The following is a 115,343-nucleotide window of genomic DNA, read 5'->3' on the forward strand; positions in this document are numbered from 1 at the left end:
TATGGATTATTTCCATTATTATTATTGTTTTAAACCTTTATCTGTTATATCAGACATTTACAGGAGAATAAAGGTACAATGACCGTTTTTAAATTGACTGTTGGGCATTGTTAAAGTGAATAGTCAATAGTCAATTTTTGCTGCGCAAAGTCAATTATTAATCATACCCCTACAACCAATTCACAAGCAAAGCGGATTGACATCTTCACCATTGATAAGTGAATAGTCAATGGTCAATTTTTGCTGCGCAAAGTCAATTATTAATCATACCCCTACAACCAATTTACAAGCAAAGCGGATTGACATCTTTACCATTGATAAATGAATAGTCAATAGTCAATTTTTGCTTCGCAAAGTCAATTATTAATCTTACCCTACAACAAATTCACACGCGAAGCGCATTGATGTATTCACGATTCACCATTACTTCTTTTTCTGCCTTAATGTCCAGATTTCAGATTTGGCAGACTCTTTGTCAAACAATCAGTAAATAAATATTGAATTATGGAAAACCAGGATATTAACGAAGAAAGCATCAATAATCAGGAAGAAAACAATGTTCAGAATGACGCAACATCACAGGACAATGTGACAGCTGCACCTTCTCCGGAGGAACTTTTGGCAGAAGAGAAAGACCGTTACATCAGACTGTATGCTGAATTCGAAAATTATAAAAAAAGAACAAGCAAGGAGAAGATGGAATTCTTCCAGTATGCCAACCAGGAGATGATGGTTTCAATGTTAGGAGTTTTGGATGATTTTGAAAGAGCTTTAAAAGAAATCGCTAAAAACGGAAATCCGGCTGATCTTCAGGGTGTGGAGCTTATCTATCAGAAATTCAAGAATAAACTTACCGAAAAAGGTTTACAAACAATGGAAGTAAAGGCTGGTGACAGCTTTAATGTTGATTTCCATGAAGCGATTACCCAGATCCCTGCTCCATCGGAAGATTTGAAAGGAAAAATCGTAGACGTTATTGAAACAGGGTACACTTTAAATGATAAAGTAATCCGTTTTGCAAAAGTAGTAACAGGAAATTAAAATTCATAAATGATAAATGATGAGTGATAATTGAATGTTTCACTTATTAGCTTTAGAATATCTTTTATCATTTATCAACAATCAATTATAAAATTGTCATGTCAAAAAGAGATTATTACGAGGTTCTTGAGATCAGCAAATCTGCATCAGCCGACGAAATAAAAAAAGCATACCGTAAAATGGCCATCAAATTCCACCCGGATAAAAATCCGGGAGATAAAGAGGCTGAGGAAAAATTTAAAGAAGCTGCTGAGGCTTATGAAGTTCTGAGCGATGATCAGAAACGTGCCAGATACGACCAGTTCGGACATGCCGGAATGGGTGGAAATGGCGGTTTCGGAGGCGGAGGCTTCGGAGGCGGAATGAATATGGAGGATATTTTCAGTCAGTTTGGAGATATTTTCGGTGGCGGTTTCGGAGGATTCGGCGGTGGCGGTGGAGGCCGTCAGCAGGTGAAAGGTTCTAATTTAAGAATCAGAATCAAGCTGAACCTTGAGGAAATGGTAAACGGTACTCAGAAAACCATCAAAGTAAAGAAAATGAAGATGGCGGAAGGTGCCACTTCAAAAACATGTCCTACCTGTAACGGTTCCGGTGTTCAGTTAAAAGTGATGAACACGATGTTCGGTCAGATGCAGACTCAAACTACCTGCGGTACATGTCAGGGAATTGGAAAAGTTGCTGACAAAATTCCTGCAGGGGCGAATGCACAGGGTCTTATTAAAGATGAAGAGGAAATTACCATCAACATTCCGGCAGGGGCAAGAGACGGTATCCAGCTTAATGTAAGAGGAAAAGGAAATGATGCCCCATTTGGAGGTGTTCCGGGAGACTTATTGGTGATTATTGAAGAGGAAGTAGATCAAACGATCAAAAGAGAAGGTGATAATCTTCACCAGGAATTATATGTTTCATTTGCTGAAGCTGCTTTAGGAACCAAGAAAGAAATTCCTACCGTTGGCGGAAAAGTGAAAATTACCGTTGATCCGGGAACTCAGTCCGGAAAAATCTTAAGATTGGCAGGAAAAGGACTTCCGAGCATCGACAGCTATGGTAAAGGAGATATGTTCATCCACATCAATGTATGGACACCGCAAAAGCTCACCAAAGAGCAGAAGGAATTCTTTGAAAAGCAGATGTCCAGCGGAGAAATGGTTGCAGAACCATCCGGAAAGGAAAAAACTTTTTTTGATAAAGTAAAAGATTTATTCAATTAATATAAAAAAGAGACTTGTAAAAAGTCTCTTTTTTGCTTTGAAGAAGGCTCCGCTTTTGTGGCAATGAAAAGAGCAAACAGTGACTATTTTGTTACTGAAAAAGCTTTATCAATAAACCTATGCTTATAGGAAATCAACCTACGTTGTTTCAACTTTTTGATATTCCTTTTAGTGGCAATGGCTTCGACAGGCTCAGCCTGACAATGTTTAAAATTTTGATTGATATTTGGGTTATCAACCTGAGCCTGTCGAAGGGTTATCAATAAGAAAACCTTATGATTAATCTCGAGTATTAATTGAGGCCCATCAACTTTAATTCATTTAACTAAAAGATATTGAATGAACCTAAAAAAAGTCCTGTACTCTCTTGAATACAGGACTTTTTGATTATTTAATTTTAATTCTGTTTTATTTTTTTGTCGCCAGAGAATAGATTCCTTTTCCTAAAGTGAAAACCAATACTGCAGCAATTCCCCCTACAAGACCGAAAGTAAACTCTTTCAGCATAGAAGGCCACGTTGGAAGCAGCTCATGTAAATAATGAATATTATGAGCAAAAATTCCTCCTGAAACCAGAATCAAAGCAATCGTTCCTACAACTCCTAAAAGTTTGATGATAACTGGTAAAGCCTTTACCAATAAATGACCAAGCTTGGAGAAGAATCCTTTGTCATGACTCTTTTTAATCAAACTGAAACCTGCATCATCCATTCTTACGATCAATGCAACAATTCCATATACTCCTACTGTTGCAATAAATGACACAAAAGTTACCGTTAAAATCTGTGTAAGAAGCGGATGTTCCTGCTGGATAACCGTTCCCAATGCAATAATTACAATTTCAATAGAAAGGATAAAATCTGTTCTGATCGCTGAGTTTATTTTTGCTTTTTCAGAAACTTCAGAGTTTTCTTCTTCGTCACTTTCTTCGATGACTTCGTGCCCTTTTTTGGAACGGTGGAACAGGAATTCTATAATTTTCTCTACTCCTTCAAAGGCAAGATATATTCCCCCTAAAATAAGAATCATTTCAATAGCCGGTTTGTACAGCCAGTTGAGAAGAAAGGCAATAGGAAGAATGATCAGTTTATTGATAAATGATCCTTTGGTAATAGCCCACAGAACCGGAAGTTCTCTGGAGGAAAGAAAGCCGGTGGCTTTTTCTGCATTTACAGCCAGGTCGTCCCCTAAAATTCCTGCTGTCTTTTGTGTAGCAATCTTACTGGTAACTGCTACATCATCCATCAATGCAGCAATATCATCCAAAATAGCAAAAAAGCCTGATGCCATATTTTAATAATTTTTTAATCTTTGTTAAGTCCAGCAAAAATAATTATTTAATTCCGTTTTTGGATTCATAATATGACAATAATTTTCAAAATTATGAGAATCATTAAGCAGTCCTTCACTTTCAATATTTTATATCTTTGTTTAAAACCTATTCAATGGATAAAAACTGGGAAGACCAATTACAAAGTTTATGGCTACAACTGGGAACGATAAGCAATGAAGCATTTATTCAGCACATTAAAAATCATGTAGAGTTACTTACAGATAACAATTCCCAGGCTATTGCCGATTTTGAAAGAGCCTGCGCTTTTGATTCCACCGGACATGAAAAGGAAGCAGAACCATTGTACAGATCGGCATTAGATCACGGATTAACCGGCCTACGAAGAAGAAGAGCAAGAATCCAGCTGGCAAGTACCTTAAGAAATAATGGAAAAACAGAGGAAAGCATTCATATTTTAAGGGAAGAAAAAGCCCATTATTCTGATGAGCTAAATGATGCAGTAGATTCCTTTTTAGCGCTGTCTCTTTCTTCGGCCGGGAAATATGAGGAAGCATTATCATTAACTTTAAAGGCACTTTCCCGCCATCTGCCAAGATACAACCGGTCTGTTTACAATTATGCCAAGGGCCTGCATAATGAATTGTAATAATATTTTTTTATTTTTACTTTATGAAAAAGCTCATTCTCCGGTATCATTTTTTCGCTATGGGATGTGTTGGCTTCGTGCTGCAGTCCTGTAATACGAAATTCAGGGTTTGGGTAGGTCCCGGAGGCCAGCAGAAGATTTACAATCTGAAATATGGTGAGCATAAAAGACAGAAAATGGATGTCTTTCTTCCCAAAAACTATGCTGAAGATACTCCTGTAGTACTTATCGTTCATGGCGGCGCCTGGACTTTGGGAAAAAAAGAGCATATGATCCAGGTTCAGAAGATGCTTTTTGAAAACAGGATTCCAAGCATCAATATGAATTACAGGCTGGTTTCTCCAAAGGAAAAAATCACTTACAAACAACAGCTTGAAGATATTGCCCTTGCCATTGAAAAATTCAATTCCCTGGCGGAAAAAGCAGAGCTTCAGCCCAATAATTACATTCTTTTGGGAGAAAGTGCCGGCGGACATCTCGCCTTACTTTACGGATATCAGCATCCTGAACAGATCAAAAAAATCATCTCTTTAAGCGGCCCAACAGATTTTTACAGCTCAGAATATCTTAAATCGTTTTATTCAAAATATACTTCTCCTACTTTTCAAAAAGTAGTAGGAACTAAGTTTGACCGGAAAAATATGTCTGAAGCCTTCAAAGAAGCCAGTCCTATTGCTAATATTACCAATGTTCCTACATTGTTGTTTCAGGGAAACAATGATGTACTGGTCAACCAGCATCAGGGAATCGCCATGGATTCAGCGCTTACCCAAATGAATATTCCGCATAAATTCATCTTTATGAAAGGAGCCGGGCATGCACCCAGATTTTTCAGTAAGAGAAAAAGAGACAGCATTATCTATCCTAATATTCTGGAATGGATTAAAAAGTAAAGATGTCTAACAGAATTTTTCTGATTATTAAACGCAAAGGATAATAATTACAGCACATCATTGTAAGAAAGCAAAGAAGTCATGACTTTGTCACTGATGAAGCTCACAAATATATCCATACGCTTAGAAAGAATCAATTTCATGATTCCTACCTTTGCTCTCTCAAAATAATACTCAATACAAATTAATCTTTGCGTTTAAAAAATTTATTGATAAGCAATAAAAAAGCCATCTCATGATTGAGACGGCTCTATATTTTTGATTGAATTCTTTATCTATTCAAAGTCCTGATCTTCATATTTGGAAAGATCTTCTTTTTTCCCGAAAACAAATTTGATAATTACCGGAAGTGTTGTTACCAATACGATTACAATAATGATATATTCCAGTTTCTCTTTCAGGTTAAAAGTAAAGATGTCTAACAGATTTTTTTTAATTATTAAACGCAAAGGATAATAATTACAATACATCATTGTAAGAAAGCAAAGAAGTCGTGACTTTGTCACTGATGAAGCTTACGAATATATATCCATACGCTTAGAAAGAATCAATTTCATTGATTCCTACCTTTGCTCTCTCAAAATAATACTCAATGCAAATTAATCTTTGCGTTTAAAAAATTTATTGATAAGCAATAAAAAAGCCATCTCATGATTGAGACGGCTCTATATTTTTGATTGAATTCTTTATCTATTCAAAGTCCTGATCTTCATATTTGGAAATCAGATAGATTTTGAAGAAAGTAGGGTAAAAATCAAAGACGTTCACCCTACGCAAGCTAACTCAAGGTCGCTTTTATAAATATAAATGTATAAAAAATATTTGGAAGTTAACACAGAATCTAAAGCCTTTTGTATTTTTCTTTTTATATCGTATTAAAGCCCAATTCTATTGATAACCTTATTGTATTTTATTTCTTTATAATAAGAGTCTAGTTTCCTTCGGAAAGACAAAGTGAGCGCTTAGATTATCCACACAGTTTGTCATTCCGCAGGAATCTCGACAACGATTAAACATCAAAACCTTTACAATTTCTCAACAAAAAGCTATGAAAAGTTTTCCATAGCTTATTCCTGATAATTGATGAGTTAATAGTCTATTTGCTCTTTATCAATATAGTTTTTCAGTTCTTCAAAATCTGTCCACAGATAAGAAGAACTATATTGACAAATATAAATACCATCTTCCTCAAAGATAATACTAATATTAGGAAGCTTTCCGGTTTTTTCTTGATATCTGAAATCCCAAAATATTTTAATAAATTCTGAATATCAATATATTATATTTTCAGTGTAAAGTAAAAAATTGTTGGGGTCAAATACAATAATCTTTTATATAGTTTATTTCTTTAAGCTTCCTTATTAATACACTTTTCCAAAAATTACTACCATAAAATTCTGAAGTTTCCAGATCATTTCTTTCTAATTCCTCAATTGCATATTTTTCTCCATATTGATCATAAAGGGCTTTTATTCTTAATATATACTGTACTCCTTTTTTATTATATCTCTCTATTAATTTTAAAGAAACTATATGATTCTCTATTAAGCTACCATTGTATTTTGTTTTGATATTAAAATTCAAAATAGGAGTTTTGATATTAAAAGTAATATCTAATGATAAATATTGTTCTAGAGGAATAATATCGTAAGTCATATGTAAATAATCGATAGTAGTTCCAGGAATTTTATCTCCTTTTATTTTGTTACATTTACCACAGATTGGAATTAAGTTTTTAAATAGTATTGAATATTCTGGAAAATGTTCTTTTGGAAGATAATGATCTATTTCTTCGTATTCTCCAATCCCACAATATAGACATCGTGAATCATGCTTTGCATCAAGATTATCAATAATCGATCTTATTACTTCTTTAGCCGTCCTAGTTTGAGAACCGTATAATGATTGTAATGTTTTTTTTTCAACAGAGCTATATGTACTCGGCTTAATTCTTTTGTTATTTTCTATAACTGAGAAATTGCTATAAGATTTAAGAATTACAGATTTAAGAATATTCAAATCATCTTTATATGGTTTATTCTTTTCACTGATTATTAATATTAAATCATCATTTTCAATTCTTGATATTTGTTTAAAATTTATCATTTAATATGTTCTCTAAATTAAACTTAACTCCTGGAGATTGCATTTCGGAGAGCTCAAGTATCATTTCTGTTTTTGAATCATCTTCAATATTAGAACTTTCGTTTAGCTGCTCAGTAGAAACAATTTTTTTTATTTTTTCTATATAAAAAAGATTGTTTTCACTAAAACCAAAAATTTCCTCTGTTAATCTTGAAAAATGCTGACCAAATGTTTCAATATTTAAATTTGATATATTTCGAATACCATTTGTTGATGTAATTTTAAAAACATTTTGCCGAGGAATATTTTGTATAAAGATTGGTGAATGTGTAGATATTATAGAAAATGAATCAAATTTTGTTAGTATATAATCTAAGCATTTAAATAATGTATTTTGTCCGTTTGGATGTAAGTGATTTTCAGGTTCATCAAATAGTAATAAAGAATTCTCTGTAATAGTAGCAATAATTTGTGTAAATGATAATGTCATAATTTTTTGACCAGAGCTTAGTTCTTTGAATGATTTTATAATATCATTATTGTTAAAATAATTATTTCTTTGATTTAAAAATAAAATATCAATACAATCGTTCCAAAATGATATTCTGTCTAGCTTCAATATTTTTTTATAACTTTTTTCAAATAAACTATTTATTTCCATTTGATTCAAAAGATCATTTTTACCTCGAATTCCACAATAAGAGTAACTAAAGGTTCTCTCAGATAAGCTAGGTCTATAAAAATCATCAAAAGTACTATAAGAAATAGCAATAATTTTACTAAATGCAGGTCTCGGAGAAAGTCTAGCGTTTGACTTTTTAACTCCACTTAAAATAATCGCTAAATTTGCCATTAGCGTAGTTTTCCCCACTCCATTTCTTCCTATTATTCCAATATTTCTGTATATACCGCTTAATTCCCTAGAAAATAATAGCCTAAATTGACCAAAAGGAGTATGACTATTTTCGTTTTCGATATAATGAAATGTAAAATTACTTTTATCTGACTCATTATTTAATATTTTGTATCCTTCTAAATATGCTTTTTCAGCATCACTAAATCTTCGTAATGAACTTACTACTCCACTTAGTTCTCCAAAGCTACTTCTTAATATTTCGTTATAAGTTAAATCATTTAATCTAGTTAATAATTCTTTACCAAAATCTAAATGGTTAATTACTTTATAAGCTTCTATTTCTTGCCATAATGAACAGTATTCATCTTCCAAAGTAGTAAACTTTTCTTTTAACTTTGTGGTTTTTGTACCTCTTTGATAAATCTTTATTTCACCAATGTATACTCTAATTTTTTCTTTATCATATATAGCGGCTTTAAATGTCGTTTCAAAACCATAATCATCCCAATTATCTTTTTCCAAAATCACACAAGGATATTTTATTCCGTTGGGTTTAGACGGTATTTTTTTTCGACGAATTGTTGTATTATCGCAATAAAAGTTCATTTAGAATTATAGCTAGTGATTATATTGGGTTAATGATTCATTATAATGATAACTATCAAATATAGAAAATATCATTATAGATAATTCCCGTATTTTTACGGAAATTTCATCAAATATAAACTACATGATTCTTAAAACCTTACGGTTTCCCATAACCCAAAAACTTCCAACTCCAAAACATTCTATTTAGAACCTCCCCAACCCCTCCAGAACTCTAAAACAACAGCAAAACACCCCTCCCAAGTCCTCCGTTCATTACAAACAAGTATGTTTGAAACTTGCCAAGCTCTTGGAAAGTCTCCTGCAAGTTGGGGGAAACCTCCCAAGACCTTGGGAGGTTTGTTGCAATCATGTTTGTAACAAAACAACTTTTTTCTATATTTGAGTGTTAATTTATTAATCCCAAAAACACAAAAAAATGAAAATTGCCCTCACACAGCTGAGCACTAAAGATCTTGCGACTTTAGCTCAGAGAATTCTTTCTAATGCCCAATCCGGAAAATACGCTGTTATTGACAATCATCCTCTTGTAGGCGCTTTGGCGTCTTCCTATACGGAATATGACAAGGTCTATACAAAGCAGGTCTACAGCGGAAAAGGGAAGGACGTAGCCACTGCCGATCACGAAAGAGATACCGCCTATGCCAATCTGAAATCTTTCCTGAACGGATATCGTAAGCTGCCTTCTGCTGCCAACTATCAGCTGGCAGAGGATCTTTACGGAGTATTCAAAACTTTTGGACTGAACATGGACAGGCTCAGTTACTCTTCACAAACCGCTCAGATGAAGAAGCTTATAGAAGCATTAGAAACGACAGAAAACAAACAGAAGATCACGCTTCTTTCTCTGGATGCAGCCTTTGCAGAGATGAAAGCTAAGCAGGATGCTTTTGAGGTAGTGTTTGCAGAGCAGGCAGGAGCTAATGCCGATCTTCGTCAAATGACGAGTGCGAGTGCTATCCGTAAAGATCTGGAGAAAACATTGAAATCATATCTTAATCTTCTCACGGTGATGAAAGAGGTATCAGGCTGGGAATTGCTGTACAGTGATACCAATGAGTTGGTGAAAGCTGCAAAAAACTCTACATCAGAGAAGAAAGAGAGTGGTGAAACTCCACAGAAATAGGCGAGCTGATTTTTTGTTGGAGAACAGCAAGGGCATAAAGTTTTTATCTTGATGTGTTTTGTAAGATGAAAGAGAATCTGATATTTTCAGCAAGTGGTGCGGTATTATTTTCCAAAAAAATTAATAGTAATTCCAACCTATTCTTTCACTAATGCATCTTTATAAGAAAAAAATCCTATGAAAATAACCATACCCAAACCCTGTCATGAAAATTGGAATGCCATGACACCAGATGAAAAAGGAAGATTTTGTGCGGTCTGTTCCAAAACCGTGCGAGATTTCAGAAGAGCCTCGGATGATGAGATTATAGATGTTTTTGCTGATGCTTCGCAGGAAATCTGTGGAGCTTTTAATCCATCACAGCTCAACAGGGATTTGCATTATTCTTATATTAATTCTCTTTTTGTGAAGTTTGCCGTGGGCTTTATGCTGACAACAGGAGGGATTGTAAGTGCTAACGCACAGCAAAATAAAACCTGTGATACCCTAAAGACTGAAGATGAACATGAAATTGTTTTCAGTACTCAAAGAGACAGAAAATGGCTTGGTTCTGTTGCAGTAATGCCTGCCAGTGCTTTATTAGAAGACAAAGAAAAGGAAAATAAAGAAATTGTATCAAAATTATCAGGAGTAATTGGGAAGGCTCCTAAAGATAATAGCAATATACGTATTGGTGGAGCTCCTTCAAGCGGAGCAGTCTATAAACCTATGTATATTGTAGATGGGAAAATAAGTGATTTTGAGGCAATAAATGCACTGGATCCTAATCTGATAAAAACAATAAATGTTCTGAAAGGAACTTCTGCTGTAGTAAAGTATGGCGAAAAAGCCAAAGATGGGGTAATCGTAATTACTACAAAAAGAAAAAAATATAAAACAAATTAAGACTCTTTATTTTCCCACAGATCTCACAGATCTTTTTCATATTTATCTGCTTAATCCGCCTAATCTGCGGGAGAATATTGAGATTGCTTCACCTGCGGTTCGCAATGACAGTGGTGGTGTGAAATTTTATCTCCGATAAAATCCTTGCGCCTTACAACAGAAAGTTTTTAATGTCATTTTGCGCCTTAGCGTTTTTCCAACAAAACAATTATAACATAAAAAAACTCAGCAATTCGCTGAGTTTTATTTTTTAAGCCATTTATTATTTCACAACCGCAATAGCTGCTTCATAATTCGGTTCCTGAGAAATATCCGGCACTTGTTCTTCATAGATAATATTACCTGAAGGATCTATCACCACAACCGCTCTGCTCAGAAGCCCTTTCATTGGAGAATCTACCAGTTCCACACCATAATTCCAGCCAAAATCGGAACGGAAATCAGAAAGCATGATTACGTTTTTGATGCCTTCCGCGCCACAGAATCTTTTCTGGGCAAACGGCAGATCTTTGGAAATACAAAGGACTACGGTATTGGGAAGGTTTCCTGCCTCTTCATTGAAATGATGTACAGAAGCAGAACAAACACCAGTGTCTACACTCGGAAAGATATTCAGAATAACGTATCTTCCTTTGAAGGAATCCAGGGTCTGGTCATTCATATTCACATCGGTAAGGGTAAATTTAGGAGCCGGTTTATTCAGTGCCGGTAATTTGGCATAAGTATGAACTTCTTTCCCGCCCATTAAAACTGTATTGATCGCTTTAGATTTTTGAGCAAAGCCCACCGCAGAGAAGAATAGCAGTGTGCCGCAAACTAATTTTGAAAACATGAAATTTATTTTTAAGCTAAATTATTCTTTTTTCAGGAGCTAAGATTAATTTTAATTCAAATAGATCGAATCTATTGTCAGATTATTTTTTTCAACACAATTTACTTTTACCTTTATATTATTAAACAAGGTTGTTTCAAAGGTGTCATTCTGAATGAAATAAAATGTAATGAAGAATCTCATATAAAAATCAATAAAGATTCTTCATTCGTCAGAATGACGAAAGTCAAATAATTTAAATTTTGAGACAATCTCAATCTTATCACATAAAAAAATAGAAAGATTTATGAGTTCAGAAAATACAGCATCATTTCATCACAGCATTTTTAAAGGAGAAAACGAAATTCCGGAAGAATATAAAGTTCCGGTTATCCATCAGAGAGCGTATCTTTTAAATGGAGAACTGGTAGAGTGGAAAGGAGATGTCACGGAAATTTATTCCCCGGTATGCATCCCCACAGAAAACGGATTGGAAAGAAAACTTCTGGGAAGTATTCCGAATATTGGTCCGAACGAGGCGATGGAAGTTCTCGAAGCTTGTGTAAAAGCCTATGATAACGGACTTGGCGAGTGGCCGACAATGTCTGTGGAAGGACGTATCAAATGCATGCAGAAATTCGTATATCTGATGATCCAGCAGAGAGATCTGGTTATCAGACTACTGATGTGGGAAATCGGAAAGACACTGGCCGATTCTACCAAAGAGTTTGACCGTACGGTAGATTATATCAACCAAACCATTGATGCATTAAAAGATCTTGACAGGGAATCTTCCCGCTTTCAACAGGCAGAAGGAACGATTGCACAGATCAGGAGAGCACCGCTGGGCGTGGTCTTAAGTATGGGGCCATTCAATTATCCTCTGAATGAAATTTTTACCACATTGATTCCGGCTCTGATCATGGGAAATACCATCCTGTTTAAACTACCAAAGCATGGTGTATTAGCTCATTATCCTTTATTAAATGCTTTCAAAGAAGCCTTCCCGAAAGGAACGGTGAATACATTATATGGAAAAGGCTCAGAAATTATCACTCCCATTATGGAAAGCGGGAAAGTGAACGTTCTTGCCTTTATCGGATCCAGTAAAGTGGCGAACGGATTAAAAAAATTACACCCGAAAGTAAACCGTTTAAGAGCCATCCTGAGTCTGGATGCTAAAAATGCAGCCATCGTTACTAAAAATGCAAATCTTGATGTAGCAGTAAGTGAGTGTATTTTAGGAGCACTTTCTTTCAACGGGCAGCGTTGTACAGCATTGAAACTGATATTTGTTCAGAAAGAAGTGGCATTGGAGTTTACAGAAAAATTAAGTGCTGCTGTCTCTGCTTTGAAGGCCGGGCTGCCATGGGAAAAAGAGGTGAAAGTAACTCCACTTCCGGAGGTCAATAAACCGGCTTATCTGAAAGAATGTATTGATGATGCTTTACAGAAAGGAGCTGCAGTACTGAATAAAGATGGAGGCTATACAGATGAATCTTTTGTTTTCCCGGCAGTTGTATATCCTGTAAACAGTGAGATGAAACTTTATCATGAAGAACAGTTTGGTCCTGTGATTCCTGTTGTTCCCTTCGAAGATATAGAAGAGCCTATAGAATATCAGGTGAATGCTTCCCACGGAATGCAGGTAAGTATTTTCAGTGAAGATCCTCATGAAGTAGCAAGACTGATTGATCCTTTTGTAAATCTTGTAAGCCGTGTCAATATCAACTGCCAGGCACAAAGAGGCCCCGATGTTTTTCCATTTACAGGAAGAAAAGACAGTGCAGAAGGAACACTTTCTGTTTTTGATGCACTCCGTTCATTCTCCATCCGGTCTCTGGTGGCGGCAAAACTGACAGATTCCAACAAAGAGCTGCTGAATACTATTGTCAGAGAACATGATTCTAACTTTTTAAGTACAGATTATATTTTCTGATTCTGACTGAAACTGTATTTAACATAAAATAAAAATCCTCAATAAACACCTTGGTTTGTTGAGGATTTTTTTAACTTAATGCCGGAAATTAGAGTTTTGTGTTATAATAAGATGGTATTTTTTAGAAATATCATCTAAGGATCAGTGTGTAAATCATGTCTTCACCCGAAAAAGAATTTTTAGAGAAAATTGAAAAGCACAAAGGTGTTGTTTTCAAGATCTCTAAAATGTATATGGATAATAAGGACGACCAGAATGACCTCTATCAGGAGATCATTTACCAGGCCTGGAAATCATATGGTGATTTTCAAAAGAGGAGTGATTTCTCCACATGGCTGTACAGAACTGCACTCAACACAGCAATTGTTTTTCTGCGAAGTGAAAAAAAACGTAGTTTTATACAGAATCAGAATGTCGATGGGCTGAATGCCCGGCAGGAACCTTATAATGATACGGATGATATGAATATGAAGCGGATGTATGAAGCTATCCATCAGCTAAGCCCCATTGATAAAGCCCTTATATTCTTTTTTTTAGAGGGTTTTTCCGGAAAAGAGATTGCTGTACAGCTGGGAATTACTGAAGTGAATACACGGGTAAAGCTGAAGAGAGCAAAAGAAAAGCTGAAAGAGATCATTACCAGACAGGGAACAGATTCCTATTAAAAATAACACTATGGATTTAGAAAATTTTAAAGAACTTTGGAATAAAGATACAGGACAGGAATCTCCTGAAATTTCTCTGGAAAAACAGAAGGAAATACATTCTCCGCTGCAGATGCTGAAAGTGAATATGGAAACTGAATTCTGGCTGATGATTGTAACACTGCCTTTGCTGTTAACAGGTTTTCCTTTCGCCTCTAAGGATTCTAATATTAAAACGATTTCAGTATTTGTCACGATCCTGACCGTTGCTATTATTGTTTATTTTTATTCCCGCTTCCTGAAATTGTATAAGCTGCTTAGAAAAAACAGTACCAATACAAATTATGATCTGTTTACGCTCAAAACGCAGCTTCTCATCTCGAAAGAAATTTATATCTCATATTATATTTCTTATATCCCGCTTGGATTTCTTTTGTCTCTGATCCAGATCAATTTTCATTTTGACAGGGAATATAACCTGGCTATTTTCGGGATCAGTCTTCTGATTACCCTTTTGTTGATTGCTTTTATTATCAGATACTGGATCTATTATATGTACGGAAGATACATTGATGATGTAGTGCGTTGGGTAGATGAACTGAATGGAATTGAAGTAAGACCAAAACGTGAAAAGAAAAAAACATGGTTTGAACGTTCACAGAAATTTTTCATGAATAAAATGGGAATTAAAGGAAACATCCTGAATACCGTCATATGGTTTGTATCCATGTATTTTTTTATTATTTTATTTCTGACAATTGTTCTTTTGATCATTATCATAGTAGGGGCAAAACTTGATTTTCTGGATATCGGATCATTGCAGAGGGCTTTAAATAAACTGAATTAGAAATTACGCTGTATTCTGTAAAATTTCTATCTTTAGAAAATTGAGTTGTAAAAAATGTCACATGGATGATTTTAAAAATCAGGTGTATTCTATAGAAGAATTTCTGGAACTGGTAAAGAGCAAACAGGATAGGCAAGCATCCTTTGACCCGGAATATAATTATGCAGTTTATTCTTCAGCAGACGAATTTAAGCCCGGAATGAAAATTTTTATCGGAGATCCTTTGGATATTGGTGGGGATGATAATGAAATCTTACCTGATTTCGTTTTTCATAACAAGCTCCATTATATGTGTTCAGATGAAAATATTCAGGATGTGGTAGATCTTGCTTTCAGACAGCGTGCTGGTATTAGCTCTTCTCAGCTTATCACAGCTCTGAACCATTATCTGGAAAAAGATGATTTCTTTGATTTTAAATAATAAAAGAATTAAATACACAAAAAACAATCACCTGATATGAAAAAATATCAGGTGATTATTTTTTTCTCCTAACTGGTCAGGTCAGAAAAAATTATTTCGACTCATGCTATTCCGGGGAAATAGTAAAAAGCTTAAAACACACACACAATGAGACCTGGCAGTATTTCTCGGTCAGGCTTTTTATTTCTTTTGTAAAAATCTGTAACAATTTTTTTAAACGAAAACTAACTCTATAGAGTAAATGCCCATGACCTCATTAGAACAAGAGTTTATAAGTCAGATTGAACAGCATAAAGGAATCCTGTTTAAGATTTCTAAAATGTATATGACTGAAAAGGATGACCGCGATGATCTTTTTCAGGAGATTACCTATCAGCTTTGGAAAGCATTTCCGGGTTTCAGAGGTGAAAGTGAATTTTCAACATGGCTATACAGAATTGCTTTGAATACAGCTATTATTTTCCTGAGATCAGAAAAGAGAAGAAGCTTTATCGCCCATGAAGACTTTTCTAACCAAATTATTATTCAGGAAGACTATGATTACCGTAAAGAAGAGCGCCTGGCTGAAATGTATCAGGCTATTCATCAGCTTAATCCTATCGACAAGGCCTTTATTTTTTATTATCTGGAGGATTTTTCAGGAAAACAGATTGCAGAACAGATGGGAATTTCAGAGGGCAATGCAAGAGTGAAAATGAACCGGGCAAAAAATAAACTTAAAGATATCTTAAGCCAAATAAAAACCAACCAACATTAAAATCAGTAATCCAATGAATATCGATGAATTGAAAAATACCTGGAACGAAGATATTGTGGAGGAAACTCCTGAAATAAGTATAGAACAGAGGAATAAATTACATCTCCCCCTGGAAAAGATACGTAAAAACATGCGTGTGGAATTCTGGTGGATGATAGGAATCTTTGTCTTTGCTTTTCTGGTGTGCTCTGTGTGCAGACCATTTAAACTTCAGTTGTATATAACAGTTTTGATTGCCTCCATGCTTTTGGTTACCGTTTTCTTTTTCAGTAAGTTCTTTACATTGTACAATGAAATCAGTAATCCCGCTCCAAAAACCTATGATTCTTTGAAAGATCTCGTGATGCAGCTCAATCTTAACAAACAGTATTACCTCTCATACTACATCAGTTTTGCGCCGTTTCTCGTATGCGAGATCCTGATTGTTCTTGAATTTATCCCGTGGCCAAAACCTTTGAGTGAATTGAAGATTGCGGTGATCTTAATTAGTACAGTAACCGTAGGATTATTTTTGCTTTATATTGTAGGAAGGTTCTGGTATAAACGCTACTATGGAAGATATATCCAATATATTGAAGATCTTTTAGAAGAATTAAAAAGATAGAAAAGGTTTCGGCGGGCTGAAAGCCCGCCGAAACCTATATTCATTACTGCCCTTTATGTTCTTTTTCTTTGGCAATTTCGTTTTTTATCCAATCCAGTTGCGGATCTTTTTGATCAATAATATCCTGCATATTTTCAGTAATAGTCACGTCCGGAACAACCCCTTTCCGTGAATCTGAAAAATTAATATTAGGCTGCACCAAAAGTAGTCCTATCGGAAATCTGATTTCAGAATTGGGCAGCTTCTGGTAGGAATAAAATCCGGCCACAGTTCCGTCATTGGCACCTCCGGTTTCTTCTCCCACAAGCGTTGCTCTTTTATCATTCTTAAGTTTGGCGGTAATAATGGAAGATGCTGAGAAGCTGCCTCCGTTGATCAGCACAAAAACTTTTCCATGAAAGGCTTCCTTTTTAGGTTTTGTAGGTTTGTCAGCCTTCATCTTGTAGAATACTTTTCCATCCTTTTTATAGGTACTGAAAGTCTGCGCAAGAAAAAAACTCGGATAAGCGATACTTTTAAGAGCATACTCTAAAGGAGTACTTTTTCTGAAATAATTGGTGCGTAAAGGTGCATTTCTTGAAGTTAGCTGAGAGGGTTTTATCAGAGTAAACGGTGCATCAGCTAAATACGAATACAGGTTATTGATTTCATATAATGAACCGCCGTAATTGTTTCGGACATCTATGATGAGGTAGGAAGATTTTGAATGGTTGATGCTGGCAAAAGCTTTTTTATAAAACTTATCTGAGTAATCCCTTGAGAAGCTTTTTACCTTAATATAAGCAATAGCACTGTCTTTGTCCAGAAACTTGAAGCTTCTGTTATAAGAATCACTTGAAGCTACATAATCATTCAGTTTCTTTTCCGGGGTCTTTTTCTGCATTTCCTTATCCTTTTCAAGATCAGCGTCAGATTTTGTTTCTCTGGTTAAGGTATACGTCTTTTTTTCTCCCTGGTATAGGGTTTCAAGAGTGGCTTTGCTGTCAAATCCATTTTCGGCAGTATAAAAATTAAAGAACAGATCTTTTAAAAAATACGGGTGAAAAGTAGTATTATCACCATCACTGCTGATCAGGCTTCTGTACTTTTTGATATAATCAGATACAGGTACATTATTGATGGATAAAATTTCAGTTCCTGGCTTTATATGCTCAATAGAGTCTTTGTTTTGAATGATATACATTCGGTCTCCCGATATATAATATTCAAAACGGCTGAACATTCCCTTTTGGTGTTCCAATCTTTTAATTTCTTCTTTCGTAAATTTCTTTCTGGGAATTCTCAATGAAAGATGTCCTTCACGAATTCCGGCAATGACAGGCTGAAGTTTGAAATAAAACTGAAGTGGGGTAAGAGATTCGGTGATCGTTTGCTTGAGACTGTCAAATTTACGCTCCAGTTCCTTTCTGGGAATATACCAGTATAATTGAGGGTGCATTTGCTGTAATTTTGAATACGCAAAGTCCACATCCTCTTTAAGTTGCTCCGGTGGAATACATGAAGCCCGCTGTTCGTTGTGTTTTTTTACAGAGGCACAGGACGAAAAAATAGCGAGAAGTAATATTACCGAATAATTTTTCAATGTATCTGAGTTTTTTAGGGTGCTAAAATAGAAAGTTTAAAATTAATCCCGACTTAAATGAATAATAAATTTTTAAAAATACATGATAAATTTAGTTAAAAAATGCAGTAAAATGGAATAAACTTTCATGTAAAGACAAAAGTCAATACATTTGATATTTATTTCGTACAGATGATTTACTGGATTATTACGTGTATAGTTGTTTTGACGGTAACTTTTTTTATCGTGATCAATATGAAGGCGTTTGGTGGCGTGCCAAAAGGGAAAAGGCTGAAGCGCATCAGGCAGTCGAAACTCTATAAAAACAGACAATTCCAGAATATCAGCCATACACCTTCCCTTACAGAAGGCTACAAAATGTCAAAAGTGACTTATGATTTCTTTTTAGGAAAAAAAGATCCGCTGCTGAAACCTTTGAAAGAAATTCCAGCTCTTCATACCGATTTGAAAAATTTTGATAAAAATCAGGATGTATTGATCTGGCTGGGACATTCATCTTATTACCTGCAGACAGATGGCGTTTCCTTTCTGATAGATCCTGTTCTAAGCCTTTATGGCTCACCTTTCAAATACTTTAATAAAGCTTTCAAAGGCTCAGATATTTTTAAACCTGAAGACATTCCCGGCATAGATTATCTGGTCATCACGCATGATCATTTTGATCACCTGGATTACCCAACGGTAAAATCGATTGAAGAAAGAACAGACATGGCCATTATACCTTTGGGAGTAGGAGCGCACCTGGAGAGATGGGGATATGCTGAAAACAAGCTTATTGAAGAAGAATGGGGAACAGAAGTTGCCCTGAAAAATGATATAAAAATTGTTTTCACTCCTGCCAGACACTTTTCCGGCAGAAGAGTGAGACAGAATGATACGCTTTGGAGTTCGTATGTTCTGGCAACCCCAACAAAAAGAATTTTTCTGGGAGGAGACAGCGGCTATGATTCCCACTTTAAAACAATAGGCGAGCAATACGGACCTTTCGATTATGCTGTTCTTGAAAACGGACAATATGGAGAGGCATGGCGGTATATCCATACCTTACCGGAAGATTTTGTTCAGGCTGCTATTGATCTTAAAGCACAGCGTATTATCCCGGTTCATGCTGCCAAATTTGCACTGGCACTTCATCCGTGGAATGAGCCTTTACAAAAGATAACCGCCCTTGGAAAAGAAAAACAGTTGAATATCCTCACCCCGATGATAGGTGAGGTTGTACATCTGAATCAGTCAGACCAGAAATTTACAGCCTGGTGGGAAAGCTGATCAGGCATGCCAGATTTCTTTATACCTTGCAGGATGATTTTCAAACTGCTGTCTTACAAAATCGCATTCCGGGTCTACAAGCAAATCTTTTTCTTCCGCATAGCGTACCAGCTCGTCCAGCAATAGTTTGGCGTATCCTTTTCCCTCACGCTCTTCATCAAGTTTCGTATAAAATACAATAAGCAGTCTTCCATCAACCTCTATGGACATATAACCTGCCTTTTTCCCATCGATAAGTAGCTGCAATTCATCCTGATATTGAGATACCTGAAACTTTATATTTTCCATAACAATGTAAGATTTGGTTGATTAAAAATAATTTTGAGACAATTCTTTAAAAACATTCTCTCCATTAAAATTACGAAATTAAATGATATCAGATAATAGTTTTTAATAATCTTAACGAATTTTATAACATAAATGGATAAAAGATAAAAGATAAAAGATAAAAGATAAAAGATAAAAGATATTACCATTAAATATCCGTATGTCAGGATCAATAGAGCTGGGCTTTAGCCCGCCATACAATATATAATTTCTCCTACGGCTTCAGCCAAAACTTCAAATAGATCTCTTTTTTTATATTGAAAATAATCTACAATTCATTGATTATTAATATTTCATAAGTTTTCGTTGGATGTAATTATTTGCGTTCTGAGGATGACTTTGGATTGGTTAATGTTTATAAATTTCATAAAAAACGCAGAAAATATTTCAAAGATAATCAGTGGTTTATGATTTTTATTAACAAATATTAGTATTTATATTTAAGAATTGGCACTTTAATTGACTATCCCTTCATGTTTAATTTTAAAGTGGTGTGAAATGAAAAAATTAATATTAACAGCATTATTGGTTGGGACATTTAGTCTTAGTTATGCCCAGTCCGATTATTATAATGATTATAGAAGAAGTATCTCGGACATCAACTGGCAAAGAGTAATTACTGATCTTGTGCTTTCAACAACACAGGCCAATCAGATTTATGTGTTGAATGACAGATACCGTGATTATGATACGTGGAACAGAGTTTACGTAGTAGAACCGGGAAGATGGAGGAATGACCGTTATTCGGAGCTGGAAAGAATTCTGGGTAGAGAAAAGTATATCCTCTTTAAAAAGAAATATTACAGAGGTCAGAATCCGGTAATCGTCTATGGAAGAAACAAAAACGATTATAAAAAATACCGTAAACAACAGGAAAAGTATTATAAAGATCAGGAGAAATACTATAAAAAACAAAATAAACACCGCGGTCACGGGCATGACGGTGACTGGGATTAAGCCCATTATCAACTCTATCACTTATAACGGCTGACATTTTTTGTCAGCCATATTATTTTTCAATATCTGATGTGATTTATTTTGTTTGATTTTTATAACTTTGATCTATGGAATCACACGAATCACTCAAAGGTTTTTATGAAAGGAATGCTCCCAATCTGGCATCTCAATGTATTGGGGTGAATAAAATGGGCCACTTCAATGTCTTTTCACGGGAGTATTGCTCTCCGCACACTCCTTACAGCAGGAGAGATTATTATAAGATTTCTTTAATTATAGGAAAGGGAAAGCTTCATTATGCTGACAAATGGATCAAAGTAGACCGTCCCGCATTATTGTTTTCCAACCCCATTATTCCTTATTCCTGGGAAGCCGATGATGAAGATCAGAAAGGCTGGTTCTGCCTTTTTACCGATCAGTTTCTGCACAATGGAAGCCGTATGGGAAACCTTCAGGATTCTCCGCTGTTCAAGATTGGAGGAACTCCGGTTTTTTTTGTAGATGAACAACAGCAGAAAATACTTGCTGAGATCTATACCAAAATGATGACGGAGATCCAGTCGGATTATATTCACAAGTATGATATGCTGAGAGCATATCTTCATCTGATGATTCATGAGACGATGAGAATGCAGCCGGCAGAAAGTTTCGAACCTTATCAGAATGCTTCACAAAGGGTTGCCTCTTTATTTATGGAATTGTTGGAAAGACAGTTTCCTATCGACAGTCCTGAGGCCTTTTTAAAATTAAAAACGCCGAATGATTATGCCCGGAGTCTTTCCATTCATGTGAATTCTTTGAACCGTTCGGTAAAAGAGATTACAGGAAAAACAACCAGCCAGCAGATCACCGCAAGGATTATTCAGGAAGCCAATGCCTTACTGAAACATACAGATTGGAATATTGCTGAGATTGCCTACGGATTAGGTTTTGAAGAACCCGCTTATTTCACCAATTATTTTAAAAAACAAACCGGAATTACTCCCAATGCCTTAAGAATGGATGTTGTTTGAATTTTATAATTCTTAGTTTGAATTCTATATCAGGATTGGCTTCCTGATGTTCTAATTTTGTCATGTAAAATTAAATCATACCTATCATGAAATTTAAAAAATTAGGAAACACAGAAGAACAGTTATCAGCAATCGGTTTAGGATGTATGGGAATGAGTTTCGCTTATGGTCCTACCGACGAGCAGGAAAGTATCAATACCCTGCACAGAGCTTTGGATTTAGGAGTTAACTTTTGGGATACGGCAGATATGTATGCCAATGGAGAAAATGAAAAACTGATTTCTAAAGTTTTAGTACCGAACAGGGATAAAATCTTCATTGCTACCAAATTCGGATTCAGGTTTAAAGATGGTAAAGCGAGCCACAGCGGTGCTCCGGGAACTTATTTCGACGGCTCTCCGGAATGGATAAGACAGGCCGTAGATTTAAGCCTTCAAAGATTAAAGATCGATACAATCGACTTGTATTATGCGCATAGAGTAGATCCTAATGTTCCTGTAGAAGAAACGGTAGGAGCAATGGCAGAATTGGTAAAGGCAGGAAAAGTGAAATATCTTGGATTGTCTGAAGCTTCGGCAGAATCTATCAGAAAGGCTAATAAAATTCACCCTATCGCAGCATTGCAGTCAGAATATTCTATCCTTACGAAAGATGTTGAAAATGAGATTTTACCCACCATCAGAGAACTGGGAATTTCTTTGGTTCCTTATTCACCGTTGGCAAGAGGACTCTTCACCAATATCTATGATGCACAAAATCTGGGTGATGACGATTTCAGAAAATCATTACCGCGTTATCAGCAGGAATATCTTGAAAATAATACCAAACTGGCTAACGAAATCAATGAGTTGGCAGCTTCCAAAGGAGTAAAAGGAACCCAGCTTGCCTTAGCATGGGTGTTGAATCAGGGAGATGATATTATCCCGATTCCTGGTACAAAACGAATCAAATATCTTGAAGAAAACATTGCAGCTGTTAATATTGAGCTTTCTCAATCAGATCTGGATACCATTGATGCGATCCTGAAAAAATACCCTAATGTGGGAGAAAGATACAATGAAGGTTCAATGAAACTGGTGAACAATTAAAAACTATGTTAGATAAAAACTGAGCTTCTTACAATAAAAAGAGCTCAGTTTTTTTGTTTTTATATTTAAAAGGAGTTCGACTATGAACAGAAGAGAATTATTAAAGAACGGATTATTGGCAGGAACATTGAGCATGATTCCTTTCTCCGGCTTAATGGCACAGTCTCAAACAACTGTTGAAAAAACAGGAGACGATCTTTCCGGATTTAAAAAATTGCGGCTTGGTGAGCTTGAACTATTTGTTCTCACGGACGGATATATCCATGAAGAAAACCTGAACTCATTCGCTCCCAGAGGAAATGTTACAGAATTGAAATCAATCCTTAAAAACAATTTCAGACCGGAAAATTATATCGATATGGCGATGAATATTCTATTAGTTAAAACAAAAAATAAACTCATTTTATTCGATACCGGAATGGGGATTTTTGCTGATGAAAGAACCGGATTTCTATTAAAAAGTCTCCAAAAAGCAGGATTTTCTCCGAAAGATGTTACCGATGTCTTCATCTCTCACGCCCATCCGGATCACATTGGCGGAGTAGTGGATAAACAAAATCAGTTTATTTTTCCCAATGCTGATATTTTCATCTCCAAAACAGAACATGATTTCTGGATGAAAGCTTCCATCAAAGATTTCAGCAACAGTGCACTGAAAACACAACCTGGATTTCTTAATCAGATTATTCCTGCAATTCAGAATATTTTGAAAACGATTCAGCCCAAACTGAAGTTTTATGACCTTAATAATACATTGTATGATTATTTTAGTTTCCAGTTAGCTCCTGGCCATACACCAGGCTTAACCGTTACCACCATCTCTTCAGGAAACGAAAAGCTGATCTATATTGCAGACCTTATCCATTCTGATGTTATCTTGTTTCCACACCCTGAATGGGGCTATTTCGGAGATACAGATCTGGATATCGCAACAGCTTCAAGAAAAAAATTCCTTCAACAACTGGCGGATACCAGAACCAGAGCGTTTGCTTACCATTTACCCTGGCCGGGCCTTGGTTACACAAAAAAGAAAACATCCGGCTTTGAATGGTTTCCGGAAGGTTTTATGAATTAGGGAATAGGTTGCAGATAGCAGATCGTAGGTTGCAGGTGAGAGAAAAAGAGGATTAGGGATAAGGAATACGTTACCTGGATTAATAAATAGGTGCTCAGTATTCCCCTCCTTTGGAGGGGTGGCAAAAATTCAAAGAATTTTTGACGGGGTGGTCAAAACGGGATGATACATCATACACGCAATACAATCAATAGCAGCGGACTTTAGTCCGCTTTCATAATCAACATTTATTTATTCGGTTTTAACCAAAATTTATTGATCATATATAAACAACAGATCCTCCCAAGCAATGGAAGGATCTGTTTCAAACATAAGAAAAAATTAGAGTTTTATCATTAAGCCTCTCCAAATACCACCTCAGGAGAATACAGCTTTCTGAACATGATGTAAGTTGCCGTTAACACAGAAAAGGCAACAATTGCATCTACCGTAGACGGAAAACCCAGTACCGCAATTTTTGAAAAGAAAGCAAACAGAATATCAAAGAACATTCCTGCAAACACCCATTCTTTTAGTCTCAATAATTTATTGGGAAGCAAAAGAACCATAACTCCGGAGATTTTAAAAATACCTAATATATAAATAAAATGAGGCGGATATCCAAGCTGTCGCGTAATATCCCATACAACCGGATTTTTTGTCAGTTCAAAGAAACCGCTGGCTCCAAACCATAATGACATAAAAATAGCACCTGACCAATAGATAATTTTTGTAGTTTTTGTTTTCATTGTTGTAATTTTTAGTGATAATTAAATTGTATAGTATTTTATTTAAAAGCTGTTTTTGCTGATCCTGAGATTTCTCCCGTTCTCCTATTCTGAATAAAAGCGATGACTTCCCAGTTTTCCGGAGAAAATCCTTCCGGAAGTTTAAATTTTGTTGTTCCTTCCTGCTGTTTATTTAATGAGATGAGGTTTTGCTTGTGGACAATCTGCCAGTGATGCAGATGGCGTCCTTCATTTTCGCCTTTCCCTACCTCTGTGGAAGAATGTTTTTCAACCAGATTAATGAGCAGCATATTCTGAGGATCTGCGGAAGGTGTTTTATACTGAACATCAATTTTATGCTGAGAAATGGCGGCAGATAATTCTACAGGTGTTTTTTTAGAAGTAATCAGAGCTTTTCGGATGGCATTTTTGATATTGTTTTCATCAGAGCCTACAAATTCTGTTTTTCCGTTGACTACCAGCTGTGGAGTATAAACCTGGGAATTCAGCAGGCGGCTGTACTGCTGTTGCCGCTGGGAATTTTCAGCCGTACTGAACCGGTCCTTCCATCCGAGACGGTTCCAGTAGTCAACATGGTAGGAGAGGAGGTAAACAGGCTCATCTTTGTATTCCTTTTCAATTTTTCCCATCAGTTCATCTGCAGGAGGACAGCTTGAACAGCCTTCTGAAGTAAAGAGTTCCAGAACAGCGAAACCATTATTTTCTGAAGTGGAATGCTGTGCTGTCTTCTGATCTTTATTTTGATGAATAAATGCTGAGGCTGCAAATAATACCGCGGTAAAAGCGCTTACTGTAATTAAGTTTTTTAGTATCATGTCTTTTAATTTGATTCAAAAGTAGATACTTGATAAAGGCAAAAGAATACAAAACAGGTTCAACCGGACAAATTGAGAGGTGAATCCGGAAATTGTGAGGGGAAGGGTTTTAGGATGGAAGCTGGAAGTGGGAGGCTGGAAGTTTCAGAGCACGAAATGGAATACAGGTTTATTTTTAATATAAGCCAGGAAGCTTAAAAAATTAACAAAAGAAAGCCCTGATCATCTCAATCAGGGCTATAATTTATTTAAATAAGACTTTGTCTTCAAGTACTTCCAGCATCCATCCTCCATCTTCCTTACTGCTTTATCTATCCTCCAGCCAAGTAAAAAAACTATGGGTCTTTTCTTTGTTAATCAAAAGTTTTTCAGGGGTTTCAATAGTGAGTTTTACCAGTATTTTACGCTGAAAATAATGTTCCATCTCCTTAATCGCTTTAAAATTAACGAGATATTGCCTGTTGACTCTGAAGAATTGTTTGTCGGAAACCTGTTCCGCCACTTGTCCTAAAGGCTGGGTAAGAGGAAACTGTTCCTTTGTGAATGTAACCAGATGGGTGATCTCATTATGAATATAAAAATAAGCAATGTCTTCGGTAGGAATGGTGGTGTATTTCTGATTTTTAAAAACCAGAAAACTACTCTTACCTGCAGTAGCAGGCTGGCTGATTTTCTGTATCAGAGACTCCAGGTCCGGAAGTTCATTTTTCTGGAAGAATTTTTTCAGTTCATCAACTTTTCGCAGGGCTTCGGCAATATCTTCCCTGGAAAATGGTTTCAAAACATAATCAACTCCTTTACTTTTAAAAGCATCCAGCATATACTGATCAAAGGCAGTACAGAAAACCACAGGGCAGGTAATCTCCACTGATTTGAAAATTTCAAAGGAGAGTCCGTCCGAAAGATGGATATCCATAAAAATAAGATCAGGTTTGATTTCCTTTAAGCCTTCAATACTTGTTTCAATACTGTCGTAAACACCTAGTATCTTTGATTCAGGTTTTAAGTCTGAAATTAAATTCTGCAGGGATTTTGCCGCCCTGAATTCATCTTCAATAATGATTATATTCATGGATTAATGGTAGTTTTATCTGAAATGTTTTTTCGCCTGAATGAATGGTAATATCCTTTTCCAATAAATGTTTGTAGCGCATTTTAATATTGTCCAGTCCAACTCCCAAAGAATCTTCAGGGGTTACTTTTCGCTGTATAGGATTTTCGATCACGATATTATCGTCAGCGGTATAAATTGTAATGTGCAGAGGTTTGCTTTGAGAAACAATATTATGTTTGATGCAGTTCTCTACCAATAGCTGAAGGGTAAAAGGAGGAATAAGCGTTTGAGCGGTTTCTTTTCCTAACTCGTTGGTAAACTTAATCCCTTCTCCAAAACGGGCTTTCTGAAGAAAAAGATAAGAATCCACGATTTTCATTTCTTCCTGAACGCTGATCAGATCCAGCTTACGGCTTTCCAGCGTAAAACGGTAAAAATCAGAAAGCTTGACAATAAAATCAACGGTTTCTTCGTCATGAGTCTCTGCCATTAATTTTAACGTATTCAAACTGTTGAAAAGAAAATGCGGATTGATCTGCTGCTTTAATAATTCATACTGAGCACCCAGATTATCACTCTTTACCTTTTCCAGTTCAAGCTGTATCTGCTGCCCTGTATAGTTGTTCTGAAGCAGCGTAAGAAACATATAGCAAACCAGGTTAATCAGAATTCCCCTTACTTCCACCATCAGCATTACAGGACCAAAATTGATATGAGACAGAATCAGCTGCTGAATCCATGCCAGTCCAAACATAATCACCATCCCGAAAGCCAGTACCACCATCAATCTGGAATACGAGATATGCTGTCTGCGTTTTGTGGTGCGGTTCAGCATATAAATATTGACGTACCACATGATCACCGAAAATGCTGCCGTAATAGCTGAGTTGACCACGGCTTCTTTCCAGTTGAACTCATTAGACGCCAGCTGGGGTACAGAAGATAGAACTCCCAGGAAAATGGAGCTTATCCAGATAATAGCTTGTGAGATTTTTATTTTTTGCTGTTGCATGAAATCTGCTGATTTGAAAAGGTTAAATTAACCTTTTTTATTTAAAATATTATGATAAAAAGTGAAACTGTAGTTTTTTATTAAGGCCTGTTTACAGCGCGGTAACTCATAAAATACTGTATTCTTTCTTCTTTATTGGGTGAGCTGTTTTGTGGTAGACTATTTTTTATATCATAGGAAACCTTTCCAGAATGATCAGCCTGAACAGTTTCAATACTTACCAATTCTCCGGTGATGGTTCCTCCGATATATTGAGGATTATCATGATACTTCCAGGTTACCAGTTTCATCACAGAACCTGCTTCAGGGGTTTGGATTTCTTTTGTTAAAGATACCAGTGCTTTTTCGTTCCCATATAAGGCAGACATAGTTTCTTTTTTAGGATTTAAAGAATTAGAGATAAATTTGAGAGGTCCCGGGTCAAAAACAACCCTTGAAAGGCCATTATTCATATCACTGTTTTCTTTACTGCAGGCGGTAAGAGAAACAAGGCTTACCAATAAGATCAGGATGGTATTTTTCATTTTTTCTGTAAATTTTGAATGAGTCTTTGGGTATTTACTTTCATGGGAACATCAAACAGATATCCTGTTTTTTCAGCGAGTTGTCTGTGGCAGGCAATGCAGGATTCTTTGGCGAAGGAAGCGGTTTTTCCTGTCGGATAAAGATCATCTCCGGAAAATTTTGCAAATCCCCAACCCTCTGTATCTTTATATTGTCTGGGATCTTTTACCATAAACTGCGCATTGATAAACTTTCCGGGTCTGATTTCTCCATCTGGAAGCTCTTCTTGTTTCCATACGGATTTTACTACCACACTTCCGTCCGGCCACGGATGAAAGTTCTCAGTTTTCACAGCCTTTACCGCAATATCATTTCCATAAATTACACGGATAGAGTTATCAAACAGCGTACTCATGCTGATGACTTTCCAGTTTTTAAAATCATCGGTGTATCGAACACCGTTGGGAGAAACCGGGAAATTGGTTGATGCCGGATCTAGTACAGAGGATGATACCTGAGGTGTCTCAATCTTTTTTTGAACAGAAGGACCTGCTGAGGATAATGAAAGTGTATATTTTTTGATCGTTTCAATATCTTTTGCTGTAATCCTGGCTGAGGGATGCAGAAGGGTGTACTCATGGAGAGGCATTTTACCACTTTGCATCATATTGAGAATAGCGTACATTTTTCCCTGATGTTCTGCAGGAGATAACTTTTCCCATTCTGAGAAGTTCAGGACTTCTCTGGCTCTTTTGATATCTTTGTTCACAGCCCAGGAAACAGGAGCAAGTTTATCATACCAGCTTAAATTCTGCTGATTGGAATGACAGCTGAAACATGAGTTTTCAAGAATACTGATCACTTCCTTTGGGGCTTCAATTTTTCCTGTAACCGGTTTTCCTTCCAAAGGTTTACTGAATAGCTGCAACCCTCCGAAAACACCTAGTATAGCCAGAAATACGATGGCAATGGGATTTCTTTTTTTCTTTACGGTATCCATAATGAGTATTGTTTTATTTTTCTGGATCAAAAGTAGGCGGGTAGTACATGCTGTGAAACGGAAAACTGTCCGAGCTGGACAAATCAAAAGGCGAATCCGGAATTTTTAACCCCGAAAATCTACAAGAAAAATCCCGGTAACACAATTACCGGGATTTGATTAAATCTGTTGTTTATAAAGTAATACCACCATCTATCACAATTTCAGTTCCGGTGACATACCCGGAAGAATCGTTGTCGGCTAAATAAGTAACCAGTTTGGCAATCTCTTCAGCGGTTCCCATTTTCTTCATTGGAATCTGTTCTATGAGATGGTTTTGGATATTTTTCAAAGTTTCTTCATCCAGGCCTGCTTTACTCATGATTTCTGTTTTTATCGGACCCGGACTTATCATATTCACTCTGATTTTTCTTGGAGCTAATTCTGCGGCGGCTGTTTTTGCAATGGAGTTCAATGCTGCCTTGCTTGCCTGATAAGCGGAACTGTTGGGTTTATAGGTAGAAGCCACAATAGAAGATAAAAAGATGACAGAAGCACCATCGTTTAATAATGGAATGAATTTGCTTAATGTAAAGTAAGCTCCCCTGAAATTGATGTTCATGACCTGATCAAAATTTTCGGTATCCATATCTTCAATCGGAGTCAACGTACCTGTAATTCCTGCATTGATAAAAAGGATGTCTATTTTCCCGAATTGTTTCTCAATATTTTCTTTTAAAAGATCAATATCGTTAAGGTTAGCCTGATCTGAGATAAACGGAATGGCACCAAGTTCGCGGGCTGCTTTTTCTACAGCTTCTTTTCGCCTTCCGGTAATGATCACGGTTGCTCCTTCTGAAATAAGTTCTTTTGCTGCAGCGAATCCGATCCCGCTGTTTCCTCCTGTTACGATAGCCAGTTTGTTACTGAATTTTTTCATTGTAAAATTTTTTGACAAAGTTATTTCAAAATGGTATACTTTTGTAACCAGTATCACAGAGTATACCAGTATCATTCGTGATATCACTTAACTTTGCAATTATGGAAAGAGACCAGAACGAAGAACTCAGAGCATTACAGGATACCCTTTATTTTATCGGAGGCAAATGGCGGATTCCTGTCATCAATTCACTGTGTAACGGGAACAGACGCTTCAGGGAAATTGAAAGGAGTATTCCCGGAATTACCACCAGAATGCTTTCTAAAGAACTGAAAGATATGGAACTGAATAAACTGCTAAAACGCACCGTTTATCCCGAAACTCCTGTTTTAATAGAATATGAACCCACAGAATACTGCCGAACCTTTGGAAATATCATTCAGGAAATGATCAACTGGGGCAGGGAGCATAGAAGAGTAATTGTGGAAGATAGGAAATAATGCCAATAAAAAACCTCTCACAAAGGAGAGGTTTATAATTATTTGTCAAAAATTTCGATCATTATATTGTCAGGAATTATTCCCGAATAATCATAAGACTGAACGTTGAGTTGAGTAACTGAACTTACACAGACTACCTTATTATTGTAGCTGAACACTTTATAAGGATATCTCTTTGTATTGATTGTCTTGGTTTTTGTGTAAGAATTGATGTTGTAAAGCTCAATGGTCTTACTTGTGGTTCCTGCAATAATACTGTTACCATCAAAATCAAAACTTGAAAGCTTGGAATTTCCGGAAGGCAGATCATTCTGATAAATCATTTGCGAATTATAGACAGAACCTGAACTTGCCGTAATGATTCTTCCATCAGGAAATGCTTCAAATATCCTGTAATTAAGTGGGTGATCTCCATGATAAGTATCGTCCTGATGACTTATGTAATTACCATTAAGATCAAAATTATAAAGATCCATATCTACAGGTGAAATATTCTGTGTTATGGTATATAATTGCACAGAAGTCCCTACAGCTTTTCTCATCCTTCCACTATTATAATAAAGCTGAGGTGATTGAGAAATTATAGCTTTTGTAGCTCTGCTTGCTGATTTAATCACACTGGAACTGCTATTACTATTTGAAGAACCGTAAAGTATACCGTTATGATAAACAGTACTGATGAGCGGCATTCCGAAACTCACCTGAGCTTTCAATGTCAGGTCATTTCCATCATAAATATCTACCCAACCATCATTTCTGGGAACATATAGTTCTACACTTCCATTATAGGTTCCAATATCAGAGTAGCCTAAAGTTGCATTTGTGCTGATCTGATGGGTAACAGAGTTTGTATTTACATCATAAATAGCAATTTTCCCATCCGTATCTAATAGGTATAGCTTTCCGGAGTTTTTATCAAATTGGGCATCAAAAGTTTTAAGATTAACCAATTTGATCTCAGGTCTTTCAATTTTTATAATGTTACTTTTAACCTCTTCACCATTAGCCTTAATACCAATAACCTGATATTCTACATAAGGGTTAAATGGTACGGCTGAAGTAAATGTAAACTGATTCGGATAGCTATTACCAATTTCGGATTGTATCCCATTTTGAGAATCACTTCTTACAATTTTATAATGATTATAAGTGGCATCTCCGCTGAGTGTCCATTTTAAACTTACCGTTTCAGTGGTACCACTGTAAGTTGAAGTTAAATTAATCTTATTTTCAATAACAGGAGGTGTTACTGTGACCACCTCCGTAATATCATCGTTTGAACTGCTGCATGAAAATATTGATAAATAAGCAAATAATAGGGTTATAGTTTTTTTCATAAATTTTAGATTCCGTCAATAATTTCATTTAAAACAGTGCTAGGTCTCATGGCTGCATATGTTTTATATGTATCAGCTTTGTAGTAACCTTCAATGTTTTGAGGTTTACCCTGAGCACCAATTAATTCAGCATTGATTACTTCTTCATTTTCCTGCATTGCCTGAGCAACAGGAGCAAACTGAGCAGCCAGTTCAGCATCAGCAGTCTGGTTCGCCAACGCTTCAGCCCAATACATTGCTAAATAGAAGTGAGAACCTCTGTTGTCTATCTGACCTACTTTTCTTGCAGGAGATTTATCTGTAGCTAAGAATTTAGCGTTAGCTTCATCCAATGCATCAGCTAAAACCTGAGATTTTGTATTCCCTTGAGTTTGTGCAAGATGCTCTAAAGAAGCCTGAAGTGCTAAGAATTCACCCAGAGAATCCCATCTTAGGTATCCTTCTTCCAGGAACTGCTCAATATGTTTTGGAGCAGAACCTCCGGCACCAGTTTCAAATAAACCACCACCATTCATCAATGGAACGATAGAAAGCATTTTTGCAGAAGTACCAAGCTCAAGGATTGGGAAAAGGTCAGTTAAATAATCTCTCAATACGTTTCCGGAAACTGAGATTGTATCTTTACCTTCTCTTGCTCTCTTCAATGTTTCAGTCATAGCGTCTTTTACATCAAGGATTCTGATGTCAAGACCTGTTGTATCGTGATCAGCAAGATATTTCTCTACTTTTTTGATGATTTCTCTGTCGTGAGCTCTTCCTTTGTCTAACCAGAAGATAGCAGGAGTATCAGATAATCTTGATCTGTTTACCGCTAATTTTACCCAGTCCTGGATAGGAGCATCTTTAGTCTGACACATTCTGAAGATATCATCTTTTTCTACTTTCTGAGAAAGAAGAACGTTTCCGGCTTCATCCTGAACTTCTACAGTTCCGTCAGCTGACAATTGGAAAGTTTTATCGTGAGAACCATATTCTTCAGCTTTCTGAGCCATTAAACCTACGTTTGGAACAGATCCCATAGTGGTAGGGTCTAATTTTCCGTGCGCTTTCATATCATCAATCACAGATTGATAGAAACCAGCATAAGAACGGTCCGGAATAATACAAACGGTATCTTCCTCATGTCCGTCTTTGTTCCACATTTTACCTCCTCCTCTTACAAGGGCAGCCATAGAGGCATCGACGATGATGTCAGAAGGTACGTGGAAGTTAGTAATTCCTTTGTCAGAATTTACCATTGCTACTCTAGGTCCTTCAGCAAGAGCTTTTTCAATATCAGCTTTAATGTCAGCTTCCTGAGCGTTTCCTTTGATTTTTTCGAAAAGATCAGCAAGACCGTTATTTGGATTGATATCTAAAGACTTGAAAGTCTCAGCATATTTTGTAAATACTTCTTTGAAGAAAGTCTCAACGATAGCCCCGAAAATGATTGGGTCAGAGATTTTCATCATCGTTGCTTTAAGGTGAGCAGAAAGAAGTACATTTCTTTTCTTAGCTTCCTCGATAGCTTCCTGAACGAATGCTTTCAATGCCTTTAAGTTCATAACAGAAGAATCAATTACTTCACCAGCCTGAAGACCTGCGTAGTCTTTTAAAACATATTCAGAACCGTCATTTCCTTTAAATACGATTCTGTATTTTGTAGCGTTTTCTAAAGTTGTAGAAGTTTCTGTACCATAGAAATCACCATTGTTCATGTGAGCCACATCAGTTTTGCTGTCAGATGCCCAATCACCCATTCTGTGAGGATTAGCTTTTGCATAGTTTTTAACAGCTTTTGGAGCACGTCTGTCAGAGTTTCCTTCTCTTAATACAGGGTTTACAGCACTTCCTAATACCTTGGCATATTTAGCTTTGATCGCTTTTTCTTCGTCATTTTTAGGTTCTGCAGGATAGTTTGGAACTGCGAAACCTTTACCTTGTAATTCCGCAATCGCTGCATCCAATTGAGGTACAGAAGCAGAAATGTTCGGTAACTTAATGATGTTGGCTTCAGGTTTTGTTGCCAATTCTCCAAGTTCTGCCAAAGCATCACCGATCTTTTGGTCGTCTTTCAAAAACTCAGGAAAGTTGGCTAAAATTCTTCCTGCCAAAGAAATGTCCGGTACTGCGATTTCGATATCTGCTGATTTTGTAAAAGCTTTTACGATAGGTAAAAACGAGTGAGTAGCCAGCATTGGAGCTTCATCAGTAAGTGTGTAATAGATTTTTGATTTTTCTGACATTATACTGTTATTTTTTATTTGAAATTTTAAGTCCCACAAATTTAGTAAATATCATTGTTTTATTTAAGATATTTCCATAAAAAAAAGAGGCTTTTGAGTCTTTATATTGATATCTGCTTAATTTATGTTCACCTTCCGGGTACATTTATTTTAGAAATAATTTTATAATGTTCAGAGGCTGAACTTTTTGTCCTTACAATCAGGCTTTTGTAAGTCTGCAGCTACATAATAATTATCTCTGATAAAACTGATTATCAATAAGATATTTTTTATTTTCACTTTAAGATTAATTTAACCATAATAAAACCGGAAAAATTTTCTTTTTTGATTACATTTGAAAAAATAAAAAAATAAATATTATGTCAACGACAATCACTTTAAAAGGAAACGAAGTACACACAATAGGAGCATTACCATCAGTAGGAACCACTGTAAAAGACTTTGCATTGGTAGATTCAGGATTAAATGTAAAAACACTTCAAAATTTTGACGGAAAGAAAAAAGTATTCAATATTTTCCCAAGCATTGATACCCCTACCTGTGCCGCTTCTTCCAGAAAATTCAATGAGGAAGCTTCAAAGCTTGATAATACGGTGATCATCAATGTTTCTAAAGACCTTCCATTTGCATTAGGAAGATTCTGCGCGGTAGAAGGATTGAATAATGTAGAAACACTTTCAGACTTCAGAAGCAGCTTTGGGGACGATTATGAAGTGACCATCGCAGATTCTCCTATGAAAGGATTACTGAGCCGTGCCGTGATCGTTACTGACGAAAACAATAAAGTAGTATATACTGAGCAGGTTCCGGAAATTGCTAATGAACCTAATTACGATGCCGCTCTTGCAGCATTGAAATAATAAAATAATTTTTGTAGAAAAGCCTTGTGAATATGATTTTGCAAGGCTTTTTTAATTAAAAAATTTGAACATGGTAAAAAGAATCGTAGTCAATATTAAAACGAATACTATTTCCAAAGCCAGCCGGTTTTATCAGGATATTCTGGGACTGGAGGTTTTGATGGATCATGGCTGGATTAAAACATTGGGTAATGAGGAAGAAGCCAAAGCTCAGATCAGCTTTGCTGAACAGGGTGGAAACGATACAGAAGTTCCAGATCTTTCCATTGAAGTGGATAATGTGGATGAAATCTATGATAAAATGAAAAAGGCAGGCTTTGAAATCACTTATGAACTTACCCATGAAGAATGGGGAGTACGAAGATTTTTCGTTATAGATCCATTTGATAAGCTGATTAATATACTGTCTCACCAATAAAAACGGTTTTATGGATCCGTATGTTTTACCGTAATTAAACATTATTAATGATCCGGATCATTAAATAATAAGATGAATAAAACTTACCTTTACAGTTTGATAATAGAATGAAACGATCAGGAACAGCAGATTTACCTCTTCACTATGGCAAAGTACCGCCATGGCTGTATGAACGCATGTCTGTTCTGGGGCTTTCCATTATTGAAGTCATTCTCATGGATTACGGTAAAGACGAGGTCTTACGCCGTCTGGCAGATCCATTCTGGTTCCAGAGCTTTGGAGCGGTGATGGGAATGGACTGGCATTCTTCAGGGATTACCACTTCCGTTATGGGAGCTTTAAAACGTTCTGTTAACCCAAATTCTCAGTCGCTGGGGCTTTATATCTGTGGCGGAAAAGGGAAGTTTTCCCGCGAAACTCCATCAGAGCTCATTAAAATTGCAGATAAAACCGGACTGAACGGAACAGAACTGGTAAGAGCCAGCAAGCTTTCTGCAAAAGTAGATAATACGGCCATCCAGGATGGTTACCAGCTGTATTTACACAATTTCATTCTTTCAGACAATGGAAACTGGAGCGTCATTCAGCAGGGAATGCATGAATCTGACGGAACAGCAAGACGTTATCACTGGCACTCGGAAAACGTTACCTCTTTTGTAGAACAGCCGCACACAGGAATCAATGGGATTTCAAGAGGAAGAATTCTTAACCTTACCGATACTGAAGCTTCAGAGAACAGGAAAGGAATTCTGGATATTTCCCACACCGATTCTGCGGAAGTGATGAAAGATTTTGCAAGACTGATTCTTCCTGCCCACCATGATGTTCAGGCTTCTGATGTTGATTTGAAAAGACTGGGAGCACTTTTATATGTTACCAGAGAACAGCAGCCACAGAATTTTGAAGATCTGCTGATGCTGGAAGGAGTAGGGCCAAGAACCATGCAGTCTTTGGCTCTGGTCAGTGAAGTGATTCACGGAGCGCCGTCAAGATTTGCAGACCCGGCAAGGTTTTCCTTTGCTCATGGCGGTAAAGACGGACACCCTTTCCCGGTGCCGATCAATACGTATGATGAAAGTATCAGCATCCTGAGAAAAGGGATTGAAAAATCCAAACTTGGAAATTCTGATAAGCTGAATTCTTTAAATAAACTTCATCAGATCATAGCAAAAGCAGAAAAAGATTTCACTCCGGATTTTGATATTCAGCAGGTGATTGAAGAAGAAAGGCAGAATTCCTGGCGTTTTGGTGGGAAAACGATATTCGGCGATGCCCAGAAACCCACTGCTCCAAAATCAATACAGCTTTCCCTGTTTTAAAAAAAATATTTCCTGTAAAAAGCTTACAATGACTGTATCGGGAGATAGTCATTCCCATCCTCCGGAGGGGTGGCGAAAATTCAAAGAATTTTTGACGGGGTGGTCAGAGATAGTATGTTTCAAATAACTGTTTAAAAACAAAAAGATTTGAAATGTATTTAATTTCAATAGGGTATGTGCTTTTTATGAAAATATTCAATGCTTTGTTTAATACTTTTTGCTCTGAATTCAATTAAAAATTTTACTTTTAAAGACTTAAAAAATTGACACCAAATGACCAATAAAGCTTTAGAAACCTGCTATGATTTCCCCTTTTTTTTCCCTGAAGAGCTTGCTGAAATATTCCAGGCTCATGAAAAAACATCTTTCCAGAAAGGTGATTTCATTCTTGAGGAAGGAAAAACAGCCAATGAATATTATATTCTTGAAAGCGGATTGGCGCGTTCCTATGTGAATGATTTCAACGGAAATGAAGTAACAACCCACTTTTTTGTAGAAAATGAAGTCATTATTGAGGTTTTGTCAATGTTTCAGCGGGTTCCGTCTCAGGAAAATATTGTTTGTATTACCGACTGCGAGTGCTGGAGGCTGGATTATGATACCTTCCAGGAGTTGTTCCATAAAATCCCAAACCTCAGGGAATGGGGAAGATCATGGATGTCTCAGGAGCTTTTTGCCTACAAACAAAGATCTGTAGAAATGTTTACCCTTTCTGCCACCAGAAGATACCTTAATCTGCTGGAGCAAAAATCTAAAGTCATACAATTTGCCCCCTTGAAACAAATAGCGTCCTATCTGGGAGTTACAGATACTTCCCTGAGCCGTATCCGTAAGGAAATCGTTTCTCATCCCAAGAAAAATTAAATCTTGCCCTATGACAAGTAGATTTTCATTGCACCTCGGTAATTTTGGATTACAATTTAACACTAAAATTACAAAAAATGAAAGTCAATCAAATTTATGTCAACCTTCCGGTAAAAGATGTACAGAAAACCAAAGAATTCTGGACTAAGGTAGGTTTTTCTATCAATGAACAATTCTCTGATGATAAAGCAACCTGCGTTGTTTTGAATGATACTATCTATGTGATGTTTCTCCAGGAAGATTATTTTATGACCTTCACCAATAAACCTGTTGCCAAAGAAAATACCAGTCAGGTTCTTGTAGCTGTAGGTTTGAACAGCCGTGAAGAAGTAGATAAAATAGTAAACACTGCTGTAGAGAACGGCGCACGGCAGCATGAAGAACCTCAGGATTACGGATGGATGTATCAGAACTCCTTCTGGGACCCGGATGGGCATGGCTGGAATATTACTTTTGCAGATATGTCTCAAATGCCTGCTGAATAAATTAATCCAAATAAAAAATAAATCTTGCCCTATGGCAAGCACATTCTTACCAAATCCTGATAATTTTGGATAACAATCACCACTAAAATTTACAAAATGAATATTACAGATATTTACGTCAATTTACCTGTAAAAGACGTTCAAAAAACCAGAGAATTCTGGACGAAGCTTGGCTTTTCTATCAATGAACAGTTTTCAGATGATAAGGCCATATGTGTAGTCATGAAAGAAAATCATATCTACACCATGTTTCTCAAAGAAGAGTTCTTTCAAACCTTTACCAACAGACCTTTTGCTAAAGGAGATACAACACAGGTACTTCTGGCCATCGGGGTAAACAGCCGGGAAGAAGTAGACGGTATGGTAAAAACAGCGATCGAAAACGGAGGTTCAAAATACAGTGAGCCTGTAGATTACGGATGGATGTATCAAAGCAGTTTTGCTGATATCAACGGCCATCAGTGGGAAGTAATGCATGGTGATGCCTCTCAGATCCCTGCAGAATAATCATAACACCACAAAATGTATCATATGGAAACACAATCAAACGATATAGAAATCATAAAAAATCAGGTAACCAGTAATTATTTTGTGATTACGATGAATATCGATGGTATTACCCACGAAGAATCTATGATTTTTCCCAATGGTGAAGCCAATTGTATGAACTGGATCCTTGGACATTTAATTTACATCAGAAATCCCTTACTGAATATTTTAGGAGAAGAATCTGTCTGGGATAGTGAAAAATTTTCTTTCTATAACAGGGGTGAAATTGCTTTAGATCATCAAGATAAATTGATTAGTTTTGAAGATTTAAAATCCTATCTTAAACAATCCCCAGGATAAGCTGGAAGCAAAGCTCAGCACGCTTGATAGTTTTAAACCTGAAATGATTAAAGATATATCAACCCTAAGCCTTCATGAAATCTATCACAGTGGGCAGCTGGGTTATCTCCGCAGAATTTTAGGAAAACCGGGTGCTATAAAATAGCATGCTATTTTTAGACTCCTTACTTCGCTCGGAATGACAGGTGCATCGCTGAAATATGAGTATTACCTTTTCAGATGAGTATAATTTTATCGCAGATAAAATCCTTGCGACTTAAAAAAGCATAGTTTGTAAAACTCCTAGCGCCTTTATGTTTCTCCAACCTACTAACCTCTAATTTCTAACTTCTAATCTCTGATTAAAAATGAACACACCAAAATCAAAAAAAATGGAGCTCGTTATTCCGGCTTACAGAATGCATTCCCAAAGCTTTATGAACGTTTTGGACGGCATTTCGGAAGAAGACGCCTTGAAAAGAATTGAAAATAAAACCAATCATATCGTATGGATGGCAGGAAACTTTGTCAACATGCGCTACGGATTAGGTTCAGTACTTGGACTTCAGGGAGAAGACCCGTACAATGATTTGTTTTTCCAGGGGAAAGCACTGGATGAAAATTTTAAATATCCAACCCTTGCTGAACTGAAAGAAAACTTTCATACAATTTCAGCTAAAGTCTTTCAAAAACTTCATGAAGTAACCGATGAAGAGCTGGATGAAATATTTGAAATAGGAATGAACATCCCTTTCATTAAAGAAACAAAACTCAATTTTGTCGGAATGTGCATCGGCCGTGAAGACTATCTCTGCGGACAGATAGGTCTCATGCGCAGAATTTTGGATTATCCGGGAATGAAATATGATGTGGACGAAAATCTTAAATATTAATAATGAATCCAGTAGAAAAAGGCTATAAAAAAGTCAACGGAATCCAATTATATTACGAGATCTACGGATCAGGAAAACCTGTGGTTTTAATCCATGGCGGTGGCTCTTCAATGCTTTATGATTTTAAAGAAGTCATTGCAAGGCTGGAAGGCAAGTTCCAGCTGATAGGAATCGATTTACAAAACCATGGCAGAAGTGAACACCGCGATATTCCTGAAACATTTGAACAGGATGCAGACGATGTTGCAGGACTTTTGGCAGAACTTAACATTGAAAAAGCTTCATTCTGGGGATTCAGTAATGGAGGAAGTACCGTAATGCAGATTGGGCATCGTCATCCAGGAATTGTTGAGAAATTAGTGATTGCCTCTGCTTTTTATAAAAGAAGCGGAATGATAGACGGCTTTTTTGAAGGAATGCAGGAAGCAACTTTTGAATCAATGCCTGAACCTTTTAAAATTAATTTCTTAAGCCTCAATCCTGATTTCTCAAAGCTTGAAAACCTTTTTGAGAAAGATTGTACAAGGATGCAGACTTTTCAGGACTGGAATGATGAAGTGCTGAGGTCAATCAAATCACCTGCATTATTTATCAGCGGCGATCAGGATGTGATGAAGCCGGAACATACTGCCGAAATGTGGCGGTTGGTGAAAGGCTCCCGGTTATTGATACTTCCCGCAACTCATGGTATTTATATGATGCCGGACTTTGATGGAAGTATTGATGCCAACTTAATAGACTTTACCGTCAGGGAAGTAGAAAAATTTTTAAACCATTAAGCGTTTTTTTATTCATAGTAAATTAATTAATCCTTAATGGATCAACAGTAGAAACAATATTTTATAATAATAACTTTAAAATTAAAAATCATGGCTAAATTAAATCCATACCTAAATTTTGATGGAACAGCTGAAGAAGCGTTCAATTTTTACAAAAGTGTTTTCGGTGGTGAATTCGTTGGTGGAATTCATAAAATGGGAAATGCTCCCGGAACAGAAAACCTTTCGGAAGAAGAAAAAAACAGAGTAATGCACATCGCTCTGCCTGTAGGTGGGGACCTGTTAATGGCCTCCGATATTGTACCGGCATTCGGGCAGACTCTTACCGTAGGAAATAATAATTATGTGTCTATTTTCCCTGATTCAAAAAGCGAAGCAGACAGGATTTTTAAAGAACTTTCTGATGGCGGAAACGTGGAAATGCCTATTGAAGATCAGTTCTGGGGAGACTACTTCGGATGTTTTCAGGATAAGTATGGTGTTCATTGGATGGTGAACTATAATGAAGAATCTGCAAAATAATCTTATATTTAACTAATGATAATAAAGAGATGCTCATTTTTGGGCAGCTCTTTATTTAAACTTTTAAAAATATAGAACTATGGATCCAATTAAAATAGACATCACAATTTTAGCACCGGTGGAGAAGGTTTGGAATTATTTCAATGAACCCAAGCACATTACGAAATGGAATTTCGCCCATGAAACCTGGCACTGTCCTAGTTCTGAAAATAACCTTGTAGTAGGAGGCAAATTCAAAAACAGAATGGAAGCAAAAGACAAAAGCTTCGGATTCGATTTTGAAGGCGTATATGATGAGATTATTCCTCATGAGATCATTAGGTATCACCTTGAGGACGGACGAAAAGTGGAAGTTGTATTTGATAAGATAGATGAGAATACAACGAAAGTGATTGAAATTTTCGATCCGGAAAAACAAAATTCTGTGGAAATGCAGCGGGATGGCTGGTATGCTATTCTCAACAACTTCCACAAATATGTTGAGAATCATTAACAATATTTTTTTGTAGCCATGATCAATCTAGTTATCATGTCAAAGAGTTTAAACTCTATGTATGCTTTTAATTATGACTCTGCAGAGCAATTCCTTCACGGAGTTATTGCAATACCGGCAAGAAAAGCCTTAGAAAAGGAAAAAATAAATTCTTTGGAAAAACTTTCAGATTATTCCGAAAAAGAAATCATGCAGCTGCATGGTTTCGGTAAAAATGCGATGATGAAACTGAAGAATTACATGAAAGAAAATCAGGTCTGCTTTAAAGAAGCATAATATATATACAACTGAAAAATTTTGCAGTGTCATTGCAGTAAAACGGATTGGTATCGTTTAAAAGCAAAGGCATAAGATCTGTTTTTGCTGTATAGAAAGTTAAAAATACATCACCCTTTTTAAAAATTAAAATTATGAATAACGATATTTTCCCATGTCTCTGGTATGATGGAGACGCCAAGCAGTCAGCCGAATTTTATTGTAAGGTTTTCGGAGGTGAAATCACTGCAGATACTCCTGTTGTCATGAATATTGATTTGTTTGGACAGAGAATTATGCTTCTGAATGGAGGCCCTCAATTCAAAAAAAATGCTTCCATCTCTTTTATGGTAATCTGTGAAACAGAAGATGAAGTTCAAAAATACTGGGATCAGTTACTGGATGGCGGAATAGCTTTGATGGAACTGGGATCTTACTCATGGAGCCCGAAATACGGATGGGTTCAGGATAAATATGGCGTAACATGGCAGTTGTTTCTGGGAGAAAAAGCAAGCGATCAGAAAATAATTCCTACCTTGATGTTTATCCATCAGAATAACGGAAAAGCCAAAGAAGCAATGGAACTTTACACGAAAACTTTTCCCAATTCAAGCATCGGAAATATATTGACCTACGGAGCAGGGAGCGAAGGACATAACATTCCGGAACCGGCAGAAAATGTTCAGCATGCTCATTTTACAATCGATAATTACAGCGTATTCTGTATGGATAATTCCTATGATCACCAGTTTGACTTCAATGAAGGAATATCATTAGTGGTAATGACAGATGACCAGGAACAAACCGACAAATATTGGAATACACTCACTGCTGGCGGTGGCAGAGAAAGTATGTGCGGCTGGCTGAAAGATAAATACGGATTAAGCTGGCAGATTGTTCCTAAGAGACTCATCCAGCTGATGAATGATTCTAACCAGGAAAAAGCCTATAAAGTTGTTCAGGCGATGATGAAAATGCAGAAAATTATTATTCAGGATCTGGAAGACGCTTATAATTCTTAAATATTTTCGGCGTATTGTTTGATGTGATTTAGAAAAAAGATTTGCATATGAAAACACAGAACAAATCAGACTCTAAGTCAAAAGTCCCTAAAGACGGGGTGTTTCCGGAAATTATCAGGAACGATTATCAGGGAAGCCGGAAGCTGCAGGGTAAAAAAGCTGTTATTTCCGGAGGAGACAGCGGCATAGGACAGGCGGTGGCCGTTCATTTTGCCAGAGAAGGAGCAGATGTCGCCATTATCTATAAAGAAAGTGACGATGATGCTAACGAAACCAAAAGACTGGTGGAAAAAGAAGGGCAGAAGTGTCTTCTGATCAAAGGAGATCTTACCCGGAAAGCATTCAGAACCAAATGCGCAGACAAGATTAAAACAGAGTGGAAGAATATTGATATTCTTGTTAATAATGCAGGAATTCATACTTCAAAAAGCAGTCTGGAAAAAATCTCTGATGAACAGATTCAGGAAACGTTTGATACCAATATTATTTCCATGATTTCATTCACCAGAAATTTTCTTCCTATGATACCAAAAGGAGGACGAATCATTTGTACAACCTCTGTTACAGCGTACCGCGGAAGTGACCACTTAATAGATTATGCGGCAACAAAAGGTGCTGTTTTGTCTTTTATCCGGTCTCTTGCCGATAATCTTGCCGAAAAAGAAATTCTGGTAAACGGAATTGCACCAGGACCTATATGGACTCCATTGGTGAAAGAAGCTTTTGATGACCTTTCCACCTTTGGAAAAGACACTTTGCTGAAACGTGCGGGACAACCTTCTGAAGTAGCACCAGCTTATGTTTTTCTTGCCTCAAAGGATGCAAGTTATATTGCAGGAGAAATTATTCATATCAATGGAGGTGATTTTGTCGGAGGATAGAATGAGAAGCTAGAAGTGGTCACAATAACACTCTTACTCTCTGACTCTCAAACTCACCCACCAACGCAGTCACCTGCAACCTATTATCCATCACCTAATCCCTTAAAAAATATATGGAAAAATTATCATATGAAATAGAAATCAATGCCGAACCTGAAAAAGTCTGGAGTGTTCTTTGGGGTGATATTACCTACAGACAATGGACAACAGCATTTACAGAAGGTTCTTTTTATGAAGGAACGCTTGAAGAAAATAATATTGTCAAATTTCTTGATCCGAAAAACAACGGAATGTACAGCAGGGTGGAAAAAATGATCCCCAACGAGGAAATAAAATTTTTGCACCTTGGAGAAATTTATGAAGGCATTGAAGTTCCTCAGGACTGGGGTGAAGCTACAGAGGCTTACTTTCTTGAGGAGAACGAAGAAGGCACTTTACTGAAAACAGAAATTCAGACACCGGCAGAATTTAAAGAATTTTTTGAAGAGAAGTTTCCAAAAGCGATATCACTCGTTAAGCATCTTTCAGAAAATCAGCTGTAAATAATTGAGTTAGAATTAAAGAAAAATCTGCGAGCTCTGAGATTGCTTCGCTTTGCTCGCAATGACCACCCTAAAAAAATAAAAAATGGAAACCTTATCATACGAAACAGTAATAGATGCACCTAAGCAGAAAGTATGGGACATCCTCTGGAATCCTGAAACATATAGTGAATGGACCAAGTATTTCGGAGCAGGATCCGTCATGAAATCCGACTGGAAAGTCGGAGGAAAAACCTATTTCCTTAATGCACAGGGAGAAGGAATGGTCTCAACCATAGACAGCATGGACGAGCCCAATCATATTGTGTTCAAACATCTGGGAATGGTAGATAAAGAGGGGCATGAAGATACCCAAAGCAGAGAAGTCATGGAATGGAACGGGAGTTTTGAAAAATACTTTCTGATAGACTTTGACGGAAAAACGAAACTTCATGCCGAAGTTCAGGTAGAAAAACAGTGGCAGGATCATATGAATACAGGCTTTACAAAAGGATTAATGGTTGTGAAAAGTCTTGCGGAAGGAGTGAGCCTTGGTTCAGTGTAAAGAAATTCAACGTTTAAAGTTTAATGTTTAAGGTTTAGAGTTGGTTTCTTACCCTGAATACTAATATCTGCTACCTGCCACCTAATATCTACCACCTATAAATGAAATTACTCGTAATACTTTTCGCAACATTTATTCTGGCTTTGCTGGGGACTTTTTTGTTTCAGGGGAAGCCGGATTTTATATTTTCAGGAAACCTTGGAATGGCTGTTTTCATCCTATTTACAGGTTTTTCCCACTTTAAATTTCAAAAAGGAATGGCGATGATGATCCCTGATTTCATCCCTGCCAGGATGTTTTGGGTATATTGTACAGGAGTTCTGGAGATTGCAGCGGGAATCGGGCTTATGATTCCGGCCATCCGTGAGATAACAGCAATTTTACTCATTATTTTTTACGTATTGGTTTTTATAGCCAATATCAATTCTTCCAGAAAAAAGATTAATATTTTTAAAGCCGATTATACAGGGCCGGGAATGAAGTATCTTTATATCCAAAGGATTCCCATGCAGATTATTTTAATAGTCTGGACCTGGTATTTCGGAATTTATTTACACTAAAAAAGACAGTCTGTAAAGGCTGTCTTTTTTATATAATCGGGATTTTTTTTAACTAAATGAGATAAAAATGTAACATTTTATAGGTGTAACGAGTCTTATTGTAGAAAAGCATGAGTTTTTATTACTCTAAAAATGAAATGCCTATATAACTTTAACCTTTAAAACAGAAGTTATGAATCTAAATCACAACATTTTCGGTACAGCCCTTATTGTACTATCCACCATTATGACCAACGCACAGAGTTCTACTGCCAAACTGCCGGGAGATCCTACTTTACCATCTTCCAGGGCTAATCTTGAAAAACTTATTTCCTACGACAAAGGAGATTTTAAATACAAAGTTGAAGATTATTTTGCAAGACCAAAAGCTTCAGCCTTTAAAATTTCTCCGGACGGGAAATATCTTTCCTATAAAGAAAAAGATCAGGAGAAAAAAAATCATGTTTATGTAAAAGATCTTGGCACCGGAAAAATTACCAAAGCTATTGTAGAAAAAGATGATCTGATAAGAAACTATGGCTGGCTGAACAAAAAACGCCTTTTCTATACACAAGATAGAGGCGGAAATGAAAATATCCACCTGTATGCTACCGATACAGACGGAGGAAATCAAAAGGATTTAACACCATTTGACGGAGTAAAAGTGCAGGCCATTATTCCTATAAAAGATACTGATTTCGTTGTGGTTACCATGAATAAAAACAACAAGCAGATCTTTGAGCCTTTTAAAATCAATTTCATTACCGGGGAAATGACCCAGCTGTATGAAAATAAAGATGTCAACAGCCCTATTGACGATTATCTTTTTGATAAAGACGGAAATCTGAGAGGTTATAGCGTCCTTGAAAACGGATTAACCACAAAAACCTATTATAAAGATCTGCAGACCGGAAAATTCAATCTGATCAAATCTGCAGACTGGTCTGATACCTTCAGTATTATAGAGTTTAATGAAAATTCTAAAAATAAAGATGAAGCGTATGTAGTAACCAATCTGGATAGCGATAAAGCGAGAATCGTCCTGTATGATCTGAAGAAGAATGCGGTGATTAAAGAAATTTATTCCAATCCTGTATATGATGTAAGCTCAATAAGCACAGCGGGTAAAAACAGAAACTATGAGCTTGACTATATCAGCTATGAAGGAACCAAAGGAGAAACAGTTCCGGTAAGTAAATTTTATAAAGAAATACATGACAAATTAAAATCTCAGTTTGGAGACAAGGAATTTGGAATTGTTTCTTCTGATGATAATAATGATAAACTTCTGGTTGTTGTAGGAAGTGATAAGCTCTATGGGACTTATTATGAATACGACACCAAAACCAAGCAGACCAAGCTTCTGTACAACCTGATGCCACAGTTGAAGGAAGAAGACATGGCTGAAATGAGGCCTATCGAATTTAAAAGCAGAGACGGGTTGACAATCCATGGATATATTACCCTACCTAAAGCTGCATTGGAAGGTAAAAAAGTTCCTTTGATCGTAAATCCTCATGGCGGCCCTCAGGGAATCAGGGACAGTTGGGGATTCAATCCGGAAACACAGCTGTTTGCAAGCCGTGGATATGCTACGCTTCAGGTGAACTTCAGGATTTCCGGAGGATATGGAAAATCATTCCAGAAAGCAGGTTACAAGCAGATCGGAAGAAAAGCGATGGATGATGTGGAAGATGGTGTAAAATATGCCATTGAACAGGGATGGGTAGATAAAGATAAGGTTGCTATTTACGGAGGAAGCCACGGTGGATATGCAACATTGATGGGATTGATCAAAACTCCGGATTTATATGCTTGTGGAGTGGATTATGTAGGGGTATCCAACATCTTTACTTTTTTTGATTCTTTCCCGGAATACTGGAAACCATACAAAGAAATGGTAAAACAGATCTGGTATGATCTTGATAACCCTGAAGAAGCTAAAATTGCTAAAGAGGTATCTCCTGTGTTTCAGATTGATAAGATTAAGAAACCTTTATTCGTAGTACAGGGAGCTAATGACCCAAGGGTTAACATCAATGAATCTGATCAGATTGTAAAAGCAATGCGTGCCAAAGGTTTTGAAGTTCCTTATCTTGTAAAATACGATGAAGGACACGGATTTGGAAAAGAGCCGAACAGAATAGAACTTTATAAATCGATGTTGGGATTCTTTGCTGAAAATTTTAATAAGTAAACTATAATTTTATAATGTTTGGAACGGAAGGCTTGGTCTTCCGTTTCTTTTTACCATAAAGTCATTGCGAGCAAAGCGAAGCAATCTTATTAAAACCAGAAGTAGTAGAGTTGGAAAACGCAAAGACGCTAAAAATTTTCACAACAATCTGTATATTTTTAAGGCGCAAGGATTTTATCTCCGATAAAATTGAAGACTGCCTATTTTAGTTTTTTAGCTGATTATGTTGACTAAATAGATTTGAGAAGTCCCATGATTAGAAAATAATAAGACAGATCGCTTGCTGAAAATCTCTGATTTTCTTGCGCCTTACAATTATACATTATAACGATAAAAACTTTGTGCCCTTGCGTTTTCCAACAAAAATATTATTTTACAATTTTATCATTATCATTCATCAATTACCAATTATCACTCACCAACTTAGCCCCGATAGCAGCGGTTACCCCGGAACACGAGTGGGAGAGTCGTAGGGTAGGGTGTGGGATGGTCTGGCGTGAGGAGTATGAGCGGATAGCGGGAAAAAGCTTCTTTAAACATAAGTAATGAGTAATCCGGGAATAATTGAGAAGATAAAAACATGATGAATAAAAGAAAAATTGAATTGTAAGAAAAATATTTTAAATTTATTAAAGTAAAACCAAAAGGCTAACCGTCATATCAGTATGGAGGTTGTCGAAAAAATAACAATGCCACAGAAGGAGAAAGAAAGCATCATCTCACAAACCGTTTCGAACTACGGAGGGAAGCTGATGTCTTATATTCGTCCGAAAGTGAAAAACACGGAGGATGCGGAAGATATTCTGCAGGAAGTGTGGTATCAGTTCAGTAGCCTTACGAATCTTTCTGAGATCGTAAACGTTGGGGGCTGGCTGTACAGGGTGACGGCGAATAAGATCACAGACCGTTACCGGAAAAAGAAAACAGAAAATCTTGAAGATTTCGTATATGAAGATGAAGACGGCAGTTTTTCTATCAAGGATATCCTTTTGATGGATGAAAGTGCCGGTCCTGAAGTGAAGATGTTTCAGGATGAGATCTGGAAAAAACTGTTTGAGGCGCTTGATGAACTTCCCGAAAAACAAAGGCTGGTCTACGTAGAAAATGAACTGAACGACAAAACCCTCCAGGAGATCGCCGATGAACAGGGAGAAAACATCAAAACCATCATCAGCAGAAAAAACTATGCTGTGAAGCACTTAAGAAACAGATTGAGAAAATTATACGAAGATTTAAAAAGTTAGAAAAAGAAATTATGAATCATAAACACAAAAAGGGTTGGATTTTTTTATTGCTATGCCCGCCATTAATTTTAGCTGCCGTTACATGGATTGTCATGATGCTTTGGAACTGCCTTCTTCCGGAGATTTTAGGAGCAAAAACAATTACTTTCTGGCAGGCCATGGGAATACTGATCTTAAGCAAAATTCTTTTCGGAGGTTTCCACTTTGGCAAAGGGGTGAGAGATTTCAAGGAAAGAAAGATGAGAGAAAAAATGGCAGGCTTATCTCCTGAAGAAAGAGAGAAATTTAAAGAAGTCTGGAGAAATAAATGCTCCGGTGGATTCTTCAACAGAAATAACGAATAATCTGAAATTTTTAAAGAAGTAGTAAAGTAAAAATCAGCATTCATTCGTCTCTATAAAAAACAAGAAGTAGTAAAATTTAAAATTTTGAAAAAATGAAAAATTCAGCATTAAAAGGGGCTCTTGGAGCATTAGCTGTTGCAGGTGTAGCCTTAATCGCTAAAAAAGCAATACAAAGAAGAAGATTTATCAAAGGTATTTTTGATGAGTATGGAATCAAAAAAAAGTCACCTTTCGGACTGGCAGATAAGATCAGAGAAATGAATGAGGAAGACTATCAGGAACTGAAAGGGAAATTCAAAAAAGAATTCCGTTCAAAATGCTGCAAAAAGGATAATACCTGCGAAGCATAAGAAAAGTAAAAACTAAATTGAAATTGTTACATTCCGGCTCGGGAAGCGAAGCTTCCCGAGCCGGAATTTTTACATAAAATAGTCCCAGTAAAGGCTTTTTAACACTATATTTGTTTCTTTCTAATTAAAAGCTATTTCCGGTTATGATGAGGTTTACAAATGTTTTTATTGTCATACTTTCATTTTTTTCGATCATATTGTTTGGCCAAAAGTCACAACAAAAACAATATATTTTCTTTTTACATAATAAATTTTTGGAAGACCATTCTTTTGAGGAAAAGCATCCCAAATATGGTGTTGCAGAATATGAGACAATACTCAACAAGCTGAGAGATCAAAATACGGTTGTTATATCCGAGAAGAGAAAAGCCAATACAGAACCATCGGTGTATGCTCAAAAGGTAAGGAAACAGATTGACAGTCTTATGAAAAGAGGAATTCCTGCCGGAAGGATTACCATTGTGGGAACTTCTCAGGGAGGTTATATTGCACAATATGTTTCTTATTATGAAAAGAATCCACAATTGAAATTTGTCTTCATCGGAGCTAGTTTCAAAGATGATTCTTTGGAAAAAGATAAAAATTTCAGATTGTATGGAAGGATTCTTTCTATTACGGAGAGATCAGATGACGGACATGTGCCGATGTCGTATGAACAGCGGTTCGTCAGATCCCACCTAAAAGACTTTAAAGAAATAGAGCTTAATACGGGATTGAATCATGGCTTTCTTTTCAAAGCACTTAATGAGTGGATTGCTCCCACTAAGGATTGGATTTCCCGTAAGTAATTACGGTCGGTCTATTACTGTTCAGTTCTTATGATTGAATTTACTACGAAATGATCTGCGTAATCTGCGAGATCTGCGGGAAACACCTTTAATATGAAGTAGAGATTCCTTGCTTTGCTCGGAATGACAAAGGGGCTGTTGAACTCATTCAATTCATGTATTTGTTGAGAAGTACAGTTTTATCGGAGATAAAATCTTTGCGCCTTAAAAATATGCAGACAGCTATAAAAAACTTTGCGCTCTTGCGTTTTTCCAACCAACGGATTATAAGCTATGTTGAGATTGCTTCACATGCAGTTCGCAATGACTTTTTGATCTATACTTCCAACAAAATTTTACCGTAAACATCAAACGCAAAGAAAAATAAATCCTTATTTTTGTATTGCTCAATGAAAGATTACTATTATTTTCTCGGTATATCACAGGATGCTTCAGAAGAAGACGTCAAAAAAGCCTATCGTAAACTGTCCTTAAAATATCATCCCGATAAAAATGACAATGATGACTTTTTTGCGGACCGTTTCCGTGAGATTCAGGAGGCTTATGAAACCTTAAGTGATCGCGCGCTGAGACGTACTTATGATCAGAATTTAGAAAACCATCAGCGAAGTTTCAGGTATAATATTCCGCCAGCCATCAAAACTTTTACAGCGAATAAAATTCATGCGAAAAAAGGAGAGGAGATTATCATCAACTGGCAGACGAGTAATGCCGATGTGGTGAAAGTATTGCCTTTCGGATTAGAAAAGCCGTATGGAGAGAGGATCTTTAAGATCACAGAATTTAAAGATGGAAAATTCCAGCTTCTGCTGCATGCAACCAATTCTCTTTTGCACAAAACGGTTGTTCAGGGAATTACCATCACAGAAGTTTTTGAAAACGATTCTGAAAAGTTCAAAAGTTCGGTGGAAGAAATGTTTAAGCCGCAGCCTGCAACAAGAATAAACAAGTCAGGTCAGCCTAAGATAATGATGCTGATCTGGGGAATTATTATTCTGGCAATTGCGATCTATATGCTGATAAAAAACTTCAGCTAATTGCGTTTATGCCATTTTCTTTCTTCCCGGGCATTTTTTACATCTTTTTCCCTTCTTGAATTTTTTACAGCATGATTTCTTTTCACAGAACATCTCTTCGGTATTGAATGAGTAAGGTGCCAATGGCGGAACTTTAAATGGGATAATCATATTCATGTTGCAAATATATTAATTTAGAATAAATATAATTAATAAAATTTCATAAAATTCTTACAACCTGATGAATAGCAGTTTCAAATTAATTTAAAAGAGTTTTAATGGAAGTAAATTTGAATGACAGAAGCTTTCAGTATAAGAATAAAAATAGATGTTGAACACATTATATTTTTAAAAAAATTCGTTTAATAGATTCAATAATAAGGGTGAAATTTATTGATGATATACACTAATTTAATAATACGCAAAGAACTTAATTATATAGAAATTGATAGTTTTCCTTGTGTATTATGTATAGAATAATGGTTATTATTGATGAAATTAATGCTAACCTTATCATAATTTACGAAATGCAAATTGTGATAAAAATCACAAATAGATGTGTGAATTATCACCTCTCTGGTACTCTTGTGAAATCATTCAAAAAATTGTAATTTTACCCATCTTTTTACAAACAAAATCTAATAAATAAAAATGAATACAGAACAGTTTGTGAGCCGTCACATTTCCCTTAATGAAGCCGATAAACAGGCGATGTTGGAGAAACTTGGCGTTTCTAGTATTGAAGAGTTAATTTCTCAGACCATCCCTTCTTCTATCCGTTTAGAGAAAGATCTTGAGATCTCGGAACCACTTTCTGAATACGAAATGTTGAACCACTCAAAAGAATTGGCATCTAAAAATACTGATTATACAAGTTATATCGGATTCGGATACCACAATACCCTTTTGCCTTCAGCAATCCAGAGAAATATTTTTGAAAACCCTAGCTGGTATACTGCGTATACTCCATATCAGGCAGAAATTGCACAGGGAAGACTTGAAGCTCTTCTTAATTTCCAGACTGTAGTATGCGATCTTACAGGTTTTGCATTGGCAAATGCATCTTTATTGGATGAATCTACTGCTGCTGCTGAAGCAATGCATATGTTCTTCAACAACAGATCTAAAGACCAGAAAAAAGCCGGAGCTAACAAGTTCTTCATTTCTGACCTTGTTCTTCCACAAACCATTTCTGTATTAAAAACAAAAGCTGAAGGGTTAGAAATTGAGATTGTAGTAGGAGATCATAAAACACACCAGTTTGATGGTTCTTATTATGGTGTTTTATTACAATATCCTGGTAAAAACGGAATCGTTTTAGACTATACAGAAGATATTGTAGAATATAAAAAACTTGATCTTCAGGTAGCTGTGGCTTGTGACCCGATGGCTTTGGTTAAGCTAAAGTCTCCTGCAGAAATGGGTGCTGACTGTGCCGTAGGAACTACGCAGAGATTTGGTATTCCATTAGGGTACGGAGGTCCTCACGCAGCTTTCTTCGCTTGTAGAGAAGATTATAAAAGAGATATTCCGGGAAGAATCATTGGGGTTTCTCAGGATATGTACGGAAAACGTGCATTAAGAATGGCATTACAGACCAGAGAGCAGCACATCAAAAGAGAGAAAGCTACTTCAAACATCTGTACAGCTCAGGTTCTTTTGGCTGTAATGGCAGGTATGTATGCTGTTTACCACGGACCAAAAGGATTAAACTATATCGCTGATCAGATACACTTTAAAGCAAATGCTTTGAAAAACGGTCTTAAAGCATTAGGATATCAGGTAGTAGAAGAGCCAATCTTCGATACTGTGAAAATCACTATGGCTGAAGATGAGAAAGCAAGATTGGTAAGACTAATGCTTGATCACAGATTAAACTTAAACTATTTCACAGAAGGTGTAGTAAGTATTGCGATCAACGAAAGTACAACATTAGAGAAATTAAACTATCTGATGGCTTCTTTTGCTCAGTTTAAAGACAAGCAGACTTTCAAATTAGAAATCAAAGAAGGATACAGTATTCCGGAAGAAAACTTAAGAAAAGACGAAATTCTTACAGAATCTGTATTCAACAAATACCACACGGAAACAGAATTGATGCGTTACATCAAGCGTCTTGAGAGAAAAGACTTATCATTGACCCACTCAATGATTTCTTTAGGATCTTGTACCATGAAACTGAACGCAGCCACTCAGATGTTACCGCTTTCATGGGAAAACTGGGGAGCAGTTCACCCATTCGTACCTGTAAACCAGGCTGAAGGATACCAGGAAATGATCCGTGAGTTAGAGAAAGACTTGGCAGAAATTACAGGTTTTGCAGGAACTTCTCTTCAGCCAAACTCCGGAGCTCAAGGAGAATATGCAGGATTAATGGTGATCAGACAATATCATATCTCAAGAGGTGACCACCACAGAAATGTAGTATTGATCCCTCAGTCTGCACACGGTACCAACCCGGCTTCTGCTGCTATGGCAGGAATGAAAATCGTAGTCGTGAAAAACCTTGAAAACGGGGAAATCGACTTCGAAGATCTTAAAGCTAAAACAGAACTTCATTCAGCCAACTTATCAGCTGTAATGATTACTTATCCTTCAACTTACGGTTTCTTTGATGCTAACATTAAAGAAATTACCAACCTTATCCACGAGCACGGAGGACAGGTATATATGGATGGTGCGAACATGAATGCTCAGGTAGGATTTACAAGTCCTGGAAACATCGGAGCGGACGTTTGCCACCTTAACCTTCACAAAACTTTTGCAATTCCTCACGGAGGTGGAGGTCCTGGAGTAGGTCCTATCTGTGTTGCTAAACACTTAGTGCCTTTCCTTCCTTCCAACGCGAATATCAGAATCGGTTCCAAAGAAGCAATCGACGGTATTTCTGCAGCACCTTACGGTTCAGGATTGATCCTTAACATTTCTTATGCTTACATCAAAATGTTAGGAACTGAAGGTCTTAAAAAGGCTACAGGACATGCTATCCTTAACGCTAACTATCTGAAAGAAGTGTTAGCAGAGCATTTCCCGATTTTATATTCAAACGAAAACGGAAGAGTAGCTCACGAATGTATCGTAGATTTCCGTCAGTTCAAATCTTTAGGAATTGAAGTGGCAGATGTGGCGAAGAGATTGATGGATTATGGTTTCCATGCTCCTACCGTTTCTTTCCCGGTTGCAGGTACATTAATGATTGAGCCTACAGAATCTGAAAGCAAGGCTGAAATCGATCGTTTTGCAGAAGCATTGATCTCCATCAAAAAAGAAATTGATGAAATTGCTAATGGAGAAGCAGATGCAACAAACAACGTATTGAAAAATGCTCCTCACACAGAACAACTGGTGATCTCAGATTCATGGGATAAACCATACAGCAGAGAAAAGGCAGCTTATCCTCTAGAGTGGGTAAGAGACCACAAATTCTTCGCTTCTGTATCAAGAGTAGATGAAGCTTACGGAGACAGAAACTTAGTTTGTACTTGTGAGCCAATTGAAGCTTATATGTAATCTCAGTTTCTTAACTATAAAAAATCCCTTTCAGTAATGAGAGGGATTTTGTTTTATAGTCATTGCGGGCGTAGCGAAGCAATCTCTTTAACGCAAATGTCGCGAGGATTTTTCGAGAACTAATTGTTTCAATGTTCGCAGAGGCGTTCCACTCAGCAAAGGTTAAACGATGTGTTTTTCCGACAAATTACGAGCCTTGTACGACCATTGTCATTGCGAGCGTAGGGAAGCAATCTAAACTTTACTAATTAATTCCATTTTGCAGCAAAAGCAACAATTGCAAAATAAATAGCAAGCATCATAATATTTGTAAAAAGATTGACTAAGAAGAATGGTAATAATAATTTCCAGCCCTTCTGTTTTGTTTTCAATGAAAGCCAGTAAAATGGAAATTCAATAACCAGAGTTGCTCCAAAACTGTATAGGAAACCAATAAAAAATCCTCCCAGTTCATATTCGCCTACCCTTGATTTCATACCCCAAAAGTCTGGATATCCGTTTACCAAAGAAAAATGAGGTGCAATGAAATAGTAACCTACAAACATAGAAACATAGTTGGCTGCAATGATCAGCCACTTTCTGTTTTGGAGATTGAATTTTTCTACAAGAAGTTTACTTTCAAAGGTTCCGATGATGAAGTTGATCCAGATCAGATGTAAAAAGCTAAACCAAATCATGGGAGAACCTGCATTAGCTAAAAGAAAATTGGGAATCAGTAAGATGATTAGCAGTAGATAGTTTTGGTTATTGGTTTGGATCATATAATAAAAAGGATGAAATTTAAATGTAGAATATTTATTGTGAAATGTTCGCGTTCTGTGATAAAAGTAAACAATTCTATTGAAATATTGGAGAAAACAGTCTGGATGATCGGGATTGAGTATTACAAATGATGGAGTCTTTATTCGAATAGTTTGTACTTCTCTCTATAGTCTCCTTTTGGCTTAAAATGCCCCGTTTTTTGATCGTAAAGAAAAATATATTCTACAGGAATTTTTTTGTATGGGTTATCAACAGAATAACTGACTTTCCTGCCATTGATTGTTGTGTTGTCATACCAGAATCCATCCGGTGTACGCCTCTGGATCAATACAAGTTTTCCTGTGAAAGCAATATCATTAAATCCGTCATTATTGTAGTCTTTAATTTTTAATTGCAGCTCATACGGTTCATAAATTTTGTTGTCTTCATGAGCATCATATGTTCTGACGTTACCCCCATAGACATCTTCTAAAGAGTCTGCTGTTATTTTGTAAATTTCATGACCTCCGTTTCCATGTGCTGTGACCGAGGTTGCCAGTAAGTACGGATTTTGTTTTGGGAAAATAGAAACAAATTGAGACCGTTCTGCTGATAAAATTTTAACAAGCTTCCCTTCTTGTGTTAATAAGAGTTGATTTTTCCAGGGATATCCAGAATTTGGTCCTGTTTTCCAGTCGTATTCAACAAAGTAATACTCCTGATCTGAACCATTGATTTTTACCTTTTTGAATACCGTTATTTTTTCACCTTTTTGCTGAACAGGACTTTCATGGACATGGAGATCAAAAGCTTGCTGAAGATTTTCGATAAATTTTGAAGAGTCTTTAATTAAAGGGTAATCCGCAAGATATTCAAGCGGGATAGACATTGTAAGGTTGGGATTCTCTTTGTCTGTCTGTTGAACATTTTCTTTTTTGTGAGTACAATTCAAAATGAGCAAAGATAAAAGTGCTGACAGGAATGTTTTTTTCATTAGGGTTATTAGTTACGAAAGAGAAATTTTTTGAAATTTATTATATTTTAATGAAATGCCAGTCATTTAATTAAAATTTTTAAACAAAATCACCTCCCAAAAACTGAGAGGTGCTTAGTATTTAAATTCCGGTTTGTTATCTTCGTTTAAAATTATACGCCAGCAAAATAGCAAAGCCCATAGTAACGCAGGTTATAATTGAAATGGTTTCAATGGAAATTCCACTTTTCATCTGTGTGTTTTCTTTTTCACATGAAAAAAAGAATAATAATGTCATGAACAGACATACCGATAGTAATTTTTTATCCATAAATGTATTTGTTTGGTTACGAAATATTTACAGCAAAAAGTATACCGGATTTGTAGACTAAGGAATGGGTTTATTGACTTGTCCTTATAGTTAATACCTGGGATTAATGAGTAACAAAGGTTTTTCTTATTACTAACCCTTCGACAGGCTCAGGGGGACAACCGAATACCTACCGAAATTTTTAAGCGTTGTCAGGCTGAGCCTGTCGAAGCCGGTATTTTACTAAAGAGATAGGTTTTTACTGCTTAATTTTCGGTTAAATTTTGGAAACGTTATCTATTACCAAAATATAATGACAATAATGTATAATGATACCGGCAATGAAAAGGAGAGAAGCTATTAGTATCTCAGTAGTCAGGTGATGTAGGATAAAATGCAGGATCAGGAAAGTACAGCGGAATAGATTAGGGAAAATAGGATAGAATAAAATGCTTTTGTTTTGTAGGTAAGAATTCTTGTATTTTCGTTGTAGTAGAAGTATTCTTTGCCAGTGAGAAAACTAATGGGGATTTGTTGGCAAAATCAAGTTTAAACATTTTGTTTTCACCTATGATGGTGCCGTCAGCAAGAACAATATCAGTTAAACCCCTTTCTGTGATTGAATGACATACTGCATCAGTGACATTTTTAAACGTTTTGCTATCTTTTATTTCTCTCTCAAAAGTATAAGTAAACGGGAACATATAATTTTAGTCTTTATTATTTGTTTTTCCTTCATCCCAATAATAAGTGTCTGGGTAGATTCTCGCTCCAAAAACAGCAGTCCCCACCCGTACAATCGTGGCACCTTCTTCAATGGCCGTTTCCAAATCGCTGCTCATTCCCATGGAAAGCTCTTTCATTTCTACGTTGGGGATATTTTCGGTGATGATATCTTGTTGAAGTTTTTTCAGGATTTTAAAACATGCTCTTACTTTATCGGTCTCAGCACTGAACAGACCGATGGTCATCAATCCCTTTATCTTTAAAGTAGAGTAGTTGGAAATCTTTCGGGTAAGTTCAATAGCCTGATCAGGATTAATTCCAAATTTGCTTTCTTCATTGGATGTATTCACCTGAATCAAAACATCCATTGTTCTGTTTTCAGCCAAAAGTCTTTGATGAAGTTTTTCAGCAAGTTCCAGACGGTCCAGAGACTGAATACAGGTAACATCATATTTCAGAATATCTTTGATTTTATTGGTTTGAAGATGGCCTATAAAATGATTTTCATGAGAAATGTCTTTCAGTTCTTCATATTTCTCCTTCAATTCCTGTACTTTGTTTTCTGCGATCAATTCCTGTCCGTTTTCCAAAGCAATTTTGATATGGTCTGCAGAAACAGTTTTCGTAGCCAGTAATAATCTGACTTCATTATTGTTTCTTCCGGATTGCTCACAAGACTTTCTTATTCTTTCATTGATCAAAGCGAGGTTGTGGAGAATATCTTCTTTCATGATGGGATAATTTCTTTAGCCTCCAGTTTTTTTATTAAAGCAGCTTTGACGGCGGTTAAAGCATGGTCTTTAGCTTCAGCAAAAGAAACAGAGTATTTTCTTTCAATCGTTCTCAAATCTTCCGGAAACTGTGCTAATAATTGATTGTAGTACGAATCCAGAATTTCAGCGGAAGGCATTTCATAATTAATTTTTAGCTGGAAACGTCTTAAAAGGGCAGTATCAATAATCTCAGGATGATTGGTGGCACAGATTAAAAGCGCATTTTCAGGATAATAATCAATCAGCTGAATCAGGGTATTAACTAATCTTCTCATTTCGCCTACATCTTTATCATCGCTGCCTCTTGCTTTTCCGATCTGATCCAGTTCGTCAAGAAAAAGTACCGACCTTTCTCTGGCGGCTTTGTCAAAAATCATTTTGATATTCTGGGACGTTTCCCCGATACGGGACGAAACAATATTACTAAGGTTTAAAATAATAATATTTTTTCCCAGAGCATTGGCAATGGCCTTGGCTGTCATTGTTTTTCCACATCCGGAACTTCCTTCAAGCAGAATCTTATGGTTAACCGGCAGGCCGTATTCCTGCAGTTCCTTAACATAAGCATGCTCCTTGATAAGTTGTACAAGCTGTTCCCTGTTGTTCGCATTGAGAAATACTTCGTTAAGATTTACCTGTTCTTTATCTTGAATAATAAGGTTGTACAGATTCATAATGACAATTAAAAAATATTGAGTAAACAAAGATAAAGCTTTATTGGACGTCAAAAAGAATCCTGAAAAATAATAAACAGCTGGTCCAGCGTAAAATGGATTATAAATGATAAATGAACTGATGTTGGTGTTAGCAACAATTTGTGAAAATCTGTGAGATTTGTGGGAAAAAGACTCAATAAAAAATAAAGCCAGACTTGCGACCGGCTTTATTCATTGGATATTAAAATTTGTTATGAAACTAAGATCTTTCTGCTTATGTTTTTGGACCCTTTTACCCGATGGGTAAAAGAGCGATCCGATCTCTCAGACTAAAAACATAAAACAATATAATTAGTATAGATTTTCTATAGGCTTGTTTTGTTTTAAGATTAGTTTCTTTCTCTTCTTACTGTCATGAAATATGAAGTAATTACGACTAAACCTGTTGCGATACCGATATAAGTTATCATTTTGTATTATTTTTAATTATTTGACTTTTTTTTATCAATCTTTCAATTGCAATATTACTACTTTCAAATCATGTGCCAAAGTAAAATACTATGATGTTTATCAGTGTATTAGTGTGTTTTGGGTTCATGTATCGGTGAATTTTTGTTTACAGTAAATTAATGTATTATTTGGAATTTATTAATGCTTTTGTTATTCTATCTGTAAAATTATGTGAATGTGTTAATCGTTTATCGACTTCTACATTGGACTTGATAAAACAAATAATAAATAATGCTTAGCATAATATTGTTTTAAAGTGTATTTTTTGCACGTTAATTTTTCACTTCAACCAGATTTTTATGTTAATAAAATTTATTTTTAACACTGATTTCTATGTTGGAATTTTTGTCAGCTGTCATATTTCATGTCAGAGAGAAATAGGAGTTTGTGTCACAACTGAAAATAACATTGTCTGCTGACCGATGGCTTGGATGTCATTTTTTGAATTACCCGGGGGCTTTTATTACTTTTGTATAAAGAATGAATTTTATGGGACGCAGTTATATTTTTCTTGCTCTGGCAATCATATTTGAAATTATTGCCACTACTTTTCTGAAAAAATCTGAGGAATTTTCCAAACTATGGCCATCTGTAGTAACAGTTGCCGGATATGCCTGCGCTTTTTATTTTTTAAGCCTTACCCTTCGTCAGATTCCTGTAGGAATTACCTACGCCATCTGGTCCGGCGTAGGGATTGTATTTATAACGATGATCGGAGTGATAGCCTTCAAACAGATCCCGGATCTGCCGGCTATCATTGGTATTGCCCTGATTGTAACCGGAGTGATTATTATCAATGTATTCTCAAAAATGGGAACCCATTAAACAATAATATCCTGCTGCATTTGCTGCTGCTTCCAGTGTTCAGACCTTTTTTTGTATAAAAAGAACTTACCCAGTTTATATTTGAACTTTAAAAAACCTCTGAACTCAATGCCGTCAAATAAAGTAAAAGGAATAGAAGGATTTTCTGCCAGAGACTGTTTTATACCCTTACTGAAGACAGTAGGACCAGTAGTAGCGTGTACATCATTCGGATACCGGTGATTATTGATATTATCAAGCATCAGTTCTAATGTTTTCTTAAGAAAAGGATGGTTTTTATTAAAAATAAGTCCCCATTGCACATATAAATTGGCATGTCTTTCCGCACTGATCACCGCTTCGTCACTTTCTTTGATAAGTTCCCGGAACGGCTTTACGATACTGCTGTCAATATCCAGATAAATGCCTCCTTTTTTATATAAAATAGCGTACCTGAAAAAGTCAGCTTTTGCAGCACCAATTGTCAGTTTATGGTACGTTTCGATATAGCTGGGAGGAAATTCTTCTGTGAGAAATTTTTCAATATCACTGTCATCATAAAAGAAGTAGCTGTATTCCGGATTCTTTCTTTTCATATTCCAGATGTGATATCGTGTAATAAAAGGAAGTTTTTTGGTTTTAAAAGTCTGAAATATTTGTTTGGGTACTGCCATGTCCTGTTTTTAATAAATTCTTATACAAATTCTTAAATCCTTTTTCGTCAGTAATGTGCATGCAGTAATAAGAGTTTTCATAAGGAGAAGGGAATCCCTGAAATTTGAAACAGCTTATGCCGGCTTTGTTTTTTGATTGTATTTTGAAGAAATGGTTAAAAGCCGGAAGAAGAAAATTTTAATTTTTTTTTAATCTTCCAGCTTGTGAATTTTAAAAATAAGTTCAGATATTGTACAATCAGTTTTATTTTTTTAAGGGTTGAATGATAGATTGGAAAAAATTGAAGGTGAAAATCCTGTCGTAGAATATATCCAGGCTGTTTTCAATAATTGCATCCGTGTAGCAGGCAGTATCAGGAACAAATGTTTCCTCTACAAAAACAAACCAGAGTTCTGAAAGTCTATGTCTTCTTCTAAACTCTTCAGACGCATTGCTGTCGGGAACGGCAGAATGTTTAAGATCACAAAACAGGATTCCTTTTTTCTCCCCTTCATGGACTACAATATTAATGGAATGATGCAGGTAACTAACAATTTTCATTTTTGCATCGAAACATTCTACAAAATGGTGAAGGTCAATAAGCTGTATTACTTTTTCTTCCTGCTGAGATTCGGTCATAAAAAAACATTCTATTGATATTTCCTGAGTGAGTTCTTGAAAAGCTGTTAATTCCATATGTGTTCATTTATCAGCACAAAGGAATAGAGAAAAGAAGGATACAAATTTGTTTTTATACAAAATGGCTGGTATTTTATACGAAATCCTGAAGCATGATCATTGGTATAATAAAATACCGGTTTTGTATAATAAAACAACTTTAATTTCCGTTATTGCCTATTTTTGTAATAAAATGAGCCTGCCATATGAAATATAGCCCGTGGAAATTTGAAGAAACCTTTGTGATCGATTTTCTGGTGGAAGCGAAGTATGGATTCCGAAGGCATCTGCTGTTCCTGATCTTCTTTTTCTTTTTACTGTACAGCGCAAGATTCTGGCACTGGTATTCCGGAATATATCAGTACTATGTTTTATTCTTTGTGTATGTGATTCTGATCGCAATGGTCTACATTAATATATATGTATTGGTTCCTCGGTTTTTCTTTAAAACAAAATATGTCACTTATCTTGTTCTGCTCGTCCTTATGGGTGTGATGGGACTTAATTTCATCGGGTACAGTTTCAGACATCTTTTTCAGGATTTCAGAACACAATACATTCCGAAAGATAATGAAAGAGGAGGCATTTATGAGGGCGTTCTGATGTGTATTCCGATCATCCTGACGACGACAACCATCAAACTTCTGCAGAAATGGATCAGTGATAATAAAAGAATCAATGAACTGAGCAATCTTACCCTGAATATGGAGCTGAATGAATTGAGAAACCAGATCAATCCGCATTTTCTGTTCAACATGCTGAATAATGTAAAAGCATTGATCAGAACAGATCCGGCCAAAGCATCTGTAGTCATTGTAAAACTTTCCGAGTTTCTCAGATATCAGCTGTATGAAAACAGCGAAGAAAAAACGTTGCTGACTTCAGAGATTGATTTCCTGTCTAACTTTTTAAATCTTGAAAAAATAAGACGGGACAATTTTTCTTTTGACATTCAGGTCAATATTGATCAAAGAGTAATAAGCAGTACCTTTATTCCTCCGAATCTGTTTACCACTTTTGTAGAAAATGCGGTAAAACATAGTGTGGATCTTAGTGGAAGAGAATCCTGGGTGAAAATAGAAATCAATATCGATAATCGGCTGCTTTATTTCAGATGTGTGAATTCAAGAAGTGAAGGTTATCTTCCTGCGGACAAAAGGAGCAGTGGACTTGGGCTCGCCAATATCACGAGAAGACTGGAACTTCTTTATAATGATACTTTTGATTTGAAGATAGAATCTGATGATACAGAATATAGTGTAAATTTAAAAATTCCCGTGTGATGAATTGTATTATAATTGATGATGAACCTCTGGCAAGATCCGAGATGAGATCGCTGATCGCTGAAATTTCCGGTATCGGTATCCTTGGGGAATTTTCCAATGCGCTTTCTGCTCTCGAATTTCTTAAAGATAATGAGGTAGATCTTATTTTCCTTGATATAGAAATGCCTATGGTAACAGGTCTTGAATTTGCAGAAATGCTTCCGAAAAAATCACTGATCATTTTTACAACTGCCTATTCCCAATATGCCCTGAAAAGTTATGAACTGGAAGCAGTAGACTATCTTTTGAAACCTATTGATCCGCAAAGGCTGGAAAAAGCAATTGATAAAGCGGTACTTTACACCGAACTTTTATCTAAGAATACCGTGAAAAATACGGTAGAATCCAATACCGCAGACTTCCTGTTCATAAAGGCAGAACGCAGGTTCTATAAAATCAGTTTTTCAGATATCAAATTTATTGAAGGGCTCAAAGACTATGTCGTTATTCATACAAAGCAGCAAAAGCTGATCACTGCAATGAATTTGAAAACCATTCATCAGAAGATTTCCGGGGAAACCTTTATCAGAGTCAGCAAATCCTACGTGGTGAATATGAATTATATAGATTCATTTGACAATCATAATATATATATTGAAGATTCCGAAATTCCTCTTGGTGAAGTCTACCGCTCCGAGTTTTTTACAAGATTTGCGGGAGGTCTTCTCAACTCAGACTAATACATGAGTAATAGGTAATGAGCTATAATATCAGTCAAATGATTAGAAAATTGGTGTAAATCTGTGTAATCAGTGGAAAAAAATAGCTAAGCCCGTTAGACAAATAAAAACAATCAACGGCTTCAGCCAAAAAATAAAAATAGCGGTTTATTCAATAAAGCTTCTGATCCTTTTCACAATAAAAACTTCTTCTTTTTCCTACGCCCGTTTGTTTCTTAACCAATTTTTGTCCACAAACCGGACACACCGATTTTGTATGAACCAGCCAGTGCTTTTTCAGAACAAATTCTCTTTTCCATTTCAGAAAATCGAAACTGTAATTTCTGGCTTCAGCGATTAATTCTTTTCTTTTTTTAGCAGGAAGATTACCCACTAAGCTTTCCGGCTGTACGCCAATCCTGAAAAGAACCTCATTTTTAATAATATTTCCCACACCCGAAAAAATATCCTGATTCATCAATGCATCACAAACCATCATTTTCGGATTGGATTTCAATTTCTCTTCTGCTTTTTTGGGATTCCACTGATCGCTCATCACATCGGCTTCCCAATCAATGCTGGAGAGAAAATCAATATCTACGGATTTCACAGAGCAGGTATAAAAATAAATACTTCCGGTAGCGAAAAACAAGGCTAAACGCAAACTTTTATCCGGCTTGGTCTGCTCATCAATGCTATAAGAGCCAAACATTAATAAATGAATCCGGATGGCTGCTTTTTCAAAAACGAGGTAAGTCTGTTTTCCAAAAGTACGGATTTCGAGAAGAGTCTGGCCAATGAAAGAATCTTTCTCAAATTGGGCATTCCCTGAAACTTCTGTCACTTGCTGTCCTGCAAATGGCTGCAGGCTTTCTTTCATTAATATGATGGATGGACCTTCAGGCATACGTTTGTTTTGAGATAAAGATTCAAATAATATTCCATAGCTGCATACAACCTGATTTTTATCCCAAAACAAACCTGTTTAGAATGTTTTTAGGCCAGTTTTTGTCCTACAAAACGAATGACGGAACCTGTCCCGTTGTGAAATAGTCCCTCATTGAGTTCTATTTCTTTTTCAGCTAATTCAATAATATCATAATCCGGAAAATCGGCTTTGATTTCCTCAATAGAAAATAAGGATTCAATATCCTTTGGACCGCCTACTTTCTCGTTCTTTGCAATATATTCCAGATGGTTTTTACTGAAAGCTTCGAAAATAATAAAACCGCCTTTACGCAGATACTGATTCAGCATCTGATGGATAGAAGATTTAATGTCTCCCGGGAAATGAGCATAAATAAGAGCAATGGCATCAAATTGTTCTTTCTGATAGTTCAACGTTGAAAGTTCTCCAACCTGATAATCAATGGTGGTTTCCAGTTGTTCTGCAAGTTGTAATGCTTTATTTCTGCCGTTTGCACTGATATCAAAAGCTGAAACCTGCCATCCCTGTGTTGCTGCGAAAACTGCATTCCGGCCTTCACCTTCAGCAGGAAAAAGTATTTTTCCGGGCGTTATCCGTGTTAATTGTTCTCTGAGATAATTGTTGGGTTCTGTTCCATACGCAAACTCTTTGGTGCTGTACCTTTCGTCCCATCTGTTGAGCCATGTGTTGTCTGTCATTGTATTAAGAATTTAAAATTGACATGAAGAAGAATCATTCATAATCTTCAATGTATTAGTTACACCAAATGTAAAATATTTCATCAAGTTTTCCGATCCCTAAAAAACGTTTACTATAATAGATTTTTTGAATGGAAGATCTCACTAATAAAAATCTAAATACTATTCCGTACAATTAAAATTTGGAGTAATTTTGAAAAATGATGAATTTAAACCAGATTTTCACCAATCAACGTACAGGAAACAATCCACAGACCAAAGCTTCGCGAACTGATTTTCAAAGGGATTTCGATAGAATTATCTTCTCTTCTGCCTTCAGAAGACTGCAGAATAAAACGCAGGTTTTTCCCCTTCCGGGAAGTGTTTTTGTGCACAACAGACTTACGCATTCTCTGGAAGTATCATCCGTAGGAAGAAGTTTGGGAAGTATTATCGGTGAATTTATTGCTGAAGATTTTAAAAACGACCTCACTGAAGATTCAAAGAATTTTTATCTCTATAATTTAGGAAATGTAATTGCCGCAGCGTGTTTGTGCCATGATGTGGGAAATCCTGCATTCGGACATTCCGGAGAAGATGCCATTGCCAGCTATTTTGAACGAAATGAAAAGGATCTGAAATCAAAATTCAATGAAAAGGAGTGGGCAGATCTGGTTAATTTTGAAGGAAATGCAAACGCCATCAGAGTATTGGCACAGCAGCAACAAGGAAAAGATGCAGGAGGTATCCAGCTGACATTCTCAACGCTGGCAAGTATCGCAAAATATCCGTGTGAAGCGGTAGCGAAAAAGAAAGGAATTATTCACCGGAAGAAATTCGGGTTTTTCCAGAATGAAAAAGATATTTTCCTGGAAATTGCCAAAGGAACACAGCTTATTTCTGAAAGTGAAGAACCTCACATTTTTAAAAGACATCCTTTTGTATGGCTCGTAGAGGCGGCTGACGATATCTGTTATAACATCATTGATATGGAAGATGCTCACAGATTGGGAATTGTTTCCACAGCAGACTGCAAAAACCTGTTTTTCGAGCTGGTAAAATCGGAGACGGATGATGTTCAGAGAATTGAAACAAAGTTACGTTCTATATCCAATGAAAATGAACAGATTTCTTATTTAAGAGCAAAAGTAATCAATGCATTAATCAACAAATCGATTGAGATGTATAAGCATAACTTTGAAACGATTCTTGAAGGAAATCTTAGTAATGGATTACTTGATATTTATAAAAAAGAAAATAAAGCACTGCAGGATATCGAAAGTTTCTCGGTAGAAAAAATTTACAATCATAAAGCTGTTGTTGAAATTGAAAATGCCGGTTACAATGTAATGTATGAATTGCTGGATCACTTTATTCCTTCCATTCTGAAGTCTAAAGATAACAGAAAATCATATGATGAAAAAGCTTTGAAATTAATTCCAAAGCAATTCATTTACAATGACGGCACCGATTATCAGAAAGTTCTTGGGGTTATTGATTTCGTTTCCGGAATGACAGATAATTACGCTACCGATTTATATAGAAAAATTAAAGGAATAGACATCGGAATGACCGTATAAATTCTATTTACTGTAATAATTCAGAAGCCTCTTCAATTAGTGATCTCATTAAAGCAGAGGCTTTTTTATGCTTTAAAAGCGGCGCAATCTGACCGGACCAGAAGAAAACCAGATCATTTTTTTGCTGTTCCAAAGCTGCTTTTCTCAATGCCCCCATAAAATGTGTCTGCAATGGGAACGGTAATGTTTTTTCTGTTGCTGCCAATACATCTCTTGTGATTTTTGTCGTAATTCCACGTCCTAATCTTCCGGTATAAGCTCTGGTTAAAGTAGTGGATTTCGCAGCTTCAGAAAATAAAAACTCTTTGTGTATCGGTAACGCTCCGGATTCTTCAGTAGCCAGAAATGCTGTTCCGATTTGTACAGCATCGGCTCCCAACTTAAAAGCCCCCGCAATTCCACGGCCGTTGGCAATTCCTCCTGCAGCAACTACAGGAATTTTTACCTTATCTTTAATCAATTGAATCAAAGAAAAAGTTCCCGTTACAGAAAACTCAGCACTATCCAGAAATGAAGGTCTGTGACCACCGCTTTCAAAACCGGAAGCCACAATAACATCCACGCCTGTTTTTTCCAAAGCAATCGCTTCATCAAGTGTTGTTGCATTTCCCAAAACAACGGTTCCCTGACGATGAAGATCTTCGATGAGGTTTTCACCAAGCAGTCCAAACATAAAGCTGAAAACTTTAGGCTTTATATCCAAAACCACCTCCAGCTGATTTTGAAATCTCGATTCAAAAGGGAGTGGTGTTGAAGGAATATCCGTCTGCAGAAGATCAAAATAAGGTTTGAAAGTCTCAACAGCCTTTTGGTATTGTTCTTTTGTGTGTTTTTCGTTAATGATATCGTGATCGCTTACCCAGAGATTGAGATTATAAGGTTTGTCCGTTTTGGATTGTATGACTCTGTGAACGTCATAGATTTCCTGCGGTGACAAAGTATACGCTCCGAAACCTCCCAATCCGCCGAGATTACTCACTGTTGTTGTCAGTTCAACGGTGGAAAGGCCTCCGCCAAAAGGTCCCTGCAGAATAGGATATTCTATTCCCAGTAATTCCGTAATTCTATTTTTATTCCACATGATTGTATTGGTTTTCATTAAAAATCTGAATTAAGGCTGTACATTGGTCAAAGTCTTGTTAACGATCATCCATTGCCCGTCTATATAATTGAAAGTTATGAAATTATAGTAATTAAAATCATACATCCTTACATTTAATTTTGCAACAGCAATTGAATTCATAATGTCGATTGAAATAATTTTCGCTTTAAAACCTTTTCCTGATTTCTGCGGACTTATACGATTTCCAACGCCTTCAATATATTGCTCTGCAGTTTTGAAATACGGAACTCCGTTAACGTCTCCGAAAAGCAAAGCATCTTTATAAAAAGCTTTGGCAAGAATATCGGTATTTCCTTCATAAATCCCTTTGAAATAATAATTCTCTATGACATTTCTTATTTCAGTTTCTGAGGTCTGATTGGTTTTCATATCCTTTAGATTTTGTGCAAGGCTACTCAGGGGAAAGCTGAGCAGCCATGCTATAATTAATGATAGTTTCATGATAAATGATGCCCGGCACCCATTCCGCCATCAACATTGATGATGGCCCCGGAAATTAATGTGTTCTTTGCAATCGCATGAATCATCTGAGCAACTTCTTCCGGCTCTCCGATACGATTAATGAGGTGAATTCCTGCATTATTGTCAAGGTCTGCACCATGCATTGGAGTTCTGATCAATCCGGGAGCCACCGTATTGACTCTGATATTATCTTTCCCAAACTCTGCCGCCAGCTGCAAAGTCAGTGCATGAATAGCTCCTTTACTTGAAATAGGTGCTGTGGAAGGAGACTCTGCAATGGCATGATATACCAATGGTGTTCCTACATTAATTACCACACCGTCTTTTTGTCTGATCATCTGAGGAATAACAGCCTGTGTAGTGAAGAATGTTCCTTTTAAATTCGTTGTTAAAAAACGGTCCAGATAATCTTCGGTAACGTCCAGAAATGCTTTATTTTCATAAATTCCTGCATTATTAATAAGAACATCAACAGATCCGAATCTTTCTAAAGCTGTTTTTACCAGCGCTTCACCTGTTGCTTTGTCTGAAACATTTCCGGCAACCATTGCCAGATTTTCACCGGCTCCAAGTTCATTATAAACATCCTGTAGTTTAGATGCCGTTTGGGAATTGATGATGACATTATCATCTCGGTCTAAGAAATAACGTGCTGTTTCCAATCCTATTCCTGAAGAAGCTCCTGTTATAATTACGGTTTGTTTTTTCATTGCTGATTTATTTTTTTCCTGTTGAAAACCCCTGTTCTTTTAATACTGAAACCTGTTCTCCGGCATATCCCCAGTTATCATCCTCAATCTCGTTAATGACAATATGGGTTAAGTGAGGATCCTTATTCAAAACTGAGGTGACAGCTTCACTTATTTTTCTGATTAATTGTTGTTTTGTTTCGCGGTTAAGATCTTCGCGAAGTACATCTACTTTGATGAATGGCATGATGGTAAAATTTTTAAGGTTATAGAATTAATAAGCTTCCGCTACAAGATGGATGTTTAAGTCAAAATTGTTGTAGATCAGCGTATCACCAAGGTTGGTGAAGAAATTGGAAGATCTGAATCTGATGTTGAATTTCGTTCTGTCTACTATGATCTTGGTTTTTAGAACGGCCATATTATCTGTTTTTACAATCTGCAGGCTTGTGTCTATAGGATGTGTAATTCCTTTTATGGTAAGATCTCCTTTTGCATAATAAAGATTTTCATCACCCGGTTCAGCATGCGTGATTTCGAAATGAGCTTCAGGAAAATGCTCAGAATTAAAGAAATCATCAGAAGCCAGATGATTGGCAAACTGTGCATTGGTTTCAGCATCTTCAATGTCCAGGATTTTGATGGAACGGGTATCTATGACAAACTTTCCTGACATAGAACTTCCTTCTCCAAATGTGAAGTTTCCATCTTTTATACCGATAGTTCCATTGTGAGCGCCGGTTACTTTTCTTCCGATCCAGTCGATAGTACTGTTTTCTGTATTGACTTTAAAATTTTTTGTGTCCATTTTTATTGGGTTTAAATATTGACACAAAGTTCAGCCGACTGAAGGAAAAAATTATGTGATGTACCTCACAAAATAGAGGAAGAGATTAATTGTTTTAAAGAGGTTGATTACTGGTGCAGCCTGCTCAAAGTTTCTCTGGTTACTCCCAGATAAGATGCAATCAGATGTTTCGGAACCAGATTGTACAATTGAGGATACATGGATAGAAGTTCTTCATACCGGAATCTGGCATCATTATTCATAAAAGATAACAGGCGTTTCTGGGCGGCTACATACCCTTTGTTGGTCCTCCAGCGGAAGAAATGTTCAACCTCATGAATTTCATTACAGATCTTTTCCCTGTCCTCGTCGGAAATAGAAAGGATGCTGGCATTGGTGATACAGTCTACATTGATGGTTGCTCTTGTTTTATTGTAAAGTGCATCAAAATCTGTCACCCACCACGTAGGCATGGCAAACTGAAGGATAAACATTTTCATGCTGTCATTAAGATAAAATGCTTTCAGACAGCCTTCCAGAACAAAATATTCATGATTCACAAAATCACCTTCCGAGATAAGGCTTTGCCCTTTTTTTAAAGAGATCAGGTTAAAATGTCCAAAGACATAATCATACTGCTCTTCTGTGAGAGAAGTAAATTTTGAAATGTGATCCTTTAATATTTCTTTAGAATTAATCATGATGTAATGAATATTCAAAAGTAAGTCTTTTTCAGAATAGTTTTGGTTTAAAAAAAAATATGATATCATAAAGTCTGATTTCCCGGGGATTATATTCCGGATCTTACATTTATTTTTCTTATATTTAAGCAGCTACTTACAAAAAATGTTTTTAACAAAAACAGGTGTTGTAACGACATATTAATAAAAATTAAAACTATGAGTATATATTTTGCACCCGTTATTTTCTTCGGGCTTATCATTTTATTCGCTTCGTTTTTTGTCGTTAAGCAGGAAACAGCAGCGATTATAGAGCGTTTCGGGAAATTCCGTGCGGTAAAGCATTCAGGTCTTCACCTTAAGCTGCCCATCATAGATCAGATTGCCAAAAGACTTAATCTGAGAATTCAGCAGTTGGATGTACTGATTGATACAAAAACATTAGACAATGTTTTTATTAAAATGAAAATTTCTGTTCAGTATCAGGTCATCAGAAGTCAGGTGGGAGATGCCTACTATCGTTTGGAAAATCCTGAAAATCAAATTACTTCTTTTGTTTTTGATGTGGTAAGAGCAGAAGTTCCCAAGTTGAAGCTTGATGATGTTTTTGTAAGAAAAGATGATGTGGCCATTGCAGTGAAAAGCGAGCTTCAGGATGCCATGAACAGTTATGGTTATGATATTATCAAAGCTTTGGTAACAGATATTGATCCGGATGAGCAGGTAAAACATGCCATGAACAGGATCAATGCAGCAGAAAGAGAAAAAACGGCAGCCGAATACGAATCTGAAGCACAAAGAATCAGAATTGTTGCGGTTGCAAAAGCAGAAGCAGAATCTAAGAAATTACAAGGGCAGGGAATTGCCGACCAGAGAAGAGAAATTGCAAAAGGACTTGAAGAGTCTGTAAGAATGCTGAATAATGTGGATATCAATTCTCATGAGGCTTCAGCGCTTATTGTAGTAACACAGCATTATGATACTTTACATTCTGTGGGCGCCAGCAACAGAAGTAATCTTGTACTCCTTCCCAATTCACCAACAGCAGCCAGCGGAATGCTGAATGATCTTGTTGTGGCGATGACAACAGCCAACACAGTAGGAGAGGCTACGAAAGGAAAATATCCCGATCCACCCCAGAAAGAAAGCGGGTTTTAAGATAGAAAGGAAGTAAAAAGAAAGACAGAAATAAACACTTAAAATGGATCATTTGCTGACTTTTCCTGATCGTCCCAAAGAAACTTCTGGCTTCGTTCTTCCCGCAAAATAAAAAACCGCTTCTGAATTTTCAGAAGCGGTTTTTTATTGATTATTTCTTCGTTTTAGAAACCTCTTCTATCAGAGTGTATTTGATGGAAGAAGCATCAGCCGGAGGATTTTCAATTTTTTCTGTTTTTACTTTTAAAACGTATTCGTAACCCGGCTCGTAAGTGAAGCCTTCAATAGGGCTGTAGAAATTGGTCCAGCTTTCAGAAGCGTTTTCTTTTACCTGCATGCATTGCATACGGCCAGCTCCGGCAGAACACTCTACGGTTTGTGGCCCTACGATAATTGTCTTTTCATTGGCTGCCATTTCTGCTTTTTTAGTTTTGGAAACCTGCTTTACCAAAGTGTATTTTATGGATGATCCGTCAGCCGGCGGATTTTCAATTTTTTCTGTTTTTACTTTTAAAACATATTCATACCCCGGTTCATAAGTAAATCCTTCGATATTGCTGTAGAAATTCGTCCAGTTTCCGGAAGCGTTTTCTTTTACCTGCAGACATTTCATAGGAGCTACTCCTGTACAATCTGCTGTTTGTGGTCCTACGATGAATGTTTTTTCATCACCTGCGGATGCATTGGCTGTGGTTGTACATTGCGTCATTGCGAATAATGCTAATGCAGGTGCTGCCCCTTTTAGAATTGTTGCTATACTTTTCATAAACTTGATTTTCCCCATACCTCGCAATTACTGTGCCGAAAAAAAATACTGAATTTGTAGTACTTCTGCTATTGTTTTTTACTTTTTTAATTGTTTAATTTGAATTTCTTAAACACTAACCAAAATATAATTCTTATAATAAATATGGATAATCAAATGCAAGTTGAAAATTACAGGATTCAAAAACCTGAAATGTGGGCAGGAAATATCGGGGATGAGGAAATAAAGAACCGAATCAAAGACTCCGAATTTGCCAGAAGACAAATTGATGAAGGTCGTGATTACTGCTATTTTTTAGACAAAAAATACTATACAAGCAATACGGAAAACAGTGAGTACGTCTGCATGGCGTATACTCTGAACGAACCGGGAAACCTGGAAAGGGCTTCTGTTTCTGATGTGATTGTTGAGGAAAATGAAGTTTACCAGATTCACAGGATCAGTGTGTTAAGGGATGGAGTGCTGATCGATAAGATTCCGGACACAAAAATAAAGGTTCTTGACAGTGAAAACCAAAGCAGTGGAGGAGTTCTGAGCAGTAATAAAAAAATCAATATCACCATTAAAGATCTCAGGCTGTATGATGTTCTGATTTTGGAAGATTCAAGAATCAAAGAATTTACAGACCGTGATTTTCTTAGAAAGGAGTTCTCAAAATATGTCTGGGTAAGTCCGGATAACTATTGGGCTTATGGCAGTTTTAAATTTACATTCATCAACGAACGTGAACAGACTGTTGCCTATAAAAAAACATTCTTCAGAGATGAGCAGGGAAATGTTCTTGAGCCGGAAATCAGTTATCTGAAAAAAGGAGATAGATTTGTCATTGAAGAAGAGAATTATATCAACCCTGTAGATTCAGGCCGTGAAATTTTTCCTTATGTAGATTTTGCTACAGAAAGCAACTGGAAAGATCTTTCCAACTATATTGTACCGTTCTATGAGGAGATTTTTAACAAGTCTTCTTTACAGGATTTTGCTCCCAATCTGGTTGAAAAACTCGATGCCATTGCTGATCAGGACGAAAAACTGCAGTTTGCCATAGAATATGTACAAAATCATATCTATTATGTCTTCAATGCAGATGAAATGAATGGTCATAAGCCACAGGAACCATCAGTAACGTATGAAAATAAACAGGGCGATTGTAAGGCAAAATCGGTTTTATTGAAAGTAATCCTTGATTATATAGGAGTAGACGCCTCTGTAGTGCTGGTTAATTTTAATACAGATTATTATATTAAATACTATCTGCCGTCCCTGTTAAGTTTCAATCATGTTGTCGTAAAAGTGAATTATAAAGGTGAAGAATATTTCATTGATGCAACCATCCGTGATGAATTCGGATTGATTGAAAACAGAGGCTTTATCTATTTTATGCATTATCTGGAAGTGAAGAAAGATCAGGAGCTTCAGGTAAGAAAATCTTATAAATTCCCTTACTTCTGCATTGATGAAAGAGTAGATTTAAATGCACAGGGTAATACCGGAAAGCTTACTTTATCAACAACTTATAAAGGAAACAGAGCCAATGCTATGAGAAGGTATTTTAAAAGTACCAATAAAAGAGAAATCATAGACAGTTGGAACAGCTTTCTTTTCTATGCGCTTAATTATTCAGGTGACCGCAATGGTACAGATGTCCGAAACGTATTCAAAGATGCTGCTATTGATGTAGTAAGTGATGACAAAAGACTGAATGAAGTTAAGATCCAGTATACCGCAACCATTGAAAATCCTTATTTTGTGGATCCGCAGAAAAACCGTTTTCTGATGTACTTTGATAGAAATGTAGTGAAGGCGAGTGCAAGAGATTTCATCCACAAAGATTTACCTTTCTGGCATAATTTCGATAGTGAGAAATATGAAATCAATTTGCAGACGGATCAGAAAATTGATGTTGAAGAAAAATATACAGTTCAGGAAAGTACGATATCCAACCCATATTTTGATTATAAAAGTCGAAAAAAAGTGAACAAAAATGGGGCAAGTGTTTATATTGAATACAATCCTCTGATCAATATTGAAATTCCGCAAAGTGAGTTTGAAAAGTTCCGAACAGATCATCATACTGTTGCTGACAGTAATTTTGGACTGGGAATTGATATCATTGAACCGGGACTCATGAATATGCTTAAATTCAGTTTTAAGAAGAAGTTTAAATAGAGCTTTGAATTTAAAGTTTAAAGTTTAAGGTTTAGAATTACGGCGGGCGGCGAAGCCGCCCGCCGTAATTCTTTACTCACTATTATATTCGTTTACAATCAAAAAAACACAAATTCATTATGTCTAAGATATTTTTTCTCGCTTCGTGTATGACCGTTTCTCTGGTCAGTGCCCAAAAATTAACCAAAGAAAACGTTACTGGATTCTGGAAACTGAAGGAAGCCGGATTTTATGAAGGTAAAAAGAAAGTGATAAAAGAGTTCGATAACTGCCGCCTGATGAGAAATTATGCCATCAGGGAAGATGGTTTTGCCATTTATAATTATGTAGAAGGGAAGTCGGGTGACTGCAGTCCATCTGAACCAAGACTTTCTTTCTGGAGAGTTGTAGAAAACAGGATCCAGTTTTATGTAGATGATAAAAATATCCTTGAAGAAGTGGAAGTAACAATCAATAAAGATCATACGATAACCTTTTCAAGCTATATTCCTGAACCGAAAAAAGTAGATGGTGACATCCTTGCAGAGAAGATAGTAAACACGGTTCATTACGATATACTTGAAAAACAATACTAACCGTAAACACAAAATTTTTAACGTATGAATTATGTAACGGTCATCTATCTCGGAAATCTGGTATTGTATGCGATGTATTTCTTTGGAAGAATGGGTAGTGAAGTTGATGTTTCAGGACTGGATTATGCCGTTTCCGGAATTTTATCTTTATTTCTGATCTTCGCCGGATATCTGAATGCAAAAAAAGGGATGATCTACAGAACCGTCCTATGGATGTTTTTTGTGAATGTCTTCTTATTCGTTTGCTCCGGTTTGTTTGATCAGTTTGGAAGCGATTTTAATATTCTTTCTACAGGTAATAGTGACAGTTTTCTTTTTACATTGGCGTTCATCATTTATAATGGCTATCTTTTTCCTTTAACGGTTATTCTTGACGGATCAGGTCTGGCTTTGATAGTTCCGGTTGTATTGTCATGTATTCTGCCTTCATTGGGTTATCTGATTGGGAAGAAACTCCATCAGAATAAACAGAATTCTACCAACATATAGTCATTACGAACCGAAGGTGAAGCAATCTCAATCTAAAAGTAAAGGTCGGAAAACGCAAAGGCGCAAGTATTATTAGAAGGAATGCTTTTAAGGCGCAAAGATTTTATCTCCGATAAAATTTCAAAACTCTGTTTTGTCATTCCGGGCAAAGCAAGGAATCTAAACTTTAATATCCTCTACAGCTCTTGGAAACCAGGCAGATATTATTAAAAAAAATCTGCGAAATTTCCACAATCTGCGAGAAAAATAATATCATCATTTGCTGAAAATCTCACATTGTGCTAAGTCGAAATGCTCTTACGTCTTCAAAACTAAAAAAGGAAAAGAAACTAAAGGCTATTCCTGATTTTGAGGCTGGTTATTGGACGTAAAGAATTTCTGCTTCCCGATTAATAGTTCAAAAAACAGTCTGAAATCTGAGATTAAAGACCATAAAGGATATTTAAAAGTAGCCGGCTTATTCTTCTCAATCACGGCGTGGCTGAACCAGGCAAATCCGTAGCCTACAATTGGAATATACCATAGAAATCTTTCTTTTCCGGAACTGATGACATACCATATTACGAAAAACACTAAAAATGTTCCGATAAAATGGAAAATGCGTGTGCCTGTTTTACTATGCTCAGTAAGATAAAACTGGTAAAACTCTCTATATGTTTTGATTCTTTCGGCCATGGCGATATAGTTTGTTGATTCTGTTGAAGTCAAAGCAATAATGCTGCCGATTTTTAAACGAGCCTGAAAAAGAAAAAGGCAAAACAGCGAATCAGTATTTCCAACGGGATTAACCTCTTTGCTATTTTGCCTTTTCGCAATTTTATTAAATGCTTATTTAGCTGTCTTTTAACTCTTTTCCAAGCTTACTGTTTTTATATCCGTAGCAGAAATAAATAACCATACCGATCAGGAACCACATTCCGAACCAGAACCAGTTCTCATGGCTCATTCCTGTAAGAAGATACAGACATGAACTTAAACCAATCAATGGAATTAATGATAAATTCTTGATAAAAGCTACGACACATAGAATCAGGTTGATGATAATAAAAAAGAAAATAGAAGCTCTGAATTCTCCTTCATTAGGATCTGACCAGTTCATCAGATTATCAAAAAACTCAGGCTGCCACTGGTAGAAAGCCAGCAAACCACCAATGAAAATAACAGGGAAAATGATTTTACCATTCACGTAAGGAAGGTGGAATCTGCCTTTAATTTTTTCTTTAGCTGGAAGCATTAGTACTCCGGCACATACCAGTACAAAAGCGAAAATAGTTCCGATACTTGTAAAATCAAGGATGAAAGTTTTATCTGTAAACAGGATAGGAATACCTACCACAATCCCAGTAACGATGGTTGCGTATGATGGTGTTTTATACTTAGGATGTACTTTTTGAAATCTTGCAGGCATCAGTCCGTCACGGCTCATGGCATACCAGATTCTTGGCTGTCCCATCTGGAAAACCAATAATACAGTGGTAATGGCAACAATTGCAACGAAAGAAACTACAAGTTCCATCCATGCTACATTAGCATTTGTTTTTTCAAATATAAAAGAAAGAGGATCTCCCACACCGTCAAATTTCTTGTAATCTACCATACCTGTCAATACAAGCGTTAATGCAATATAGATCACAGTACACAGCACAAGAGAGATGATCATTCCTTTTGGTAAAGTCTTTTGTGGGTCTTTAGTCTCTTCAGAAAGAACACTTAAAGCATCAAATCCGATATAAGCAAAGAATACTCCGGATACGGCACTCATTACCCCTGCAAAGCCATTTGGCATAAAGGATGGTGTTCCGGTTGTCGGGCTTACTGGGGTCCAGTTTTCAGTATTGATATACGCAAAACCAACAAGAATAACGAGTAAAATTACTCCAAGCTTTAAGATAACCAGGGAGTTATTAAAGTTTTTACTTTCTTTTACTCCTACATAACAAAGCCATGTAATCAAACCGTTAATAACCAATGCTGGAATATCTACAATGAATTTCAAACTTCCGATTAATGGAGCGGTCTTCCATGCATTTAAGAGTTCCTTGTTTTCTGAACCATATTGAACGGCTTTTCTGGCTTCGGTATAGCTGCAGGTAAGATAATCAGGGATATGCATTCCGAGACGTCCTAAGAAACTGGTGAAATAATCTGACCAGGAAAAGGCTACGTAAATATTCCCGAAAGAATATTCCATGATCAGAGCCCAGCCGATAACCCATGCAATCAATTCCCCAAAACTGGCATAAGCATATGTGTATGCAGAACCTGCCGTAGGAATTCTGCTGGCAAATTCAGCGTAGCATAAAGCGGTAAACCCACAGGCAAAACCACAAATCAAATAGAGTAGTATTACACCGGGACCGCCTCTGAAAACGGCTTCTCCCAAACTGCTGAAACTCCCAGCTCCTATAATAGCCGCAATACCAAAAAATACAATGTCCCATACACCCAGCACTCTTAAAAGCCCTGTTGATGTATCTGTATCTGAATAGATTTTTCTTCTAAAAAGTTGACTCATTCAATAACTATATTTGATTTGAAAAAAAGCAAATGTAATGATTTTTTATTTTGATGTTAACAGTTGTTAAAAACATTTGGGGAAAAATGCGCAAACAAAAGAATTTACTCTTTATAAATGGGAATTTCCACATAACTGTCGTTGTACCATTTTATTTCCAAAGGCTCACCTGCATCTTTTATAGTTTCATCACTTACATTTTTTCCTGTGCCATAATTGACCTGCCAGTTCTTATTTTTATTAACTCCTACCAGTAAGACCAGTTTACTTCCTTTTTCTATTTTTTTGCTGATGAAAAATGAGTTTTTGATTGGGATCTGCTCCTTTTTGCCAGGTTTAAGCAGATGACGTTTGGAATTGTTTTTTGCATAGCTGGCTCGGGTAAGGTGTGTAGATAGTAAAAATATCTTACCATCAGGCTGTACCTGATATAATAGGGTTTTGGGATCAAAATCCTTTTTGTTGATGGAAACGTTGAATATTCCGGATAAATTTCCGCTTATTGTAATATCCTTTTCCAGAATTTCACTTTCAAAATAAATAGAATTGGTTACATACACACTATCCTGTTTGCTTACTGTATGATAAAGATATTTCGGATTTCTGTCTTTAAAGTCAATGGTCTGTTGGGTAAATTGTTCAGTTCCGGGTTTCTCAAAAACTGAAGAACCGTTTTTACGGTCCTGAAGATAAAATTTAAGAGAAGATGAGTGCATTTTATCAAGAGTAGGAACATGTTTCCATGTATTACTGTTCATGATCTGAAAATTGACTTTATCTTTCAGAAGTTCCGGTTTTTTGCCATCCTTCAGAATATAATCAAACCATGAAAAAGCAAGTTGATCAATACTTATTCTGGCTACAGGATCTATGAGTAGATTTCCATAACCGAAAACATAAACATAATTGTATCCATAACTTTGAGCTGCTGCATGATCATAAGGTCCTATCACTAAATAATGGTTAGGGTTTTTGTTGTATTTGTGATGTTCTTTATAATAATACAATGCTCCGATCTGATCAGCATCATAATAACCTGTAGTTGTTAAAACAGGAATGTTTATTTTGGCAAATTCTTTTTTGTAAGGGACCATGTTTTGCCAGTATTTATCATAACCGGGATGATCCAGCCATCTTTGGAATATTGTATTGGGCTTCCCGCTTAAAGAATCAAGGGCTCTGAATGATCTGCCGCTTTTGTACCATGCTGTATTGATGGAATCCCATTTTGTATCATTATTAAAGCTTGCTTCATCAGTCAGCTTATTATTGGTGACATAGTGAATCCACTGGAGCATATAACCCTTGAAGACATTATTCTGAGAAGGATAATCTATTCCTATCCCTACCGAAACCTGAGGTACAATGGTTTTCAAAGCCGGGTGCAGTTTTTTGGCAGCTGCCCATTGGCTGAATCCTAAATAACTTCCGCCTATCATTCCTACTTTACCATTGCTCCACGGTTGCTTGCTGACCCAGTCGATGACTTCATAAAGATCCTGAGCTTCGTCTTCAAATGGATGATTGGGGTCATTGCTGTCTCTTTTTCCACGGGTGTTAACCACGGCTCCTACGTAATTGTAAACTGCTGCTCTTTTCCCTATCGCTGCATCTAAAAATTCCCCGGCATAAATATTATTGGTAAGTATAACGGGAAGAGGAGAAGTGTTTTCTTTTTTTCGTACAATCGTAATGGTAAGTTTTGTTCCTTTTTTTAAAGTAAGGATTTTGGTTTCAATGATGAATTTTTCCTGCTCCTTTACTTTGAACAGCTGCATAATCTGAGGCTTGATGCTTGAGTAAGTCTTATAATTGACATAGTTCTTACATAAAGCCAGAGCGGAAGCATAGTCTATGCTGTCCTTATCTTTTTGTTTGTCAAGTGTTGCATTCAATCTCTTTTTATGGTCCTTTACATCTGAATCAATATCCAGGGTGGGCCCTACTTTGGTGGTCAGCGGTTCGGATAAACTTTCATATTTTGTAGTAAAGGCGGTTTGAAGAGCATTGGAAAACGAAATTTTTTTATCCTTTTCCATCAGTCTTGCCATGCTGTAGATTTCAAAAGCAAGATATTTGTTCCCTGCCATATTATGGTCTGCATATTCCTTACGGTAATCCGTTAAACTTGCAATGGAGTTTTTATAATCTTTTGCAGCGAGCTGTAAACGAAACTGATTGTCTAAAAACGTGAGCGTATACTTCGGTTTGTTTTTAGGAGACTGATATTCAGTAATCACCTTTAAAGCCAGTTCCGGGATTTGTTTTTCCAACATTGTAGAATCTGTTGCCGCTGTCCTCGGAAAGTAAAATTTCTGAGCCTGCATTATATTGACAAAACATAATGCTAAAAGTATCTTAAATTTCATTAATGATGTATTTTGAGCTTCTGATGAAAAAGTATCATATCAAAATATGTACTTCGCCATTAATTACCCAATTGGTTATTTTTTTAGCGGGCTAAATTAAGAATTTTTATCAGTAAAGAATGAAATGATTTATTGTTGTTTTATCACATGAAGTCTGCTGAAACTTGTTTAAAAAGGTTTTTAATCTTTATAAACAGGGACTTCCACATAACTGTCATTGTACCATTTTATTTCCAGCGGTTCCCCTGAATCCTTTATCGTTTCTTCACTTACGTCTTTGCCAGATCCATAATTAATCTGCCAGTTAGGATTTTTATTGACTCCGACCAACAAAAGGAGTTTGCTTCCTTTCTCTATCTTTTTACTCATAACATACGAGTTGTTAATGGGAATCTGTTCTGTCTTGCCCGGTTCAAGAAGCTGTCGTTTTTGATTGTTTTTTGCATAGCTGGCTCTCACGATATGAGTGGATAGTAAATAGGATTTTCCATCAGGAGAAATCTGGTACAGATAGGTATCCGTATCAAAATCTTTTTTATTGATCGAAACATTGAAAACTCCTGACAGGTTTCCACTCATGATCATATCCTTGTCAAGAATTTCACTTTCAAAAGCGACAGAATTAGTCATTTTGATACTGTCTTTTTTGCTGACCTTGTAATAAATGTCTTTCTGATCCCTGTTTTTAAAATCAATAATTTGAGTTGTAAAATTTCTGGTTTCAGGTTTATTAAAGACTGAAGACGTATTTTTTTTGTCCTGAAGGTAGAATTTCAAAGAAGAATTATGCATTTTGTCAAGATCAGCAACATGTTTCCATGTATTCGTATTCATGACCTGAAAATTAATTCTGTCTTTCAGTAGTTCAGGTTTTTTTCCTCCTTTAAGAATATAATCAAACCATGAGAAAGCAAGATCATCGATGCTTATTCTGGCCACCGGATCAATAGGACTGCCATTCACGTAAGTAAATCCGAAACTTTGTGCACCGCCGTGGTTATAAGGGCCTATTACCAGATAATGATCTGCGTTTTTATTGTATTGATGATGCTGTTTAAAATAATACAGTGCGCCAATCTGATCATCATCATAATATCCTGTCGTGGTAAGAACAGGAATGTTAATTTTAGAAAAATCTTCTTTGTAAGGAATCATTTTCTGCCAGTACTCATCATATCCCGGATGATCCAGCCATCGCTGGAATATTTTGCTGGGTTTCCCGCTTATTTTATCTAACGACCTGAATGATTTCCCGCTTTTGTACCATTTTGTAAAAATAGAATCCCATTTTACAGCATTGGTAAAATCTGCTTCATCTGTAAATTTGTTATTGGTCACATATTGTATCCACTGCAGCATATAGCTCATAAAGATATTATTCTGAGCCGGATAATCAATCCCGATTCCTACGGCAACCTGAGGAACAATCGTCTTTAATGCCGGATGCACTTTTTTTACGGCTGCCCACTGGCTGAAGCCTAAATAACTTCCTCCGATCATTCCTACTTTCCCGTTGCACCAGGGCTGTTTGCTGACCCAGTCTATCACTTCATAAATATCTTGCGATTCATGCTCAAAAGGATTGTTCACATCATTGCTGTTTCTCTTGCCTCTCGTATTCACAACAACCCCTACGTAATTGTATGTAGCGGCTCTCTTTCCAAAGAAACCATCAATGGGACCAGCATAGATATTATTGGTTAAAATAACAGGAAGTGGAGATGTGTTTTCCTTTCTGCGAACAATAGTGACTGATAAGGTATTTCCATTGATCTTAAGATCTTTCGTTTCAATAATGAATCTTTCCTTGTCTTTTGAAACCAGCAGCTGCATGACCTGAGGTTTGATGCTGGAGTAGGTTTTATAATTCAGATAATTTTTACATAGAGCCAGTGCCGTTTTGTAATCGATGCTGTCCTTATCTTTTTGTTTATCAAGGAAATTCTTCAACAGTTTTCTGGATGCGTTCACATCTCCGTTAAGAGCGAGTTCCAGTCTTGGAATCAGTTTTTCCGGAAGGCTTTCGTATTTTTGATTAAATACTTTTTGAAGGGCATTGGAAAATGAGGTATTGTTTTCTTCTTGCTCCATTTTTGCAAGGGCATACAGTTCAAATCCGATGTATCTGTAGTCTCCCATATTGTGATCCGCAAAGAGCTTACGGTTTTCGAAAAGGGAGGCCAATGAATTTTTATAATCATGAGCCACCAGCTGCAAGCGGAAAAGATTATCCATAAGGTCAACCGTATTTTCAGGTTTATACTTTGCAGACTGAAGGAGGGGAATCACTTGTTGCGCAAGTCCTGGAATCTGTTTTTCCAATATAACAGAGTCATTTACAGCTGTCTTTGGAAAATAAAACTTTTGTGCCTGCAGGAGGTTTACAAAAATTAATGCTAAAAGAATCTTAAATTTCATGAGATGGTGTGTTTATGGTATGTTTTTAGCTGCTGTTGAAAAAGTATCAAATTAAAATATGTTTTTGATAACTGTTTATTAAAATTGTTTATATTTTATCAAACGAAAGTAGTAAATTTTATCATTGGATGGTGAGAAAATTTACATTGTTATCAAATAAGAATTAACTGTCATTAACACTGTTAAAACTTGCTTAAACAATAAGTTTTTAATATTTTCGTTAACTTATTTAGACTAATTTTCTTATATCAAGAAGAATGAAATCAAAAAAAATACTTTTAGCGGCTGCGGTCATCTATTTCGGAATCTCCGATGCTCAACAGTCCCAATATTTTACCCAGAAAGAAAATTACAGGTTCAATCTAGCCGAAAATCTTTATCAGACCAAAATATACAACGCTTCCCAGTACGAATATGCAAGACAATATTTCTACAATCAGAATTTGTCCCGTTCGAAAAAGGAAGGCGCTCAGTTTTTTGATAATGTGATCGGTGTGATTCTTCAGAAAAATCATGCTGAAGAAGGGTTAACGGCTTTCATGAAAGAATATCCTAATTCTGCTTATTTTGCTCAGGCTAATCTTCCACTGGCAGATTACTATTTAGCAAAAAAAGATTTCGATAAAGCGCTGGAGACTTTGAAAAAAGTAAACCAGTATCAGCTTTCGAAAGAGGAGAATACCGAGTATATTCTGAAGCTTGGATATGCAAAATTCATGACGGGTGATTCCAAGGGAGCTACTGATGCCCTTGAAGAAGCTTATAAATCAGCAGATCAGTCCCAAAAAGGAGATATTGCTTATATGCTTGGGCATTTGTATTACAGCAACAGACAGAATGATAAAGCTTTCCAGTATTTTGATTCGATAAAGGATCAGGATAAGTTCTCCAAACTGGTACGTCCTTATTATGTACAGATGTATTATAATGATAAGAACTACGATCAGGCTATTACAGAAGGAACAGCTTTGTTGAACGAAAATATTTCAGATTCTTATAAAGCAGAAGTTCATAAGATCATTGGGGAGAGTTATTTCATGAAGAATGATTACACTTCTGCCTATCCGCATTTAAAAGATTATCTGAGTGTACAGCAGAATCCATCCGAAAACGATTTGTATGAGATGGGATTTGTGGCTGCACAGCTGAAGAAATATGATGAAGCGGTTTCTTATTACAACCAGCTTCTGAACAGTAATTCTGCTTTAGCTCAAAATGCTTATTACCAGTTAGGAAATGCTTATCTGGCCGTAGATAAAAAACAGGAGGCTCTTTCTGCATTTCGTTCTTCTTATCAGATGGATTATGATGCGAAAGTGAAAAAACTGGCTCATGAGCAGTACGCTAAATTAAGTTACGATATCGGTAACCCGTTTGAAAGTCCTTCGGCGGTAATTCAAAGTTATATCAACGAAAATCAGAACGGAGCCAATGCCGCAGAAATGAGGTCATTATTGGTGAAATCTTATCTGTATTCCGGAAACTATAAAGAAACGCTGAATGCGATTGACAGATTACAGAGTTCAACTCCTGAGATCAACAAAGTAGACCAGGAGGTTTCTTATCTATTAGGAACGGAGGAATTCAACAAAGGAAACTATGACGAAGCTGAGAAATATTTCTTAAGAAGTCTTGGTTTTAATATTAATAAAGAATTCAACAGCAGAGCTTTGTACTGGCTGGCACAGGTGTATTACCAAAAAGGAAATTATCCTTCTGCCATTGTACGTTATGAAAAGCTTCTTACTGAAAACTTCCCTGAAAAACAGCAGCTGCCTTATGATTTGGGATATGCCTATTTTAAATCTAAGAAATTTGATCAGGCGGCTACTTATTTCAAACAATATCTTGCCAATCCGAAACCGGAGTTTAAAAATGACGCAGAACTTCGTCTTGCAGATATCCATTATGCCAACAATGATCTGAACGAAGCCATTGCTATCTATGATAAAAACGAAGATGCTACGGATTATACTTTGTATCAAAAAGCAATGGCTCTGGGATTCAAAGGAGATACACAGGCGAAGATTAACAACCTTAAAAACCTTTTATCAAAATATCCGGATTCCGAATATTATGATGATGCTCAATACGAAATAGGAACAGCCTACGCTGCTCAGGATGATTTTGCCAACTCTAATGATTATTTCGGAAAAGTAATTAAAGGTTCTTCCGACAAAGATCTGATTGCGAATGCTTCTATCTATAGAGCGCAGAATTACATCGATCAAAACCAGAATGATAAAGCACTTTCCGAATTGAAATCTCTGGGTGAGCAGTATAAAAATACGGCCTATGCTCAGAAAGTAGTTCAGGCTGCAAAACCTATCTTTACGAAAAACGGAGATGTTTCAGGATATGAAACTTTCGCAAGAAATATTGGAGTAAATGTAGATGCTGCTGAAATTGATGAGATCAACTTATCTACAGGGAAGCAGTTGTTCGCGAAGAAAGATTATAAGAATGCAATTTCTTACTACGAAAAGTATCTGACACAGAACCCGACAGGGGAAGGATTGTACCAGGCTAAGTACGAATTAGGAGAAAGTTATTATCAGACTAACAATTCAACCAAAGCTTTACTTGTGCTTCAGGAAGTTGCTGGAATTCAGAATGATTACCAGGATGATGCGCAAACTCGTTTAGCTCAGATCTTCCTTGCACAGGGGAATACTGCTGAAGCTAAAAAGTACCTTGAAGGCATCAAAAATTCTTCCAACATCAGCATTAAAAACTATGCAAATGTGGAATTGATGAAACTGTATGCGGAAGAAAACAATTTCTTAGAAGCTGAAAAATTAGCCAATGCAGTAATCGCCAATTCTAAAAACTCGGCAGCCGTTATTGAAACTGCGAAAGTGATTAAAGCAAGAAGCCTGATGAACTCAGGAAAAGACAAAGATGCACAGGCTGCCTATTCTTCTCTTGAAAAATCATCGAATACTTCGGTAGCTGCGGAAGCTTTATATGCAAAAGCCTATTATCAGAACAAAGGAAAAGCTTTCAAGTTTTCTAATGAGACGATCTTTAAGCTTGCCAATAATTATGCATCAGAAGAATTCTGGGGAGCAAAAGCTTTGGTATTGATGGCTAAAAACTATATCGGCCTGAAAGATAACTACCAGGCAAGTTATACCTGTGATCAGATCATTGCAAACTATAAGGATTTCCCTGAAATTGTTGCAGAAGCAAAAGAAGTTAAAAAACAGATTAAGAAATAGTACATGAAGGTTTTTAAAATTACCATATATTCTTTTTTAATTTCTGCTTCACTCTGGAGCTGTATTCCTTCATACAGTGCCTATCCAAAAGAGTATAACCACGCAAAAGCTGACTTTCAAAAACAGAAAGCTTTTGTAGTGAATAAGGATCTTAAGAAAGAATTTGAGATTTTAAAACATTCTGATATTTATGAAATTGTAGAAGACAGTACCAATGTATCTAAGATAACACTGCATCCGATGAAAACCTATACTCCTCCTTGCGGAAACCCAATGATAGGAAGTATGATTACAGTCGGGTTACTGCCTTCAGCATTTCCTTATGATATTGTTTACAGTTATGATGTAGCTGAGAATAGTGCAACAAAAAATTATCAATACAAATTACAAGTTTATCAAAGCCTTTGGCTGTTTAATATATTCAGACTGGGGAGAACTTTTTCAAAACAGTCGGGGAAAGCTTTATTAGGCAGTTATATTGCTTCCAATAAATAAAAGCCCGTTATATATTTTTTTCAAATAAAGAAAATATGAACAAGAAAATTCAATTATTATCCATATTATTTTTAGGGGTTTCGTCGGTGGCGTTTTCCCAGATCAAGGAGGAAAAGCTGGTTCTTAACAAAAAAAGAGAACCGGAAGTGAAGAAGATCGAGAAGAAGAAAACTTCTGTGGAAACCATTAAAAATTATCCGCCGGAAGAGAAATCGCAGACACCTGTGAAATATACCATCACAGATGTTCCTGCTGTTTCAGATTTCAAAACTTCAACGATTCAGGGGGAGGACGTAGCTCCGAAATTTGACGGGACCGCTCAGAATAACTATTTCCAGTTCGGAATGGGTAACTACGGGAAAATCCTGGTAGATGGAAACGTTTCAAAAACTCTTGAAAATAAGCTTGAAGTAGGTGCAGATGTTCATGTTCTTTCCACCAATGGTCTTAAAAAAGATTATGACTGGAAATCCGGGCAGACTTCAGCGAATATCGCCGCTTTCCTCAACTCTTACGGTGAAAAAGGAAAGTTCAACCTTAATGCTGAATATGGCTTAGATAGCTATAATTATTATGGGATCTACGCTATGCAGCCTACCGGAGAGCTTGATCTGAAACAAAAAGTAAATCAGTTTAAAGTAAACGGGTATTACGATTTTTATTCCAACGAAATCTTAAATGATGTAAGGGTAAAATCATCATTCCTGAAGGATCATTTTGATGCTCAGGAAAATCAGGTGTCTATTCTTGCCAATTTCTCCAAACATGCTGTTGAATTAGGTAAATCAGGAATCAACCTGAATGCTGACCTTGGAGTAGGATTGGATGCGGTAAAGACAGATTTTGCCATCAGGGATAAAAACTCTGCTAACTTCTTCAATACCAGCCTGACTCCGAAAGTAACTTTCAGAAAAGGAGACTCTTATTTGACGTTAGGATCTTCATTCTCTTTCCTGAATGCTAAAAATTCCAACGATCAGCTAGAGCAGCAAAAAAATAATAAAACCTATTGGTTCCCACAGGCAGAGTTTCAGTTTGCCGCTGCTAATGAATTTAAATTCTACGGAGGGGTAGACGGTGGTTTGAAACTGAATACATACGGAGATATGTTACAGACGAATCCATTTATCCTTTCTGACCAGTTTTTAAAGCCCACAGAGACTAAATATCGTTTTTATGTAGGATTGAGAGGGGACATTGACGAAACGCTGAAATACGACTTCTCTGCGGGTTATGGAAAAATGAGAGATATTATGTTCTTTAAGGCCAATGATCTTTTCGATAACAACTCTGTTAATCGTTCTGCCTACAATTTTGCCAATACATTCTCTGCAGTGTATGATGACGGAAATGTAAGCGATATTAAGGGTAGTGTGCAGTATTTCCCATTGGCTAACCTTATTTTAGACGGAGAATTGAGGTTTACCAAGTACGATCTTAAGGCTTACGACAACATTTATAACGTTCCTTTGTTCAATGCGAGCATCGGGGCAAAATATACGATGCTTGACAAGAAGTTATTACTTGGATTCAAAGGAATCTTTGCAAGTGACAGAACTACAAACTCTTATGCGATAGAAGGTATAGGTGATCCTAACATAATTTACCAGTCTACAGAGAATACAAATGATAAAGTTGGAGGGTATGCTGATTTAAATCTTTCCGCAGAGTATAAAATTCACAAAAATTTCAGTATTTTCGCACTCGGAAATAATCTTCTGAGCTCAAAATACCAGACGTACAAGGGATATAAAGTCCTGGGTGCGCAGATTCTGGGAGGCGTGAAAATTACTTTCTAAAGTATAAATGATAGGTAATCAAGCATTACTCATTACTTATCATTCATTACTTATGAATACGGCTGCATAGTTTAATGGATAGAACTTCGGATTTCGGCTCCGACAGTGAGGGTTCGAATCCTTCTGCGGTCACTCGGACGGACGAGACATTTTTTTTAATGTTTTGTTCGTCTTTTTTTGTCTGTAAACTATTGTTAATCTGTAAGATATAAGATAACGCGGAATTTAATTTTGGTGTTCGAAACGCATTTTCTTCAAACTCAAGTTTTTCTGCTAAAATCGAACACAAAATGTCACGTTTAGTTTCTGTATCTCCTTGTGAGTAAAGCATTGACAGATTAGGTATGATATTTAGAACCGTTTCAACTTTTTTCGTGATGCCAAGATTTTTTCTTGTCAATTTCTGATTTTGTAATTCCATTTCTAAATTGTCTAACTTAGCTTTGGTATCAGATTTTATGAGACGGTAATCATCATAATCTAGCAGATCGTTCAAGTATTTGTCTCTGGCATTGTCTAATTTATTATTTAAATCTTGTAATTGCGAGACAAGATATTTTTTTCTGTCATCAACATTTTGTTGGATATGTTTAAAATTAAACAGTATTATTTCCTTTATTAATTGTTTTGCGCTTTCGTTAAAACTTAATGTTTTTAATTGCTCTTCAAAAATTGTATTGACCACAGTGGAATTGTATCTATAGCCGCATTTTGAATTACAATGGTAATAGTAATATACTTTAAGTTTGCCCTTGGAACCGCTGCCTGAGATATGTTGCCCACATCTGGGACATTTCAGAAAACCTCTGAGTGGCAAATTCTCCGAAACAAGAATTTTACCCCTTGGCCGTTCATCCTTCGTTTTTCCGGTGAGTACCTGCTGAACTTGGATAAATAATGAATCAGAAATCAGGGGTTCATGCTTTCCTTCAACAATACATTCCTCCTCATCTTTATAAGCTTTTATAAAAATTTTGCCACAATAAATAGGGTTACGGATAGATTTATAAAACGAACTTCTACTGATAGGACTTCCTCCCATCGAATTCATTTTTTTGCGTATTTGGTCTATGGCATATTTTCCTTTGGAAAGTTCGTTAAAAGCCCATCGCATGTTTGATGCTTCGGGTTCTTTTATAGCCACATATTTTCGGCCATCTTCAGTACATTTATTGATGTACCCGTAAGAAGCGGTCCCCATAACTCGTCCTTCTTTCTGTGCTCTTCTCATTCCATAGAATGTATTTAATGCTCTGCGATCATTTTCTACTTCTGGAGCAGCAAGGTAGATAGCAAGCATCATTTTATTTTCAGGGATACTTGTGTCCAGTGGCTGTTCAATAGCTTGTGGAGAAATATTGTGATTTTGTAGCAGCTTAATCATTTGATAGGCGTCGCCAGCATTTCGACTAAACCGATCCCATTTGGTAAAAAGCAAATAATTGGGTTTTGTACTCCTTTTTTTTATATGATTGACATATTTAATCCATTCTGGCCTTACAAAGTTTTTTGCCGAATGATCTTCAAATATCGTCTGACCAATAATTAAATTGTTTTGTTTGCAGTAACGCTCAAGCCGTTCAAACTGATCCCTCTGAGAATAACCTTTATCCGCCTGTTCGTCGGTAGAAACCCGAATGTATAAATCTGCTATCTTCATGATCTTTCTATTGTTATTCAAAAAAAAATAATTTATGCAATATAAGAATTATTTGGTAATGAACTCTTTTATAATGAGTTCTGCAATTTTGTGCAAAATTTCAGAGATTACTTTTACTTCTTGGTCAGTTAATTTTAGCCCCGAATTTAAAAGTATTTTTTTTGTTTTTTCAAAAGGAAGTTGCTGAATAGTATGATAACTATATAATGATCTTGGTAATGTCTTTATAGCATTACTTTTTCTTATTTTATGATTACGGTTTCTCTTCATAAACCATCTCTATTTAGTCAGTTCCGGTACTATGTGTTTAACTATGAGTTAAATTACCATTAACTGCTTTATCATGGTGAATAGCTGCTCATTTGGAACATAATGTCTTTTGCTGGCTTATTTAATTGAATATTGTTTACAGATATTTCAAAAATACCCGGTAAAAAGGCAGCCAAGTTGTAACGGTCAGCCCTTCTATCTATATCCCTGTCAAAAGACTACGGCATAAACGGTTTCCTCCCTAAAGGTACCCTCCAGTTATTCCGTTTCCTTTTGCCTTTCACTTTGCCCGTAACAATAATCTGCTTTCTTTTTTCCGGTTTTTCTTTTGAAAAATATCAATAGAGTCTTGGGCTCAATAGGAAGAGGGAATTGATTTAATAATTAAGCAGGTACGGGAAAAGAAAGGCTCCGCCGTATCCGGAGCAAAACAAATGAAGTTTAATATTGTCAATGAAATTAAATTAACCTATTCAAGAGAAGGGAATGCCGAAAAACTGATAACAAATTCAGATGATGCGGTTGAAGTATTCAGAGCACATTTTGATAATAGCCAAATTGACTATAGAGAATCATTTTATGCACTCTATTTGAATCATGCACATAACGTTTTAGGAATAAAGAAAATTTCGGAATCTGGAATTTCTGCAACACTGGTGGATATTAGAATTATTATGCAGGCCGCCTTATTGTGTAATGCGTCATCTATTATTGTAGCACATAACCATCCATCGGGAAGTTTAAAACCGTCATCTGAGGATCTGAAAATGACCGGTAAAATCAGGAATGCCTCTGAATTTTTAAATATTCAACTGCTGGATCATTGTATTTTAACATCTACAGAATACTTATCATTTGCCGATGAAGGTTTACTGTGAGAGATTTTGTAAATTATAAATCATAAAAAACGGCAATTAAAGATTGCCGTTTTTTAATTTTCGGCGAAAAGACAGATCTTCCTTTGGTCGAAGGTGTCTTTTCGCGGTAAAATTATATTGTATTATTGGGGAGTTTATTTGATCATTTTTGCTCTGACCAGATCTCTGTTTTTTACTTTAATCCGCTGATGGCAGCCATCGTTTTTTTCAAATTTTTCAATACGGGATTCGAACTGTATTCTTTAACCAGTGTACTATCCATATTTCCATCTTTTAAAGTAACAACTGCCATGCTTCCGCCACAGTTTATTGTTAATTTATTAAGGAAATAATACTTGATTCTTGTAATTCAATTCTTTTCAGAGATAAAAAAATCTCGTAGTATTTCAAAATCCAAACAAACTACTACATTGATACAAACTCAAAATTTGTTTCATTAAAAGTGTAAGGTATAAAGTAATAGAAATAAAGAATTATTATAGTATTATCTGGTCTTAAGCTGCCATGTCTGCTGAATATTTCCTTTACTTCTCAAAGCCTCCAGCTGTTGGGGAGATGCTGAATTCAATAAATTGGGAAGGCTGCTGAATTTTTCAAATTCAGGTTCATATTTATTTGCAATAATAAATCCATTGTCATAAAAGAATTGTTCTGCCTGGTCAAAGGAATCAAAATAATTTTCCATAACATTATTTGATTTAAAGAAGCGTTCCCATTTTTTATCCTTATCACTACCGACGGAACCGGTTTCATGTTTGAGATAAATATCAGCTGTTACCCAGGTCCCTCCATTTTCTTGTAAAACCGAATGTATATTTTTAAGGATTTGAGACTGCTTTTCTCTATCGAAATACATGAGCAGGCCTTCATTAATAATAAGAAGATCCTGATCTTTAGTCAGAATACTGCCGGGATTCAAAACGTCAAATTCCTGAACCTTAAGGTTGCCGGGAACAGAAATATCAAGACGCTTTAACATTTCCATTTTTGCATTCATTACTATCCTTAGATCAGTATCAAAATAGATTTTGTCAGGATTTTTAATGGTGTATTCCAAGCTACGCAGTGAATATCCTGCTGACAATTCAAGTACCGCCGAAGAAATACTCTTTTCAACGAAAAAGTCAAGGGAAAGATAGCGCATTTCAAAATGGAGCACGCTTGCCCAGAACCCAAAATCTGAATTCAGGGGGTTATCAATACTGAAATACTTCGCAATTTCTTTTGCATACGGTATAGTCGTAGTTGCAGCTTTAAAGGTAATAAGCTCTTTTGCTGTGTCAGTTACTTTGTTTAACATATTGTTCTGTTTTTTTTCTGCAAAGTAACAGTACAGATGTAGTTGGTGATAGGAAAAAACAGACCTGTTTATTTTTTAATAAACTCGTTTCCCAGTTTATTGTTTTTTTTCAGAAATACATTCGGTTGTAATGTTAAGACTTTACGGAAGCTCTGCAAAAAATGGGATTCATCATAAAAAAGATCGTACAGTTCATTTTTATTCTCTGGTTTTTTATTTCTTATGTAACGGTTAAATATCTCCTGAAAACGTACTATTGAGGCATATTCCTTGGGGGTAATTCCGGTCTGCAATTTAAAGAGTTTGTTAAGGTGGCGTTGCGAAGTATTAATTCCTGCAAAAAGATCTTTAATTAAAATATTGCCCTTGTGAGCATTTATTTGTTCCGTAATATGGACAACACGGCTATCTGGTTCAAACCTTATCCTTTCTGTAAGCAGTTCAGTAAGTTGAGTTACTGATTCCTGAATGTTTCCTGAAAAATCTGTCAAAACTTCAGAGCCGTCAAGCTTTCTTTTTGAGATGGAAACCACTTTGCTGAGATAATTTGCAAGTTCGCTCCCTGCTATTGAATAATAACCGTATGGCTTGAAATTGATACCGATGGAATGTACGGGAACATTACCTTTGAGCACAATTTTAGTATGGTGCTGTCCAACCAAATGAAGATCAAATGTCGAATGATGATAAGATTGATTTTGAATAACATGTTCATATTCCCCGCTATAATTCCATATGACGATCCAGCGGCCTGACGGAATAATAGAAGCTTGTTCATCAGCTTCCATCTGCTCCGGGCTTTCAAATGACCAGATAGATTCAACATAATTCATTAAAGCTTCTGGTATTGGATAATATTTCATTTTAATTGGCTTAAATTAATTATTGAAGATGTTTCTCATAAATGCAATATCAGCTAAACACATGCAATTTTACAACTTCAAAAAAGAATAAATAATATTATAAATTGATTTAAAATACAAATATGCTACTGGAAAATATCTTTATATTTTATTTGGTTTATATTTTTAACTTTTAACCAGTATTTGTTAGGGATATGGCTTGAATTTTGATATTTGCTTTTACCAATTTACTAAGATTTTTTGTTGAATCACTTTAAATGAAAAGAATATGATCGATGAAAATCTTTTGCTCGAAAATGGAGCTGTTTACAAAGACTATGCTGACAAAGAAATAATCTTTCATTTTGGTAGCATTCCTCAGTATTATTTCCAGATTGTTACAGGAACAGTAGAGGTAAATACTTACCATGAGGATGGTAGGAATTTACTTTTAACATTTTATCAGCCGGACAGAGTGTTGGCACATCGCTTTTGTTAGGTAAACGTCAATATCCTATGAATGCGGTCGCAAAAGGAGATTCCCGGTTATTAATTCTCCCTAAAGACAAATTTCTAAAATTGATCTGTGAGAATCACCAGATCATGCTCAATATACTTAGGCATCTTTCCGATAGGCTGTTTTACAAGTATGTAATGCTGTTTAATAATTCAAATTCAGATCCTTCTACCAAAATCAGATCTTTGCTGGACTATTACAAAGAGTCCTCGGTTTCAAAGGAGCAATATAGTTATATGGTTCCCCTAACAAGGCAACAGATTGCTAATCTCACAGGGCTACGGGTGGAGACTGTAATCCGTTCTATTAAAAAGATGGAACGGGAACATATTCTAAAGCTTATAGGACGAAAAATATTATATTAGAATTTATATTATCGTTATCTTTTGAAGATCATTTATTGAAATGGTTAGCAGCAGTGTTAACAAACAATCATAGAAATACAACAAAACTCTCATTAGGCTGCATAGGACTCCTCTTTTGAAAGAACAGGGTATATATTACAAAAAGCGCACAAAAGTGCGCTCTTTTATTTGTTAGTTTTTACCAGTACTATTTATTTTTTGAGTAGTTGTATGAATCGGAATTTCCATTCTAGAACACCACTTTACGTGGTAGATTCCTGATATGCATTTTCGATGTCTATCGGTAGTTTATTTTAGCTGATACGATATCGGTCTTGTAACCGTATATTGTTCTGTCTCCAATATCTGAAACCATTACAGTAAGGATTTCTTTTCCTGAAGCATTGTATCTAAGTTCTGAGAATTGGCTGCGTGGATCAGGTTGGAGCTTAATTTTATTTTGCTCAGTTGTTTATTTACAAAGCTGGAAAGCTTACCGAATGTTTATTTTAATAACAGATGAATTGAATCTGAGTGTCAATTACCTAAATTATATGTTCAAGGATTAAAGTAGGAAGACGACCCAACGGCATCTTCATAGCCGGTCGATAGAGATAGCCTAAGAATTACTTTGTAATTCATTCTTCTCCTATTTATCGTTGTTGGTACAGTAAATCCCGTGATGATAAAATATATTTTCGCAAAACGGCTTGGTTTTTGTAATTTTTTTAACCTACAAAATATTAATTCTCAAAACATCAGATCATGGCAGACAATAAATCCAAAAGAGGTTCATCTGACCGAAATAAAGTCAGCGGATCGGAAAATTACGAAATCCAATATTTTAAGGAAAAAATGGGAGTGACATCTCAGGCTGTAACAGGAGCGATAAGGGCAACCGGATCGAATGACCGTAAAATACTTGAAAAATATCTCAAGGAAAAACATAGAAAGTAAAGATTCTTTACTCACTGCAATAAATCTTAAAACTATTTTTATGGGCTTATCTGAATACCGCAAAAAGCGTTCTGAAAAAAAGACCCCTGAGCCTTTTGGAGGAGAACCAAATGGAAAAGAGCTGCATTTTGTGATTCAGAAACATGATGCCTCACATCTTCATTATGATTTTCGTCTTGAAATGGATGGGGTATTAAAAAGCTGGGCAGTGCCAAAAGGGCCTTCAATGGATCCTAACATAAAAAGGCTGGCTATGATGGTTGAAGATCATCCTTATGACTACCGGAATTTTGAAGGTATTATCCCCAAGGGGCAATATGGTGGTGGAACTGTGATCGTGTGGGACCAGGGGACCTATATGCCGGCAGATTTGCAAGATGAAGATCATACAAAACAAGAGAAGAATCTTCTTCATCAATTATATTCCGGCAAACTTAAGTTTATACTCAATGGTGAAAAGCTTAAAGGAGAGTTTGCTCTCGTAAAAGCGCATGGAAGGGGGGATAACGGCTGGCTGCTGATGAAGCTTGAAGATCAGTATGCCAGTGAAAAAGAAATTACAGAAAAAGATAAGTCAGTGATTTCCGGTAAGACGATTGAACAGATGGAAAAAGCACCGGATAATATCTATGGAAGAGCAGAGGCTGTAAAGAATAAGAAAAATACAAAAAGAAAAGCTGGCACCGATAAAAAATCTGCGGGATCCGATGAAGAACCTGAAAGTAAGAGTAATATCAAATCTCTTCTTAATAAATTGCCTGAACAAAAATTTTATACCCGGATTGAGCCGATGCTGGCAACATTGGTTGATAAGCCGTTTGATAATGATGAATGGATCTATGAAGTGAAATGGGACGGATACAGAGCGGTAGCTTTTATGAATGATGGTGAGGTTGAATTAAAGTCCCGTAACGATAAAAGTTTTGGCGAAAAATTTTATCCGATCTATGATGAACTTAAAAAATTGAATCTGAATGCAGTGATAGACGGAGAAATTGTTGTCCTGACTCAAAAGGGAACCGCTGATTTTGGACAGCTTCAGAATTGGCGGAGCGAAGCAGATGGAAATCTGGTTTATTATGTGTTTGATATTCTATGGTATGAAGGCAAAGACTTAAAGGATCTTTCCCTTTTGGAAAGAAAATCGGTCTTAAAGAAAGTGCTTCCTGAAAGTAACAGTATCATTGTCAGTGAACATTTTGAAACGTCAGGTACTGATTTTTTAGAAGAAGCGAAAAGGCTTGGCCTTGAAGGTATAATGGCAAAACGTAAGGACAGTGTTTATCATGTACATAACCGATCCCGGGACTGGCTCAAAATTAAAGCTAATAAAAGGCAGGAAGTTGTGATTGGCGGATATACCCTGAACGATGATTCCAATAAGCTCTTCAGCAGTATTCTTGTTGGAGTATATGAAGGCAGTAAATTCATATATACAGGAAAAGTAGGAACAGGATTCAATAGAAAGCTGCAGACGGAAATGATGGAACTCTTTAAACCGCTGATCATTAAAAAAGCACCTTTTGCAGAAGAGCCTGATGTAAATAAACCCTCACGGTTCAGACCAAATCCTCCACATGCAACGGTAACGTGGCTTCGTCCTGAATTAGTGTGTGAAGTAAGCTTTACAGAGATGACGAGTGATGGTGTTATGAGGCATCCTTCTTTTGAGGGAATGAGAGAGGATAAAAATGCGAAAAAAGTTGTTCTGGAAACAGAAGCATCTGTAGAAAAAGTAGTAGAAGATCACTCTGCTAAAATGATAAAAGCAAGAACCGGGACCAGCCGTAAAACACTTCTTAATCCGAAAGATAAAAGCCAGGTGCGGAAAATAAACAGACATGAACTCAAATTTACCAATCTTGATAAATTATTCTGGCCTAAAGAAGGGATCACAAAAAGAGATCTTATTAATTACTATTACCAGGCAGCCCCTTTTATTCTGCCTTATCTTAAAGACCGTCCGCAAAGCATGAACCGTTTTCCCAACGGTATCGAGGATGAAGGATTTTATTTCAAGGATGTTACAAAAACAGCTCCCGATTGGGCAGAAACTTATTTATATCATAGCGATACCGATCATAAAGACCGGCATTATCTTGTAGGAAAAGATGAGGCTACACTACTGTATATGGCTAATCTGGGATGTATTGAAATGAATCCATGGAACAGTACCATTAAAAAACCTGAGCATCCTACTTTTTGTATTATTGATCTTGACCCGGATAAAAATTCATTTGAGCAGGTTATCGAAGCAGCGCAGGTAACAAAAGGTATTCTGGATGATATGGGGGTTCCAAGCTATTGCAAAACAAGCGGATCTACCGGGCTGCATATTTATATTCCTCTTGGAAATAAATACACCTACGAACAGTCAAAAGAATTTGCAAGAGTAATTGTGACTCTTGTACATAAGGAATTACCTGAATTTACAAGTATCGAACGGACCATAAAGGATAGAAAAGGGAAGATGTATCTGGATTTTTTACAGAACAGACCGCATGCTACCATTGCAGCAGCTTATTCTGTCCGTCCGAAACCTGGTGCTACAGTTTCCATGCCACTTTATTGGGATGAAGTTAAAAAGGGCTTGAAGATTTCTGATTTTCATATTTTCAATGCTATAGAAAGAATGCAGAGCGAAGGGGATATTTTTAAACCGGTATTAGGCAAAGGAATTAATCTGAAAAAGATCGGAGATCAGTTTTCGGATGAAATTATGTAAAGAAATAATTTTCAGGATTATAAGAATAAAAATTAAAACTCAATTATTCTTTCCGAGGTAACGGTAACTCCCATTGCTAATAGTTCTGTTCTGTAATTAAGAATTAAAGTTTTTAAGGTATCCAGGAAATGTTCAAGTGATTTTGCATCATTCTTTGTTCCAATTGCTCTTTCTGTATTTTTGATTCCAACGCAATATATCCCCACTTTTCGTCGAAATCTTTTTTAGTGTACCCTCTACGGTTACTCTCAAGTAAGTGCCATAATTTTACCAACTTAATTTAGAGCAATTACAAAAAAAAGCGATAATTATAAAAAATGCAAAAGAGTTGTAATTGATTAAATTATAGCTATTTAACGGATTTTTAAGCGTTTTTGAAAATTTTATCTTTCACACTCAGTGGAGAACGAATGCAAGAGTTTTTAAGTGCAGGTCATAAGAAAATCAATTGCTTATAATAGATGGTAGGACACGATTGTTAACAGTAAAGATCCATCAAGGTTTCTTGTTGTCTTAGAGGATGGGGGCTCCATTGGCAGGACTTATCATTGTAATACGGCACTTTTTACGAAATAATGTTGAAATTGAGTTAAGCTATTGAAGTAGGATCGTTATAATTTCCATTTAAATGAAAGATTAACAACCCTGCCATCTATTGGGGACCATAAGGCATTGAAGGTTGGACTACTTATAGTTCCGCTATACAATGGTTCTTTTTTGCTTTGTCTGTAATCAAAAATGTTTTCACAATTCAGAACAAGTGTGATGTGTTTTCCTAATTCTTTTGACAGCATTGCTGCCATAAATAAATAGGAGGGAGTCATTGTATGGTTTATTCTATACTGGTTTCCGGTAAATGAATCTTCAATACCAAATTTCCAACCACCATCAAAATCTTTTACTATAGTCATTGCTAATCGATGCTTTGGAGTTAATGGGATAAATTGATCGTTATTTAAAAAAGTATATTTAGCTATTGTAAAAGTGTATCCCAAGTACAACTCCCATTCATCAAAAACACCTTTTACATAAGTGTCGAAACCTTTAGAAATAACAGGTTTGTTTTCATTTACAAAAAGAACTTTATTTTCTGGTCCAATATTCCCAATAACAGGATGATAGATATTGGTTAAAAAGAAGGCCTGATTAATGAAAATCTGATTACCATTATCAAACTTCTTTTTGTAATTGAACTCCAGGTTGTAGCCTATTGATTTTTCTGATCGGGTGGTTTTTAAATCAATAGGCATAAGACTTTCCAAAGGGTAATCTGTCATCTGTGGAGCCAGTGCATTTGGTACCTTGTAACCTAAACCAATGCCTCCTCTGACGGCCCAAAGTTTACCAAGATGATAAATTACTGCAATACTCGGTAGGAAGAAACTACCGTAGTGGTTTGTAAAATCATTACGTAATCCTGTTTCAATTGTTGCCTTATCGAATTTCAATGTATTTTGAATAAACATCCCAAAGCTGCTATTCTCAAATTTTGGTATATGAAAAATACCAGCCTCTTTGGGTTGGAATTTATTCCCCTGGAAATCTGTACCAAATACCCATGTCATATTTTTCATAATCTTTACAAAAGTTAACTCGGAAAAATAATTAGTCTGTTCTGCGGTCAGGAAATTGTCATTACTGCTAAAATTTCTATTAAAATGGCTTAAACTGTTTTTAAATTCGATTTTGGAGTGATCATTCAGATTTTGCTGATAAGTCAATTCATAAGTATTCCGCTGTAATTTGTTTTGTTCATAGTATTGGTGAATCATATTACTATTACCTTCGATAACTTGCATATCTCCTCCAAGATTTTTATCAAAACTACCGTTCCATCCCAAAGTAATCGTAACATTGGAAGAGGGGTAAAAAAATAATTTAGGATGAACAACCAGAGATCTTATCTGAGGAACATCTGAAAAGCCATCGTTGTCTACATCCTGTCCGTTCTGATGGGTATATCCCGTAAATAGCGTATACCCAAACCATTTATATTTTTTAGAAGCAAATACATTTATATTTTTTTCATCAAGAGTAGAGTAGTTAACAACACCCGTTAGTTCTTGTTTGTCGGCTGGTTTTCTCGAAATAATATTTACGAGCCCGCCAATAGCACCCCCTCCGTATAAGGTAGAAGCAGAACCTTTAATAAGTTCAACCTGCTGTAAATCTAACGGTGGAATACTTAGTACACCTAATCCACCACTAAAGCCATCAAACAAAGGGATCCCATCCCGCAATATTTGTGTGTATCGGCCATCTAATCCTTGAATTCTCACATTAGAATTTCCTGAAACTGCACTGCTTTGTTGTATCTGCACCCCACTGATATCTCCTAGAATACTGGCAATGCCCGCAGGTTTTATTCCACTTTCTTCTGCCATTTCCTCTTTCCCCAAAACTTCAACTTTCTGTGGAGAATTTTCTGCTTTTTGTGTAGTTCTTGTTGAAGCTACAATAGTGATTTCTTCAATAGAACTTTCATTAATTTTAAGGGTATCTTTTTTCTGTTGGGAAAAAATCATTGCAGAACTTAACACTGCAATTGATAAAGTGAGCTTTTTCATTTGAATAATTCAGAACGCAAATATAGAATTCAACTTAGAATTCTTTTTGAAGAATATATTAAAAATGCCTTTAATGTTGTATTTTCAGATATTTGATCAAATTTAAATCATCAAAAAAACTATCTATTCAGTGGTGGCCAGTTAAGTATGATTTCAAAATTCAAAATTAAGAATCATGTAATTTAATCGGTTTTTGTGTTATTTGTTGATTTTTATCTACATTTGCTATAAACTAAATAACTAAATATCCATGAAAAACATTTTACATTTAAATATTCCCAAAAAAACTTAGCTATTACGGACTAAAGTAGTTAAGTACTCTATTACTTCATCGAAAAATAATCACATGACAATAATATAGCTCCTTTGGACCTTATAATATTGTTGCTAAATCACACCATTTATATGAATAAGAATTCCTGTAGGAGAATTCTCGTGATGGCTATGCTGTCTTGTTCATTCTCCGTGCATTCTCAGTTAGTAGGATCTGATATCCAAATTTGGGAAAAAACAAATTCCAGCTTGCGGGAGGCAACCCGATGTTCGGATGAGAATTTATTAAATTTTCATTGCAGTATCAAAGACAAGCTGCTCAAAAAATATATTAAATACAGCAAAAATAAAAGTCATACATTGAGTTTGGTTCATGCGTCGAAAGAGGATGAGCTTATATGGAATATTGCTGATAAAAAAGTTTCTCTCAGTAATAATTCTTATGTAAAAGGTAAAAACCAAAAGGAACTTAGAAGGCGTCCGAGCATTTTTTCTTTTTTAGGCAGTGCCGATCAAAAAGAGAAGATTGACAGTATGAAAATCAGATTTGAAGATCAGAATCTTTACGAAATGCTTTTCTTCACCAAAAAAGCAAAAGCAATGGATCTTAATAAAATCCATTCATACTTATCAATCAAATATGGAATTTCTTTAGAAAAGGGTAAATACTACAGCAGTGATGCTAAAGTCATTTGGGATCCGGAAAAACATAAAGATTACAGATACCGTCCCACGGGTCTTGGAAGAGATGATGGGAACGAACTTTATCAGAAGCAATCTGCAAATCAGGCAGACTTGTTTCTTACGATTGGTATGAATACTATTGCCAGAACGAACTTTGAAAATTCTGCTACACTTGACAATAATAATTTTGTGATGTGGTCAGATGATAACAAAGCTATGTCTTTAAAAACAGACCGGGATATAGATGTTTTGGAAAGAAACTGGGAAATTGATTTTATTGGAAATAAGGTTCCTAAAACGAATTACAGCGTAAGAATTCTAAAAGACGCAGTCAACCCGAAATCTCTTCCTTTAAACTATTGGATGTTGCTTAAAAAAGATAACGGAAAGGTCCAGCGAATCTCCGGTATTGAAAATGAAAAATATGTCATATTCCCGCAAGTAGATTTTCTTGATGTTTTCGATTCCGTAAGTAAAGCTTATTTTACTTTTGCTGTGGGTCCCAAAGAACAGAAAGGTAAGGAGGCGGATCTGCGATCTGATTCTAAGCTAAGAAATTTATATGGAGAAAAAGATCTCTCACTAGACTTTAATTCCATTAATCTTTATCCTAATCCTGTTAAAAAAGATCAGAATTTTACTATTGTTTTTCCTAAAATGGATAATTTGGTTATTTCAATCTATGACGCGGGAGGAAAATTAATAAAGCTGGAAAAAGTGAGCAATTCTGTGGGATCATACACAAATCGTCTTCCCGTTCAAAGTTCTTATCTGATCAATCTTACTCAAAACGGGAAAATTGTAAAAACCTTTAAACTAATCGTAGACTAAATCTAACCATGAAAATACATATTAACAGAGAGTCTTTCACAAAAAGATCAATACTCTTTCTATGCTTTTTGGCAAGTATGTTTATATTTGCGAGCTTTACGAAAGAAGACCGGCAGAGAGTACGATCCTTCAAGCTTCGCTTGATGGATAAGTATATTTATCATTCAAAACAAGATTATACAGACTTAGCAAAAAGTTCAGAACTTAAAAGTCTTAACCCTAATTTTCCGGGTAATATAAAAGGAGAAAATAACGAAAATGGAGAAATTTTGCCAAAAGGCACTTTGTCCAAGGTTTTATTTTCTAAAAATAACGAGACAGATTATGTCTTTAATTCTGAGGAAAAGCAAGGAATTGTTGGAGAATTTTCAGATGATGAGTCCGATAATGTAACAGACAACTTCTTTACCATCACTATTCCTGAAGTAACTGAAAAAAAAGTAAAAGCATACTTGGTATATGATCTTTTCGGATTAGAATCTTACCATTCAGTTTCAAGGTCCATCAATAAAAATATTGCTTTCGGAGGAAACATTATTGTTGCCAGCAGCAAATGGAGTACCCAAAAAGAGGAAATCCCTGTAACTTCATTAGAAAAAGGAAAAAATACTATTTTATTTACTTCTTCTTTGAATGGTGTCAAATATAAGGTGAAAAATGTCAGAATCATTTTTGAGAATCATTTTAAGCCAACAGATCATATATCATCTTTATTATCCGGTGATCATCTTTATATCAAAGGGATTGAAAGCGGGTCAGTACAAATTAATGATAAATCTGTATCATCGGTAAAAGGGGAATATGAAACCTTAATAGAACTGACACAAGCGGATAAAGAAAAGGGAGCTGTTAACATCATCACCTCTGGTGGTGTAAGGGAGTATAAAATTCCGGAAAATAAATCTTCATTTAAAACAGTCAGTGAACAAAAATATTTTCCTGTAACCATTACAATTTCAAAAGATACAGAACATATTGAATCCTATGAAAATTCAATACTTTCCATTGAAAAGAATTCTGTAGAGAATACTGTTCAGGTTCAGGTATTAAAACTTCGGAAAAAAGATTATCCAGCCATTCCTAATGAAGTTAAAAATATGACGGCCAATTCTGGCGCCTACCGCTTAGAAAGTCATTTGGGAGAATTGACAAAGAACATGATTTTTTCTTTTCCTTATGATGAAAAGAAACTAGGAGCAAGATCTGCAAAGGAGTTAAAGGCATTTTATTTTGATTATTCATCAAAAAAATGGAGAGTTGACCCTACAAGTAAAGTTGATACAAAGAAAAAAGTTGTTACGGTGGAAACAAAAGGAGACACCGATTATATTAATGGAGTAATCTCAGTTCCGGAATCCTCAAAGCTGGAAGCATTTACTCCTACAAGCATAAGCGGATTAAAAGCAGCTGACCCTACTGCTGGCTTACAGTTAATGGGAGTTCCTACAGCAACACAAAAAGGGGATGCTAATGCCAATTATCCGATTCGGGTTCCAGCAGGAATCGGAGGATTACAGCCTTCAGTATCGATTGCCTATACCAGTGCAGGAGGAAACGGATGGATGGGTGAGGGCTGGAATATCAACGGTTTGTCTTCTATTACGGTAGATACCAAATGGGGAGCCCCATTGTTTGACGGAGCAAAGGAAACTGAATTATATTCTTTTGATGGCGAAATGCTTGTGTATCCTAATGAATATCTTCCCCACAGGCATAATGATATGAGTGAAACCAATGCTGCCATTACTACTGAAAAGCAACCAAGGTCTTCCTATGTCAATAATGATATAAAACAATTTTACTTAAGAAAGAATCACGATTTTACACTTATTGAAAGAATTGGAACGAGTCCTAATAATTATACATGGAAAGTGACGTCTACTGACGGCACCAAAAGATATTATGGGGGCTCATCAGACTCTGTGCTTTATGGTTCAGGAGGGATTGCTCACTGGGGACTACGTTTGGTAGAAGATGCTCACGGTAATACCATGGAGTTTACTTATTATAATGAATCCGGAGGAGGCGGTACATTTTTTCAGATTAAAAAAATCGCTTATGGCAAAAATAAGGACTATACAGTTAACTTTAACAAAGAAACGAGTATTACCCGACAGGATATTACAACCAATGCGAAGCAGGGGTTGGTACGATCAGAACCTTATTTGTTAAAAAGCATTGAAGTTAAATACAAAACCGAGCTGGTCAGAACCTATAAAATGGATTATGAAGAAGGCGAGTTTTTTAAAACTCTTTTAAAGAGAATTTATATTGTTCCGAACAATCCTTGCTCTACCACACTTACCTTCGCTAAATCAGCAGATACCCCTAAAGAAACTGCGGTCAGAAAGACAGAAAATACAGGTTCGGCAAGCAGAGAAAGAGATATGGACGATGGAAGCGGCGGTGGAGGTGGCGGTCCCGGAGGTATTGAGACTACTTGTAATGAAATTTCAGACAGTTATACTTTCGAATATTATGATGATGTGAAGGATAATCAAGGTAAGGTAAAAATATTTGGTCCGGAAAACGGCATCAGTCTTGAGAATGATAAAGAGGCTTATTCCGATTTTGTAAGGGGATTGGTAAAGCCTTCTAAAATTAATGGAAATATCAGTTCTGAGACAGGGTTCAATATAAGAATTGCAGCAGGATTAAACTTTTTCACACCTTCCAGTAACGCTTATGGGCATTTGATGTTTGGCTTTCCTTTTGGAAGTTCCAGTGCTAAAGCAAGAAATGCCCAGCAGCTTATAGATTTTAATGGCGATGGGATACAGGATATGATTTACAGGGTTCCGAGCCAAGGATTATTCCTGAGAACCGGAAAACTGGATGATGCGGGAAACCTGAGCTTTAATAAATCTGAACCAATTGGAAATTATCCCGGTGGTGATTTTTCTTATACAGAAACCAGTACAAGCAATAACGGATGGGACATGGGAGCAATGATCTTCAGTAAATCTCAGATAAGTTCGTCAACTCAAGGGACTACAAAGACTTATTTAATTGATGCAAATTCAGACGGTCTTATGGATATTGTCAACGATGGACAGGTATGGTTCAATAGGTTTAGTTCCGGAAAGTCTGAAATGACCCAACATTCTGAGTATACTGAGAATATGGTGGTGAAAGCAAAAGCGATCCAGAAACCGGTAAGAGAATGTGGGGATCCGGGCCAATATCCGTATCCTTGTCCGGAAGAACCAGTGAAAAACTATGTTGACATTAATGATGTTGTAAAAGTGTGGGTAGCACCTAGAGATGGATATGTCAGATTCACAGATACTGTTTCACTGGCATCAAACCCGTTTGACAGAGTTGGTTGGATGTATTATAGTGTAGAGATCAAAAATCCTACTCCAATGAGTGGGACGACGGATACATTTACTAATACCAGAATATATTTACAAAAAATTGTACCACCCACTGGTCCTGTAGATATTGTCATAAACAGATACAATGATTATTATTCTGACATGCAGTCAGTTGATGCAGATCCTAATTATGCTATTTCGAACGGGATCGATAATTCAAGTAGACTGTTTGTGAAAACCGGAGAAAAAATTTATGTGAGGGTGCATAAAAATATAAATAAGGATATTGCTGTTAACTCAAATCCTACCATTACTTATGTTGAAGAACATTACGGAGATGAACTCTTGAATAACGTTGAATTATCTCAGGATCAGTTTCAACTAAATAATGGTTCGTACGGCGAAAATTTTCTTCTTAACAATGCCTCTGCACCCATTCTTCTGGATGCTCCAGGGAGTGTTGCTATTAATATTCCATCTATTACATTCCCTTATTTGTCCGATGATATAAAATTCAGAGTGGTTACTGAAAAGGTAAACTCAGGAACTATAACTGATCTAATTACGCCGGAAATCTATAATCAATCAAATCTGACAACACAGGCTCATACATTAAACCTCACGGTTAATCAAGGAGAACCGGTTTATCTGAGATTTATTGTTGAATCTGATTCTTTTACCAATTTTAAAATTACTAACTGGAATGGAAAGATTACTGTAGATTATAACGCTGCAGTAAACTATGGCAGTGGCAATGCAGTTGTCAACTGGCAAGGTATTGCAGAATATCCATCGTTTGTTGTTACTCAGCTGGCTCCCAGATTGGATATTAATAATGTTATAAGTTCTATATTATTATCAGGAACCCATGATTTTGGAGTGCAGATTAATAAAAATGTCAATTTTTCCAGCCTAGCAACAGGCTCGTTCTATTACATTATCAAGAAAGGAAATCAGGTTCTGGCTAAGAGAAGAGTTATTGTTTCTCATACAAACAATACTCTTATAGAAGAAGATATGATAGCTGGTCAACCTGTTAACGGAATTGCTCCTGTTAGCTTTTATTCAGGAAAGGTTCCTTTTCTTGCTGCCAATAAAAATCATTTGGTAACCGTAGAAGTATATTGTAAAACTGCCGGAGATTATGCACTATTTAACAAATATTCGGCCTATTTTTCTGGAATGCCATTTAATGTTTATTACGATAATGTATACATTTATGCTTCTACGACAGCAACCGCTGTTAATACAGCAATGTATAATTCAAAATCGTTCTTTTTTAATAACTGGGGACAATTTGTGTACAAGTTAGGAAGCCTTTCAGACTATCTGTATGGGAGACCTATTAATTTTGGAGATTTTGGTACACCAACTGCAAATCAGAATACGTATTCGGGATGTCAGAATCCAAATATTGTTAGTAATCATGATGCATTGGTGAATTGTATTTTAAATGAAACCCCGGACCCTAATGCCGGCAATAATTCGATTTCTTCATCTGTATTTTTGATGAAACCAGCATATACAGGTACTTTTTTGAGCTCAAAAACAGGAGTTTGGGCAGGTTTGGCACCTAATCAATACTCATCAGCATTTAGCTTTAGTACGAGAGATAATGTAAGTTACTTTACTGATCCGGTTCCTGCTGTACCACCGGTGGTTCCTGCAACATATGTTTCCGGCCAGCTTTCTGTAGATACTACAATGAAGGCTATTAACAAAGATCAAAGGAGCAGTGCAAGCAATGAAACTATAGGAGGAAGTCTAATTTCTGTAAATGGAGGAAACTCCATAACCAAAACTTATCATAGTGTGGAGAGTCAGACATTTGCCGATATGAATGGAGACGGGTATCCTGATATAGTATATCCGCGATCAATGCAGTTTACCAACTCTACAGGAAGTTTGGAAGATATCAGGGCTAATTCATATGGAGAGCCCACCCAATCGTTAAGTTATCAAAAAAGTAATTCTGCAGGATTTTCTTCTAATATATTCTCGGTAACGGGAAGATTAAGAGTACACGGTAGTAATGGTACTTCCACAGAACCTGACAGCGGAATTCCCTGGTCCGGGAATGCATCAGTAGAGGCCAGCCTTAATAAGTATTATGATTCCTATGATGCGGGAAATGCTTTTTGGATGGATATTAATGGAGATGGGCTTCCTGACAGAGTGGTAGGTGGACATACTCAGAATATGAGAGTTGGTTTAAATTTAGGAAAGACTGTAAGTTCACCTTCATTGTTTCCGAACATACTTACTTACCGTTCTCATCCAAAAGGCGCTGCAAGTATTTCTTTAGGTGGCGGCCTTGGATCTTCAGCTAATTTAGGTGCTCTGGCCGGCTTCGGATTTGGGATCAGTGCTGGGGTGAGTGCTTCTGCTTCAACAGGAAGTGCAGATGTTGTCTATGAGGATATAAACGGAGACGGATTAATCGATCTTCTAGAGGTTGATTCCAATGGGGCAACAATAGTGAGATATAATCTTGGAAACAAATTTGATACAGGAGTACCACTGTTAAAAAATTCCGGGAATATTGATTTTTCCGATGAAACAAGGTCATATAACGGATCGTTCTCTTTTGGGGCAAACTATATGTTCAATATGGGACCTATTACCCTTGTACCACCTGTTGTTATACTTATTCTTTGGATTAAAGCCGGAGGAGGCGCGAATGTAAACCTTGGAATGAACGTTACAGAAACCAAAAAGACATTCCGGGATATGAATGGTGATGGATTTACAGATCTGGTTCAGGATACAGACAGTGGATTTATTGTTAATTATTCACAAATAGGAAGAACAAATAAACTAAAATCAATTACCAATAGTTTCTCGAAGGGAACATATGTAATGGATTACCAGATTTCCAGAGCAAATTATGACAATCCTCATGCAAAATTAATTGTAAAAAACATCAGTGTATTAAATCCGGACGTATTTTCTCAGGAGTATACAACGGAAAACGGAACGAAAATGGAAACCAGATATGAATTCCATAACAGAAAATATGACAGAAGAGAAAGAGAAGATTTCGGTTTTGAAACTGTCATTAAAAAGGAAATCAACAATGGTTCAACAGAAAGGGTTTCTACCGATGTATACTTTAATAATACGTATTTATTAAGTGGCTTGCTTAAGCAAAGTACACTACAAAGCGGTAACGGGAGCTATTTGTCTGATGTGAAGTATAATTATAAATTGAAAAAATTTATGTATAATACCACATTAATTAATCTTAGTTCAGATCTACCTTTTGATTATGATAGTGGTGGTAGAGAAGGTAGAAAGATGGCCATCTCATTAGTGGATGAAAAAATAAAAACAGTATATGAATCAGGAGGCAGTATTACTACCACAGAGAAGTTTACATATACTACAAAAGGTCTTGTTGAGAAATATCAGTATACCAGTCCTTCTACATCTTATAATACCAGAATCACGTACCAGGCGATTAATAATAATATTATTGGAGTGCCTACAGTAGTTGAAGTCTATGAAGGAACTACAAATTCACAGCTATTAAGAAAAAGAACCGCTCAAAATATCAATTTGAGTAACGGAGATATAGGAAGATACTCTATATCCAATGGGGCCGTTGAAATTATTACTGATGTAAATTATAATACTGCAGGAAACATTATAAAAGTTACTTATCCGCCAAATAATAATACCAGTGCTGTACAAAGGTATTCAATTGATTATACCTATGATGATGCGGTAACGGGTAAGTATGTTGTGGAAGTAAAAGATGTTTTCAATATTAAATCCTCCGCAATATATAATCCTCTTTTCGATGTGGTAACGAGAAAAGTGGATACAGGTGGGAATGCCATGGTATATACCTATGACGGCTTCGGAAGAACAAGAACAATTATGGGACCTAATGAAATTGCAAATGGTGCCACAGTTCCGACTGTAAAATATAAATATTGGTTTGATCATGCAGATATCCCCAATAGTGATTCTGCAATACAATTATATAGAGCTTCTACATCTAACTATGACCCAGAATATGCAAGCTCTGGAAATACCATTATGACGGATACCTATTCAGACTTCCTGGGAAGAATTGTACAGACAAAAAAGGATTTTGAATGGTCTGGATATGAATCGCGAGCCGTTTCAGGAAGAACAGTATATGATGGCTTGGGAAGAGTAATTCGACAGTTTCATCCTGTAATGGAAGCGGTAACGAATCAAGCCTTAAATTTAGCAAGTAGTGGGGCTTCTACTACTAGTGATTATGATAGCAGGGATAGAGTGATCACTTTTACAGATGAAAATAGTGTGACAACAAAAACATCGTATAGTATTGATCATGACCTATTTAAAATAACGCAAGAAGCTTCCAGTCAAAAATCAGAAACCTATTCCAACGCAGAAGGAAAAGTAGTACAGAAGGACGATTATTTGGATAATACTCCGATTTCAACATTCTTTGAATATAATACTATTGGAGAGTTAGTTATGGTAAAAGATCCGGAAGGTATTAAAACACAGTATTCCTATGACATGGCGGGAAGACGTGTAAAACAAATACATCCGGATAAAGGCAAAACTGTATATGAGTATGATCCTTCCGGAAACCTGGTAACATTACAAACGGAAAATTTAGTCAATGATCCTACGATCAGTACTCATGTTATTCAATATAAATACGATTATAACAGACTCATAGGAATTGTTTTACCTGATTTACCATCCGGAGATCCAAATCCCAATAATGTGGCTTACGAATATTATCCTTCGACACCCGGAAATAATGCGGGAAAACTTCGTATAAAAGATGATGGATCAGGAAGTACAAAATATTCCTATGGAAGAATGGGCGAGGTTCTTTCAGAGGTAAGAGTGATACGCGGATATCATATTCCTGAAATGTATTTTAAAACTTCATTTAACTACGACAGCTGGAATCGTATCACAAAGATTAAATATCCTGATGATGAAATTGTTTCCTATCACTATGACAAAGGTGGTATGCTTAAATCAGTGGATAATAATAACGGAGAAACTTATATAAACAATGCGCAGTATAATCACTTTGACCAGCGCTTGGCAATTGTTTACGGTAACGGAACTTCCCAATCATATATGTATAACCCTACTGACAGAAAGCTGGATTATTATAATTTAAGCAGTATATCTGCCCCGATGTTGCAGAATAAATACAAGTATGATGAGTTTTCAAATGTTGTTAAAATTACCAACATCGCAACACCACAAGCAAATGGTATGGGAGGAGCTTTTGATTTTGAATTCGGTTACGATACTTTGAACAGACTGGTTGGAACTGGAACAAGGAAAATCATTTTAGATGGTGAAAATCAACCTATACCGACTTCTAATTTTGCTCAGTCAACGTATGAACTTGAGATGCATTATAACGATGTGGGAGGTATTACAGGAAAAAGACAGCATCACGAAAGAGATCAGGTTATTGTACCGGAAAATACTTATGAAAATCATTATAAATATATTGATGGGACTCATAAGCTTAAGAATGTAGATGACGGTTTAACAGGAAATAACGAAGCATTTGAATACGACTATAATGGAAACACAGTAATACATACTGATCAGAATGGAACAAGAAAAATGTTCTGGGATGAACAAGATCGTATGAGAGCATTCTATAATGATAATACAGGAGTTTATCAGTATTATACATACGACGACAAAGGAGAAAGGGCTATTAAATACGGATTGGAGGTTCCAGCACAGCTATATCAGAATGGAGCACCGGTGGGTCTTAATGATATCACACTGATCGATCATAAATTATATCCCAACCCATATATAACTGTAAGCTCCTCAGGTCAGTATACGAAGCATTACTTTGACGGTACAAAACGATTTGCAAGCAGATTGGTAGATGGCATCACACGATTTGAAGATCCGTCCGTCTTATACACTAGTAGAACAGCAACAGACCAGGCTGATAAGAAAGCGGATACAGAAGCAGACTTTAAAAAGTATTTGCAAAAAACGGATCTTGGAGGAAATGTATCAGTTGAGCTTAGAGAAATGTATCAGAGTCCAGGTTTATACTATCTGCATGGGGATCATTTAGGAACCGCAACCTTTGTTACCAATTCTTATGGAGATGCAACACAGTTTTTCTTAAATTTACCATTTGGAGAAACCATGCTGGAGCAGATGGATGGCTCTTACAATAATCCATATAAGTTTAATGGAAAAGAACTGGATGAGGATACAGGACTGTATTATTATGGAGCAAGGTATTATAATCCGAGATTGAGTATTTGGTATGGGGTGGATCCACTCGCAGTTTATAATCCAGTAATAGAGGCTCAATTTTATGGTGATGGAGAACATAATGGAGGAGTATATTTCTGGGGGAATTTAAATCCATTTATTTATACTTACCAGAATCCTATTGTGTACGTCGATCCAAATGGAAAACAGAATTATTCTTCAGTAATAAGTGGGAAATTCTCAGGTTTAGGAAAGGCAATTGATGATGGAGTAAGAGAAGTAGCTTCACAAGTTACAACAAGAGGATTGGGGGCTGCACAAATGGTAGGGGGTGCTACTGAAACTGTGATTGGTGGAGTTGGAGGGTTACTTACTGCAGAAACAGGTGTAGGAGTAGTTATAGGGACTGCAACACTAGCAAATGGAATAGACAATACAGTCACTGGAGCAAAGCAAATGTGGACAGGAGAAAGTCAGGATACTTATTTACATAAAGGTGTAGTTGAAGGATCTAAAACTTTAGGAGCTGACGATCAAACTGCAGAAAATATAGCAACAGGTGCTGACTTAGCAACTTTAGCTTTAGGAGGGGGAAATTCTCTCAAGAATACAAAAGTTTTAAGAGAATCAGGAACAGGTAATATTAATGGAATTTCTAAAGGAAGTAAAGCAGGGTATGGAGCACAAAAAAGATTTGATATACATCCACTTAGGCATCCGAGTAGAAGAACTTCAAGATTAACATTAGCAGATTGGATAAAAGATAATAAAATTCCTGTGCCACATTATCATAGAGGCAAGGGAAGTAATTTAAAATACCACAGACCTTGGGAAAAAGGTCCTGATGGAAAAAGAAGATGGTAGAAATGGAAAAAAAAGAATTTTATAAATTATATATACCAGCATTAGAATTAGCCTTAAAGAATGATTCTGTTAATTATGGTTTTTATGTTAAATCTCCTGAAGATTATCTGGATGATAAAATTGCGAGACAGATCATTGACTATTTAGATGATAATGAAGATGATTTTACAGAAAGAGTATCGTATTATTTTGATGCTAAATCCCATAACTTTCCATCAATCCAAAATATTGATATTAATGAGTATAAGAAAGATTTGATTGAAGAAATTTCAAAAATTAAAAAAGATTTTTTAATTGATTAATGTCTGAATAATAAATTATATATAGTAACAAATCTCCTGCTTTGCAGGGGATTTGTTTTAAGTGTTGCTACATTTTTATTAAAGAGAATTTTAATTTTATTGATAATTTCTCCGTTCAAAAACAGTGTTAAACGTATTCTTCTTTACAATTTTCCATAATAAACCGGTAAAAGGCAGCCAAGTTGTGACGGGCAGCATTTCCTCTCGTGCCAAAAGACTACGGCATAAACGGTTGCCTCCCTAAAGGTACCCTCCATTTATTCCGTTTCCTTTTGGCTTTCACTTTACCCGTAACAATGATCTGCTTTCTTTTTTCGGTTTTTCTTTTGAAAAATATTAATTGAGCCCTGAGGCTTAATAGGAAAAAGGAATTGAATTAACAATTAAGCAGGTACGGGAAAAGGGAGGCTCCGCCGTATCCGGAGCAAAACAAATGAAGTTTAATATTGTCAATGAAATTAAATTAACCTATTCAAGAGAAGGGAATGCCGAAAAACTGATAACAAATTCGGATGATGCGGTTGAAGTATTCAGGGCACATTTTGATAGTAGCCAAATTGACTATAGAGAAGCATTTTATGCACTCTATTTGGATCATGCCCATAACGTTTTAGGAATAAAGAAGATTTCGGAGTCTGGAATTTCCGCAACACTGGTGGATATTAGAATTATTATGCAGGCCGCCTTATTGTGTAATGCATCATCTATTATTGTAGCACACAACCATCCATCGGGGAGTTTAAAGCCGTCATCCGAAGATCTGAAAATGACCGGTAAAATCAAGAATGCCTCTGAATTTTTAAATATTCAACTGCTGGATCATTGTATTTTAACGTCTACAGAATACTTGTCATTTGCTGATGAAGGTTTACTGTGAGTGATTTGTAAATATAACATAAAAAAACGGCAATTGAAGCTTGCCGTTTTTAAATTTTTGGCGAAAAGACAGATCTTCCTGTGGTCGAAGGTGTCTTTTCGCGGTAAATTTATATTGTATTATCGGGAGTATATTTGATAATTTTTGCCCTGACCAGATCTTTGTTTTTTACCTTTATCCGCTGATGGCGGCCACCGTTTTTTTCAAATATTTCAATGCTGAGTACTTGGTCCTTCAGCAATGTAAATTGGTCAAAAAGATAAACACTTTCAGCAGTGGAGTGGCTTTTTACACTCGTTACTGGAGAATATATCCGTACAGGATACACCACTTTTTCCTGAACAGCAGTACGTTTAAGGTTTTTTTTATCCGTTATTTTGAAATGGATAAAATCAATATCATAATTGATATTTCGACTGTTCTTGATCTGAAGAACAAAATAGAATTTGCCCCTGAATGTATTCAAGGATTTCAATGAGAAATATACACCATCATTCTTTGCATGAATATGTCTGGTGCTGCGTTTCGTGCTTTTTTGCAGTGTTTTCATTATATGATCTGTAAGAGAGGGTGAATCCCCTTTAAGTTCCTCAAACAGAACTTCAGGACCATTCTCTTTTTCAGTGTTCATATATAATTTTGAAAGATCATAGCTGAGTATATCAGGATAAGGATCATATACAACATCAAAACTGTAAAACCTGCCATCTTTAGTAATCACTGAAAAATTGGTTTCTGTCTCGAAATCTTTTACTGCTGCTTTAATCCTTAATACATTTCCTAAGTCTTCAGCCTTGCCAGCTGTAAGATAATCACTACCCAAATCAACATATCGTATTGATGAAGGAAATAGGAGGTGCGTTGTTTTATCATAAGTGACCTGCATTTTGTATGAATTCAGCCGTGTCTTATGGAGCGAGCCATCTTCTGCACGGCTCTGCGCTTTAACAATATTGATAAGCAGTAGCAAAATAATTGATAAAAGTTTTATATGAAGTATTATTCTCATGGTGGTATAATTATACGTTAGTTATTTTTTTGGAACTAAAAAAACAAGATGTCCTGTCTTCACAGTTACTTTTTGATTCCTGACTTTTTTCTGAAAATATCCCGCTATTCCCTGAATAACCCCTTTGGACATATCGGCAGCAACCTGTTGTCCTGCAGACTGCGTCATCATAATGCTTGTTCCTGAATTCTGACCCATATTGGCGGCCATTTCACTGAGCTCATTTTGTTCGGAAGAGTGGTGAATATGCAATCCCGGCAGTCCGTCATTATCATGGATATCAATGTCAACAGGCTCAATCATCCCTCCATACTCTATGGCAGAGATATGAAGCTGCAATCTTCCGCCCTGAAATCTGCACTTGGCTTTCAAAAAAGTTCCGGAAGGGATTTTTATGTGTCCAAGCAAAATAGACTCCAGAATCCTTACTGAAATAACGCTTTCAGAGGTGACTGTTTTTGTTTCTGTAATGACAGCGCGGA

At 36.2% G+C, this 115,343-nt stretch carries 105 protein-coding genes, 1 tRNA gene and 2 pseudogenes (2 of these 108 cut by a window edge); 64 read left to right on the forward strand and 44 right to left on the reverse strand.

Annotated elements, in window-relative coordinates; all coding sequences use genetic code 11:
• The 3 genes from JNG87_RS11405 to dnaJ all read left to right on the forward strand — a co-directional run.
• Positions 1-71, forward strand: the end of a protein-coding gene (locus JNG87_RS11405; RefSeq protein WP_202838549.1) for an Nramp family divalent metal transporter. It extends 1,264 nt beyond the left edge of the window; the window shows 71 of its 1,335 coding nt (coding positions 1,265-1,335); its start codon lies beyond the left edge, outside the window; the stop codon is at positions 69-71.
• 430 nt (positions 72-501) lie between these two features.
• The gene (locus tag JNG87_RS11410) at positions 502-1,041 is read left to right on the forward strand and encodes a nucleotide exchange factor GrpE (protein ID WP_395974916.1); all 540 of its coding nucleotides are present in this window, start codon (positions 502-504) and stop codon (positions 1,039-1,041) included.
• A 98-nt stretch (positions 1,042-1,139) separates the two neighbouring features.
• Positions 1,140-2,258, forward strand: coding sequence for a molecular chaperone DnaJ (gene dnaJ / locus JNG87_RS11415; protein WP_202838550.1), 1,119 nt, complete (start codon positions 1,140-1,142; stop codon positions 2,256-2,258).
• 408 nt (positions 2,259-2,666) lie between these two features.
• On the opposite strand, the gene JNG87_RS11420 is transcribed toward dnaJ, so the two are convergent.
• Complete coding sequence (locus JNG87_RS11420) at positions 2,667-3,548, reverse strand: DUF808 family protein (RefSeq protein WP_202838552.1); 882 nt, start codon at positions 3,546-3,548, stop codon at positions 2,667-2,669.
• A 155-nt stretch (positions 3,549-3,703) separates the two neighbouring features.
• On the opposite strand from JNG87_RS11420, the gene JNG87_RS11425 reads away from it, so the two are divergent.
• Both JNG87_RS11425 and JNG87_RS11430 read left to right on the forward strand, forming a co-directional pair.
• A complete protein-coding gene (locus JNG87_RS11425; protein ID WP_202838553.1) occupies positions 3,704-4,198 on the forward strand; it encodes a tetratricopeptide repeat protein in 495 nt (164 codons plus the stop codon).
• 23 nt (positions 4,199-4,221) lie between these two features.
• A complete protein-coding gene (locus JNG87_RS11430; protein ID WP_202838555.1) occupies positions 4,222-5,091 on the forward strand; it encodes an alpha/beta hydrolase in 870 nt (289 codons plus the stop codon).
• 275 nt (positions 5,092-5,366) lie between these two features.
• Here JNG87_RS11430 and JNG87_RS11435 read toward each other — a convergent pair whose 3' ends face one another.
• From JNG87_RS11435 to JNG87_RS11445, 3 genes are all read right to left on the reverse strand, one after another.
• Positions 5,367-5,540 (reverse strand): hypothetical protein, encoded by a 174-nt coding sequence (locus JNG87_RS11435; RefSeq protein ID WP_238349569.1) that lies wholly within the window; start codon positions 5,538-5,540, stop codon positions 5,367-5,369.
• Between the two features lie 865 nt (positions 5,541-6,405).
• Complete coding sequence (locus JNG87_RS11440; RefSeq protein WP_202838557.1) at positions 6,406-7,197, reverse strand: HNH endonuclease; 792 nt, start codon at positions 7,195-7,197, stop codon at positions 6,406-6,408.
• Positions 7,184-8,554, reverse strand: a complete 1,371-nt coding sequence (locus JNG87_RS11445; RefSeq protein WP_202838558.1) for an AAA family ATPase — start codon at positions 8,552-8,554, stop codon at positions 7,184-7,186. The genes JNG87_RS11440 and JNG87_RS11445 overlap by 14 nt, the downstream gene beginning before the upstream one ends.
• A 502-nt stretch (positions 8,555-9,056) precedes the next feature.
• Here JNG87_RS11445 and JNG87_RS11450 point away from each other — a divergent pair.
• Both JNG87_RS11450 and JNG87_RS11455 read left to right on the forward strand, forming a co-directional pair.
• A complete protein-coding gene (locus tag JNG87_RS11450; RefSeq protein ID WP_202838560.1) occupies positions 9,057-9,764 on the forward strand; it encodes a DUF6261 family protein in 708 nt (235 codons plus the stop codon).
• A gap of 177 nt (positions 9,765-9,941) precedes the next feature.
• Positions 9,942-10,649, forward strand: a complete 708-nt coding sequence (locus JNG87_RS11455) for a TonB-dependent receptor plug domain-containing protein (RefSeq protein WP_202838562.1) — start codon at positions 9,942-9,944, stop codon at positions 10,647-10,649.
• A 262-nt stretch (positions 10,650-10,911) separates the two neighbouring features.
• Here JNG87_RS11455 and tpx (JNG87_RS11460) read toward each other — a convergent pair whose 3' ends face one another.
• Positions 10,912-11,481 (reverse strand): thiol peroxidase, encoded by a 570-nt coding sequence (tpx, locus tag JNG87_RS11460; RefSeq protein WP_202838563.1) that lies wholly within the window; start codon positions 11,479-11,481, stop codon positions 10,912-10,914.
• 286 nt (positions 11,482-11,767) lie between these two features.
• On the opposite strand from tpx (JNG87_RS11460), the gene JNG87_RS11465 reads away from it, so the two are divergent.
• The 6 genes from JNG87_RS11465 to JNG87_RS11490 all read left to right on the forward strand — a co-directional run bounded on the left by JNG87_RS11465 (position 11,768) and on the right by JNG87_RS11490 (position 16,672).
• Positions 11,768-13,399 carry an NADP-dependent glyceraldehyde-3-phosphate dehydrogenase gene (locus JNG87_RS11465; protein WP_202838564.1) on the forward strand — a complete coding sequence of 544 codons (1,632 nt, stop codon included), beginning with the start codon at positions 11,768-11,770 and terminating at the stop codon, positions 13,397-13,399.
• Positions 13,400-13,554: 155 nt separating this feature from the next.
• Positions 13,555-14,064 (forward strand): RNA polymerase sigma factor, encoded by a 510-nt coding sequence (locus JNG87_RS11470; protein ID WP_062675295.1) that lies wholly within the window; start codon positions 13,555-13,557, stop codon positions 14,062-14,064.
• A gap of 10 nt (positions 14,065-14,074) precedes the next feature.
• A complete protein-coding gene (locus tag JNG87_RS11475) occupies positions 14,075-14,890 on the forward strand; it encodes a hypothetical protein (protein WP_202838565.1) in 816 nt (271 codons plus the stop codon).
• Positions 14,891-14,951: 61 nt separating this feature from the next.
• On the forward strand, positions 14,952-15,311 hold the full coding sequence (locus tag JNG87_RS11480; protein ID WP_202838566.1) for a hypothetical protein: 360 nt from the start codon (positions 14,952-14,954) through the stop codon (positions 15,309-15,311).
• Positions 15,312-15,558: 247 nt separating this feature from the next.
• Positions 15,559-16,068: an RNA polymerase sigma factor gene (locus JNG87_RS11485; RefSeq protein WP_202838567.1), complete on the forward strand. Its 510-nt coding sequence runs from the start codon at positions 15,559-15,561 to the stop codon at positions 16,066-16,068.
• A gap of 13 nt (positions 16,069-16,081) precedes the next feature.
• Positions 16,082-16,672 carry a hypothetical protein gene (locus JNG87_RS11490; protein ID WP_202838568.1) on the forward strand — a complete coding sequence of 197 codons (591 nt, stop codon included), beginning with the start codon at positions 16,082-16,084 and terminating at the stop codon, positions 16,670-16,672.
• 43 nt (positions 16,673-16,715) lie between these two features.
• Here JNG87_RS11490 and JNG87_RS11495 read toward each other — a convergent pair whose 3' ends face one another.
• Positions 16,716-18,254, reverse strand: coding sequence for a S41 family peptidase (locus tag JNG87_RS11495; protein ID WP_202838569.1), 1,539 nt, complete (start codon positions 18,252-18,254; stop codon positions 16,716-16,718).
• A 171-nt stretch (positions 18,255-18,425) separates the two neighbouring features.
• On the opposite strand from JNG87_RS11495, the gene JNG87_RS11500 reads away from it, so the two are divergent.
• The gene (locus JNG87_RS11500) at positions 18,426-19,523 is read left to right on the forward strand and encodes an MBL fold metallo-hydrolase (RefSeq protein WP_202838570.1); all 1,098 of its coding nucleotides are present in this window, start codon (positions 18,426-18,428) and stop codon (positions 19,521-19,523) included.
• Here the strand turns inward: JNG87_RS11500 and JNG87_RS11505 are convergent, their stop codons facing one another.
• Complete coding sequence (locus tag JNG87_RS11505) at positions 19,524-19,811, reverse strand: GNAT family N-acetyltransferase (RefSeq protein WP_047433564.1); 288 nt, start codon at positions 19,809-19,811, stop codon at positions 19,524-19,526. It abuts the gene before it with no gap.
• 537 nt (positions 19,812-20,348) lie between these two features.
• On the opposite strand from JNG87_RS11505, the gene JNG87_RS11510 reads away from it, so the two are divergent.
• The 4 genes from JNG87_RS11510 to JNG87_RS11525 all read left to right on the forward strand — a co-directional run bounded on the left by JNG87_RS11510 (position 20,349) and on the right by JNG87_RS11525 (position 23,983).
• Positions 20,349-20,807 (forward strand): hypothetical protein, encoded by a 459-nt coding sequence (locus tag JNG87_RS11510; RefSeq protein WP_202838571.1) that lies wholly within the window; start codon positions 20,349-20,351, stop codon positions 20,805-20,807.
• A 107-nt stretch (positions 20,808-20,914) separates the two neighbouring features.
• Entirely contained in the window at positions 20,915-21,820 is a 906-nt protein-coding gene (locus JNG87_RS11515) for a helix-turn-helix domain-containing protein (protein ID WP_202838572.1), read from the forward strand.
• A gap of 86 nt (positions 21,821-21,906) precedes the next feature.
• Positions 21,907-22,908, forward strand: coding sequence for an aldo/keto reductase (locus JNG87_RS11520; protein ID WP_202838573.1), 1,002 nt, complete (start codon positions 21,907-21,909; stop codon positions 22,906-22,908).
• An 82-nt stretch (positions 22,909-22,990) separates the two neighbouring features.
• Complete coding sequence (locus JNG87_RS11525; RefSeq protein ID WP_202838574.1) at positions 22,991-23,983, forward strand: MBL fold metallo-hydrolase; 993 nt, start codon at positions 22,991-22,993, stop codon at positions 23,981-23,983.
• A gap of 335 nt (positions 23,984-24,318) precedes the next feature.
• Here JNG87_RS11525 and JNG87_RS11530 read toward each other — a convergent pair whose 3' ends face one another.
• From JNG87_RS11530 to JNG87_RS11560, 7 genes are all read right to left on the reverse strand, one after another.
• Positions 24,319-24,711 (reverse strand): DoxX family protein, encoded by a 393-nt coding sequence (locus tag JNG87_RS11530; RefSeq protein ID WP_202838575.1) that lies wholly within the window; start codon positions 24,709-24,711, stop codon positions 24,319-24,321.
• A gap of 38 nt (positions 24,712-24,749) precedes the next feature.
• Entirely contained in the window at positions 24,750-25,526 is a 777-nt protein-coding gene (locus JNG87_RS11535) for a DUF1223 domain-containing protein (RefSeq protein ID WP_202838576.1), read from the reverse strand.
• Positions 25,527-25,833: 307 nt separating this feature from the next.
• On the reverse strand, positions 25,834-26,598 hold the full coding sequence (locus tag JNG87_RS11540; protein ID WP_202838577.1) for a LytR/AlgR family response regulator transcription factor: 765 nt from the start codon (positions 26,596-26,598) through the stop codon (positions 25,834-25,836).
• Positions 26,579-27,592 (reverse strand): sensor histidine kinase, encoded by a 1,014-nt coding sequence (locus JNG87_RS11545; protein ID WP_202838578.1) that lies wholly within the window; start codon positions 27,590-27,592, stop codon positions 26,579-26,581. The genes JNG87_RS11540 and JNG87_RS11545 overlap by 20 nt, the downstream gene beginning before the upstream one ends.
• 80 nt (positions 27,593-27,672) lie before the next feature.
• Complete coding sequence (locus tag JNG87_RS11550) at positions 27,673-28,116, reverse strand: hypothetical protein (protein ID WP_202838579.1); 444 nt, start codon at positions 28,114-28,116, stop codon at positions 27,673-27,675.
• A complete protein-coding gene (locus JNG87_RS11555; protein WP_202838580.1) occupies positions 28,113-29,096 on the reverse strand; it encodes a heme-binding domain-containing protein in 984 nt (327 codons plus the stop codon). Before JNG87_RS11555 ends, JNG87_RS11550 begins: the two co-directional genes overlap by 4 nt.
• 172 nt (positions 29,097-29,268) lie before the next feature.
• A complete protein-coding gene (locus JNG87_RS11560; protein ID WP_238349570.1) occupies positions 29,269-30,015 on the reverse strand; it encodes an SDR family oxidoreductase in 747 nt (248 codons plus the stop codon).
• A 101-nt stretch (positions 30,016-30,116) separates the two neighbouring features.
• On the opposite strand from JNG87_RS11560, the gene JNG87_RS11565 reads away from it, so the two are divergent.
• Positions 30,117-30,455, forward strand: a complete 339-nt coding sequence (locus JNG87_RS11565; RefSeq protein ID WP_114821030.1) for a winged helix-turn-helix transcriptional regulator — start codon at positions 30,117-30,119, stop codon at positions 30,453-30,455.
• Positions 30,456-30,493: 38 nt separating this feature from the next.
• Here JNG87_RS11565 and JNG87_RS11570 read toward each other — a convergent pair whose 3' ends face one another.
• Together JNG87_RS11570 and JNG87_RS11575 are read right to left on the reverse strand one after the other, a co-directional pair.
• A complete protein-coding gene (locus JNG87_RS11570; protein ID WP_202838582.1) occupies positions 30,494-31,792 on the reverse strand; it encodes a hypothetical protein in 1,299 nt (432 codons plus the stop codon).
• Positions 31,793-31,797: 5 nt separating this feature from the next.
• Positions 31,798-34,017: an NADP-dependent isocitrate dehydrogenase gene (locus JNG87_RS11575; RefSeq protein ID WP_202838583.1), complete on the reverse strand. Its 2,220-nt coding sequence runs from the start codon at positions 34,015-34,017 to the stop codon at positions 31,798-31,800.
• A 359-nt stretch (positions 34,018-34,376) separates the two neighbouring features.
• Between JNG87_RS11575 and tpx (JNG87_RS11580) the strand changes: the two genes are divergently transcribed.
• The 23 genes from tpx (JNG87_RS11580) (at position 34,377) to JNG87_RS11690 (ending at position 51,221) form a co-directional block, all read left to right on the forward strand.
• Positions 34,377-34,877, forward strand: coding sequence for a thiol peroxidase (tpx, locus tag JNG87_RS11580; RefSeq protein WP_202838584.1), 501 nt, complete (start codon positions 34,377-34,379; stop codon positions 34,875-34,877).
• A gap of 70 nt (positions 34,878-34,947) precedes the next feature.
• On the forward strand, positions 34,948-35,295 hold the full coding sequence (locus JNG87_RS11585; RefSeq protein WP_202838585.1) for a VOC family protein: 348 nt from the start codon (positions 34,948-34,950) through the stop codon (positions 35,293-35,295).
• Positions 35,296-35,402: 107 nt separating this feature from the next.
• A complete protein-coding gene (locus tag JNG87_RS11590) occupies positions 35,403-36,614 on the forward strand; it encodes a DUF763 domain-containing protein (RefSeq protein WP_202838586.1) in 1,212 nt (403 codons plus the stop codon).
• A 273-nt stretch (positions 36,615-36,887) separates the two neighbouring features.
• Complete coding sequence (locus JNG87_RS11595; protein ID WP_202838587.1) at positions 36,888-37,478, forward strand: Crp/Fnr family transcriptional regulator; 591 nt, start codon at positions 36,888-36,890, stop codon at positions 37,476-37,478.
• A gap of 77 nt (positions 37,479-37,555) precedes the next feature.
• Entirely contained in the window at positions 37,556-37,963 is a 408-nt protein-coding gene (locus JNG87_RS11600; RefSeq protein ID WP_202838588.1) for a VOC family protein, read from the forward strand.
• Positions 37,964-38,059: 96 nt separating this feature from the next.
• Positions 38,060-38,470: a VOC family protein gene (locus JNG87_RS11605; protein WP_202838589.1), complete on the forward strand. Its 411-nt coding sequence runs from the start codon at positions 38,060-38,062 to the stop codon at positions 38,468-38,470.
• A gap of 24 nt (positions 38,471-38,494) precedes the next feature.
• Positions 38,495-38,812 carry a hypothetical protein gene (locus tag JNG87_RS11610; RefSeq protein ID WP_238349571.1) on the forward strand — a complete coding sequence of 106 codons (318 nt, stop codon included), beginning with the start codon at positions 38,495-38,497 and terminating at the stop codon, positions 38,810-38,812.
• Positions 38,813-39,183: 371 nt separating this feature from the next.
• On the forward strand, positions 39,184-39,684 hold the full coding sequence (locus tag JNG87_RS11615; RefSeq protein WP_238349572.1) for a DinB family protein: 501 nt from the start codon (positions 39,184-39,186) through the stop codon (positions 39,682-39,684).
• A gap of 2 nt (positions 39,685-39,686) precedes the next feature.
• Positions 39,687-40,463, forward strand: a complete 777-nt coding sequence (locus JNG87_RS11620) for an alpha/beta fold hydrolase (RefSeq protein WP_202838591.1) — start codon at positions 39,687-39,689, stop codon at positions 40,461-40,463.
• A gap of 90 nt (positions 40,464-40,553) precedes the next feature.
• Positions 40,554-40,985, forward strand: coding sequence for a VOC family protein (locus JNG87_RS11625; RefSeq protein ID WP_062675266.1), 432 nt, complete (start codon positions 40,554-40,556; stop codon positions 40,983-40,985).
• Positions 40,986-41,064: 79 nt separating this feature from the next.
• Positions 41,065-41,478, forward strand: a complete 414-nt coding sequence (locus JNG87_RS11630) for an SRPBCC family protein (protein ID WP_062675265.1) — start codon at positions 41,065-41,067, stop codon at positions 41,476-41,478.
• Positions 41,479-41,514: 36 nt separating this feature from the next.
• Positions 41,515-41,754 carry a hypothetical protein gene (locus JNG87_RS11635; RefSeq protein ID WP_228432187.1) on the forward strand — a complete coding sequence of 80 codons (240 nt, stop codon included), beginning with the start codon at positions 41,515-41,517 and terminating at the stop codon, positions 41,752-41,754.
• A gap of 134 nt (positions 41,755-41,888) precedes the next feature.
• Positions 41,889-42,755 (forward strand): VOC family protein, encoded by an 867-nt coding sequence (locus JNG87_RS11640; protein ID WP_137906014.1) that lies wholly within the window; start codon positions 41,889-41,891, stop codon positions 42,753-42,755.
• Between the two features lie 47 nt (positions 42,756-42,802).
• The gene (locus JNG87_RS11645; protein WP_202838592.1) at positions 42,803-43,636 is read left to right on the forward strand and encodes an SDR family oxidoreductase; all 834 of its coding nucleotides are present in this window, start codon (positions 42,803-42,805) and stop codon (positions 43,634-43,636) included.
• 113 nt (positions 43,637-43,749) lie between these two features.
• On the forward strand, positions 43,750-44,178 hold the full coding sequence (locus tag JNG87_RS11650; protein ID WP_202838593.1) for an SRPBCC domain-containing protein: 429 nt from the start codon (positions 43,750-43,752) through the stop codon (positions 44,176-44,178).
• 85 nt (positions 44,179-44,263) lie between these two features.
• Positions 44,264-44,722: an SRPBCC family protein gene (locus tag JNG87_RS11655; RefSeq protein ID WP_202838594.1), complete on the forward strand. Its 459-nt coding sequence runs from the start codon at positions 44,264-44,266 to the stop codon at positions 44,720-44,722.
• Positions 44,723-44,823: 101 nt separating this feature from the next.
• Positions 44,824-45,282 (forward strand): DoxX family protein, encoded by a 459-nt coding sequence (locus JNG87_RS11660; protein WP_202838595.1) that lies wholly within the window; start codon positions 44,824-44,826, stop codon positions 45,280-45,282.
• A 172-nt stretch (positions 45,283-45,454) separates the two neighbouring features.
• Positions 45,455-47,458, forward strand: coding sequence for an alpha/beta hydrolase family protein (locus JNG87_RS11665; protein ID WP_202838596.1), 2,004 nt, complete (start codon positions 45,455-45,457; stop codon positions 47,456-47,458).
• A 689-nt stretch (positions 47,459-48,147) separates the two neighbouring features.
• Positions 48,148-48,702, forward strand: coding sequence for an RNA polymerase sigma factor (locus tag JNG87_RS11670; protein ID WP_228406519.1), 555 nt, complete (start codon positions 48,148-48,150; stop codon positions 48,700-48,702).
• Positions 48,703-48,713: 11 nt separating this feature from the next.
• Entirely contained in the window at positions 48,714-49,046 is a 333-nt protein-coding gene (locus JNG87_RS11675; protein ID WP_047433535.1) for a hypothetical protein, read from the forward strand.
• A 92-nt stretch (positions 49,047-49,138) separates the two neighbouring features.
• Positions 49,139-49,396 (forward strand): hypothetical protein, encoded by a 258-nt coding sequence (locus JNG87_RS11680; protein ID WP_202838597.1) that lies wholly within the window; start codon positions 49,139-49,141, stop codon positions 49,394-49,396.
• Between the two features lie 254 nt (positions 49,397-49,650).
• Entirely contained in the window at positions 49,651-50,184 is a 534-nt protein-coding gene (locus tag JNG87_RS11685; RefSeq protein WP_202838598.1) for an alpha/beta hydrolase, read from the forward strand.
• Between the two features lie 389 nt (positions 50,185-50,573).
• Positions 50,574-51,221 (forward strand): J domain-containing protein, encoded by a 648-nt coding sequence (locus JNG87_RS11690; protein ID WP_110010381.1) that lies wholly within the window; start codon positions 50,574-50,576, stop codon positions 51,219-51,221.
• A gap of 6 nt (positions 51,222-51,227) precedes the next feature.
• Here JNG87_RS11690 and JNG87_RS11695 read toward each other — a convergent pair whose 3' ends face one another.
• Positions 51,228-51,377, reverse strand: a complete 150-nt coding sequence (locus JNG87_RS11695) for a hypothetical protein (RefSeq protein WP_171006367.1) — start codon at positions 51,375-51,377, stop codon at positions 51,228-51,230.
• Positions 51,378-51,851: 474 nt separating this feature from the next.
• Between JNG87_RS11695 and gcvP the strand changes: the two genes are divergently transcribed.
• Positions 51,852-54,710, forward strand: a complete 2,859-nt coding sequence (gene gcvP / locus JNG87_RS11700) for an aminomethyl-transferring glycine dehydrogenase (RefSeq protein WP_202838599.1) — start codon at positions 51,852-51,854, stop codon at positions 54,708-54,710.
• Positions 54,711-54,958: 248 nt separating this feature from the next.
• Here gcvP and JNG87_RS11705 read toward each other — a convergent pair whose 3' ends face one another.
• The 5 genes from JNG87_RS11705 to JNG87_RS11725 form a co-directional block, all read right to left on the reverse strand.
• Complete coding sequence (locus JNG87_RS11705) at positions 54,959-55,471, reverse strand: hypothetical protein (RefSeq protein ID WP_202838600.1); 513 nt, start codon at positions 55,469-55,471, stop codon at positions 54,959-54,961.
• Between the two features lie 140 nt (positions 55,472-55,611).
• Positions 55,612-56,445 carry a hypothetical protein gene (locus tag JNG87_RS11710; protein WP_202838601.1) on the reverse strand — a complete coding sequence of 278 codons (834 nt, stop codon included), beginning with the start codon at positions 56,443-56,445 and terminating at the stop codon, positions 55,612-55,614.
• Between the two features lie 714 nt (positions 56,446-57,159).
• Positions 57,160-57,438 (reverse strand): hypothetical protein, encoded by a 279-nt coding sequence (locus tag JNG87_RS11715; RefSeq protein ID WP_202838602.1) that lies wholly within the window; start codon positions 57,436-57,438, stop codon positions 57,160-57,162.
• A gap of 6 nt (positions 57,439-57,444) precedes the next feature.
• On the reverse strand, positions 57,445-58,191 hold the full coding sequence (locus JNG87_RS11720) for a YggS family pyridoxal phosphate-dependent enzyme (protein WP_202838603.1): 747 nt from the start codon (positions 58,189-58,191) through the stop codon (positions 57,445-57,447).
• Positions 58,188-58,907 carry an AAA family ATPase gene (locus tag JNG87_RS11725; RefSeq protein ID WP_110010376.1) on the reverse strand — a complete coding sequence of 240 codons (720 nt, stop codon included), beginning with the start codon at positions 58,905-58,907 and terminating at the stop codon, positions 58,188-58,190. Before JNG87_RS11725 ends, JNG87_RS11720 begins: the two co-directional genes overlap by 4 nt.
• Positions 58,908-59,888: 981 nt before the next feature.
• On the opposite strand from JNG87_RS11725, the gene JNG87_RS11730 reads away from it, so the two are divergent.
• A complete protein-coding gene (locus JNG87_RS11730; RefSeq protein WP_110010375.1) occupies positions 59,889-60,224 on the forward strand; it encodes a DMT family transporter in 336 nt (111 codons plus the stop codon).
• Here the strand turns inward: JNG87_RS11730 and JNG87_RS11735 are convergent.
• Both JNG87_RS11735 and JNG87_RS11740 read right to left on the reverse strand, forming a co-directional pair.
• Positions 60,221-60,877: a glycosyltransferase family 32 protein gene (locus JNG87_RS11735; RefSeq protein ID WP_202838604.1), complete on the reverse strand. Its 657-nt coding sequence runs from the start codon at positions 60,875-60,877 to the stop codon at positions 60,221-60,223. The genes JNG87_RS11730 and JNG87_RS11735 overlap by 4 nt on opposite strands.
• A 244-nt stretch (positions 60,878-61,121) precedes the next feature.
• A complete protein-coding gene (locus tag JNG87_RS11740; RefSeq protein WP_238349573.1) occupies positions 61,122-61,496 on the reverse strand; it encodes a hypothetical protein in 375 nt (124 codons plus the stop codon).
• 245 nt (positions 61,497-61,741) lie between these two features.
• Here JNG87_RS11740 and JNG87_RS11745 point away from each other — a divergent pair, with 245 nt between their 5' ends.
• Both JNG87_RS11745 and JNG87_RS11750 read left to right on the forward strand, forming a co-directional pair.
• Positions 61,742-62,818 carry a sensor histidine kinase gene (locus JNG87_RS11745; RefSeq protein ID WP_202838606.1) on the forward strand — a complete coding sequence of 359 codons (1,077 nt, stop codon included), beginning with the start codon at positions 61,742-61,744 and terminating at the stop codon, positions 62,816-62,818.
• Positions 62,818-63,540, forward strand: a complete 723-nt coding sequence (locus JNG87_RS11750; RefSeq protein WP_202838607.1) for a LytR/AlgR family response regulator transcription factor — start codon at positions 62,818-62,820, stop codon at positions 63,538-63,540. Before JNG87_RS11745 ends, JNG87_RS11750 begins: the two co-directional genes overlap by 1 nt.
• Positions 63,541-63,691: 151 nt before the next feature.
• Here JNG87_RS11750 and JNG87_RS11755 read toward each other — a convergent pair whose 3' ends face one another.
• Both JNG87_RS11755 and JNG87_RS11760 read right to left on the reverse strand, forming a co-directional pair.
• Positions 63,692-64,426, reverse strand: coding sequence for a DNA-formamidopyrimidine glycosylase family protein (locus JNG87_RS11755; RefSeq protein ID WP_202838608.1), 735 nt, complete (start codon positions 64,424-64,426; stop codon positions 63,692-63,694).
• Between the two features lie 89 nt (positions 64,427-64,515).
• Positions 64,516-65,145: a class I SAM-dependent methyltransferase gene (locus JNG87_RS11760; protein WP_202838609.1), complete on the reverse strand. Its 630-nt coding sequence runs from the start codon at positions 65,143-65,145 to the stop codon at positions 64,516-64,518.
• A gap of 203 nt (positions 65,146-65,348) precedes the next feature.
• Between JNG87_RS11760 and JNG87_RS11765 the strand changes: the two genes are divergently transcribed.
• Positions 65,349-66,704, forward strand: coding sequence for a deoxyguanosinetriphosphate triphosphohydrolase (locus JNG87_RS11765; RefSeq protein WP_202844283.1), 1,356 nt, complete (start codon positions 65,349-65,351; stop codon positions 66,702-66,704).
• A gap of 7 nt (positions 66,705-66,711) precedes the next feature.
• Here the strand turns inward: JNG87_RS11765 and JNG87_RS11770 are convergent, their stop codons facing one another.
• From JNG87_RS11770 to JNG87_RS11795, 6 genes are all read right to left on the reverse strand, one after another.
• Positions 66,712-67,803, reverse strand: coding sequence for an NAD(P)H-dependent flavin oxidoreductase (locus JNG87_RS11770; protein ID WP_238349574.1), 1,092 nt, complete (start codon positions 67,801-67,803; stop codon positions 66,712-66,714).
• Positions 67,804-67,815: 12 nt separating this feature from the next.
• Positions 67,816-68,196 (reverse strand): nuclear transport factor 2 family protein, encoded by a 381-nt coding sequence (locus JNG87_RS11775; RefSeq protein ID WP_238349575.1) that lies wholly within the window; start codon positions 68,194-68,196, stop codon positions 67,816-67,818.
• 68 nt (positions 68,197-68,264) lie between these two features.
• Entirely contained in the window at positions 68,265-68,999 is a 735-nt protein-coding gene (locus tag JNG87_RS11780) for an SDR family NAD(P)-dependent oxidoreductase (RefSeq protein ID WP_202838611.1), read from the reverse strand.
• 7 nt (positions 69,000-69,006) lie between these two features.
• Positions 69,007-69,225, reverse strand: a complete 219-nt coding sequence (locus JNG87_RS11785; RefSeq protein WP_062675241.1) for a tautomerase family protein — start codon at positions 69,223-69,225, stop codon at positions 69,007-69,009.
• A gap of 27 nt (positions 69,226-69,252) precedes the next feature.
• The gene (locus JNG87_RS11790; RefSeq protein ID WP_202838612.1) at positions 69,253-69,786 is read right to left on the reverse strand and encodes a YceI family protein; all 534 of its coding nucleotides are present in this window, start codon (positions 69,784-69,786) and stop codon (positions 69,253-69,255) included.
• A gap of 107 nt (positions 69,787-69,893) precedes the next feature.
• On the reverse strand, positions 69,894-70,535 hold the full coding sequence (locus JNG87_RS11795) for a Crp/Fnr family transcriptional regulator (protein ID WP_238349576.1): 642 nt from the start codon (positions 70,533-70,535) through the stop codon (positions 69,894-69,896).
• Positions 70,536-70,664: 129 nt separating this feature from the next.
• Between JNG87_RS11795 and JNG87_RS11800 the strand changes: the two genes are divergently transcribed.
• Positions 70,665-71,603 carry an SPFH domain-containing protein gene (locus JNG87_RS11800; RefSeq protein WP_202838613.1) on the forward strand — a complete coding sequence of 313 codons (939 nt, stop codon included), beginning with the start codon at positions 70,665-70,667 and terminating at the stop codon, positions 71,601-71,603.
• A 151-nt stretch (positions 71,604-71,754) separates the two neighbouring features.
• Here JNG87_RS11800 and JNG87_RS21675 read toward each other — a convergent pair whose 3' ends face one another.
• Entirely contained in the window at positions 71,755-72,369 is a 615-nt protein-coding gene (locus JNG87_RS21675; RefSeq protein ID WP_238349577.1) for a DUF4377 domain-containing protein, read from the reverse strand.
• A gap of 156 nt (positions 72,370-72,525) precedes the next feature.
• Between JNG87_RS21675 and JNG87_RS11815 the strand changes: the two genes are divergently transcribed.
• From JNG87_RS11815 to JNG87_RS11825, 3 genes are all read left to right on the forward strand, one after another.
• On the forward strand, positions 72,526-74,535 hold the full coding sequence (locus tag JNG87_RS11815) for a hypothetical protein (protein ID WP_395974055.1): 2,010 nt from the start codon (positions 72,526-72,528) through the stop codon (positions 74,533-74,535).
• 119 nt (positions 74,536-74,654) lie between these two features.
• Positions 74,655-75,110, forward strand: a complete 456-nt coding sequence (locus tag JNG87_RS11820; protein WP_202838615.1) for a lipocalin family protein — start codon at positions 74,655-74,657, stop codon at positions 75,108-75,110.
• A 24-nt stretch (positions 75,111-75,134) separates the two neighbouring features.
• A complete protein-coding gene (locus JNG87_RS11825) occupies positions 75,135-75,599 on the forward strand; it encodes a hypothetical protein (protein ID WP_202838616.1) in 465 nt (154 codons plus the stop codon).
• A gap of 336 nt (positions 75,600-75,935) precedes the next feature.
• Here the strand turns inward: JNG87_RS11825 and JNG87_RS11830 are convergent, their stop codons facing one another.
• From JNG87_RS11830 to JNG87_RS11845, 4 genes are all read right to left on the reverse strand, one after another.
• Positions 75,936-76,274, reverse strand: coding sequence for a DUF962 domain-containing protein (locus JNG87_RS11830; RefSeq protein ID WP_062675236.1), 339 nt, complete (start codon positions 76,272-76,274; stop codon positions 75,936-75,938).
• 157 nt (positions 76,275-76,431) lie between these two features.
• Complete coding sequence (locus JNG87_RS11835; RefSeq protein WP_202838617.1) at positions 76,432-78,114, reverse strand: APC family permease; 1,683 nt, start codon at positions 78,112-78,114, stop codon at positions 76,432-76,434.
• Positions 78,115-78,218: 104 nt separating this feature from the next.
• Positions 78,219-80,483 (reverse strand): CocE/NonD family hydrolase, encoded by a 2,265-nt coding sequence (locus JNG87_RS11840; protein WP_202838618.1) that lies wholly within the window; start codon positions 80,481-80,483, stop codon positions 78,219-78,221.
• Between the two features lie 180 nt (positions 80,484-80,663).
• Entirely contained in the window at positions 80,664-82,901 is a 2,238-nt protein-coding gene (locus JNG87_RS11845) for a CocE/NonD family hydrolase (protein WP_202838619.1), read from the reverse strand.
• Positions 82,902-83,158: 257 nt separating this feature from the next.
• Here JNG87_RS11845 and JNG87_RS11850 point away from each other — a divergent pair, with 257 nt between their 5' ends.
• The 4 genes from JNG87_RS11850 (at position 83,159) to JNG87_RS11865 (ending at position 88,548) form a co-directional block, all read left to right on the forward strand.
• Complete coding sequence (locus JNG87_RS11850) at positions 83,159-86,122, forward strand: tetratricopeptide repeat protein (protein ID WP_202838620.1); 2,964 nt, start codon at positions 83,159-83,161, stop codon at positions 86,120-86,122.
• A 3-nt stretch (positions 86,123-86,125) separates the two neighbouring features.
• Positions 86,126-86,617 carry a hypothetical protein gene (locus tag JNG87_RS11855; RefSeq protein ID WP_062675232.1) on the forward strand — a complete coding sequence of 164 codons (492 nt, stop codon included), beginning with the start codon at positions 86,126-86,128 and terminating at the stop codon, positions 86,615-86,617.
• Positions 86,618-86,652: 35 nt separating this feature from the next.
• On the forward strand, positions 86,653-88,416 hold the full coding sequence (locus JNG87_RS11860) for a TonB-dependent receptor (RefSeq protein ID WP_202838621.1): 1,764 nt from the start codon (positions 86,653-86,655) through the stop codon (positions 88,414-88,416).
• A gap of 60 nt (positions 88,417-88,476) precedes the next feature.
• Positions 88,477-88,548: transfer RNA gene (locus tag JNG87_RS11865), tRNA-Arg, on the forward strand.
• Between the two features lie 745 nt (positions 88,549-89,293).
• Here the strand turns inward: JNG87_RS11865 and JNG87_RS21780 are convergent.
• A pseudogene (locus JNG87_RS21780) lies at positions 89,294-90,076 on the reverse strand (recombinase family protein); the annotation flags it as partial.
• Between the two features lie 48 nt (positions 90,077-90,124).
• Positions 90,125-90,346 carry a hypothetical protein gene (locus JNG87_RS11875; RefSeq protein WP_202838622.1) on the reverse strand — a complete coding sequence of 74 codons (222 nt, stop codon included), beginning with the start codon at positions 90,344-90,346 and terminating at the stop codon, positions 90,125-90,127.
• 434 nt (positions 90,347-90,780) lie between these two features.
• Here JNG87_RS11875 and JNG87_RS11880 point away from each other — a divergent pair, with 434 nt between their 5' ends.
• Positions 90,781-91,224 (forward strand): RadC family protein, encoded by a 444-nt coding sequence (locus JNG87_RS11880; protein WP_202838623.1) that lies wholly within the window; start codon positions 90,781-90,783, stop codon positions 91,222-91,224.
• Positions 91,225-91,708: 484 nt separating this feature from the next.
• Here JNG87_RS11880 and JNG87_RS11885 read toward each other — a convergent pair whose 3' ends face one another.
• Together JNG87_RS11885 and JNG87_RS11890 are read right to left on the reverse strand one after the other, a co-directional pair.
• Positions 91,709-92,524, reverse strand: coding sequence for a hypothetical protein (locus JNG87_RS11885; RefSeq protein WP_202838624.1), 816 nt, complete (start codon positions 92,522-92,524; stop codon positions 91,709-91,711).
• Between the two features lie 68 nt (positions 92,525-92,592).
• Positions 92,593-93,387, reverse strand: coding sequence for a helix-turn-helix domain-containing protein (locus JNG87_RS11890; RefSeq protein WP_278352199.1), 795 nt, complete (start codon positions 93,385-93,387; stop codon positions 92,593-92,595).
• A gap of 268 nt (positions 93,388-93,655) precedes the next feature.
• Between JNG87_RS11890 and JNG87_RS21680 the strand changes: the two are divergent.
• The 4 genes and pseudogenes from JNG87_RS21680 to ligD all read left to right on the forward strand — a co-directional run.
• Positions 93,656-93,891: pseudogene (locus tag JNG87_RS21680) on the forward strand (cyclic nucleotide-binding domain-containing protein); the annotation flags it as partial.
• A gap of 228 nt (positions 93,892-94,119) precedes the next feature.
• A complete protein-coding gene (locus tag JNG87_RS21685; RefSeq protein ID WP_238349718.1) occupies positions 94,120-94,248 on the forward strand; it encodes a helix-turn-helix domain-containing protein in 129 nt (42 codons plus the stop codon).
• Between the two features lie 744 nt (positions 94,249-94,992).
• A complete protein-coding gene (locus JNG87_RS11900; RefSeq protein WP_202838626.1) occupies positions 94,993-95,184 on the forward strand; it encodes a DUF3606 domain-containing protein in 192 nt (63 codons plus the stop codon).
• Between the two features lie 40 nt (positions 95,185-95,224).
• Positions 95,225-97,909, forward strand: a complete 2,685-nt coding sequence (gene ligD, locus JNG87_RS11905; protein WP_202838627.1) for a DNA ligase D — start codon at positions 95,225-95,227, stop codon at positions 97,907-97,909.
• 611 nt (positions 97,910-98,520) lie between these two features.
• Here ligD and JNG87_RS11910 read toward each other — a convergent pair.
• Positions 98,521-100,476, reverse strand: a complete 1,956-nt coding sequence (locus JNG87_RS11910; RefSeq protein ID WP_202838628.1) for a TonB-dependent receptor plug domain-containing protein — start codon at positions 100,474-100,476, stop codon at positions 98,521-98,523.
• Between the two features lie 633 nt (positions 100,477-101,109).
• Here JNG87_RS11910 and JNG87_RS11915 point away from each other — a divergent pair.
• From JNG87_RS11915 to JNG87_RS11930, 4 genes are all read left to right on the forward strand, one after another.
• Positions 101,110-102,264 (forward strand): T9SS type A sorting domain-containing protein, encoded by a 1,155-nt coding sequence (locus JNG87_RS11915; protein ID WP_202838629.1) that lies wholly within the window; start codon positions 101,110-101,112, stop codon positions 102,262-102,264.
• Positions 102,265-102,272: 8 nt separating this feature from the next.
• A complete protein-coding gene (locus JNG87_RS11920) occupies positions 102,273-112,673 on the forward strand; it encodes a SpvB/TcaC N-terminal domain-containing protein (RefSeq protein WP_202838630.1) in 10,401 nt (3,466 codons plus the stop codon).
• Between the two features lie 2 nt (positions 112,674-112,675).
• The gene (locus tag JNG87_RS11925; protein ID WP_202838631.1) at positions 112,676-112,975 is read left to right on the forward strand and encodes a hypothetical protein; all 300 of its coding nucleotides are present in this window, start codon (positions 112,676-112,678) and stop codon (positions 112,973-112,975) included.
• Positions 112,976-113,408: 433 nt separating this feature from the next.
• Positions 113,409-113,852 (forward strand): RadC family protein, encoded by a 444-nt coding sequence (locus JNG87_RS11930; RefSeq protein ID WP_202838632.1) that lies wholly within the window; start codon positions 113,409-113,411, stop codon positions 113,850-113,852.
• 109 nt (positions 113,853-113,961) lie between these two features.
• Here JNG87_RS11930 and traN read toward each other — a convergent pair whose 3' ends face one another.
• Positions 113,962-114,861: a conjugative transposon protein TraN gene (gene traN, locus JNG87_RS11935; protein ID WP_202838633.1), complete on the reverse strand. Its 900-nt coding sequence runs from the start codon at positions 114,859-114,861 to the stop codon at positions 113,962-113,964.
• A gap of 21 nt (positions 114,862-114,882) precedes the next feature.
• A protein-coding gene (gene traM / locus JNG87_RS11940; protein ID WP_202838634.1) for a conjugative transposon protein TraM crosses the window boundary here: on the reverse strand, positions 114,883-115,343 show its 3' portion. It continues 841 nt past the right edge of the window; only the last 461 of its 1,302 coding nucleotides appear in the window; its start codon lies beyond the right edge, outside the window — the gene reads right to left on this strand; it ends in the stop codon at positions 114,883-114,885.

It is taken from the genome of Chryseobacterium cucumeris, from assembly GCF_016775705.1.
Lineage (GTDB): Bacteria > Bacteroidota > Bacteroidia > Flavobacteriales > Weeksellaceae > Chryseobacterium > Chryseobacterium cupriresistens.

Coding starts and splice junctions, on each gene's coding strand:
- dnaJ (WP_202838550.1), top strand. CDS start 1,140: ATGTCAAAAAGAGATTATTACGAGGTTCTTGAGATCAGCAAATCTGCA.
- JNG87_RS11420 (WP_202838552.1), bottom strand. CDS start 3,548: ATGGCATCAGGCTTTTTTGCTATTTTGGATGATATTGCTGCATTGATG.
- JNG87_RS11425 (WP_202838553.1), top strand. CDS start 3,704: ATGGATAAAAACTGGGAAGACCAATTACAAAGTTTATGGCTACAACTG.
- JNG87_RS11430 (WP_202838555.1), top strand. CDS start 4,222: ATGAAAAAGCTCATTCTCCGGTATCATTTTTTCGCTATGGGATGTGTT.
- JNG87_RS11440 (WP_202838557.1), bottom strand. CDS start 7,197: ATGATAAATTTTAAACAAATATCAAGAATTGAAAATGATGATTTAATA.
- JNG87_RS11450 (WP_202838560.1), top strand. CDS start 9,057: ATGAAAATTGCCCTCACACAGCTGAGCACTAAAGATCTTGCGACTTTA.
- JNG87_RS11455 (WP_202838562.1), top strand. CDS start 9,942: ATGAAAATAACCATACCCAAACCCTGTCATGAAAATTGGAATGCCATG.
- tpx (WP_202838563.1), bottom strand. CDS start 11,481: ATGTTTTCAAAATTAGTTTGCGGCACACTGCTATTCTTCTCTGCGGTG.
- JNG87_RS11465 (WP_202838564.1), top strand. CDS start 11,768: ATGAGTTCAGAAAATACAGCATCATTTCATCACAGCATTTTTAAAGGA.
- JNG87_RS11470 (WP_062675295.1), top strand. CDS start 13,555: ATGTCTTCACCCGAAAAAGAATTTTTAGAGAAAATTGAAAAGCACAAA.
- JNG87_RS11475 (WP_202838565.1), top strand. CDS start 14,075: ATGGATTTAGAAAATTTTAAAGAACTTTGGAATAAAGATACAGGACAG.
- JNG87_RS11480 (WP_202838566.1), top strand. CDS start 14,952: ATGGATGATTTTAAAAATCAGGTGTATTCTATAGAAGAATTTCTGGAA.
- JNG87_RS11485 (WP_202838567.1), top strand. CDS start 15,559: ATGACCTCATTAGAACAAGAGTTTATAAGTCAGATTGAACAGCATAAA.
- JNG87_RS11490 (WP_202838568.1), top strand. CDS start 16,082: ATGAATATCGATGAATTGAAAAATACCTGGAACGAAGATATTGTGGAG.
- JNG87_RS11500 (WP_202838570.1), top strand. CDS start 18,426: ATGATTTACTGGATTATTACGTGTATAGTTGTTTTGACGGTAACTTTT.
- JNG87_RS11505 (WP_047433564.1), bottom strand. CDS start 19,811: ATGGAAAATATAAAGTTTCAGGTATCTCAATATCAGGATGAATTGCAG.
- JNG87_RS11510 (WP_202838571.1), top strand. CDS start 20,349: ATGAAAAAATTAATATTAACAGCATTATTGGTTGGGACATTTAGTCTT.
- JNG87_RS11515 (WP_202838572.1), top strand. CDS start 20,915: ATGGAATCACACGAATCACTCAAAGGTTTTTATGAAAGGAATGCTCCC.
- JNG87_RS11520 (WP_202838573.1), top strand. CDS start 21,907: ATGAAATTTAAAAAATTAGGAAACACAGAAGAACAGTTATCAGCAATC.
- JNG87_RS11525 (WP_202838574.1), top strand. CDS start 22,991: ATGAACAGAAGAGAATTATTAAAGAACGGATTATTGGCAGGAACATTG.
- JNG87_RS11530 (WP_202838575.1), bottom strand. CDS start 24,711: ATGAAAACAAAAACTACAAAAATTATCTATTGGTCAGGTGCTATTTTT.
- JNG87_RS11535 (WP_202838576.1), bottom strand. CDS start 25,526: ATGATACTAAAAAACTTAATTACAGTAAGCGCTTTTACCGCGGTATTA.
- JNG87_RS11540 (WP_202838577.1), bottom strand. CDS start 26,598: ATGAATATAATCATTATTGAAGATGAATTCAGGGCGGCAAAATCCCTG.
- JNG87_RS11545 (WP_202838578.1), bottom strand. CDS start 27,592: ATGCAACAGCAAAAAATAAAAATCTCACAAGCTATTATCTGGATAAGC.
- JNG87_RS11550 (WP_202838579.1), bottom strand. CDS start 28,116: ATGAAAAATACCATCCTGATCTTATTGGTAAGCCTTGTTTCTCTTACC.
- JNG87_RS11555 (WP_202838580.1), bottom strand. CDS start 29,096: ATGGATACCGTAAAGAAAAAAAGAAATCCCATTGCCATCGTATTTCTG.
- JNG87_RS11560 (WP_238349570.1), bottom strand. CDS start 30,015: ATGAAAAAATTCAGTAACAAACTGGCTATCGTAACAGGAGGAAACAGC.
- JNG87_RS11565 (WP_114821030.1), top strand. CDS start 30,117: ATGGAAAGAGACCAGAACGAAGAACTCAGAGCATTACAGGATACCCTT.
- JNG87_RS11570 (WP_202838582.1), bottom strand. CDS start 31,792: ATGAAAAAAACTATAACCCTATTATTTGCTTATTTATCAATATTTTCA.
- JNG87_RS11575 (WP_202838583.1), bottom strand. CDS start 34,017: ATGTCAGAAAAATCAAAAATCTATTACACACTTACTGATGAAGCTCCA.
- tpx (WP_202838584.1), top strand. CDS start 34,377: ATGTCAACGACAATCACTTTAAAAGGAAACGAAGTACACACAATAGGA.
- JNG87_RS11585 (WP_202838585.1), top strand. CDS start 34,948: ATGGTAAAAAGAATCGTAGTCAATATTAAAACGAATACTATTTCCAAA.
- JNG87_RS11590 (WP_202838586.1), top strand. CDS start 35,403: ATGAAACGATCAGGAACAGCAGATTTACCTCTTCACTATGGCAAAGTA.
- JNG87_RS11595 (WP_202838587.1), top strand. CDS start 36,888: ATGACCAATAAAGCTTTAGAAACCTGCTATGATTTCCCCTTTTTTTTC.
- JNG87_RS11600 (WP_202838588.1), top strand. CDS start 37,556: ATGAAAGTCAATCAAATTTATGTCAACCTTCCGGTAAAAGATGTACAG.
- JNG87_RS11605 (WP_202838589.1), top strand. CDS start 38,060: ATGAATATTACAGATATTTACGTCAATTTACCTGTAAAAGACGTTCAA.
- JNG87_RS11610 (WP_238349571.1), top strand. CDS start 38,495: ATGGAAACACAATCAAACGATATAGAAATCATAAAAAATCAGGTAACC.
- JNG87_RS11615 (WP_238349572.1), top strand. CDS start 39,184: ATGGAGCTCGTTATTCCGGCTTACAGAATGCATTCCCAAAGCTTTATG.
- JNG87_RS11620 (WP_202838591.1), top strand. CDS start 39,687: ATGAATCCAGTAGAAAAAGGCTATAAAAAAGTCAACGGAATCCAATTA.
- JNG87_RS11625 (WP_062675266.1), top strand. CDS start 40,554: ATGGCTAAATTAAATCCATACCTAAATTTTGATGGAACAGCTGAAGAA.
- JNG87_RS11630 (WP_062675265.1), top strand. CDS start 41,065: ATGGATCCAATTAAAATAGACATCACAATTTTAGCACCGGTGGAGAAG.
- JNG87_RS11635 (WP_228432187.1), top strand. CDS start 41,515: ATGTCAAAGAGTTTAAACTCTATGTATGCTTTTAATTATGACTCTGCA.
- JNG87_RS11640 (WP_137906014.1), top strand. CDS start 41,889: ATGAATAACGATATTTTCCCATGTCTCTGGTATGATGGAGACGCCAAG.
- JNG87_RS11645 (WP_202838592.1), top strand. CDS start 42,803: ATGAAAACACAGAACAAATCAGACTCTAAGTCAAAAGTCCCTAAAGAC.
- JNG87_RS11650 (WP_202838593.1), top strand. CDS start 43,750: ATGGAAAAATTATCATATGAAATAGAAATCAATGCCGAACCTGAAAAA.
- JNG87_RS11655 (WP_202838594.1), top strand. CDS start 44,264: ATGGAAACCTTATCATACGAAACAGTAATAGATGCACCTAAGCAGAAA.
- JNG87_RS11660 (WP_202838595.1), top strand. CDS start 44,824: ATGAAATTACTCGTAATACTTTTCGCAACATTTATTCTGGCTTTGCTG.
- JNG87_RS11665 (WP_202838596.1), top strand. CDS start 45,455: ATGAATCTAAATCACAACATTTTCGGTACAGCCCTTATTGTACTATCC.
- JNG87_RS11670 (WP_228406519.1), top strand. CDS start 48,148: ATGCCACAGAAGGAGAAAGAAAGCATCATCTCACAAACCGTTTCGAAC.
- JNG87_RS11675 (WP_047433535.1), top strand. CDS start 48,714: ATGAATCATAAACACAAAAAGGGTTGGATTTTTTTATTGCTATGCCCG.
- JNG87_RS11680 (WP_202838597.1), top strand. CDS start 49,139: ATGAAAAATTCAGCATTAAAAGGGGCTCTTGGAGCATTAGCTGTTGCA.
- JNG87_RS11690 (WP_110010381.1), top strand. CDS start 50,574: ATGAAAGATTACTATTATTTTCTCGGTATATCACAGGATGCTTCAGAA.
- JNG87_RS11695 (WP_171006367.1), bottom strand. CDS start 51,377: ATGAATATGATTATCCCATTTAAAGTTCCGCCATTGGCACCTTACTCA.
- gcvP (WP_202838599.1), top strand. CDS start 51,852: ATGAATACAGAACAGTTTGTGAGCCGTCACATTTCCCTTAATGAAGCC.
- JNG87_RS11705 (WP_202838600.1), bottom strand. CDS start 55,471: ATGATCCAAACCAATAACCAAAACTATCTACTGCTAATCATCTTACTG.
- JNG87_RS11710 (WP_202838601.1), bottom strand. CDS start 56,445: ATGAAAAAAACATTCCTGTCAGCACTTTTATCTTTGCTCATTTTGAAT.
- JNG87_RS11715 (WP_202838602.1), bottom strand. CDS start 57,438: ATGTTCCCGTTTACTTATACTTTTGAGAGAGAAATAAAAGATAGCAAA.
- JNG87_RS11720 (WP_202838603.1), bottom strand. CDS start 58,191: ATGAAAGAAGATATTCTCCACAACCTCGCTTTGATCAATGAAAGAATA.
- JNG87_RS11725 (WP_110010376.1), bottom strand. CDS start 58,907: ATGAATCTGTACAACCTTATTATTCAAGATAAAGAACAGGTAAATCTT.
- JNG87_RS11730 (WP_110010375.1), top strand. CDS start 59,889: ATGGGACGCAGTTATATTTTTCTTGCTCTGGCAATCATATTTGAAATT.
- JNG87_RS11735 (WP_202838604.1), bottom strand. CDS start 60,877: ATGGCAGTACCCAAACAAATATTTCAGACTTTTAAAACCAAAAAACTT.
- JNG87_RS11740 (WP_238349573.1), bottom strand. CDS start 61,496: ATGACCGAATCTCAGCAGGAAGAAAAAGTAATACAGCTTATTGACCTT.
- JNG87_RS11745 (WP_202838606.1), top strand. CDS start 61,742: ATGAAATATAGCCCGTGGAAATTTGAAGAAACCTTTGTGATCGATTTT.
- JNG87_RS11750 (WP_202838607.1), top strand. CDS start 62,818: ATGAATTGTATTATAATTGATGATGAACCTCTGGCAAGATCCGAGATG.
- JNG87_RS11755 (WP_202838608.1), bottom strand. CDS start 64,426: ATGCCTGAAGGTCCATCCATCATATTAATGAAAGAAAGCCTGCAGCCA.
- JNG87_RS11760 (WP_202838609.1), bottom strand. CDS start 65,145: ATGACAGACAACACATGGCTCAACAGATGGGACGAAAGGTACAGCACC.
- JNG87_RS11765 (WP_202844283.1), top strand. CDS start 65,349: ATGAATTTAAACCAGATTTTCACCAATCAACGTACAGGAAACAATCCA.
- JNG87_RS11770 (WP_238349574.1), bottom strand. CDS start 67,803: ATGAAAACCAATACAATCATGTGGAATAAAAATAGAATTACGGAATTA.
- JNG87_RS11775 (WP_238349575.1), bottom strand. CDS start 68,196: ATGAAAACCAATCAGACCTCAGAAACTGAAATAAGAAATGTCATAGAG.
- JNG87_RS11780 (WP_202838611.1), bottom strand. CDS start 68,999: ATGAAAAAACAAACCGTAATTATAACAGGAGCTTCTTCAGGAATAGGA.
- JNG87_RS11785 (WP_062675241.1), bottom strand. CDS start 69,225: ATGCCATTCATCAAAGTAGATGTACTTCGCGAAGATCTTAACCGCGAA.
- JNG87_RS11790 (WP_202838612.1), bottom strand. CDS start 69,786: ATGGACACAAAAAATTTTAAAGTCAATACAGAAAACAGTACTATCGAC.
- JNG87_RS11795 (WP_238349576.1), bottom strand. CDS start 70,535: ATGATATCATATTTTTTTTTAAACCAAAACTATTCTGAAAAAGACTTA.
- JNG87_RS11800 (WP_202838613.1), top strand. CDS start 70,665: ATGAGTATATATTTTGCACCCGTTATTTTCTTCGGGCTTATCATTTTA.
- JNG87_RS21675 (WP_238349577.1), bottom strand. CDS start 72,369: ATGAAAAGTATAGCAACAATTCTAAAAGGGGCAGCACCTGCATTAGCA.
- JNG87_RS11815 (WP_395974055.1), top strand. CDS start 72,526: ATGCAAGTTGAAAATTACAGGATTCAAAAACCTGAAATGTGGGCAGGA.
- JNG87_RS11820 (WP_202838615.1), top strand. CDS start 74,655: ATGTCTAAGATATTTTTTCTCGCTTCGTGTATGACCGTTTCTCTGGTC.
- JNG87_RS11825 (WP_202838616.1), top strand. CDS start 75,135: ATGAATTATGTAACGGTCATCTATCTCGGAAATCTGGTATTGTATGCG.
- JNG87_RS11830 (WP_062675236.1), bottom strand. CDS start 76,274: ATGGCCGAAAGAATCAAAACATATAGAGAGTTTTACCAGTTTTATCTT.
- JNG87_RS11835 (WP_202838617.1), bottom strand. CDS start 78,114: ATGAGTCAACTTTTTAGAAGAAAAATCTATTCAGATACAGATACATCA.
- JNG87_RS11840 (WP_202838618.1), bottom strand. CDS start 80,483: ATGAAATTTAAGATACTTTTAGCATTATGTTTTGTCAATATAATGCAG.
- JNG87_RS11845 (WP_202838619.1), bottom strand. CDS start 82,901: ATGAAATTTAAGATTCTTTTAGCATTAATTTTTGTAAACCTCCTGCAG.
- JNG87_RS11850 (WP_202838620.1), top strand. CDS start 83,159: ATGAAATCAAAAAAAATACTTTTAGCGGCTGCGGTCATCTATTTCGGA.
- JNG87_RS11855 (WP_062675232.1), top strand. CDS start 86,126: ATGAAGGTTTTTAAAATTACCATATATTCTTTTTTAATTTCTGCTTCA.
- JNG87_RS11860 (WP_202838621.1), top strand. CDS start 86,653: ATGAACAAGAAAATTCAATTATTATCCATATTATTTTTAGGGGTTTCG.
- JNG87_RS11875 (WP_202838622.1), bottom strand. CDS start 90,346: ATGAAGAGAAACCGTAATCATAAAATAAGAAAAAGTAATGCTATAAAG.
- JNG87_RS11880 (WP_202838623.1), top strand. CDS start 90,781: ATGAAGTTTAATATTGTCAATGAAATTAAATTAACCTATTCAAGAGAA.
- JNG87_RS11885 (WP_202838624.1), bottom strand. CDS start 92,524: ATGTTAAACAAAGTAACTGACACAGCAAAAGAGCTTATTACCTTTAAA.
- JNG87_RS11890 (WP_278352199.1), bottom strand. CDS start 93,387: ATGAAATATTATCCAATACCAGAAGCTTTAATGAATTATGTTGAATCT.
- JNG87_RS21685 (WP_238349718.1), top strand. CDS start 94,120: ATGGTTCCCCTAACAAGGCAACAGATTGCTAATCTCACAGGGCTACGG.
- JNG87_RS11900 (WP_202838626.1), top strand. CDS start 94,993: ATGGCAGACAATAAATCCAAAAGAGGTTCATCTGACCGAAATAAAGTC.
- ligD (WP_202838627.1), top strand. CDS start 95,225: ATGGGCTTATCTGAATACCGCAAAAAGCGTTCTGAAAAAAAGACCCCT.
- JNG87_RS11910 (WP_202838628.1), bottom strand. CDS start 100,476: ATGAAAAAGCTCACTTTATCAATTGCAGTGTTAAGTTCTGCAATGATT.
- JNG87_RS11920 (WP_202838630.1), top strand. CDS start 102,273: ATGAAAATACATATTAACAGAGAGTCTTTCACAAAAAGATCAATACTC.
- JNG87_RS11925 (WP_202838631.1), top strand. CDS start 112,676: ATGGAAAAAAAAGAATTTTATAAATTATATATACCAGCATTAGAATTA.
- JNG87_RS11930 (WP_202838632.1), top strand. CDS start 113,409: ATGAAGTTTAATATTGTCAATGAAATTAAATTAACCTATTCAAGAGAA.
- traN (WP_202838633.1), bottom strand. CDS start 114,861: ATGAGAATAATACTTCATATAAAACTTTTATCAATTATTTTGCTACTG.